This is a genomic window from Mycobacteroides immunogenum, from assembly GCF_001605725.1.
Classification (GTDB): domain Bacteria; phylum Actinomycetota; class Actinomycetes; order Mycobacteriales; family Mycobacteriaceae; genus Mycobacterium; species Mycobacterium immunogenum.
This window is the reverse complement of record NZ_CP011530.1, coordinates 1,885,028-1,998,589: the sequence shown is the minus strand read 5'-3', so window position 1 is coordinate 1,998,589 and position 113,562 is coordinate 1,885,028. Positions and strand designations below refer to the sequence as shown.

At 63.1% G+C, this 113,562-nt stretch carries 121 protein-coding genes, 2 tRNA genes and 6 pseudogenes (1 of these 129 running past the window's edge); 35 read left to right on the top strand and 94 right to left on the bottom strand.

Annotation, left to right across the window (positions count from 1 at the left end):
* On the bottom strand, positions 1-359 hold the 5' portion of the coding sequence (locus ABG82_RS09960; RefSeq protein ID WP_043080068.1) for a hypothetical protein. Its footprint begins 313 nt before the window's first position; only the first 359 of its 672 coding nucleotides appear in the window; it begins with the start codon at positions 357-359; its stop codon lies beyond the left edge, outside the window.
* Positions 360-442: 83 nt separating this feature from the next.
* Entirely contained in the window at positions 443-1,111 is a 669-nt protein-coding gene (locus ABG82_RS09955) for a M15 family metallopeptidase (protein ID WP_043080069.1), read from the bottom strand.
* 51 nt (positions 1,112-1,162) lie between these two features.
* On the opposite strand from ABG82_RS09955, the gene ABG82_RS09950 reads away from it, so the two are divergent.
* From ABG82_RS09950 to ABG82_RS09940, 3 genes are all read left to right on the top strand, one after another.
* Positions 1,163-2,197 carry a catalase family peroxidase gene (locus tag ABG82_RS09950; protein WP_043080070.1) on the top strand — a complete coding sequence of 345 codons (1,035 nt, stop codon included), beginning with the start codon at positions 1,163-1,165 and terminating at the stop codon, positions 2,195-2,197.
* Positions 2,197-2,736, top strand: a complete 540-nt coding sequence (locus ABG82_RS09945) for a cytochrome b (protein ID WP_043080071.1) — start codon at positions 2,197-2,199, stop codon at positions 2,734-2,736. Before ABG82_RS09950 ends, ABG82_RS09945 begins: the two co-directional genes overlap by 1 nt.
* 66 nt (positions 2,737-2,802) lie before the next feature.
* On the top strand, positions 2,803-3,627 hold the full coding sequence (locus ABG82_RS09940; RefSeq protein WP_043080072.1) for a glycoside hydrolase family 16 protein: 825 nt from the start codon (positions 2,803-2,805) through the stop codon (positions 3,625-3,627).
* 69 nt (positions 3,628-3,696) lie between these two features.
* On the opposite strand, the gene ABG82_RS09935 is transcribed toward ABG82_RS09940, so the two are convergent.
* From ABG82_RS09935 to ABG82_RS09925, 4 genes are all read right to left on the bottom strand, one after another.
* Positions 3,697-4,248, bottom strand: a complete 552-nt coding sequence (locus ABG82_RS09935; RefSeq protein ID WP_054175749.1) for a hypothetical protein — start codon at positions 4,246-4,248, stop codon at positions 3,697-3,699.
* Entirely contained in the window at positions 4,220-4,375 is a 156-nt protein-coding gene (locus ABG82_RS28240; RefSeq protein WP_155772770.1) for a hypothetical protein, read from the bottom strand. The genes ABG82_RS09935 and ABG82_RS28240 overlap by 29 nt, the downstream gene beginning before the upstream one ends.
* Before the next feature lie 100 nt (positions 4,376-4,475).
* Positions 4,476-5,582 carry a GGDEF domain-containing protein gene (locus ABG82_RS09930; protein WP_043080074.1) on the bottom strand — a complete coding sequence of 369 codons (1,107 nt, stop codon included), beginning with the start codon at positions 5,580-5,582 and terminating at the stop codon, positions 4,476-4,478.
* A 156-nt stretch (positions 5,583-5,738) separates the two neighbouring features.
* On the bottom strand, positions 5,739-6,509 hold the full coding sequence (locus ABG82_RS09925; protein ID WP_043080082.1) for a S1/P1 nuclease: 771 nt from the start codon (positions 6,507-6,509) through the stop codon (positions 5,739-5,741).
* A 116-nt stretch (positions 6,510-6,625) separates the two neighbouring features.
* Between ABG82_RS09925 and ABG82_RS09920 the strand changes: the two genes are divergently transcribed.
* On the top strand, positions 6,626-6,889 hold the full coding sequence (locus ABG82_RS09920) for a hypothetical protein (RefSeq protein ID WP_043080083.1): 264 nt from the start codon (positions 6,626-6,628) through the stop codon (positions 6,887-6,889).
* An 8-nt stretch (positions 6,890-6,897) separates the two neighbouring features.
* On the opposite strand, the gene ABG82_RS09915 is transcribed toward ABG82_RS09920, so the two are convergent.
* The gene (locus tag ABG82_RS09915) at positions 6,898-9,258 is read right to left on the bottom strand and encodes an arylsulfatase (protein ID WP_043080075.1); all 2,361 of its coding nucleotides are present in this window, start codon (positions 9,256-9,258) and stop codon (positions 6,898-6,900) included.
* 128 nt (positions 9,259-9,386) lie between these two features.
* Here ABG82_RS09915 and ABG82_RS09910 point away from each other — a divergent pair, with 128 nt between their 5' ends.
* Positions 9,387-10,217 (top strand): RsiV family protein, encoded by an 831-nt coding sequence (locus ABG82_RS09910; protein ID WP_078343483.1) that lies wholly within the window; start codon positions 9,387-9,389, stop codon positions 10,215-10,217.
* A 395-nt stretch (positions 10,218-10,612) separates the two neighbouring features.
* On the opposite strand, the gene ABG82_RS09905 is transcribed toward ABG82_RS09910, so the two are convergent.
* The 6 genes from ABG82_RS09905 to ABG82_RS09875 form a co-directional block, all read right to left on the bottom strand.
* A protein-coding gene (locus tag ABG82_RS09905; protein ID WP_095762103.1) for an IS3 family transposase occupies positions 10,613-11,751 on the bottom strand; the annotation gives its coding sequence in 2 pieces (ribosomal slippage) (positions 10,613-11,481 and positions 11,481-11,751; 1,140 coding nt in all).
* A gap of 270 nt (positions 11,752-12,021) precedes the next feature.
* Positions 12,022-13,407 carry a helicase HerA domain-containing protein gene (locus ABG82_RS27650; RefSeq protein WP_157847530.1) on the bottom strand — a complete coding sequence of 462 codons (1,386 nt, stop codon included), beginning with the start codon at positions 13,405-13,407 and terminating at the stop codon, positions 12,022-12,024.
* An 867-nt stretch (positions 13,408-14,274) separates the two neighbouring features.
* Positions 14,275-14,811, bottom strand: a complete 537-nt coding sequence (locus ABG82_RS09885; RefSeq protein ID WP_131725103.1) for a hypothetical protein — start codon at positions 14,809-14,811, stop codon at positions 14,275-14,277.
* On the bottom strand, positions 14,808-15,179 hold the full coding sequence (locus tag ABG82_RS28785) for a hypothetical protein (RefSeq protein ID WP_054430096.1): 372 nt from the start codon (positions 15,177-15,179) through the stop codon (positions 14,808-14,810). Before ABG82_RS28785 ends, ABG82_RS09885 begins: the two co-directional genes overlap by 4 nt.
* Before the next feature lie 355 nt (positions 15,180-15,534).
* A complete protein-coding gene (locus ABG82_RS09880) occupies positions 15,535-15,939 on the bottom strand; it encodes a hypothetical protein (RefSeq protein WP_043079543.1) in 405 nt (134 codons plus the stop codon).
* Positions 15,929-17,287 (bottom strand): hypothetical protein, encoded by a 1,359-nt coding sequence (locus ABG82_RS09875; RefSeq protein ID WP_054417014.1) that lies wholly within the window; start codon positions 17,285-17,287, stop codon positions 15,929-15,931. Before ABG82_RS09875 ends, ABG82_RS09880 begins: the two co-directional genes overlap by 11 nt.
* A 108-nt stretch (positions 17,288-17,395) precedes the next feature.
* On the opposite strand from ABG82_RS09875, the gene ABG82_RS09870 reads away from it, so the two are divergent.
* Positions 17,396-17,662 carry a helix-turn-helix domain-containing protein gene (locus ABG82_RS09870; protein WP_043079544.1) on the top strand — a complete coding sequence of 89 codons (267 nt, stop codon included), beginning with the start codon at positions 17,396-17,398 and terminating at the stop codon, positions 17,660-17,662.
* A gap of 16 nt (positions 17,663-17,678) precedes the next feature.
* On the opposite strand, the gene ABG82_RS09865 is transcribed toward ABG82_RS09870, so the two are convergent.
* The 15 genes from ABG82_RS09865 to ABG82_RS09800 form a co-directional block, all read right to left on the bottom strand.
* The gene (locus ABG82_RS09865; protein ID WP_043079545.1) at positions 17,679-18,257 is read right to left on the bottom strand and encodes a sensor domain-containing protein; all 579 of its coding nucleotides are present in this window, start codon (positions 18,255-18,257) and stop codon (positions 17,679-17,681) included.
* A 94-nt stretch (positions 18,258-18,351) separates the two neighbouring features.
* Positions 18,352-18,663 (bottom strand): hypothetical protein, encoded by a 312-nt coding sequence (locus tag ABG82_RS09860; protein WP_043079594.1) that lies wholly within the window; start codon positions 18,661-18,663, stop codon positions 18,352-18,354.
* Positions 18,664-18,668: 5 nt separating this feature from the next.
* Positions 18,669-18,821, bottom strand: a complete 153-nt coding sequence (locus ABG82_RS28235; protein WP_155772769.1) for a hypothetical protein — start codon at positions 18,819-18,821, stop codon at positions 18,669-18,671.
* The gene (locus ABG82_RS09855) at positions 18,818-19,030 is read right to left on the bottom strand and encodes a hypothetical protein (protein WP_043079546.1); all 213 of its coding nucleotides are present in this window, start codon (positions 19,028-19,030) and stop codon (positions 18,818-18,820) included. Before ABG82_RS09855 ends, ABG82_RS28235 begins: the two co-directional genes overlap by 4 nt.
* A gap of 10 nt (positions 19,031-19,040) precedes the next feature.
* Positions 19,041-21,020 carry a hypothetical protein gene (locus tag ABG82_RS09850; RefSeq protein ID WP_043079595.1) on the bottom strand — a complete coding sequence of 660 codons (1,980 nt, stop codon included), beginning with the start codon at positions 21,018-21,020 and terminating at the stop codon, positions 19,041-19,043.
* A complete protein-coding gene (locus tag ABG82_RS28950; protein WP_234708080.1) occupies positions 21,020-21,520 on the bottom strand; it encodes a hypothetical protein in 501 nt (166 codons plus the stop codon). Before ABG82_RS28950 ends, ABG82_RS09850 begins: the two co-directional genes overlap by 1 nt.
* Positions 21,521-21,529: 9 nt before the next feature.
* A complete protein-coding gene (locus ABG82_RS09840; RefSeq protein ID WP_043079547.1) occupies positions 21,530-22,045 on the bottom strand; it encodes a hypothetical protein in 516 nt (171 codons plus the stop codon).
* 56 nt (positions 22,046-22,101) lie between these two features.
* Positions 22,102-22,542 carry a hypothetical protein gene (locus ABG82_RS09835; RefSeq protein WP_043079548.1) on the bottom strand — a complete coding sequence of 147 codons (441 nt, stop codon included), beginning with the start codon at positions 22,540-22,542 and terminating at the stop codon, positions 22,102-22,104.
* A gap of 9 nt (positions 22,543-22,551) precedes the next feature.
* Positions 22,552-23,181 (bottom strand): hypothetical protein, encoded by a 630-nt coding sequence (locus ABG82_RS09830; RefSeq protein WP_043079549.1) that lies wholly within the window; start codon positions 23,179-23,181, stop codon positions 22,552-22,554.
* On the bottom strand, positions 23,178-25,049 hold the full coding sequence (locus ABG82_RS09825; RefSeq protein ID WP_131676297.1) for a hypothetical protein: 1,872 nt from the start codon (positions 25,047-25,049) through the stop codon (positions 23,178-23,180). The genes ABG82_RS09830 and ABG82_RS09825 overlap by 4 nt, the downstream gene beginning before the upstream one ends.
* Entirely contained in the window at positions 25,046-25,378 is a 333-nt protein-coding gene (locus ABG82_RS09820) for an ATP synthase subunit B family protein (RefSeq protein WP_043079551.1), read from the bottom strand. Before ABG82_RS09820 ends, ABG82_RS09825 begins: the two co-directional genes overlap by 4 nt.
* A gap of 720 nt (positions 25,379-26,098) precedes the next feature.
* Positions 26,099-26,977 (bottom strand): hypothetical protein, encoded by an 879-nt coding sequence (locus tag ABG82_RS09815; protein ID WP_043079552.1) that lies wholly within the window; start codon positions 26,975-26,977, stop codon positions 26,099-26,101.
* Between the two features lie 34 nt (positions 26,978-27,011).
* Positions 27,012-27,293 (bottom strand): hypothetical protein, encoded by a 282-nt coding sequence (locus ABG82_RS09810; protein ID WP_043079553.1) that lies wholly within the window; start codon positions 27,291-27,293, stop codon positions 27,012-27,014.
* A 10-nt stretch (positions 27,294-27,303) separates the two neighbouring features.
* Positions 27,304-29,664 (bottom strand): DNA primase family protein, encoded by a 2,361-nt coding sequence (locus ABG82_RS09805; RefSeq protein ID WP_052511086.1) that lies wholly within the window; start codon positions 29,662-29,664, stop codon positions 27,304-27,306.
* A 2-nt stretch (positions 29,665-29,666) separates the two neighbouring features.
* Positions 29,667-30,380, bottom strand: coding sequence for a hypothetical protein (locus tag ABG82_RS09800; RefSeq protein WP_052511087.1), 714 nt, complete (start codon positions 30,378-30,380; stop codon positions 29,667-29,669).
* 1,946 nt (positions 30,381-32,326) lie between these two features.
* On the opposite strand from ABG82_RS09800, the gene ABG82_RS09795 reads away from it, so the two are divergent.
* Both ABG82_RS09795 and ABG82_RS09790 read left to right on the top strand, forming a co-directional pair.
* Positions 32,327-33,160: a hypothetical protein gene (locus ABG82_RS09795; RefSeq protein WP_131676300.1), complete on the top strand. Its 834-nt coding sequence runs from the start codon at positions 32,327-32,329 to the stop codon at positions 33,158-33,160.
* Positions 33,161-33,402: 242 nt separating this feature from the next.
* The gene (locus tag ABG82_RS09790) at positions 33,403-33,915 is read left to right on the top strand and encodes a hypothetical protein (RefSeq protein ID WP_131725762.1); all 513 of its coding nucleotides are present in this window, start codon (positions 33,403-33,405) and stop codon (positions 33,913-33,915) included.
* Positions 33,916-33,930: 15 nt separating this feature from the next.
* Here ABG82_RS09790 and ABG82_RS09785 read toward each other — a convergent pair whose 3' ends face one another.
* Positions 33,931-34,569, bottom strand: a complete 639-nt coding sequence (locus ABG82_RS09785) for a trypsin-like serine protease (RefSeq protein WP_054429080.1) — start codon at positions 34,567-34,569, stop codon at positions 33,931-33,933.
* Between the two features lie 56 nt (positions 34,570-34,625).
* On the bottom strand, positions 34,626-34,976 hold the full coding sequence (locus ABG82_RS09780) for a DUF4333 domain-containing protein (RefSeq protein ID WP_234708081.1): 351 nt from the start codon (positions 34,974-34,976) through the stop codon (positions 34,626-34,628).
* A 111-nt stretch (positions 34,977-35,087) separates the two neighbouring features.
* Here ABG82_RS09780 and ABG82_RS09775 point away from each other — a divergent pair, with 111 nt between their 5' ends.
* The 6 genes from ABG82_RS09775 (at position 35,088) to ABG82_RS09750 (ending at position 39,943) form a co-directional block, all read left to right on the top strand.
* Positions 35,088-35,354: a helix-turn-helix domain-containing protein gene (locus ABG82_RS09775; RefSeq protein ID WP_052511089.1), complete on the top strand. Its 267-nt coding sequence runs from the start codon at positions 35,088-35,090 to the stop codon at positions 35,352-35,354.
* Positions 35,355-35,515: 161 nt separating this feature from the next.
* The gene (locus tag ABG82_RS09770; protein WP_052511090.1) at positions 35,516-35,818 is read left to right on the top strand and encodes a hypothetical protein; all 303 of its coding nucleotides are present in this window, start codon (positions 35,516-35,518) and stop codon (positions 35,816-35,818) included.
* A 7-nt stretch (positions 35,819-35,825) separates the two neighbouring features.
* Complete coding sequence (locus ABG82_RS09765) at positions 35,826-37,991, top strand: hypothetical protein (RefSeq protein WP_043079556.1); 2,166 nt, start codon at positions 35,826-35,828, stop codon at positions 37,989-37,991.
* Between the two features lies 1 nt (position 37,992).
* Positions 37,993-38,637 carry a GAD-like domain-containing protein gene (locus tag ABG82_RS09760; protein WP_043079557.1) on the top strand — a complete coding sequence of 215 codons (645 nt, stop codon included), beginning with the start codon at positions 37,993-37,995 and terminating at the stop codon, positions 38,635-38,637.
* A 25-nt stretch (positions 38,638-38,662) separates the two neighbouring features.
* Positions 38,663-39,223: a hypothetical protein gene (locus ABG82_RS09755; protein ID WP_043079558.1), complete on the top strand. Its 561-nt coding sequence runs from the start codon at positions 38,663-38,665 to the stop codon at positions 39,221-39,223.
* 156 nt (positions 39,224-39,379) lie between these two features.
* Positions 39,380-39,943 (top strand): hypothetical protein, encoded by a 564-nt coding sequence (locus ABG82_RS09750; RefSeq protein ID WP_234708082.1) that lies wholly within the window; start codon positions 39,380-39,382, stop codon positions 39,941-39,943.
* Between the two features lie 85 nt (positions 39,944-40,028).
* Here ABG82_RS09750 and ABG82_RS09745 read toward each other — a convergent pair whose 3' ends face one another.
* The 10 genes from ABG82_RS09745 to ABG82_RS09705 all read right to left on the bottom strand — a co-directional run bounded on the left by ABG82_RS09745 (position 40,029) and on the right by ABG82_RS09705 (position 45,718).
* Positions 40,029-40,574, bottom strand: a complete 546-nt coding sequence (locus ABG82_RS09745; protein ID WP_157847531.1) for an MT-A70 family methyltransferase — start codon at positions 40,572-40,574, stop codon at positions 40,029-40,031.
* Positions 40,575-40,609: 35 nt separating this feature from the next.
* Positions 40,610-41,611 carry a DNA adenine methylase gene (locus ABG82_RS09740; RefSeq protein WP_065212765.1) on the bottom strand — a complete coding sequence of 334 codons (1,002 nt, stop codon included), beginning with the start codon at positions 41,609-41,611 and terminating at the stop codon, positions 40,610-40,612.
* A 10-nt stretch (positions 41,612-41,621) separates the two neighbouring features.
* Positions 41,622-42,008: a hypothetical protein gene (locus ABG82_RS09735; protein WP_074338509.1), complete on the bottom strand. Its 387-nt coding sequence runs from the start codon at positions 42,006-42,008 to the stop codon at positions 41,622-41,624.
* 154 nt (positions 42,009-42,162) lie between these two features.
* Positions 42,163-42,726, bottom strand: a complete 564-nt coding sequence (locus ABG82_RS09730) for a recombinase family protein (protein ID WP_043079559.1) — start codon at positions 42,724-42,726, stop codon at positions 42,163-42,165.
* Positions 42,727-42,954: 228 nt separating this feature from the next.
* Positions 42,955-43,272, bottom strand: a complete 318-nt coding sequence (locus ABG82_RS09725) for a hypothetical protein (RefSeq protein ID WP_234708083.1) — start codon at positions 43,270-43,272, stop codon at positions 42,955-42,957.
* Between the two features lie 109 nt (positions 43,273-43,381).
* A complete protein-coding gene (locus ABG82_RS29150; RefSeq protein WP_264030935.1) occupies positions 43,382-43,504 on the bottom strand; it encodes a hypothetical protein in 123 nt (40 codons plus the stop codon).
* Positions 43,505-43,858: 354 nt separating this feature from the next.
* Complete coding sequence (locus ABG82_RS09720; RefSeq protein ID WP_131676304.1) at positions 43,859-44,440, bottom strand: hypothetical protein; 582 nt, start codon at positions 44,438-44,440, stop codon at positions 43,859-43,861.
* Between the two features lie 137 nt (positions 44,441-44,577).
* Positions 44,578-45,324 (bottom strand): DNA methyltransferase, encoded by a 747-nt coding sequence (locus ABG82_RS09715; protein WP_052511093.1) that lies wholly within the window; start codon positions 45,322-45,324, stop codon positions 44,578-44,580.
* The gene (locus ABG82_RS09710) at positions 45,321-45,530 is read right to left on the bottom strand and encodes a hypothetical protein (RefSeq protein WP_054417007.1); all 210 of its coding nucleotides are present in this window, start codon (positions 45,528-45,530) and stop codon (positions 45,321-45,323) included. The genes ABG82_RS09715 and ABG82_RS09710 overlap by 4 nt, the downstream gene beginning before the upstream one ends.
* Positions 45,527-45,718: a helix-turn-helix transcriptional regulator gene (locus ABG82_RS09705; protein WP_043079562.1), complete on the bottom strand. Its 192-nt coding sequence runs from the start codon at positions 45,716-45,718 to the stop codon at positions 45,527-45,529. The genes ABG82_RS09710 and ABG82_RS09705 overlap by 4 nt, the downstream gene beginning before the upstream one ends.
* A gap of 132 nt (positions 45,719-45,850) precedes the next feature.
* Here ABG82_RS09705 and ABG82_RS09700 point away from each other — a divergent pair, with 132 nt between their 5' ends.
* Together ABG82_RS09700 and ABG82_RS09695 are read left to right on the top strand one after the other, a co-directional pair.
* Positions 45,851-46,393 (top strand): hypothetical protein, encoded by a 543-nt coding sequence (locus tag ABG82_RS09700; protein WP_052511094.1) that lies wholly within the window; start codon positions 45,851-45,853, stop codon positions 46,391-46,393.
* Between the two features lie 208 nt (positions 46,394-46,601).
* Entirely contained in the window at positions 46,602-47,627 is a 1,026-nt protein-coding gene (locus ABG82_RS09695) for a site-specific integrase (RefSeq protein WP_157847532.1), read from the top strand.
* Positions 47,628-47,705: 78 nt separating this feature from the next.
* Here the strand turns inward: ABG82_RS09695 and ABG82_RS09690 are convergent.
* The 6 genes from ABG82_RS09690 to ABG82_RS09665 form a co-directional block, all read right to left on the bottom strand.
* Positions 47,706-47,779 (bottom strand) — tRNA-Ile (locus tag ABG82_RS09690).
* Between the two features lie 50 nt (positions 47,780-47,829).
* Entirely contained in the window at positions 47,830-49,392 is a 1,563-nt protein-coding gene (locus ABG82_RS09685) for a DUF4153 domain-containing protein (RefSeq protein WP_043079564.1), read from the bottom strand.
* Positions 49,389-50,405 (bottom strand): HAMP domain-containing sensor histidine kinase, encoded by a 1,017-nt coding sequence (locus tag ABG82_RS09680; RefSeq protein WP_043079565.1) that lies wholly within the window; start codon positions 50,403-50,405, stop codon positions 49,389-49,391. Before ABG82_RS09680 ends, ABG82_RS09685 begins: the two co-directional genes overlap by 4 nt.
* A complete protein-coding gene (locus ABG82_RS09675) occupies positions 50,402-51,064 on the bottom strand; it encodes a response regulator transcription factor (protein ID WP_054173194.1) in 663 nt (220 codons plus the stop codon). The genes ABG82_RS09680 and ABG82_RS09675 overlap by 4 nt, the downstream gene beginning before the upstream one ends.
* 98 nt (positions 51,065-51,162) lie before the next feature.
* The gene (locus ABG82_RS09670) at positions 51,163-52,539 is read right to left on the bottom strand and encodes a metallopeptidase TldD-related protein (protein ID WP_043079566.1); all 1,377 of its coding nucleotides are present in this window, start codon (positions 52,537-52,539) and stop codon (positions 51,163-51,165) included.
* Positions 52,536-54,050, bottom strand: coding sequence for a TldD/PmbA family protein (locus tag ABG82_RS09665; protein ID WP_043079611.1), 1,515 nt, complete (start codon positions 54,048-54,050; stop codon positions 52,536-52,538). The genes ABG82_RS09670 and ABG82_RS09665 overlap by 4 nt, the downstream gene beginning before the upstream one ends.
* A gap of 41 nt (positions 54,051-54,091) precedes the next feature.
* Between ABG82_RS09665 and ABG82_RS09660 the strand changes: the two genes are divergently transcribed.
* Entirely contained in the window at positions 54,092-54,958 is an 867-nt protein-coding gene (locus ABG82_RS09660) for a carbohydrate ABC transporter permease (protein ID WP_043079567.1), read from the top strand.
* A 140-nt stretch (positions 54,959-55,098) separates the two neighbouring features.
* Entirely contained in the window at positions 55,099-56,679 is a 1,581-nt protein-coding gene (locus tag ABG82_RS29235) for a PPE family protein (protein ID WP_043079568.1), read from the top strand.
* A gap of 62 nt (positions 56,680-56,741) precedes the next feature.
* Here the strand turns inward: ABG82_RS29235 and ABG82_RS09650 are convergent, their stop codons facing one another.
* The gene (locus tag ABG82_RS09650) at positions 56,742-57,065 is read right to left on the bottom strand and encodes a hypothetical protein (RefSeq protein ID WP_054432074.1); all 324 of its coding nucleotides are present in this window, start codon (positions 57,063-57,065) and stop codon (positions 56,742-56,744) included.
* Here ABG82_RS09650 and ABG82_RS09645 point away from each other — a divergent pair.
* Both ABG82_RS09645 and ABG82_RS09640 read left to right on the top strand, forming a co-directional pair.
* The gene (locus tag ABG82_RS09645; RefSeq protein WP_234708084.1) at positions 57,064-57,936 is read left to right on the top strand and encodes a carbohydrate ABC transporter permease; all 873 of its coding nucleotides are present in this window, start codon (positions 57,064-57,066) and stop codon (positions 57,934-57,936) included. The genes ABG82_RS09650 and ABG82_RS09645 overlap by 2 nt on opposite strands.
* The gene (locus ABG82_RS09640; RefSeq protein WP_043079571.1) at positions 57,933-59,195 is read left to right on the top strand and encodes an ABC transporter substrate-binding protein; all 1,263 of its coding nucleotides are present in this window, start codon (positions 57,933-57,935) and stop codon (positions 59,193-59,195) included. Before ABG82_RS09645 ends, ABG82_RS09640 begins: the two co-directional genes overlap by 4 nt.
* 313 nt (positions 59,196-59,508) lie before the next feature.
* Here ABG82_RS09640 and ABG82_RS09635 read toward each other — a convergent pair whose 3' ends face one another.
* The 3 genes from ABG82_RS09635 to ABG82_RS09625 all read right to left on the bottom strand — a co-directional run bounded on the left by ABG82_RS09635 (position 59,509) and on the right by ABG82_RS09625 (position 63,136).
* Positions 59,509-60,324 carry an energy-coupling factor transporter transmembrane component T family protein gene (locus tag ABG82_RS09635; RefSeq protein WP_043079572.1) on the bottom strand — a complete coding sequence of 272 codons (816 nt, stop codon included), beginning with the start codon at positions 60,322-60,324 and terminating at the stop codon, positions 59,509-59,511.
* Complete coding sequence (locus tag ABG82_RS09630) at positions 60,324-62,321, bottom strand: ABC transporter ATP-binding protein (RefSeq protein ID WP_162269252.1); 1,998 nt, start codon at positions 62,319-62,321, stop codon at positions 60,324-60,326. Before ABG82_RS09630 ends, ABG82_RS09635 begins: the two co-directional genes overlap by 1 nt.
* Before the next feature lie 83 nt (positions 62,322-62,404).
* Positions 62,405-63,136, bottom strand: a complete 732-nt coding sequence (locus ABG82_RS09625; protein ID WP_043079574.1) for a VIT1/CCC1 transporter family protein — start codon at positions 63,134-63,136, stop codon at positions 62,405-62,407.
* Positions 63,137-63,195: 59 nt separating this feature from the next.
* Between ABG82_RS09625 and ABG82_RS09620 the strand changes: the two genes are divergently transcribed.
* From ABG82_RS09620 to ABG82_RS09600, 5 genes and pseudogenes are all read left to right on the top strand, one after another.
* Positions 63,196-63,912, top strand: coding sequence for a DUF5642 family protein (locus tag ABG82_RS09620; protein ID WP_043079575.1), 717 nt, complete (start codon positions 63,196-63,198; stop codon positions 63,910-63,912).
* Between the two features lie 315 nt (positions 63,913-64,227).
* A complete protein-coding gene (locus ABG82_RS09615; protein ID WP_043079576.1) occupies positions 64,228-64,986 on the top strand; it encodes an alpha/beta hydrolase family protein in 759 nt (252 codons plus the stop codon).
* A 33-nt stretch (positions 64,987-65,019) separates the two neighbouring features.
* On the top strand, positions 65,020-65,685 hold the full coding sequence (locus tag ABG82_RS09610) for a hypothetical protein (RefSeq protein WP_131676306.1): 666 nt from the start codon (positions 65,020-65,022) through the stop codon (positions 65,683-65,685).
* A gap of 387 nt (positions 65,686-66,072) precedes the next feature.
* Positions 66,073-66,592 (top strand): annotated as a pseudogene (locus ABG82_RS29230) (polymorphic toxin type 33 domain-containing protein); the annotation flags it as partial.
* 714 nt (positions 66,593-67,306) lie between these two features.
* Positions 67,307-68,344 carry an LppU/SCO3897 family protein gene (locus ABG82_RS09600; protein WP_043079578.1) on the top strand — a complete coding sequence of 346 codons (1,038 nt, stop codon included), beginning with the start codon at positions 67,307-67,309 and terminating at the stop codon, positions 68,342-68,344.
* Between the two features lie 509 nt (positions 68,345-68,853).
* Here the strand turns inward: ABG82_RS09600 and ABG82_RS09590 are convergent.
* From ABG82_RS09590 to ABG82_RS09580, 3 genes are read right to left on the bottom strand one after another with little or no spacing between them, the layout of a single operon-like run.
* Positions 68,854-70,077 carry a hypothetical protein gene (locus ABG82_RS09590; protein WP_043079580.1) on the bottom strand — a complete coding sequence of 408 codons (1,224 nt, stop codon included), beginning with the start codon at positions 70,075-70,077 and terminating at the stop codon, positions 68,854-68,856.
* Positions 70,078-70,092: 15 nt separating this feature from the next.
* The gene (locus ABG82_RS09585; protein ID WP_043079581.1) at positions 70,093-70,692 is read right to left on the bottom strand and encodes a DUF3558 domain-containing protein; all 600 of its coding nucleotides are present in this window, start codon (positions 70,690-70,692) and stop codon (positions 70,093-70,095) included.
* Positions 70,692-71,087, bottom strand: coding sequence for a hypothetical protein (locus tag ABG82_RS09580; RefSeq protein WP_043079582.1), 396 nt, complete (start codon positions 71,085-71,087; stop codon positions 70,692-70,694). The genes ABG82_RS09585 and ABG82_RS09580 overlap by 1 nt, the downstream gene beginning before the upstream one ends.
* 367 nt (positions 71,088-71,454) lie before the next feature.
* Between ABG82_RS09580 and ABG82_RS09575 the strand changes: the two genes are divergently transcribed.
* The 3 genes and pseudogenes from ABG82_RS09575 to ABG82_RS28935 all read left to right on the top strand — a co-directional run.
* Complete coding sequence (locus ABG82_RS09575) at positions 71,455-71,898, top strand: acyl-CoA thioesterase (protein ID WP_043079583.1); 444 nt, start codon at positions 71,455-71,457, stop codon at positions 71,896-71,898.
* Between the two features lie 971 nt (positions 71,899-72,869).
* A pseudogene (locus ABG82_RS27640) lies at positions 72,870-73,267 on the top strand (hypothetical protein); the annotation flags it as partial.
* Positions 73,268-73,404: 137 nt separating this feature from the next.
* A pseudogene (locus ABG82_RS28935) lies at positions 73,405-73,515 on the top strand (excalibur calcium-binding domain-containing protein); the annotation flags it as partial.
* Positions 73,516-73,543: 28 nt separating this feature from the next.
* Here the strand turns inward: ABG82_RS28935 and ABG82_RS28930 are convergent.
* Together ABG82_RS28930 and ABG82_RS09560 are read right to left on the bottom strand one after the other, a co-directional pair.
* Positions 73,544-73,708: pseudogene (locus tag ABG82_RS28930) on the bottom strand (tyrosine-type recombinase/integrase); the annotation flags it as partial.
* Between the two features lie 135 nt (positions 73,709-73,843).
* Positions 73,844-73,910 (bottom strand) — tRNA-Asn (locus ABG82_RS09560).
* 252 nt (positions 73,911-74,162) lie between these two features.
* On the opposite strand from ABG82_RS09560, the gene ABG82_RS09555 reads away from it, so the two are divergent.
* Positions 74,163-75,254, top strand: coding sequence for a tyrosine-type recombinase/integrase (locus ABG82_RS09555; protein WP_234708086.1), 1,092 nt, complete (start codon positions 74,163-74,165; stop codon positions 75,252-75,254).
* A 95-nt stretch (positions 75,255-75,349) separates the two neighbouring features.
* Positions 75,350-76,015 (top strand): annotated as a pseudogene (locus ABG82_RS09550) (DUF4241 domain-containing protein); the annotation flags it as partial.
* A gap of 173 nt (positions 76,016-76,188) precedes the next feature.
* Here ABG82_RS09550 and ABG82_RS09545 read toward each other — a convergent pair.
* From ABG82_RS09545 to ABG82_RS28220, 31 genes are all read right to left on the bottom strand, one after another.
* A complete protein-coding gene (locus tag ABG82_RS09545) occupies positions 76,189-76,533 on the bottom strand; it encodes a putative phage holin (RefSeq protein WP_052511096.1) in 345 nt (114 codons plus the stop codon).
* The gene (locus tag ABG82_RS09540) at positions 76,530-76,718 is read right to left on the bottom strand and encodes a DUF7620 family protein (protein WP_043079588.1); all 189 of its coding nucleotides are present in this window, start codon (positions 76,716-76,718) and stop codon (positions 76,530-76,532) included. Before ABG82_RS09540 ends, ABG82_RS09545 begins: the two co-directional genes overlap by 4 nt.
* Positions 76,715-76,963, bottom strand: coding sequence for a hypothetical protein (locus tag ABG82_RS09535; protein WP_043079589.1), 249 nt, complete (start codon positions 76,961-76,963; stop codon positions 76,715-76,717). Before ABG82_RS09535 ends, ABG82_RS09540 begins: the two co-directional genes overlap by 4 nt.
* A 17-nt stretch (positions 76,964-76,980) precedes the next feature.
* Entirely contained in the window at positions 76,981-77,187 is a 207-nt protein-coding gene (locus ABG82_RS09530) for a hypothetical protein (protein WP_043079590.1), read from the bottom strand.
* 106 nt (positions 77,188-77,293) lie between these two features.
* On the bottom strand, positions 77,294-78,322 hold the full coding sequence (locus ABG82_RS09525; RefSeq protein ID WP_109475902.1) for a hypothetical protein: 1,029 nt from the start codon (positions 78,320-78,322) through the stop codon (positions 77,294-77,296).
* Position 78,323: 1 nt separating this feature from the next.
* Entirely contained in the window at positions 78,324-79,559 is a 1,236-nt protein-coding gene (locus ABG82_RS28225; RefSeq protein ID WP_157847534.1) for an N-acetylmuramoyl-L-alanine amidase, read from the bottom strand.
* Positions 79,556-79,825 (bottom strand): hypothetical protein, encoded by a 270-nt coding sequence (locus tag ABG82_RS09515; RefSeq protein WP_043079591.1) that lies wholly within the window; start codon positions 79,823-79,825, stop codon positions 79,556-79,558. The genes ABG82_RS28225 and ABG82_RS09515 overlap by 4 nt, the downstream gene beginning before the upstream one ends.
* The gene (locus tag ABG82_RS28580; protein WP_165589758.1) at positions 79,822-79,965 is read right to left on the bottom strand and encodes a hypothetical protein; all 144 of its coding nucleotides are present in this window, start codon (positions 79,963-79,965) and stop codon (positions 79,822-79,824) included. Before ABG82_RS28580 ends, ABG82_RS09515 begins: the two co-directional genes overlap by 4 nt.
* 7 nt (positions 79,966-79,972) lie before the next feature.
* Positions 79,973-80,236: a hypothetical protein gene (locus tag ABG82_RS09510; protein ID WP_201787713.1), complete on the bottom strand. Its 264-nt coding sequence runs from the start codon at positions 80,234-80,236 to the stop codon at positions 79,973-79,975.
* 97 nt (positions 80,237-80,333) lie between these two features.
* Positions 80,334-82,298, bottom strand: a complete 1,965-nt coding sequence (locus tag ABG82_RS09505; RefSeq protein WP_235631181.1) for a hypothetical protein — start codon at positions 82,296-82,298, stop codon at positions 80,334-80,336.
* Complete coding sequence (locus ABG82_RS09500; RefSeq protein WP_052510895.1) at positions 82,298-84,676, bottom strand: glycine-rich domain-containing protein; 2,379 nt, start codon at positions 84,674-84,676, stop codon at positions 82,298-82,300. The genes ABG82_RS09505 and ABG82_RS09500 overlap by 1 nt, the downstream gene beginning before the upstream one ends.
* A complete protein-coding gene (locus ABG82_RS09495; RefSeq protein WP_043075821.1) occupies positions 84,673-85,080 on the bottom strand; it encodes a hypothetical protein in 408 nt (135 codons plus the stop codon). Before ABG82_RS09495 ends, ABG82_RS09500 begins: the two co-directional genes overlap by 4 nt.
* On the bottom strand, positions 85,073-86,044 hold the full coding sequence (locus ABG82_RS09490; protein WP_043075822.1) for an LtfC-like domain-containing protein: 972 nt from the start codon (positions 86,042-86,044) through the stop codon (positions 85,073-85,075). Before ABG82_RS09490 ends, ABG82_RS09495 begins: the two co-directional genes overlap by 8 nt.
* Before the next feature lie 26 nt (positions 86,045-86,070).
* Positions 86,071-87,786, bottom strand: coding sequence for a hypothetical protein (locus ABG82_RS09485; protein WP_052510896.1), 1,716 nt, complete (start codon positions 87,784-87,786; stop codon positions 86,071-86,073).
* The gene (locus ABG82_RS09480) at positions 87,783-88,733 is read right to left on the bottom strand and encodes a hypothetical protein (protein WP_043075823.1); all 951 of its coding nucleotides are present in this window, start codon (positions 88,731-88,733) and stop codon (positions 87,783-87,785) included. Before ABG82_RS09480 ends, ABG82_RS09485 begins: the two co-directional genes overlap by 4 nt.
* Entirely contained in the window at positions 88,730-93,703 is a 4,974-nt protein-coding gene (locus ABG82_RS09475; RefSeq protein WP_043075824.1) for a hypothetical protein, read from the bottom strand. The genes ABG82_RS09480 and ABG82_RS09475 overlap by 4 nt, the downstream gene beginning before the upstream one ends.
* A 3-nt stretch (positions 93,704-93,706) precedes the next feature.
* Positions 93,707-94,066: a hypothetical protein gene (locus ABG82_RS09470; RefSeq protein WP_043075825.1), complete on the bottom strand. Its 360-nt coding sequence runs from the start codon at positions 94,064-94,066 to the stop codon at positions 93,707-93,709.
* Positions 94,067-94,122: 56 nt separating this feature from the next.
* On the bottom strand, positions 94,123-94,614 hold the full coding sequence (locus ABG82_RS09465) for a hypothetical protein (protein WP_043075826.1): 492 nt from the start codon (positions 94,612-94,614) through the stop codon (positions 94,123-94,125).
* Positions 94,615-94,690: 76 nt separating this feature from the next.
* Positions 94,691-95,617, bottom strand: a complete 927-nt coding sequence (locus tag ABG82_RS09460; protein ID WP_043075827.1) for an Ig-like domain-containing protein — start codon at positions 95,615-95,617, stop codon at positions 94,691-94,693.
* An 18-nt stretch (positions 95,618-95,635) separates the two neighbouring features.
* Positions 95,636-96,112, bottom strand: coding sequence for a phage tail termination protein (locus ABG82_RS09455; RefSeq protein WP_043075828.1), 477 nt, complete (start codon positions 96,110-96,112; stop codon positions 95,636-95,638).
* A complete protein-coding gene (locus tag ABG82_RS09450) occupies positions 96,106-96,492 on the bottom strand; it encodes a hypothetical protein (protein WP_043075829.1) in 387 nt (128 codons plus the stop codon). The genes ABG82_RS09455 and ABG82_RS09450 overlap by 7 nt, the downstream gene beginning before the upstream one ends.
* A gap of 2 nt (positions 96,493-96,494) precedes the next feature.
* Positions 96,495-96,818 carry a hypothetical protein gene (locus ABG82_RS09445; RefSeq protein ID WP_043075830.1) on the bottom strand — a complete coding sequence of 108 codons (324 nt, stop codon included), beginning with the start codon at positions 96,816-96,818 and terminating at the stop codon, positions 96,495-96,497.
* Positions 96,809-97,231: a hypothetical protein gene (locus tag ABG82_RS09440; protein ID WP_043075831.1), complete on the bottom strand. Its 423-nt coding sequence runs from the start codon at positions 97,229-97,231 to the stop codon at positions 96,809-96,811. Before ABG82_RS09440 ends, ABG82_RS09445 begins: the two co-directional genes overlap by 10 nt.
* Positions 97,231-97,665, bottom strand: a complete 435-nt coding sequence (locus ABG82_RS09435; protein ID WP_043075832.1) for a hypothetical protein — start codon at positions 97,663-97,665, stop codon at positions 97,231-97,233. Before ABG82_RS09435 ends, ABG82_RS09440 begins: the two co-directional genes overlap by 1 nt.
* Positions 97,665-98,723, bottom strand: a complete 1,059-nt coding sequence (locus tag ABG82_RS09430) for a major capsid protein (RefSeq protein WP_043075833.1) — start codon at positions 98,721-98,723, stop codon at positions 97,665-97,667. The genes ABG82_RS09435 and ABG82_RS09430 overlap by 1 nt, the downstream gene beginning before the upstream one ends.
* Positions 98,724-98,737: 14 nt before the next feature.
* The gene (locus ABG82_RS09425) at positions 98,738-99,151 is read right to left on the bottom strand and encodes a head decoration protein (protein ID WP_052510897.1); all 414 of its coding nucleotides are present in this window, start codon (positions 99,149-99,151) and stop codon (positions 98,738-98,740) included.
* Positions 99,152-99,165: 14 nt separating this feature from the next.
* The gene (locus ABG82_RS09420) at positions 99,166-99,882 is read right to left on the bottom strand and encodes a hypothetical protein (RefSeq protein ID WP_109475847.1); all 717 of its coding nucleotides are present in this window, start codon (positions 99,880-99,882) and stop codon (positions 99,166-99,168) included.
* Between the two features lie 72 nt (positions 99,883-99,954).
* Positions 99,955-101,130 (bottom strand): hypothetical protein, encoded by a 1,176-nt coding sequence (locus tag ABG82_RS09415; RefSeq protein ID WP_052510898.1) that lies wholly within the window; start codon positions 101,128-101,130, stop codon positions 99,955-99,957.
* Complete coding sequence (locus ABG82_RS09410) at positions 101,114-102,562, bottom strand: phage portal protein (protein ID WP_065212764.1); 1,449 nt, start codon at positions 102,560-102,562, stop codon at positions 101,114-101,116. The genes ABG82_RS09415 and ABG82_RS09410 overlap by 17 nt, the downstream gene beginning before the upstream one ends.
* Positions 102,563-102,575: 13 nt before the next feature.
* Positions 102,576-104,228, bottom strand: a complete 1,653-nt coding sequence (locus tag ABG82_RS09405) for a terminase (RefSeq protein WP_043075835.1) — start codon at positions 104,226-104,228, stop codon at positions 102,576-102,578.
* Positions 104,229-104,237: 9 nt separating this feature from the next.
* The gene (locus ABG82_RS28220) at positions 104,238-104,708 is read right to left on the bottom strand and encodes a phage terminase small subunit (protein WP_054416702.1); all 471 of its coding nucleotides are present in this window, start codon (positions 104,706-104,708) and stop codon (positions 104,238-104,240) included.
* A 199-nt stretch (positions 104,709-104,907) separates the two neighbouring features.
* On the opposite strand from ABG82_RS28220, the gene ABG82_RS09395 reads away from it, so the two are divergent.
* Positions 104,908-105,630, top strand: coding sequence for a hypothetical protein (locus ABG82_RS09395; RefSeq protein WP_043075836.1), 723 nt, complete (start codon positions 104,908-104,910; stop codon positions 105,628-105,630).
* A gap of 7 nt (positions 105,631-105,637) precedes the next feature.
* Here ABG82_RS09395 and ABG82_RS09390 read toward each other — a convergent pair whose 3' ends face one another.
* On the bottom strand, positions 105,638-105,901 hold the full coding sequence (locus ABG82_RS09390) for an HNH endonuclease (protein WP_234707961.1): 264 nt from the start codon (positions 105,899-105,901) through the stop codon (positions 105,638-105,640).
* 166 nt (positions 105,902-106,067) lie between these two features.
* Here ABG82_RS09390 and ABG82_RS09385 point away from each other — a divergent pair, with 166 nt between their 5' ends.
* The gene (locus tag ABG82_RS09385) at positions 106,068-106,871 is read left to right on the top strand and encodes a hypothetical protein (protein ID WP_131676215.1); all 804 of its coding nucleotides are present in this window, start codon (positions 106,068-106,070) and stop codon (positions 106,869-106,871) included.
* Positions 106,872-106,959: 88 nt separating this feature from the next.
* Here the strand turns inward: ABG82_RS09385 and ABG82_RS09380 are convergent, their stop codons facing one another.
* On the bottom strand, positions 106,960-107,391 hold the full coding sequence (locus tag ABG82_RS09380) for a hypothetical protein (protein WP_052510900.1): 432 nt from the start codon (positions 107,389-107,391) through the stop codon (positions 106,960-106,962).
* Between the two features lie 353 nt (positions 107,392-107,744).
* On the opposite strand from ABG82_RS09380, the gene ABG82_RS09375 reads away from it, so the two are divergent.
* From ABG82_RS09375 to ABG82_RS28925, 3 genes and pseudogenes are all read left to right on the top strand, one after another.
* The gene (locus ABG82_RS09375) at positions 107,745-108,176 is read left to right on the top strand and encodes a hypothetical protein (protein ID WP_043075838.1); all 432 of its coding nucleotides are present in this window, start codon (positions 107,745-107,747) and stop codon (positions 108,174-108,176) included.
* Positions 108,177-108,296: 120 nt separating this feature from the next.
* Entirely contained in the window at positions 108,297-108,560 is a 264-nt protein-coding gene (locus ABG82_RS09370) for a toxin HicA (protein WP_043076090.1), read from the top strand.
* Positions 108,553-108,888: pseudogene (locus ABG82_RS28925) on the top strand (type II toxin-antitoxin system HicB family antitoxin); the annotation flags it as partial. The gene ABG82_RS09370 and the pseudogene ABG82_RS28925, both read left to right, overlap by 8 nt.
* Positions 108,889-109,120: 232 nt before the next feature.
* Here the strand turns inward: ABG82_RS28925 and ABG82_RS09360 are convergent.
* The 6 genes from ABG82_RS09360 to ABG82_RS09335 all read right to left on the bottom strand — a co-directional run bounded on the left by ABG82_RS09360 (position 109,121) and on the right by ABG82_RS09335 (position 113,446).
* Positions 109,121-110,089, bottom strand: a complete 969-nt coding sequence (locus ABG82_RS09360; protein ID WP_043075839.1) for a hypothetical protein — start codon at positions 110,087-110,089, stop codon at positions 109,121-109,123.
* Between the two features lie 276 nt (positions 110,090-110,365).
* Positions 110,366-110,794 carry an XF1762 family protein gene (locus ABG82_RS09355; protein WP_234714673.1) on the bottom strand — a complete coding sequence of 143 codons (429 nt, stop codon included), beginning with the start codon at positions 110,792-110,794 and terminating at the stop codon, positions 110,366-110,368.
* A gap of 20 nt (positions 110,795-110,814) precedes the next feature.
* Positions 110,815-111,342, bottom strand: a complete 528-nt coding sequence (locus ABG82_RS09350) for a hypothetical protein (RefSeq protein ID WP_043075840.1) — start codon at positions 111,340-111,342, stop codon at positions 110,815-110,817.
* A gap of 79 nt (positions 111,343-111,421) precedes the next feature.
* The gene (locus ABG82_RS09345) at positions 111,422-111,799 is read right to left on the bottom strand and encodes a hypothetical protein (RefSeq protein WP_043075841.1); all 378 of its coding nucleotides are present in this window, start codon (positions 111,797-111,799) and stop codon (positions 111,422-111,424) included.
* Entirely contained in the window at positions 111,799-112,656 is an 858-nt protein-coding gene (locus ABG82_RS09340; protein ID WP_043075842.1) for a hypothetical protein, read from the bottom strand. Before ABG82_RS09340 ends, ABG82_RS09345 begins: the two co-directional genes overlap by 1 nt.
* A gap of 175 nt (positions 112,657-112,831) precedes the next feature.
* A complete protein-coding gene (locus ABG82_RS09335; RefSeq protein ID WP_043075843.1) occupies positions 112,832-113,446 on the bottom strand; it encodes a hypothetical protein in 615 nt (204 codons plus the stop codon).
* Positions 113,447-113,562: the final 116 nt, after the last annotated feature.

Genomic DNA, 113,562 nt, shown 5'->3' with positions numbered 1-113,562 from the left:
TTCACCGCAGCCCGGCACACCCCCACCGCGGCGTCATAAAGATTGCCCGCCGGGTTCTGAACCTTCGTCAGGCTCTCGCAGTCGTGTTTGAGGAAGTAGACGTACACATCCCAGCCCGGCGTCGGGAAAGCGGGGTCCTTGGGGCCGTACGGCACCCACGCGAGCCCGTCGTCGGTGGACTTCTTCACAGATGTGGATGAGCCGCCCTCGTGGATGATCGTCGTCTGATCGGTGACGGTTTGGGTCACGGTGCGCGTGACCGTCTCACCGGCGCCGCCGCAAGCGACGAGGGCACCGGCCAACAGCGCGAGCGGGGCACTGCGGTGCAGTCTTCCCGCGGTACTCGGTGACGCAAGCATGGCAGGGAAATTACTCCGCCAGGGCGCCCTTGCACCGGGTACTGGACTACTCACATCTCCCGGGTTTCAGAACAACCGTCTGATCAGTTCACGGGCGCGTTCAGGAACGGGCGGCCCTCGCCCGCGCCGGGACCGTCAAAGTGCCACCACTCCCCCGAATACACCTGCAGCCCACCGGCTTGCATGGCGGCGCGCAGCCGTGCCCGGTTGGCCTGCTGGTCCGGACTCACCCCGTCGGTGGCAAAAGCCAGCGAGCGCGGCGAGAAATCATCGAAGCCGGTGCCCATATCGACCAGGCCGCGTGCGTTGGCCAACGTGACGTCCACCGAACGTCCGGCCTCGTGGCTGCGGGCGTACTGGCTGGGCTTGGCGACCCAGTTGGGGTTGGGCACCACCTGGAACATGCGGACCTGCACCTCATGCGGGCGGTAGCAGTCCCAGAAGACCAAGCGCTCGCCGTTGGTACGCAGCTTGTCGGCGGCGGTCTTGAGGCCGGGCGCCATCGACTCGTGCACCAGGCAGCGCGCGTCGGCCGGATACAGCTGCACACCGGTGAAGTTGTTGGTGGTGGCGTAGCGCAGATCGATGACGGCGTCGGGCACCACGGTGCGCACATCGAGCAGCCCGGCGGCGCGGGCGGCCTCACTGACGGGCGGGATGTCGGGGTCGGCGCTGGCGGGGGCGAGCTGGCCGAGAGCACAGCCGATACCGAGGGCTGCGTACCCGAAACCGAGGATCAGACGCTTCATCATCTCTTCATTGTCTTCATTGGACCTTCAGATTCCGGTATTACCCTCACATTCGTGGTCACACAGAAGCTGGATCGCCGCATGTTCGTGGGTCTGGTCGCTGCCGGAGCCGTCACCGTGACGGGGCTGGGTGGCTTCTTGGCGTTGGAGGGGCGGGTCGGCTCCCGGTTGACCGGGCGCTCGTTCATCGACCTGTTCGAGACGACGGGCGGAAAGTTCGTCGGATATCGCCGCAATCACGCCAAAGCCCTTGCGGTGTCGGGACGTTTCGAGAGCAACGGCGCGGGCGCGGAGATCTCGTCGGCCTCGGTGTTCACCAAGGGTGTGTACCCGGTGGCCGGGCGGTTTTCGGTGGGCGGCCAGAACCCGCATCAACCCGACAACGGCTCCGGACAGGCACTGGCCCTGGAGTTTTCACTCCCCGGCGGGGAGCAGTGGCGCACCGCGATGGCCGCGGCCCCGGTCTTCATGGCCCCCACCCCGGAGATGTTCTTCGGGCTGCTCTCGGCGCGGCTTTCCGGGGATAAGGATCGGGTAGCCGCGTTCATGCGGGACAACCCACCCGCCGCGGCCGCCCAGAAGCTCATCGAGGCCGGCCCCAAGGCGGCGTCGTTCGCCGAGGCGAGCTATTCGAGCCTCAACACCTTCATTTTCGTCACCAAGAATGGAGCACGCACGCCGGTGCGCTGGCGGGTGGTTCCCGACGGGAAGCCTGCCGGAAACCCGGCGAAGAATGGCCCGAACTGGATGTTCGAGACACTGGCCCGGCGGGTGCGTTCCGGCGAGCTGCGCTACCGGCTGCTGCTGCAGCTCGGGGTCCCCGGGCAGGATCCGACACACGATCCGACGCTGCCGTGGCCGCCGGACCGCAGGCAGATCGACGTCGGGACCCTGGTGCTGGGGCATGCGATACCGCTGGAGCAGGAACACATCCGGGACACCAACTTCGATCCGACGGTGTTGCCCAAGGGAATTGAGCTGTCCGATGATCCGATTCTGGCGGCCCGCGCGGCGATCTATGCCGAGTCGTATCGGCGGCGTGCGCGGGAGACTCCCGCGCCGGTGGAACAGTTCGGGCAGGACATGTGATGACGGAATCCACCACGTCCCCGGTCGATGAGCGTTTCGGGCTGGCGGCGCAGTTACTGCACTGGCTGATGGCGGTCGCGATCATCGCGATGCTGGTGCTGGGTGCGCTGCTCGTCGGGTCGCTCGGCGACTACCCCATGGTACTGGCCTGGCATAAGACCATCGGCGTGCTGGTGCTGGTGCTGGCGGTGCTGCGGATCGGGAACCGGATCTGGCACAGGCCGCCGCCGCTGTCATTGGCCGGGCCGGAACGGTTGATCGCAGCGGGCTCCGAGCTGGCGATGTACACGCTGTTCCTGGCGCAGCCGGTGATCGGGTGGGCGCTGGTGTCGGCCTCGGGGGTGCCGGTCGAGATCGCCGGACTGAGGTTGCCGTCGATCACACCCTCCAGCGTGCAGTGGTACGGCTTACTGCGCGAGGCGCACGCCTGGGTGGCGTATGCGTTGCTCGCCTGCATAGTTGCCCATGTCAGCGCCGTACTGATTCACACAATCGGGTTGCGGGACAAGCTGCTGACCAGAATGCTGCCGCGCCACTAGCAGCCAAAACGGCCGGGGCTGCGCCCACCACCAAGGAACAACCATTATCGTTTCGGGGTGCCTGAAATGGATCGCCGTAAATTGATACTGACCATGGGCTTCGGCATGGCCGCGGCTGCTTTGCCCCTCCCCAAGGCTCAGGCCGATCGGGTGCATCCGCCTGCGGCACCGCCCGACGCCCAGGCCAGCGGTTTTATCTTCCGCGACGAGTTCGACGGGCCCGCGGGATCGGCGCCCGATGGCTCCAAGTGGGTGGCCGCGAAGTTCCGCGAGAAGATCAAGAACCCGGTGTTCTGGGATCGTCCCGAGAACATGGGCGAGTACCGCGACAGCCGCACCAACATCTTCCTCGACGGAAACTCCAACCTGGTGATCCGTGCGACCAAGGAAGGCAACAAGTACTTCAGCGGCAAGCTGCACGGCACCTTCCGCGGCGGTATGGGCCACACCTTCGAGGCACGCATCAAGTTCAACTGCTTGACCGACGGATGCTGGCCGGCCTGGTGGCTGCTGAACGACAACCCCGAGCGTGGCGGCGAGATCGACATGGCGGAGTGGTACGGCAACCGTGACTGGCCCTCGGGCACCACGGTGCACGCGCGCCTGGACGGCACCTCGTTCGAGACGCTGCCCGTGCCTATCGACAGCAACTGGCACACCTGGCGCTGCACCTGGACCGAGGCCGGGCTGTACTTCTGGATGGACTACCACGACGGCATGGAGCCGTACCTGACGGTCGACGCCAATTCCCTTGACGATTGGCCGTTTAACGATCCCGGCTACACGCTGCAGCCGATGCTGAACCTGGCCGTCTCCGGTTCCGGCGGCGGCGATCCGGCCGGTGGCTCATACCCGGCGGAGATGCTCGTCGACTACGTGCGCGTCTGGTAGTCGAGCGGAAAGTTGTTGGCGGCGGCCCGGATATCCGGGCCGCCGTCTTTTTTTGCGCGCGGGCGCCGCTCAGAACCTGCTGGACAGTTCCAGTCCTAACGACCCCGACAACAGGACGATCGCGAGCACCTGAAGTGCCAGACCGCACACGACGAGATTGGCTTTGATGCCGTTACTTTCGCGCAGCGAGCAGATCGAGATGACTTGCCAATGTACCCAATTGCGGGCAGCATCGTCCGCGGTTCGCGACCAGTTACTTTTGCCCTCAAGGCTTTTCAGCGTCGCGCGGTCCATCACCGTGTAGCCGAATCCATAGGTCTGCACAAAGATCGCACACGTGGCCGAGGCGATGAACGCCAACAACGCGCCGAGCAGGATCATGAAGGAGCAGTGGTCGCGAAAGACATAGTCCTTCCCCGCCAGCAGCACCATGACACCGCTCACCAGGGTCAGCAGGGAGACGCTTGAGGTCACCAGGACAGCGCCCCTGGCTTCGAGCGTCTTCTTTCGATCGAACTCGGTGGCCAACAGGCTGGCCACCATCAACTGGTAGACCTTGCCCGCGGGTGAGATGAATTCTGCGTCTGAGGTATTAGAACTGCTGGACGTTTCCGCTGCCATCGGCCTGGCCGAACTTCTGCTTCTCGCTACTGCCCCACGGCTCCCACGTATCGTCTGACGCCGGCCTGGTCGGCGAGGAGGCGGGAGGCTTGTCGGGCACTTCGTTACTACCCTGAATCTCGGTCATGAGACCGCGCCCTTCATGTGAACCCAATGCCGAACGAACACGCTCAGCGTGGGTAATCATCCCACCGCACGAGATGACCGCGAGCCCGAATCACCAACATTTAGCGGGGTGGATGCTGCTCTATTCCGGCGTCCTTTTTCGCGTGGTACATCGCGCCGTCGGCCTCCACGAGCAGGTACGGAACCACCGAGGCCAGCGAATGCGTCACCGTCCGGTCAGATTCGGGCAGCACCACGCCGGCCACGCCGACGCTGGCGGTCACGGGCAACCCGTCGTCGCCGCTGAGCGCCTCGCGCACCGCGGTCCGGTAGTCCAGCTCGCGCGGCGAATCGGTGAGCGCCACAATGCCGAACTCGTCGCCACCGAGCCGGGCCAACAACGCGTCCGGCCCGGCCACCGCGCGCAGGCGTTCCGCGGCGCGGCGCAATACCTCGTCCCCCACATGGTGGCCAAAGGTGTCGTTGACCGACTTGAACGCATTGAGGTCGACGACGGCGACCACCACCTGCATGCCGGGCACCCCGGCCCACGTCGCGTAGGCCTCTTGCAGGCCGCGCCGGTTCAGCAGGCCCGTCAGATGGTCGTGACGCGACAGGTGGTCCCTCCCGACGGCATGCTCGGCGAACTGGCCCTTGCCCAAGTAGATGAGCCATCCGGCAATCACATTGGCCAGCAACATGGTAAACACCACCGAGGTCAGCACCGTGGCGCTCACATCGTGGCGAAGGACCGCGCCGATCACCGCCAAGGCGGTCCCGGCCGCCGTCACCAGGGTCTGCACCACCACGGCCAGCCGGCCGTGCAGCACCGACACATAGGTATTGGCGGCCAATAACCAGGCCAATTTCACAAAGGCCGCACCGGAACTCGTCACCACCCAGATGCCGATCAGAATGGCGACGTCGCAATAGGTGACGTAGGCAATGGACTCCACGTAGCTAACCGGCCGCCGCAGCATGTAACGGATTCCCCAGCCGAATGCCGGAAGGGCGAGACCGATACACAGCGCGGGCATGATCGACAATCCCGCCGAGGCCATCAGAATGGCCGACGCGCCAATGACTGTGATCGATATGGCCGTGACCTGGGAGACCGCCCGCTGTAGCCGAACCTGTTCCAGGAGGTCGTTATTGGCCTGGTAGACCCTGCTACCCCGCCCATGCCATCCCGCGCCCGCATCCGCCCGACCCGGATATGTGGTATTCACTTATCGCCCTTACTCAAGCAACCATCGACACACCGCAAACCGACATTGCCCGACCCAATCAGCGGCCAGCCAACTGTGGTCACCGCCAATCCCCAATTGAGGCATAGTAGACCATTCCGGTGACAGGTATTGACGGCCTAAGGCGCGCCCAATCCGCTAGGTCAATGTGGCATTGATCAAGCGCGCCAGACGCTCGCCGGCCAGACGCAATTGACCCTCGGCGACCGGGCGGTATTGGTTGGTGTACTCGGCACCGATGGTCGAGGTGCTGGGGTACACCCCGACGGCGATCTGGCAGGTGTCCTGCGCCCAGCCGGCGGGATCGGTGCCGCCGAGGTCCGGTGCAGGCAAGCCCTGGATCAACTGGGTGTACTGGGTGTCATTCAGACCCCGGGTACCCAGTAATCCGCTGTCCCACACCGAATGCAGATTGGTGCGCCTGCCGTTGTAGGTGAGCGGGATGTCGTTGCCGCCGCGGTCACGCGAGTAGGCGTCATGCATGGGCTGATGGATATCGCCGACGAAATGCACCACGAACTTGAGCGCCTCCGCGCGCTCGGCATCCGTTTTGGTGGTGTCGCCCAGGATCGCGGTCTGGGTGCGAATGGCCTCGATGACGTTGTTGCCGTTGTCGCCATTGATCCCGGGCACGTATTGGCAGTTGTTCTCGGCGATATCGGCGTAGTGCCATGGTGCGGTCTCTGGGCGGCTGGGACGCACCTGGTCGGCCCAGTTCGCAACGCCGGCCAGCGTGGGAGTGGCCTCGCCCGCCAGCAGGCGGGATACCTCGGCGCGGGCCGCGGGCGAAAGTCTCGCGTCGGCGACCGCTCCCACGACGGTGTGCCCCTGCGGGCCCCAGGCCGCGGCCAACGGCGCCGTCACCAGTAGCAGGGTGGCCGCAACCACCAACGCACCAAGCCTTTTCATCACCACGTAACGGTGACACAGTGTGGGCGCGAGGGCGTGGGTAGGCGCCTACTCGATCTATGAATTGGTCAAGTTGTAGCCGCCCTGAAACCGTGCCAGCGCGTAGCATCCCGTTCGTGAGCATCTGGCGGCGTATCGACGGCAAGCACACTGGCGTGGGCCGGGACGAGCCCACCGCCGCCTGCGGTACCGACACGGCCGAGGCCGCCGCACCCGGACCGATCTACATCTGGGACGGCACGCCCCCCGAAGACCGCACGGGCGGATTCGCGATCGACGAGTACCACCCCGGGTCGGCGGTGACCGGCCACATCGTGATCGAGGCTGCCGCCAAGCCACCGTTCGGTGAGTGGGAACAGCTCAGCCAGTGGCCCGCTTAGTCTTTGACTCAGTCTTTAGCGAAGGCGATGGCGAGCTTCTTTTCCAGGTTTTCGTAGGGCTCCCCAGAGATGTCGACCACCACCTGGGCGATGGTTCCGCCGCTGAACGGGTAGGGAGCCTTGTACTCCGAGGACACCGCCGATCCGCTGTTACGTCCGATGGACAGGCTGGCGCCGGCTAAACCGAATGTGCCCGGGTGAATTTCGACGCCCGTGAGTGCGCCGACGGGGTCTTCGTCAATGAAAAGGGTCACGTCGCCGATCGGGGTATGGCTGCCCGGCACGGTGCCGGTCTTGGCGAAGCGGGCACCGAGCACGTGCGAGCCCAACGGCACCGCACTTTCTGAAGAAACCTTCTGCTCCTTCTCCCCCATGAAGTTGTAGATGTAGTGCAGCGTGGAGTTTTGGATGAACAGCACGTGCCCGCCGTGCGCGCCGCCCTGTTTGAAGATGACACCCTCGGCTCCCGCTGCCGTGGTGACCTCGGCAAGGACCGAAAAGGATTGGCCGCGAATGTCGACGGCGGCGCCGATGCCGAGTGCGGCGGTGTTCGGGTAGTAGGTGAAGGACTTGCGCTCCCCCACCAGGTAGGGCCGCCACCGGGTGAGGGTTTCCAGAATGTTCAGGTCGGCCAGCGGCAGGCCGTTGTACTTGGCGGCCTCATCGAACCAGAGTTGTTTGAGCTCTTCGAGTTTCTCCGGGTGGGCATCGGCGAGATCGTGGCATTGGCTGCGGTCGGCTTCGATGTGGAACAGCTCCCAGCGGTCCTTGTCGAAGTGCGACCAGCCCGAGGGCGTCGCGGCATGCACGGTATTGGCGAACCAGCCCTGGTGCCAGATACCCCGGGTGCCCAGCATGGTGTAGAACTGGGTGTCCTTGCCGGTGTCGGCATTCGGATCTCGCAGGGCCGCGGTGAAACTGGTGCCGTCGAGCGGTTTTTGGGCGACGCCCTTGACAGCCTCGGGCGGGGTGATACCCAGCAGGTCGTAGATGGTTGGGGTGATGTCGCAGACGTTGATGTAGGTGTCGCGAACCTCGCCGTGGGCGGTGATTCCCTTGGGCCAGCCGATGATTGCGGTGTCGGCGATGCCGCCCTCATGGGAGGCGTAGCGCTTGTACAGCTTGTAGGGGGTGTTGAAGGCCATCGCCCACCCGATGGGGTAATGGTTGTAGGTCTCGGTGCCGCCGAGGTTGTCGTAGAAGCGCAGACTCTCTTCGACGGTGTCGATGTAGCCGTTGAAGAACTTGACCTCATTGACCGAGCCGTTGGGGCCGCCCTCGCCGCTGGCCCCGTTATCGGAGATCACCACGATGATGGTGTTGTCGATCTGGCCCGACTCCTCCAGATAGTCCAAGATGCGGCCGATCTGATCGTCCGTATAGCTGAGGAACCCGGCGAACACCTCGGCCATGCGGGAGAAGAGGCGCTTCTCCTCGTCGTTGAGCGAGTCCCAGGGGCGCACGGTGTCTTGCAGCGGCCAGGGTTCGCCGTTGGGGCCCTTGACGTCCAGATATGGGTTGACGGGTGATAGTTCGGTGTCGGGTGGGACGATGCCGAGCTTCTTCTGGTTTTCCAGCACGATCTCGCGGTACAGCTCGTAGCCCATGTCGAACGTGCCGGTGTACTTGTCGGCCCATTCCTTGAAGACGTGGTGCGGGGCGTGGCCGGCGCCGGGGCACACGTAGGAGAACCAGGGTTTGTCGGGGGCAATCACCTTGGCGTCGCGGATGAATTCGATGGTCTTGTCGGCGATGTCCTTGGACAGGTGGTAGCCCTCTTCCGGGGTGGCGGGCGGCTCCACGGGATGGTTGTCGTAGACCAAGTCCGGGTACCACTGGTCGGTCTCACCGCCCATGAAGCCGTAGAAACGTTCGAATCCTCTGCTCAGTGGCCAATGCCTTTTGGTGGCAGCCAAATTCGACTCTTCCAGCGGAGTCAGGTGCCACTTGCCCACGCAGTAGGTGTTCCAGCCCTTCTCGGCCAGTACTTCGGAGAGCAACGCGGTGTCGAACGGGATGCGTCCGCTGCAGTTCGGGAAGCCGTCGGTGAACTCCTCGATGGTGGCCATGCCGACGGTGGTGGCGTTGCGGCCGGTGAGCAGCGAGGCACGGGTGGGTGAGCACAGCGCGGTGGTGTGGAACTGTGAGAGCCGCACGCCGCGTTCGGCGATGCGGCTCATGGCGGGCATCTTGACCAATCCGCCGAAGCAGTCCCAGGTGGCGATGCCGGTGTCATCCCAGACCAGATAGAGGACATTGGGCGCGCCCTCGGGCGCGGTGGGCGCCGCGTAGGGAGTCCAGTCAGGTTCGGAATCCCTTATGTCCAAGGCGATTTTGCCGTTGAATCCGGTGTCCGGCGATCCCGTCATGGCTGCTCCCTAGTAGGGGTTCAAGATCCAAGAACGGTGTGATCGTAGCGAGGTGGCATGGCTGCCGAGAGGGCTTTGATCTCACCGGTCCGGGCACTTGGTTCACCTTGCGAAGTTAGAGTGCACACGTGCCCTACTTATCCATGCGCTCGATCAGCGCGTCCGTGCTGGTCACGGCTGCCTCCATCTTCGGTTTTTCTGGTGTGGCGGGGGCGGCACCGCATGATTACTGCGGCGACTTGAAGGGCACCAATACCGGCAAGGCATGTGAGATCCGCCTCTCCGATACCGGATACAGCGTCGACGTCACCATTCCGCTGAACTACCCGGACCAGAAGTCGATCGCCGAATACGTGGCCAAGACGCGCGATACTTTCGTCAACGCGGCCAAATCTGGCGGAGCCCGCAGTACGACGGCTCAGTTGAGCATGAAGCCGTCGGAATACAACTCAGACCTGCCCCCGCGCGGTACGCAGACCGTGGTGTTCAAGGTGTACCAAAACAGCGGGAACGGGCAGCCGCAGACGGGGTACAAGGCGTTCAACTGGGATCAGAGCTATCGCAAGCCGGTTCTCTACACGGTTCCCAAGGACGACAAAGACGATGCGCCGCTGTGGCGGGTGGACGATCCGCTGAAGACCGTCGCGCCGATTGTGCGGGCTGTGCTGCAGCAGCAGTTGGCCCCGCCGCCCGTAGCGACTCCCACGCCGACCACGACTTCGGGGCAGCCGACTACCACCACATCGACCACCTCGACGTCTACTACGCCCCCACCGCCTCCCCCGCCGCCGTTGCCGTTCTCACCGGCGACGCTCTACGACCCCGCCAACTACCAGAACTTCGCGGTGCTCAACGACGGGATTCGGTTCTTCTTCGACCAAGGCGCGATACTGCCCGACTCGTACGGGGCGTTGCAGGTGTTGGTGCCGCGGTCGGCGATTGACCCGATGATTGCGTAGGACTTTCGATACCTTCCCTTCGGTCGTCCTCCTCTGATCTGCACTTGATATCTGCACCCACCTGTCGGCCCTGACTGATGCAATTCCCATCGCGCTGGATGTCGCAAAACCCCGCTAGTCGAGAACCCCGGGAAGCGTGGGTACGATCGTGCTCCATCAACTCGACCGGACCATATTTGAGATTGGCCCGGGTTGATCACTGATGCGGGGACGAATCAAACAATTGGGATCTACTCTGCTGATCGCGCAATACCGGAAGCATTTCAACTTCGCGGTAGTGTCGGATCCGAATTACCGCGCCGCCCTCCGCAAGATGACTGTTCCGAAGGGACAAGTCTGCTCGGCTGATTGAGGTCGGTACCCAGTTGAGGGGGACCCGTTTGGTGGTCCAGTCGCTATGCGACTTGGGGTTGGTGGGTCGTGGTCCACTGTAGAGCGAACTCCGCTGGGGTAAGTTCGCCGTGGGCGGAGTGGGGTCGGTTGGCGTTGTAATCGCAGCGCCAGTCCTCGATGATCACCCGGGCCTCCAGAAGCGAGTCGAAGCGCCACGAGTTGAGCAGTTCATCACGCAGGCGGCCGTTGAAGGATTCGATCCAGGCGTTCTGCCACGGCGAGCCGGGATCAATGAAAAGGGAACCGGCACTGTTGAATCGGCACCAATCGCTCACGGCGTGGGCCACGAACTCGGGCCCGTTGTCGAAGCGCACGTAGTGCGGCGCCCCGTGGGTGAGGGCCAGGCGATCCAAGACGTCGACGACGCCGTCGGCGTTGATGGCGCGGTCGACCTCAATCGCGAGTGCTTCGCGGGTGAACTCGTCGATGACGTTGAGCATCTTGAGGATGCGGCCATCGGCGGTCGTGTCGAACTGGAAGTCCATCGCCCAGATCACGTTCGGGCGGATCGGTGACATCGCACCCACGGCGACACCGATGCCGGTCAGCCGCTTCTTGCGGCGGCGCTGTGGGACCCGCAAGCCCTCTTCACGCCACAGCCGGCGGATGCGCTTGTTGTTGGCTTTCCAGCCGGCCTTGCGGGCCATCTTGGCTGCCCGTCGCCACCCCCAGCGAGGTCGATCGGTGGAGAACCGGCGCAACCAAGCCCGCAGCTCGGCCTCCTCGGTGGCGATCGGCGCCGGCGTCAGGCGCATCGTGGAGCGGTGCAGACCCACGACCGTGCAGGCGCGGCGTTCAGACACCCCGAACCGCTCGCGCAGCACCGTGACGGCGCTGCGCTTGCGGTTCGGGGTCAGAAGTTTCCCGCCGAGATCTCCTTGAGCATGTCGATGTCGAGGGCCTGGTTGGCGACCATCTTCTTGAGCCGGGCGTTCTCGGCTTCGAGTTCTTTGAGACGCTTGGCGTCGTTGGCCTTCATGCCGCCGTACTGGGCAAGCCAGCGATGCCACGTCGACTCCGCGATCTCTAGGTGTCGGCACACCTCGCTCAGTTCCTGGCCCGCTGCAAGGAGCTTGTTGCCCTCGGCGAGCTTGCGGATGATCTGGTCCGGGGTGTGCCGCCGGCGCTTGTTCGATGCCATGTCGTTGTTGATTCTTCCTTGCCCGCAGACCGGGCAACAGAGTCGCACAACGACTGGACCACTACGAAGGGCTCACCTCACAGTCGCCAAGGACCGAGGCGCCGATCCCGCAAGCGCTGAATATATACTGAGAGTGGGCGACAGTGAAGCAGGACTATCTGCTTCACGCCTCTCTTTAGTCGTTCCTGAACCTACTCACCCGTACACGTCGTACTCAACCCGTACACCTCGTTTCAGCAGCGAGTATGAGTCGCCAGTCGTCGGGGGTACCTACGGGTCAAGATCCACCACCACTGGCGTTCCCGTGCTGAATGCAGGGCCAACACATACTGCTTGGAATCTGGACAGCGATGACACGACGTCGCGGAACTCTCGCCCGAGCACGCCCTCGATGTACTGAAGGCTGGTCTCATCGAGCGTACGCAAGACAACATAGCTCTCACACTGCGAGAGTGCTGATTTACTGATCACCGCAGTTCGCTGCGACACGAGGACGAAACTGAGCCCAAATTTCCGTGCCTGCAGGATGTAGCGACAGCTCGTCGCCACAAAGTCAGACTCGCTACGCGTCGCCACAAAATTCCACTCAGGCAAATAGGAGTGGGCCTCCTCCAGTAGGAGCGTCCTTCTGAGCGGCTCCCCACTGACATATTCCGAATTTGCCTGTGTCATAATATCTTTAATAAACTCAGAGGCCTTTTGCGCTAGAACACCAGACGGCTCGTAAACCCACGAACCTCGTGTCGACAGACCCACCGGAGACTGCCACGGCTTTAATCCGAAGCGGGACTTGTACTCACCGGTGCCGTCCATAGCGATTACTACCGACTCTTTTGCGAGAAGATTCAACACCCTGCGGGCAACTGTCGTCTTGCCCATGCCGGACATTCCGAGAATGGCAAGGTGGTGTGCGCTCAGCTGCTCAGCCGAAATCCCAAAAGGCACTTCAGTGCCCGAAATTTTGCCGATTCGGCCATAGCCATTAGGCAACGTTCCTGAGACAGCATCTGCCGGAAACACTGGCACATATGGCGCTGGCAACGCAGCGTTCCGAACAATACCCCCGGGCTCGACCGTGCCGAGCATCACCGCCGTTCCATGCTCCGCGACCACAGAAGAACCGTCCCACACCTCCCGTGACAACTCGCGACCCAGGACTTGATACAGGTACTTTCGACCCGTTGCTGAATCCTGCCAGTACACCGTGTCGCCTCGGGCCAACGAGCCAAACAACCGCAAGCTCAAGTTTAGATCCGTTGAGCCCTCAGCCACGATCGCAACCGCCTGCGTCGCTGAAGATGCAGCAACAACCGTGCATTGCTGACCACTGCGTTGCGCTACGTCGAACCAAGGCCGCTCCAGTGCGACTCGGATGCGATTTCCCCCTTTATGGGCAAGATTTCCGATTACGACTCCTCGGGAGGCGTGAATGCCCTCGACATCGACGGCGGACCCCGGTACGAAACGCTGATCAGTAGTAAGCAATACGACGTTGGGCTCGATAGCTGTTTCCAACGTCGCAAGTCCGCCAAGAGCTGGCGCGACGGCGATAAACAGGCGATACCAATCGGGAGACGCGAGCACGAGGGCAAGCAATGCTCCGATCGCAAGCGGGGTCGCGCCGACGAGCGTGCCCCCGCTTGCTTTGCGAATCACCTCGATTAAGACAGCTGACGTCCCCAACCAGAGTGGACGGCCGAATCGAGTGGCGATCCAATGGGTAGCATCTCGAAGTCGTCCTTCCCCACTGGCGATTGATAACGCTGAGGTTGCAAATACGGCTACGGCTAAGCCAAAGTAGACGGCCCATAGGGGTTCGACACCCTGACGATTGGCTGTCAAGCCAGCGCCTAATGCTCCGAGGCTGAACAACAGCGCACCGGTGACCCCGGTAAAGTAAGGTTCGACGACAGCGATAGTCAGAGCGGTCGTCGCGCCTACCCAAAACCACCACTGTGCAAGTGGATTAGTTGAGGCAACCAAGCACGCCCCCGCTAAGGCGGCGACCGCGAGTATGGCCTGAATCATTCGGACGCGGCGAATCCACGTCTCCCGCAACGGTGCCCCCAACCCCCCTGATAACGTCACGAAACTGCCCCTCCCTGAGACCCTGAGACCGGATCGAGCCCGCTCCAATTCGTTCAAGGTTATAGCCGAACGCCGAGGTTGATCGAGGGAGTGTCAACGATCAACCGAAACAGGCGTAAGGCATCAGCCGAAACACTGTCACCCATCAACCGCAGACAAAACGTAAAGCATCACCCGACGTCATACAGCCTCTAAAGTAGGGCGGGCGGGGCTCGAACCCGCGACCAATGGATTATGAGAAAGACCCCCGCTCCAATCCGTGCAGATTCCCTTGAATACACTTTGACCAGGTATTTCTTACTTGTTATCTATCGATAACAGAAGGACCAGGGGTCTTCCAGCTTGTCATAAACCGACCATAAATCGACCATGTTTCTGGGAGGTCAGGTGTCGCGGGACGCTGGCATCCGCGCCGCTATGCGACTGACCGAAAGGTCAGCTATGGCATGGGTTGTCCTGAGGAGGGAACAGCCCATCAACGTCTGCGTCCGGGATGTCCTTGCCCTGCTCCAACTCTACGACAGTGTGGTTCAGGAACCGCTCCCAACTGTCCTTGTCAGCCTGCAACAGGATGTCCATGTTGGCGTCGTTGTCGTGCACGCCCACAACCATTTCGGACCACACGACATTGCGGTAGTAGGCGATCTGATCCACCTGATGGTCGATGAACACGGTGTCTCCGCGCGGAGTGACCTCGGCAAGACGGTCAGCGACGACGGAGAGCTGTGGCAACTGGTTTCCCAGCTTGTCTTCGATGGCCCGTCCGTCGAATCCGATGTGCGGGCCACAGGACTTCACTTGGTTGAGCCGCTCGACGAGCGCCTGGCCGGGGACTGTGTTGTGGGGGATGGCGGTCGCGCCCGTGGCGCGCTGGCCAGACCCATCGGACTGGTTGCACGCGGACACGCCGAACGCGACGCTTGCCGCGCAAGTCGCGGAGACAGCCAACGTAGCGAGAGATTGATACCTCACGGCCTCGACGCCTGTTTGAGTGTGAAGTCCACGGTTGCGGAGATGGGGGTGATTCCATCTGGGCAACCTGGTCCGTACCGAGTTCCTTCGCCTGTTCCTTCGAGGGTGGCAGGACTCCACTGATAGTGAAAGCTGGCGGCGTCGGGGATGACTACGCCGCTGGGGCAGGCGATGTCGATGTGCGAGGCATCCATCTCCCAACGCCTGTTGGTGAGCCTTGCTTGTGCGGTGGTGCATCCTTCATGTTTCTCGTTGTCGCACAGCTCAACTGACCGACAGTCCTGTCCGCACGGGGTGATGAACCAGTGACTCGTGACTGCTCCGCCGCCTTCGCGGTTGGCACTGGTCTCAATGTAGTGCCCGTTCATTCCACCAGGGTCCGCCGCCGCAAGCGGTGCAAGAATGAAGGGTGCGACAGCTAGCATCACGAACACTGTTGCATTCCAACGGTTTTGCATAGTCAGCCCGCTTGCCGTAGCCCATACCAGTACCAGCCGTTACCGCCGTCGAAGCATTCGCTCATCGCCGATGGCCAGGTGTCCTGTCCCTGACCACATACCCACGACGAATGATACGGCCCGAAAAGCGCCCATTCGCGCCCTGGCGGGGCGGGATACGGCGGCGCGGGTTTCGCACTAGCCACAGGAGCCAACCCAAGACTCAAGACCACTGTGAACATCACTAATACTGTGCGGAACAGTTTTTGGTTCATCAAGCTGCCTCTCAATCATTGGTGTAGGGAGGTGAAGGCTCGTCGCCGAGGCTGCTGAGGTAGCCGCGCTTGCGTGGCCCAGTCGCCTGTTCCGTCGAAGGCGGGGCAACCCACTCCTGTGTTGCGGGATACGTGACCGCGCGGGGAGTTTCGTTGTCGTCGTGCTCATCATCGTCGGGATAGTCCTCGATGACCGTCCGGGTCGGGCGTGGGTTCATCTCACGGTTGGCAGCGGCTGCCTGGCCTACGACACTGACAAGGTAGATGGCCAGTCCTGCGAGCGCCAGGCAGAACAGGCCGACCGCGAGCGTCCCACTCTTGACTACCTGGCCTGCCAGGAAAGCCCCCACCAGACCCCCAGCCAGCATGATGCTGCCTGCCCACTGGCCCGCCGAGGTGCCCTGCTTATGACCCATAGTTCTCCTCTACCGCTTCCCGTTTGTCGTTGAACCGCAACTCGATTCCGCCCTCGGGGCCATCGGCCACGCGCAGGTGGACGGCGTTCATGCCTGCCGTCGAGAAGCCTTCTCGCAGGACGGTTAGGCCCCGGACCCATGTGTCGGCTGGATCCCCTACTTGAGAACGGAATCGCAGTACCAAGCCGTTTTCGCGCACCTCCGCGCCGATGAGCACGGGAACCTCGATGGTGACCAATTCTCTTTGGTAGATGTCATATTCGCCTTGGACGGGCTCGGCGCAGGTCTGTCGAGTAGTGATGCCAGCGGATTCCAGTAGTGGGGTCAGCCATGCGTCGTCGCGCACGAGTTCGAGCACCGTGTACCGCCTGCCGATTTCGGTAAATAGCGGAGCAAGGCCAGCCTCCCAGGACACGTACTGGAGGTCATTGAGGAGCTGCGGTTTCTCGGCCCGAACCATCGCGGGGATCAAGTCCTGTTCGGCTACCCCACCTCCCGCGTGCAGTAGCAGCACTGGCCCTGCTTCTGGGACACCAGGAACCCCTAACGTCGCCCGCAACACAGGAGGGAGCCGGGCGCACCAGTGGGTCAGCCACACTGGTGGCTGACCTTGCGAACCTCCCCTGTACTCCACACGCGGTTGGGTGAGTTGATGTTCCTCGGCTACCCGCGCGACCTCATCAACGTCCGCCACGGAGGCGTCGTGACCGATACCCTTCTGCGGCAAAGGTGTTGAACCAGCAGCGGCTTTCTTCTTCTTGCTCTTCTTTTTCTTCGTAGCCTTCTTGGTGGCAGGTCGTGTCGTGGCCTTGCCTCGCGTTGGCCCAGCGGTGCTCCGCGACCTGACTGTGGAACTCCTACGCACGTAGCGGGGTCGGCTTGTTCCCGACAGTGCGAATCCCGACGCCATCGCCACTAGGAAGGCCAGCAGCACGACGATAGCCCCAATCCCCGCAGATGGGGGCGCCCCGTCCAGCCCTCCCTTGGGGACACCAGTGAGCAGCAGATTCTTGTCAACGAGCACCACTGCCGCCCCGACAGCACCCAGAGCACTGGGCAACACCACGGCTTTCAGTGCCACATCAGCATCGAGAATCTCCAGGTGATGCAGCACGGCGGACCCGATGACGACAACACCCAGCACGGCCGCAATCCAACCAATCGGGAACGCATACCAGCTCGCGACTTGCCCAGCAATGAGCGCATAAGGAGAGCTGAACTCCCCCGTCCCCGACAGCGTGAGCACGCCCCAGTCCCCAGACCACTTCACCCACGTCTGGAAGCTGGCAATCGCGACCGCGAGACCCGCACCGCCCGCCAGCAGCGAAGTCGTCTTGTGTCCGCTCATGCTCGCTTCGTCTCGGTCCGTGGTGTTACGGAAACGTATCAACCCATACGTGGATTTGTCTACTTATAAGTCGATGACCTGCGGGTTGCCGACACCAAGGCTGAACGGATGCCGCGCGAAAAGGTGTCCCCACCTCCTGACCTGGACACCATCGACACCAGCGCACTGGCCATCGAGATTCAACGAGTACGTGTCGCAGCGGGACTCACTCTCGACCAGCTCGCCGAACGCACAGGAATCCCGCGCAACACCATCCACCGATACGAGAACCAGAAATTGAATCCGACCGTGAAAGCCCTGCTGCGCTTAGCGATTGGACTAGAGGTCAATATCGGCGACCTCGTGCAACCGCTGAATCACTTACCGCAGAAATAGCGCTCCACACACCGCGTTACCCAAGGGTTCTAATCCGCGCATCCATCGCCAAGGCGACTTTTGTCGCCAGCTCCACATCCCGACCTGTCAGACAGGACTCCCCGGAATAGACCACGTTCGCGTAGATGCGAACGTCATATGCGCAAATACCATCAACCCTGTCCAGCCACCATCGGAGCACAGAACCTGACGACTTCTCGAACTTCACCATCGCGTTGCCAGAGTCTGCTCGACACGTGCCCAGCAGTGCCGAAATTCGTTGCATCGCCTCGAATGCGCCGCCGGCAGAATCCCACAGCACCACAAGCTCTCTTATCTCCTGATAGTCCGGTATCCCCGCTGGCACATCCCTTCGAAAGGTCTTCCACCGAAACCGCTGAAACTCCCGACCGAACGCATCCATATTTCCGAAAAGACCCACCATCGCCGCGCACGGGGAGTGGTCGGTATCGTCATACGCGGGTTCGTCATATCCACCCGTGTACCTCAGTTTGTTTCCCAACATCGTTGATAGTTCAGCACTTTCGACAAACAAGCCGTCGAACGCCGCCGCAGGCACATTTATTTCAAGTGCTTTGACCGCCGTCTCGTCCACGGCTCTTTCGCACCCGACGAGAACCAAAACCAGCGCCAGCCAACACCTCCACACCCACTGAGCCTATCGAGTTACCCCTCACCCCCGTGCGGAGCTAGACAACCCGCACCTCAACGGGCCTGACGCTCGGGGCATATCCCACCCCTTCCGAGAACCGCCGACCCGACTCCTGGTCCTGATCCCCCAGCGCGCCAGCACCCCCAGCACCGATGTCAGCCACCCGAGCCAGCTCTTCCAGCGCCGCCCGAGTCTCCGCCAGCGCCGCTTCCAAGATGGCCGAGTGCCCCACTCTCATCCCCTCCGACTCCACCGAGGGCAAGGAGGACGCTGCCGCCCTCGCCCCCTCCCCGACGCTCTTGTGCATCCGAATCACGGAGTCACCCGATGTTGCGATTGTTCCTGACATCTCACTCACTCCTTGTTCTTCTGGTGGTAGGGGGACACCCAGGAGTTCACCACGTCGGTGTCCCACGGGGATCCCATGCTCTGGTTGTCGGGAGCCGCTGTGCCCGCCGCCGCAGGCGGACGGCGGTCTTCCCCGTGCTCCAGCAGGTCGGGGGTCATTGGTCTTTCCCCAACGCCGCCAGGGCTTCCCGCTGGCACCGAGCCATACTTGCTTCCCGTGCTTCCCCGAGCACATTCAACACATGCAAAAACGCCAACGTGGGTCCAAGTTCGGACTTCCACAGTTCGATTTGCTGTTCGATGTGCGCCGCCCGTGTGGCATGCCGCACGTGCGCATCGAAGAACTCGATTTCCTGTTCAGCGTTCACCGTTCTCTCCTTATGCCGCTTGTGATTTCGCGTCCGTGATGGACAGGTACTTCTCGCTGGCGTACACCGCTTCCGCCCAGTTCCCCAAACCCATGCACTCGGCGGCATCCACGAGGTGGTACCGACTCAACACCTCCCCGTACCCCGCTGGCTGAGTGCCAATCCACCTGGCACCCCGAAGCCGAGAACTCTCGGAGTCGAGTTCTCCGCAGCCCGCCGAGCCAATCGCAGCTCGTGCGAAAACGCTCATCGCTTCATCAGCCGTGACACCCGCACGACCACGAGAAACCTTGCACTCCAACAACTCCCCAGCCTCCACCAACGACTGGTACTGCTCGGGGCTCTGGTGATGCTCGTCGGCGGGCAGGGTGCTCAACAGTCCCTCTACATCCCATCCCCGTGGGAGCAGGGCAGCGAGCTTGTCGGTGACCATGATGCTTCCCGCCATCTCGGAACGGTCTGGGACAGAGGGAATCTCGTCAAGCGGGAGGACTCCGTGGGGCAGGAGGACACCCTGCGGGTGGATAGATAGGGCGTCCGCCGTGACGTACACGCAACGGCTCTCGAAGCCCTTTCGGATGAGCGCCACGGCGAGGGGCTGACCCCAACCTGCCTGCTCGAAAGCCTGGCGCAACGTGGCGAGCACACGATGCAAGTGAGCCTCGGACTCGGGAAGGTCAGCGATGAATAGGGCTGGCGGGGCTAAGGTTTCGGGCTTCTGCGTCTCGATGCCCGGGGCGAGTCCGTACGTCTTCTGAATCCACCCGACATCAGCGGCGGGGCTGCGAGTCGAGGTCTGCTGGGACGCAGCAGGCGGAGCGGCTGGTGTCGCCTGGGGTGCGGGTTGCGTGACAGGAGGTGGAGTGCTGAGTCCCCCTCCTCCGATTGGGCTGAGCCCTCCTGGGGTCACGGGGGTCACGGGCGGGGTGCCCGCCACCCCTGGGGTCGTGCCCGTGCTCGCGGGAACAGTTGGCGTGATCGTGGCGCTCGGAGTCGGTGCCGCCGTGGGGAGCTGGTGTGCCGTGGCTGAGCTGACCGCCGTCGTGATGGTGTCCAGGGGAATGTTCGAGAGGTCTGGCAGCGGGATACTCGGGATGCGCGGTAGTCCAGTGGATTTCGGCTGGTGGTGGTGCTCGGCGGGCTGGTGAGCTTGTGGGCTCTGCGCACTCGGAGAACTCTGCGATGGGGTGCGCGGCGAGGCGGTGCCGCCCGGAGAGCTTGCACTCGGTGAGCCGCTCCCAGAAACGAGGTTTGACAAGGTGGGGTTCACGCTGCGCGGTGTCGCTAGTGTGCTGGGAGTGCTTTCCCTGCTTGCCGATTCGGTGGTCGATGGGCTCGTGGCGCGCGGCATGTCGGGGAGCTGCTGTGGGGTGACCTGGGGCTGGTCTCCGTGGTTGTACGCCGCGACCTGTGCAGTCGGGCTCGGGTGCTCGGCGGTCGGGTTCGTGGGAATGCTCGTGTAGCTCGGGGTGCGGGAAGCACCAGGGGTGCCCGCGAGACTGTGCCCGATGCTGTCGAGGTCATGGCTGAGAGTGGTTGCCACTTGGGCGATGCCCGAGCGGTACCTGTCAGTGAGTTCCACCGACGACGGGGATGTAGGGGTTCCTTGGATTTCGGAATCGAAAGCGGTGCGGATTTCGGATGTTCCCGACCGAACGAGCTGGCGGATATGACGTTTCGCAGCGTCAACTTTTCCAGCCGCATCCGACATCCATCCACTGATAGCTGTGAAATGCTGCCCCTGACTCGACAACTGTGATGCCGCACTTGAATATCCGCCGGAAACGCTGTCGGCAGTTTCACCCTTCTCGTCGTTCATCTTGGAGCCCGCGTCCGTTGCGGATTGAGCTTGGGTCGCTGCGGTGGTCGCGGCGTCGTCTGCCACTGCTTCGGCAGCATGGTACGAACTCTCGGACTCCTGCGGCCAGGAATCCTCGACCAGGAAGTAAGGGTCAGGGGTGGGTTTCTGGAGGTCGGACTGGGGTGCCATCACGCGCATCCTTCTGGGAAGTCACCATCTAGTGCTGAATCTGGAATATCATGCCCTGCTGCAAGTTCCGACTTGATGTGCTGGATGTACTGGCTGAATCCATCTGTCATCGAACTATCGCCCGTAGTGTCGGCGTCGATGATGTCGGCGCGCACCTTCGCAAGCCATTTCGTCACCCAGCCGAGTTTCGCCCGAACCCATGACTCGGTTCCAGCGCTCTTCACACCCCGCAGTTGCACGGCCACGGTCTCGTCACTCGGCAGCTCCAGACCCGCTGGGGCGGGCTGGTTTCCGATGATGACCCGTGGACAATCGGGCATCGGGTGGCTCGCCCACACCTTCTCCACGTCCACCAGTGCCCGAGACGGAGCCGTGGTGCTGATCGTGCTCGACCCCGTGGGGGTGGTGGGATGCGAGCACCCCACCACCGAGAGTCCCACGACCGATGCGATGACCAGAGCCACGAGATTTGTTGTGCCCGGCCGGGATTGAGTAGTCATGTGAACACGCTACTTCTTTGGTGCGATTCCAGGGCTAGCCGAAGGGACATCCCCCTTCACGATGGTCACCTTGAAGCCCTCGGGGGCGCGCCCGCCGAGTGCCTCCCGTGACTCATTCACCTCTTTCGTGACGGAAGCGTGCCGCTGGGCGATAACGCCAGCGAAATCGGTGGTCACGCCGCTCGGGTGATCGAGCTGTTTGTTGGCTTCGATAGTGAGCATGGCGATGTCGCGCTTACCGAACAACATCTTCATCCGAGCGTCGTACACAATCTTTTCGGCTTGGTCGGGGTCAACCCCTGCACCCGCGCGGTTCATGTTGAGGATGCTGCACGAATCGTCCTTGAACCAGTGACTTCCGATGACGTTGTGCGGGTCAGCGGGACGGGAAATGTCCTGGCACTGCGGCTCCCTCGGGAACGGCTGTGGCTCGGGGCTGGCAGTCGGCGTGCTGGTGCTCCCGCACGCCGTGAGACCGACCGTCAGCGCACTCGCGGCTACGGCTGCGAGGATCCTTGAGTTCATTTTTCTCTTCCTTTCTTCATGTGGTCGGTCAGTTGAAATTTGTCTGGGAGACGGGTCTATTGGTTCTGCTGACGGAGAGACGACAGCAGGTTCCCCGCTGCTGGCGGTGCGGGCGTGATCGTGGCCTGGGGCGGCTCGACGGCACGGGGGTACTCGTCTTCCTCGGGAAGCTGGTCGTCCTCCAAGTCTTCATCGTCATCGTCGGCCCAGTCGTCGTAGTCCTGGACATCCCTATCGAAATGGTCCATCACTCTCAGGGTGTCTCGTCGGCTCGCACCGATAGCGAAGACGAACGAGCCGACGCACACCAACCAGCCGACCACGGCAACCACCGCCGCCCAGGCGGGCGCGGGATGGTTCGAGAGCGCCACGCCCGTGCCGATGATGCCCGCCACCAGCCCCACGAAACCGATTGGGCCGTAGCGGTCGGCGTGCTTGTCGTACCTTTTGTCCAGCGCTCGGGCGACCTCGAACGGGACTTCAACTTCTCTTTCCATGGTCTTCTCCTATGCCACTTCAGATTTCACGTGCAGCTTGTTCCACTCGGACGCCCGCGCTGGGAGTTCCCAGCCGCTCGGCAAGCTCATTTCCGACAATGCCGCCAAGCTGGAATTTTCAACACTCTTGCGAGTCGAAATTCCAGCTACCACGGCAGCCGCAGCCGCGACGCCGACTGTCGTCAGGCGGAACCCGTCGTCGGTTTCCCCGGGATTCCACGCACCCCGTACGGCTTGCTCCAGGCCGCTGAAATCACGTGGTGGGTATTTCCGCCCGCTGCCGAGGAGCCAGTCCACGAGCGTCATCGCGGAAACCTCGGCCACGGGAATTCCCGCTTCCACGAGTCGCCGCTGGATTTCACCGACCAGCATCATCCGCCGTGGGGCTGACGTGTCCTTGCGGGCGTCACCCATGCTCGGTTTCATCATGACCACGAGGTCTGGAACTCCTGACCGCAGAACGCTTTCCATCACCATCTCGGCTGTCGTCAACGTGCGGGCGGTCTGGTGCATCACGTCGAAGTTGTCGATTCTCGGTGCCCGCACGAACCGCGTCACGGGGCTCGGAGCGCCCTCGACGAACGCGGCGATGCTGACTCCTGTGACTACGCAATCCAATCCAACGACGAATCTGCTCACAATGAGAACCCTTCCACTCCAGTCATTTTCGGGTGTTCGTCCGCCTCGCGCACAGGGGGCGTGACAGCAGTTCGGGGCTCATCGGCGGGCTCGGGTGCGGTGGGACGTGACACGACTTTTTGGGTCTTGCCGAGGAGCCGAGAAGCCACGGAGAACTGGTCCTCGACGGGCTTGTGCCGTGCCAGCTCACGGTCGAGTTCGGACGGTTCTTTGTAGCCCGCTTGGAACAACACGATGCCGTGTCCTTCAGTTTCCATCACTCCGCGACCCTTTGTGTCCATACGAATTTCGGTCGGGTCTGGCGCGTTCGGCGACTGCCGACCGAGCACCGTGATGGCTTGTTCTGGAGTCGAAACTCGGAAACAAATTTTCAAAGCTGCGTTGTCGCGGATGACAGTCGGAATCGAAGTGGCATCGGGCTTTTGAGTCGTCAAGACAACGATGACTCCAGCACTCCGACCCTTCTGGACGAGCGTCCGAACCAGCTTGATGCACTCGGCGGCGATGGCTTTTTCTTCTTTGTCCATGCCGCTCGTGTCCGTCCACGTCTGTACTTCATCGAGGATGCAGAACACGGGTTTCACCCCGAGTTGGTCGCGCTGGGACTGTGTGAGATTCCAGAAATTGCTGGCGTTCAGCGTCGAGTACATCGCCTCGGCACGGGCAGTCCGCAGAGCATCGAGCTTCCTCAGAGTTTCGAGAGGAGCAGAGATGTCACCAGAACGGTCGTACGTGCTGGAGATATGACGAAGGGGGTGCAAATCGAATCCCGCCTTGCCGTCGAACACGTGAAGTTCGCACTGCCCAGCCATCCCCGCGAGCACGGGAAGGAGGGAGGCGGTCTTGCCCGAACCTGGCACACCGCCGACAACCAGACCGCTGGAGCCGTTCCACGTAATCCAACACTCGTCGCCCGACTCAGTGATGCCCAACAGGCTCCGACCGCGCTCGACATCGAACCGTCCGCTCTCTGGACTCTGGCCGGAAAAAGGGTCAACGTCGTTCATGTGGAGAACGACCGTCCCGCCCGCACCGTCCGAAATCCGCATGTTCGAGGCGTCGAGCCCCGCCGCTTTCAGCCCAGCGCGCAGGGCGTCAATCTTGGAGTTCCAATCTTTCGCCGACCGACCTGGCTGATGGGCGAACGTCAACCGCAACCCTGTCCGAGTCACACGAACGTCCGACAGGCTCGGCACGGTCACGGTCGTGACTTTCCTCTCGACAACCCCGTACTTTCCCGCCACGCTCTCCGTCGTGGTGTTCGTACTCGTGATCCCCGCGCTCTCCAGCACGTGCGCCATCCAGTCGTCGTCGCGCAGTTTCTCCAGAATCGAGTACCGCTGCGCCACCTCGGGGAGCAGAGAAACCGTCTGGTCACTCCACCCGACGAACGCGGGGTCACCCGAGATTTCGGGAAGTTCGGCGGCGATGACGCTGCGAGCCAAGTCGCTCTCAGCAACGCCACCGCCCGCGCGCAGGACGAGGAGTGGGCCACCCTCGGAGCCCGTGATTCCTACCCGCGCGGCAAGTGCGGCAGGCATGGAACTCTTCATATGCCACACCCACAGCGGCGGGCGCAGGTGGCCCGCGCCGCTGTATCTCACCAAGGGCGTGCTCAACACGCGCTTCTCCTCTGACGCAGCCTGGCGCTGAATCTCCGCGACGGCCTTTTCGGCGTCCTGGCGTGCCCGCGACTCGATGGTCGCGACCTTCTCGGACAACTTTTCCCACTCACGCTCTGCGTCGCGCTCATCACGGTCGATGGCGTCGAGGCGCGCATCTTGCTGCTTGATGCCGCGCTGCCACATGAAATCTTCACGTCGTTCTGCGCGCCGATACGCCGCCGCGCGACGTTGCTGACGACTCACGCCGACCACCGCTGCGCCTGCTCGCGCTCGACCCGCGCCACCGCGCCGGACAAGTTCCGCTGCGCCTCACGGCGGGCGCGCTCCACCTGCGTCCGCACAGCGCGGTTCGCGTCCCGCTGCGCCGAGTTCACTTCCTGTTGCACCTCGGCGCGGGCGCTCCGCGCGGCCACTGGGCGGCTCCGCTCGACCCGTGCCGACTGACGACCCTGCAGGCTCATCCACACGATGAGCCCCGCTACCCCAATGAGTCCGACTCCCCACAGGGGGTACTCAGAGAGAATCGACATCCCCGAAAGACCCAGGAGCGCAACAGCAATCCACTTTCCCACTGCGCTCACCTCCTGGTCACTCGGGGCTCTTTGCCCGACCCCTACCCCTTAATTCGGCGGACGGGGTTAGAGGAGTTCCGCCGTTAATAATGATAATCAGCCATCTTTGCCCTGTCAACCTTCAATTTCACGAATCCCGGTGTGTACCAGCGTTTCCCGTTACTCTGGCATTAACACCACCGTTTGCTAGTGGCACATAAACTACCTGTGAACTGGGGTTTCGGGGATACGGAAGACCGAGCGGTGTGCAAGAATAGAGTGTTTCCGCAGGTCAGAAGGTGTAGACGCAACCGAGGGTGGGACTAAAATCCCAGGTCACGGTGCTTCTCGTTGGGTCAGAAGGTTCGCCGCGAGTCGGCGTGCCGAGTCGGAGACTCGGTGCGTCGGGGAGGTTCGGCGGGGACTGGGAGTCGAGTTGGTCTTACGTCTGGGGCGATGGGGTGTCCGAGAGGGCTTATCGCGCTCCAGGATTGGGCGTTCAGGGTGGCTTACGAGGGGCGTTCCGAGATGACTTGGGAGCGAGGGTTCGAGTGGCACTCGGATACGTGGAAAAGGGGTTCTCTAGCAGGGCTAATGGGAGGGTGCCCTCATCGAAAATCAAGGGTGCCGCGAATCTTACGGACGGTCTTACGGCGGGTCTTACGGGTCGTCTTACGGAGGTGCTTACGGTCGGGCTTACGGAATGAGGGGGTGCGGGGGTTCAGCGTGGAGCAAATGGGGTCAGGACGCCAGGGTGAGGGCTGCTCGGCGTTCCAGCTCGGCGGACTCCAGCACCTTGCTCACCGTGGAATGGTGAACACCCACCCTGTCCGCAATGACGGCTTTCCTGCTCTCGGTCTCCGAGAGTTCGAGGATGCGAGCCACCGTGCGAACATCCTGACGGACAGCCCGACTCCCCACGATGTGCTCAGCCAGGCGCACCAGCTCGGGCGCGGGGCTGGGCGCGCCAGCACCGTTCTGTGGCGCGGTGGTCGGCGCGGAACGCGGGGCGGTTGGCGCGTCCGTGGAGACGTTGCGCGGCGCGGGAGGCGCGGCGGTCGGCGCGGCTGAAGGTGCTTGGCGCGGCGCGGGAGTGGGTGTGGAACCTTTGCTGAGCTGTGGTTGCGCGGCGCGGGGTGATGGCGCGCCGACCTTGAGACGGGCCGCGAGCGGGCTGGTGAGAACAAGACCCCTGGTCGCACCGAACACGCTCAAGTCGATGACAGCGGGCGCGACCCAGCTCAACGTGGAGGGCACTCCGAGCGCGGCGGTGAAGTCGTGGATGCCGAACGCGCTCCAGCCGAACGCGCCCATCGTGACTCCCCACACGACGGCGGAAAGGAGTCGGTCAGAGCGCTCGGAGCCGAGCATGCGGCTCAGCGTCGGGAGTCCGTGCACGGCAAGCATGAGCAGGGTGGGCGGGGCGATTGCCCACCCGATTGCGAGGGCTTGGGCGGTTCCGGGTGGAACGGTGAGCCAGGCATGTCCGACGTTTCCGCAAACACTGAGCATGGTGGCGACGGTGAGCCAGCACCACAGGAAGCGCCTGTCTGCGCGGAGGGTCGAGACGGTGGCTTGGGCTTCCGCCTGCTCGGCTTCCCGTTTGGTGACGTAGCTCATGGGGGCAATTGTCGTTGGCGCTGAAGGGCTTTGGCTACTCACTGGGCGTCACGTCCCCGCTGTCGTTCAGCGCTTGTTCGACGACCCGCTGGACAGCGAGTAGGGCTTGATACGTGGTCATGTCCACCGTCTCGGTGCCCCGGTGCGAGATGCAGTGGGAAACAAAGTTGTGGATGGACTGGCTGACCTCAACTACCGCGTGCAGGTCTTCCGTCGGCATAGTCAGGTGCTCGGGCTCGATGGTCTGACAGGCGAGCTGCACGGCGCGCGGGAGGGCGGGAAGCTCGGGATACGGGTCGTGTTCGGCGGCGGTCATGTCACTTCTCCTAGATCCAGTCTGACGTGTACCGCCCGCGCGCGGCGGTGCCGGTGGCTTCCGTGGCGTCCTCGTCGAGCCTTGGTGGCACCGGCATCGCCGCAGAGGTACGGAATCCTCGCCCGAACGGCCGGGTGATCGGGGTGACGTTCTGCACGCCCGCCGACTCGTCGATGTCGTCGATGTCGTCGGCCTCGTCGGGGAACAGGATGCTCGCCAGGTCGGCGTGCTTGGAAGTCGAACCCCAATCATCACGGGATTTGATGACGACGTTGGTTGTTCGCCCGCCGCTGCGCGCCGGGTCGCGGACTTTGTTCCGCACCCCGGGCGCGGTGAGCACGCGCTCCTTGAATGACTCAAAGCTCATGTCGGCTCCGCCCAATGACCAGTCCAGGAACGCGGAGTGGAGCTGAGTGAGAGTGGCGCGCTGCCCGGGGAACCAGACGGCGCGCCCCCGAGGCGTGCTCAACGTGCCGGGCGTCGTGATGGGGTTGTACGGGAACGTGGCTCCACCTACGTCGCAGCAAGTGCTGAGGAACTGCGCCACCCTGTCCACCGCGCCGCTGAAGCGTTCCCAGACGGCGGGGTGCGGAGGTGTCCACTGAGTGCGCTGCATGTGAGCGCGGCGGGCGAGCACCCACTTGACGAGGATTCCCGGCAGCTCTTTCATCATCTCGTCTTCGACGGACGAGTCTTCTCGCCCCGCATATGTTTTCGGGAAAACTACAGGGACGACGCGGTTCAAGTAGGCGCTGATGTCATCGCCGGCGACCGTGGGAATCGCGTTGGCCGACAGCAGGAACAAAGAGTTCGACCGTAAGGTGAACATCGCGCCATACTTGCGGTTCGCCGTGATCGGGTCGTCGCCCGTCACGCGCTTGAACACCGACACATCACTGACATGGTTCCGGGGCAGATCGGGGCAGACGTTGATGGGCTTGCCAAACAGCTCGGCGGCAGCGAAATGGTCGTCCGCGAGTTGTTGGAGGGTGAGCGCTGACACTGACTCCTCGCCGCCCACGAGAGCCTTGGCCAACCGCAGGATGGTGCTCTTGCCCGAGCGCGACGGCCCGAACAGGAACAGCGCCTTGCTCGGCGTGCGCGACGGGTCCAGGAATTGGGAGATGGCCTCGTTCACCACAGGCACCTGGGCCTTGCCCACGCGGTCTTCCAGCCATGCGTCGTACGTGGGGCAGGTCGCGTCGGGATCCCACTCGATGGGGATTTGCCTGCCCGACAGATAGGACGGGTCGTGGGGTTTCAGTTCCAGGGTGCGCAAGTCCAGCATGCCGTTCTTGCAGTTCAACAGCGGCTCGCTGGCGCGGTCGGGCAGCACCCGGTGCTCCTCGAAACACAGGCCCTCCAGCCGACCGACAATGTTGGTGAGATTCCCGGTGTTGTACTGATCCTTGAGCAGTCCACCCACGAGAGCCTTCACTGCCGACGGGTGCCGCGTGTACACGCCGTTGTCGTAGACGGCCAGCTCATGACTCGTCGTCGCGGCCACCGGGAATTCAACCAAGATGTGACGGGCGATGGTGTCGGGACGGAGCTTCCCCGACTCGGTGAACATCCACCCGTCGTCAGCGCCGACCTCACCTTTCTTGCTCTTCTTGCCGGTCGGACGTTTCGGTGCGGGCTTGCCGACAATCGCCTTGCGGCACAGGCGTTCCAGCGCACCCGGACGCTTCCCCGCGTCAAGGACAGTCAGATAGTCGTCGAGGCCGTTTTTTCCTCCGCCTGGGACTTGCGCGAACCTGATGCCTTCAGCAGCACCATCGAGCGCCGAGTGCAGGCGCTCACCCCCCGCGTACACGTCCGGGTTGGTCGCGGCATCCGCATCGAGAAACACGATCACCTCGCGGCCCGCGACGAATCCCGTCAGCGCGGGATCGGGCGACCATTCTCCCGTGCTCCAACTCGTGCATGAGGGCAGCGCGATGACTGCGGTGTCCGTGTCCCCGGCCAGACCCAGCGTCGCTGCGGCGGCAAGAGCCTTCTTGAAGCCCTCGACCAAGTAGATGGTTCCGTCATCGCTGCCCTTGCGGACAACACCGTAGCTCGGTGCGTTGCCAACCTCGAACTGGTATTTGCCGTGCTCGCCGGGGCTGTCAGGACGGTACTGATGTTTCGCCTCGGCATCCTCGTCCAGCGAGTACCAGCAATAGATTTGACCGCGCGCGGGGCAGCTCAGGTGCGACCAAGGGTCGCGCTCCACCCCCAGACGGCGGTCCACAGAGGTCTCGACCGACCGTACCAAATGTGGGTTGGAGTCCAGGAACTCCTGGGTGCAGGCAGCTCCCGAGATCAGGACTTCCCTGTCCCTGTCGTTCAGCGGCTGCGCGGGCAGCTCAATAACCGTCTCGGTCATGGTCAGTCCCGCCCTTCACTGATAGAACTAGCCAACATCAGTCGCACCGGGTCGTCGGTGGCGCGGGGCTGCGGCACCGTGAGGTGCTCGCGGCGGGCGGTCGCTCGCAGCATCGGCAGGTCTCGGGCGCTGAACCCCAGTCCGGCCAGCAGCGCGTCCAGCTCGACGGCGTAGCCGTGCTCGTCGTCACGGCGCAAGGTGAACGCCGAGCTGGCGATGTTGACGATCAAGCCCGCGAGGCCGCGCAGCACCTCGGCAGCGTCGGCGGGACGAGCCGCCGCGACTGCGGTCTCGAAGTCGTCCACGGCTCGTCCCCACGCCAACCACACGCATCCGGGGAGGTCGCCGAACCCGTACCGTGCGGCGACCTCAGGCTCGGCGTGCTCCAGCGCCTCGGCCAGCTCCCCTGCCTGCTCGGACAGCTCCACCACCTCGCGGTTCCAACCACTGGTGTCGGACACGCCCGCATGCGCCCACTCGGTCACCGCCGCCAGGTCGGCGGCGTCAAGTGCGCGGTGCAGCGCGGCGAGCCGGCGGTGCTGAGCGGCCAGGATCTTCCACGCGGGGATCGCCCAGGACGCGCGGGACTCCGGGGCCAGCTCGTGCGGAAGGTGCAGCAGCCGCAGCGCGAAGTCGCGCAGACCGCGCCGTGTCCTGAAGGCTGCGAACGGGTCGGCGGGAACGGTCTTCGGGGAAGCGCTGAAGTTTGCGCCCATGTTATGATTCTCCTGTCTTGTGAGAGAGATTTTCGGACTTCGGTTCGGGCAGCCAGGTGTTAGCAGCACCTGGCTTTCGCTTTTCTACAGAGCCACTTTCAGCAGCTCCTCGATGTCACTAGCATTCAAGGATTCCGGGTGATCCCAGAGCGCATCAGCATCAGTAGGGCGGACGAGATAATAGGCTCGCCTATTTGGTGCTGTCGCGGTGATAGCGGGAAGTCTTCCGTCCGAGATAGCCGCCCGAACAGCACTCGGAGACTTGCCCTTGCGCAGGGCGCAAGCACCCACCGTTTCTAGTGGAACGTGCACCACTCGCGATTTGCTCATAGCCTCCAGACTACGCTCCAACTCGCCAAAATCCAGGCGAAATCAACAGCTCTACCGGTATCACTGAGAGTGCAAATATAGGTGTTACGCTGGGATAACATGAAGATTCAGAGGTTCGACTGAGCTTCAAGGCAGGTGAAGTGCCATGCACGTCCCCATAGCTATCGCGGTTGCCATTGATGAGAAAATACCGTCCACCACACGGTGGTGTGATGTAATTCACATAGAATAGTGGGGGTGTTCGACGCTCAGTGTCGTGAATGCGCAGTGGGCACGAATCCACCCAGGGTGTTACGCATATGACAGCGGCAAAACAGGCAAACTCACCCTATTAACTTCTATAGGGGAAATACACGCCTTATAGGCAAAACAGGCATCCATATACGTCCATACGCGCGACCTGGTGTTTTATAGGGACATGACAGCCTGCAGAGGGTGTGTGTATTTCCCCTATAGAAGTTAATAGGGTGAGTTTGCCTGTTTTGCCGCTGTCATATGCGTAACACCCTGGGTGGATTCGTGCCCACTGCGCATTCACGACACTGAGCGTCGAACACCCCCACTATTCTATGTGAATTACATCACACCACCGTGTGGTGGACGGTATTTTCTCATCAATGGCAACCGCGATAGCTATGGGGACGTGCATGGCACTTCACCTGCCTTGAAGCTCAGTCGAACCTCTGAATCTTCATGTTATCCCAGCGTAACACCTATATTTGCACTCTCAGTGATACCGGTAGAGCTGTTGATTTCGCCTGGATTTTGGCGAGTTGGAGCGTAGTCTGGAGGCTATGAGCAAATCGCGAGTGGTGCACGTTCCACTAGAAACGGTGGGTGCTTGCGCCCTGCGCAAGCACCCACCGTTTCTAGTGGAACGTGCACCACTCGCGATTTGCTCATAGCCTCCAGACTACGCTCCAACTCGCCAAAATCCAGGCGAAATCAACAGCTCTACCGGTATCACTGAGAGTGCAAATATAGGTGTTACGCTGGGATAACATGAAGATTCAGAGGTTCGACTGAGCTTCAAGGCAGGTGAAGTGCCATGCACGTCCCCATAGCTATCGCGGTTGCCATTGATGAGAAAATACCGTCCACCACACGGTGGTGTGATGTAATTCACATAGAATAGTGGGGGTGTTCGACGCTCAGTGTCGTGAATGCGCAGTGGGCACGAATCCACCCAGGGTGTTACGTTGAGTGAAGCGGCAAACTAGGCAAACTCACCCTATTAACTTCTATAGGGGAAATACACACACCCTCTGCAGGCTGTCATGTCCCTATAAAACACCAGGTCGCGCGTATGGACGTATATGGATGCCTGTTTTGCCTATAAGGCGTGTATTTCCCCTATAGAAGTTAATAGGGTGAGTTTGCCTAGTTTGCCGCTTCACTCAACGTAACACGGCTTTTAAGAGGCATTCGATGAACGGAAACACCTGCTGACCTGGGAGTGTCGAGTCCCTGAACGCCCTACCAGGTAGCCCAACCTCTCTCCGAGAGGCACGATTTAGGTCAAGACCGTCCAGCAACCGTCATATCCCACCAGCACCCCTAAGTTGTCGGGCCTCGCTGTTAGGGTCGCGCCAACACCAGCACCAGGAGGCGAACCGATGCCGTTTGTTCTGTTCTTCGGGCGCAGCAGTCCGTCTAAGGACGCGGCTCCGGCAATTGCAGCGCCCTCTTCCCGTTCATCGAACAAAGGTAATTCCGTGACTCACAGAAGCAACGCTCTGCATGCCCTTGTTGCGGCAGGGCTGGTCATCGCGCCAACAGCGTGCAGCGCGAACTCCGACCACCCAACCACCACATCGTCGTCCTCCATAGCGGCGTCTACGACCACATCATCGGAACACGCTGCACCCAGCGTCCAAGGGAACACTGCCGACACCGTGAATATCGGCGCGAGCGGTGTTCGCTGCCTCGCCGGACAGAAGACCGTTGCGTGCGTGACGATGGAGCACAAGGGCCTGACCACCGAGGGAAACCGCGCGTTCTCTTTCGTTCGTACAGACGACCCAGAGGGCGGCGTAGAGCCTGGGTTCGCTCCTGGAAAGCACCCTCAAGCCATCGCCACAGGCGATCTGGTTTTCATCGACACAAGTAATTGTCGGAACGCGGGCACCACAGACCCGAACGTGGCAATTGCAAACTGCAACGCGCTCATGATCAGTGACTCAGTCATCGCCGCGAACAGCAAAAACGTCATCGTCGGCATCATTTCAAAAGTCAGCGCTCAGGGCCTCACGGTCTGTGCGGCCGACACAGTGTTTGATATTCCCGTCCCACCTGTAGCCAATGCTGGGCGCGCGGTGTATCGGCCCGACGCCGGTCAACAACTCAACTCCGGACAGTCGATAAAGGTCAGAGATTATTGGACCTTTACGTTGAAAGATGAGACTTTGACGATCAGCAGCCCCGGCGGCGTGACCATTGTTCACGTGTGACAACCCCCGCTTCACCCGAAGTGTCACAGCGACGACAACAACACTGGGAGCTGAGAATGCCTGTTGACCTGCGGATGTCGAGTCCCCGCGTACTGGGGTGCTCTCGTGTCACACTCTGTCCATCCCGAGATCCACGGACAACGTAGGCCACCGTCACCACCCAGCACGAGCGCTAAACCGTCGAAAGGTAAAGGGACACGGTGTTTCAGAACATACGACACGCGATACTTCACAGCTTTGTGGTGGCAGGAACCGTGCTGGCACTCACCGCTTGCACAGGCACCAACGACACCACCACGACCACCACGAGCAGCCCGCCATCACCGACGGCGCCGCCGACCTCACCACATCCACTCGGACAGCCGTTCCACGTGACCAAGGGTGGGCCTGACGGGTACGACGGCTTGGTGAATGCCTTTCTCGTCAGCAAGGTGAACGCCACAAACGTGCAAGACCACGAACCGCATGTGTTCTACATGTTCAACGTCAGGGTCACTTCGACCAAGGGCGCTTTCCCGACATCGGACTGGTCGCTTGAGACCGTCAACCCCACCGCCGTTGTGCCTCACGACCCCGGCGTGAAGATCAATGACCACTCCAACGATCCACCCTTGGGGTCGAAAACGACCGGAAACACCGCTGGATATATCTCGTTCTACGTGCTGGAGTCCGCGACCCCCACCCTCCTTGACCTGCGCGATCCAACTTCATCGAACACAGTCATCGCGCAGTGGCAACTCCAAGGGACCGCGTAATCCCGCGCAGCGAGATCAGCGCACGCTCCAGACTTTGAAGCCGCGTCCCCATTTGCTGCCGCTGTTGCGGATGTGGTGCACAATGTCGCGGATGGGTTGAGCTTGCGCGTCGTAGCGGCCGGAGGCCAGTTTGTCGCCGCTGGACGCGATCCCCACCAGCGTGGGTCCGCTGGTGTACCAGGGGCCACCCGAATCACCAGGCTGCTGTTTGATGTCTGCGGCAAGCAAGCTGGCTCCCGCCGAGGTGACTCGACCCCGCGCGATCCCGCTGGTCGTGCCGGCCAAGGTGACGGCGTCGCCTTCGGACACCGTGCCCACGGTGGCGAAGAACGGGTTCACCGACCGCGCATCATCAAGGTCGATGACGGTGAAGCCACGCTCGGACAGGTCGTCAATCTTGCCGTTGGGCAGGGTTTGGTCGGGCTTCCACAGCACCACGGTGCCGATACGAATCCCGTCCTCGGTGCGCACTATCTGGTCAGGGCGATCCGCGCAGTGCCCAGCGGTCACCGCGAGGTTGTCGTTGCTGGCGTTGCTAGCGAAAAAACCCAGCGAGCATTCATGGTCAGCGATGACAATCGCCATCCCCGGCGCCATGTTGACCGTCGCTCTGGCCACCGCAGCAGGCACACCCATCACGGCTGCGGCACCCACGAGCAGTATGGATAACCCTGCGATACAGCGCTTCTCACCCATAAGCACTGTCGCGTTTACCCTTTGATGCCAAAAATGGGTGGGTTCGTGCTGGCGTCCTTGATGACGACGGTGAGCGTGTGCGTGTGCCCTGACACCGTGATGGTGCAGGTCTGGGTCGCACCGTTGCGTAGTTCGATACCGCCTTGGCAGACGGCCTTGCGGACCTCACCGCCGAACGGGTTGTTCTCCCACCCTTGAAGCTGCTCCAGCTCCGATTCCAGGGTCGCCCTGCTCAGCGAGTTCGACGACGAGCCCGACTTGCTATCAGAACCGCAGCCGGACAACACCACCGCGCCAAGCACTCCGATGACCGTCAACGCAGTCAACAGTGGTGTTCTGGACGCCCTCGCTGTATCCGCTGTCATCGGCATGTTCCCCTCGGTTCATGGGTGTTACGCGGAACGTATCAACCTATACGTTGAATTGTCTACTTATAGGTGGATGACCTGGGGGTTTGCGGCAACCAGTCTTAACGGGTGCCGAGCAAAAAGGTGTCCCCGCCTCCTGACCTGGACACCATCGACATCACCGCACTGGGCATTGGGATTCAGAAGCAGCGCGTGGATGCCGGACTGACGCTGGAAGGGCTTGCCGAACGCACAGGCATCCCGAGAAACACGATCCACCGATACGAGAATGGGAAGCTGAACCCCACCGCCAAAGCCTTATTGCGCCTGGCCATCGGGCTGGAGGTCAACGTCAGTGAGCTGGTAAAACCCTTGAATCATCTGCGTCAACAGTAAGGGGGGGTGGGTGCCGCCCCTGGTTACGCAACCATGATGGGTGGGACGGCACCCAGAGCCGATCCTGACAGATTGCTCGAACGGTCGGACAATCAGTGGTGTCCCCGTCACTATGGCTGTAGTCTGCGCTCAATCAGCTAACCGATACAGGGGGACGCCACATGGGACAGGTGCTTGCCGCTGACCTGGCCGCGCTCGGCAAGCTCAAACCAGAGATAGATGAGCTTGCCTCGGAGCTGAAGGCCAAGATTCCCCCGGCCAGCACCTCACCGCATGGCGCTGATCCCGCGATTGCCGCGATGCACTCTCTGCTCTCGGACACCCTTGCCGAGGTCGGCACCGTCCTCGTCGGCTGGATGGGCGCTCTGGGGGACGTGACAGCAGCGTTCCAGAAGGGTTTGGTGCTCACCGAGGAGCAGGGCACCGCCGCGATGCGCGCCATCGGCAGCCCCCTGCGGGTCTAGGGAATCCATGCAGGGGCCATCGAAATCAGCGATCCTGACCGCTGACACCAACCAATACCATGCCCTGCTCGATGCGTTGACACCTGTCGCCGCCGCGTACGAGTCGATAATTTCCAAGCTCAAGGGCAGTATCGCCAAACCTGGCGGCACCTACTGGGACGGGCACACCGCCGAAGCGGGACAAGGTAACACCGAGTCGGGCTGGAAGTTCACCGCCCGCGTCGAGGACATCACCGACCAGTACAAGCGCGACGCCGCTCCCATCATCGACCACACCCTTGTCCCCGAACTCGTCAACGCCAAGAACATCATCGAAAGCGTCGAGTCCCAGCGAGACAAGGGTATTACCTGTTCGGAGGACTTGAAACTCACCTACACACCCGTCCCAGGCACCAGCGAGAAGCTCATCGAAGAGAACACCAAACTTGTTGAGGCACGGCAAAAAGAGCTGACCGCATCGGCGAACGCCTGGTTCTCCGCGACCCAACAGGTCGCCCAGCTTGTCGCCGCCGCCCAACAGAACATCAAGGGCGTGCTGAACGCGACGGCAGGCACTTTCGACATCAACAAGGTGCTCGCCGACAACGCACCGCGCGCAACACCAAACTCCACCGTCAAGCCTGACGGCTACCTCGCGGCACTACGGGGTCAGGCTGCCGAGACAGCCGACGGAACAACCACACCCGCCGCCGCCCCCATCGGGGACACGGTTGACTACAAAAAGCTGTATCCCAAAGACATACCCGTGGGCGACAAGGCAGTTGACCCCTCCAAGCTCGGCGGCGTGGGAGCCGTGCCCGGGGTACGCGATGTCGCCAGCGGACGCGAACCGCCCGCGAAACTCGCACCCGCACTGCAAGCCAAGGACGTGCCCGCGTTCAAACAGATGACCCGCGAACTACTGGCACGCCAGGGCGTGCCCGCAGACCAAATCGACGCACAGGTCAACAAAGCCGTCGAGAATGCGCAGAATCCGCGCCTGATCCGCACCGCCGACATTCCGTCCGCTTCCCCGACCGATCCGAAGAACATCGATAGGGATTTCGCAGATCAGTTCCACAGGTTCAATGCCGAGGCTAGCGATCATGGGGCCGCTGCCGGTAACGCCATGCTCGACGAAGGCAAAAAGCTCACCGGGCAAGCTGGTCCTGGCGCACCGGGGGTCGCCGAAGCATGGGGAGCCCTCGCCAAAGACACCGCCAAGGGCTTGTATGACTACGCGAGCATGACCCCGCAAGAACGCCTGGACATGCTCGGCGACGAGGTGAAACGCGCCGCCGACAACCCCGGAGGCTACGTCGGGGAAAAACTCGTCCAAGGAGCCGCAGGAGCAGCCGCAGGGGCAGTCGCCGCCCCCATCGGCGCAGAAGCCGTCGCAGGTGCTCGCGGGCTCCTCGGAGACCTCACGCACACACCCCACCCCGACCTACCAGGCGGCGGGCACGTCCCCGACGTGCCAGAACACCACACACCGCCGGGCGGGGGAACCGGCGACCATGCCCCTGGCGCAGTCGCCGCCGAGCACGCTGTCGGGCCACTGCGCAGCGCCGACGACATCCTGCACGACGCCCGCGACTCGCACCGCACCATCCGCGACCAGATGGATTGGGACAGAGGCGAACAGAATCTACAAGACCTCGCCACCCACCACGGAGTATCGGTTGACGAACTGCCCCGCACACCCCAGTACGACATCCACCATCCGCCCTACACCGACAAGCTCGGCCCCGAGCACAGCGCCGAAATCGACCGCCAGACAGGGCTTTGGCAACACGGATTCAACACCCAAAGCGTCCAGCAAGTCCTCGACCACATGGACACACCCCGCCCGTCCAGCACCGAGCTGAGAGATGATTTTCGTTCGGAGTTGCAGAACATCGGCATCAAGGAGCTTCGCCAAGCTGGATATGGACCGGAAGAAGCCCAAAGACTTGCAATGCAGTACGCGAACGAGCAGTTCCCCTCGGGTCCAGGTGGTCTCATCCCGCAACCCGCGACCCACAACCCTGACGGCGCGTTGGGCGGCTACAAAAATCCTCTCACCTACGGCGATTGGCAGGTCAACAATGCACTCGGTACTCTCACCAAGCAGCAAAAAGACGCCGTTCGTGCATGGCTAGAGACTCAAGACCCGAACGCCATCGTGAACATCAGGATCACAGGAGGTGAGTGACATGTCCGACGAAGACTTCGAGTACTTCCTTACCAAGTTTCCACTCACCATCCCCGGAACCCGATGCACCGATCAGCACGTGCGCGGCTATACCGGGCTCGTCCCTGACTGTCTCATCTCCTACTGGCAGGACTACGGATTCTCCGGGTTCGGCAACGGGCTGATCTGGCTCGTGGACCCTATCGAGTGGAAAGTCACCACCGAAGAAATCCTGCTCGACACCATCAAGCACCCCCGTCTAGGCGACGACGCCCAATACATTCCGTTTATTCGGAGCGCCTTTGGGAAGGTCTGGTTCTGGACACCAGGCTACGGAGTATCGCTAGTTGTCGAGCCCGTCCGTGGCTCCGTTTTCTTCCGCACGGTGACTGAGTCCTCCAAGGAAGACCTCGAATGGACACTCAAAGCATTCTTCACGGGAACAGAGAAGAAGCAGTTTGATTTCCTAGACCGCGAGGAAGAGCCGATGTTCGACCGCGTGTACGAGCATCTTGGCGCTTTGCAGTTCGATGAGTTGTATGGCTTCGCGCCTGGCCTGCGAATCGGTGGTGCTGCCATTGTCGAGGCCACCCACCTATTCCAAATCCACGTCCATATGGCCCTGTTGCGTTCAGTCATCGGTGACCACTGGTACGTAGCCGGGTGAGGCACCCGGTTGACCTGCTGACCACGTGAAAAGCCCTCACGCCTTGCTGCGGGTGCTGCGCGATAGCCGTGAACGCGCCGAACCGTCGATTGACGCCAACGGCGAGTTCGGGGTTGCCATCTGCGAGGTGCTCGATGAGCTGATTCGCCGCACCCAGGTCATCGCCGAGGAATACCCCGAAGACCAGACCATGACGCTGCGGCTCATCGAGGAGATGCCCGCTGTCGTCGAGGTGTTGTCCGCGTTGGTCCATGCCCAGTCCGCGCTCAGCACCGTGATCAGCGAATGCATCGACGCGGTGGGAGCCCGCCGCGACCCGATAGTGAACTTCCTCGCGCGTGTGAGGTCGGAAGGCTACGAGGTGTCCGATGACTGGACCGTCACCGAGGCCCGCCACTGGCCTGCGTTGGATGACACCGCGCACCCGGACGCATTCGTGCAGCAAGAAGCCGAGAAAACCGTGCGCGCCGAACGCGCCACCGCCTACCAGGAGCGCCTCCTGCGCATGGCCGCTGCGTTCGAGGAATCGCGCAGCGAATACACACGGCGAGCCCGCAACATCATCCCCACCGTGCTCGACGGGTAACCACCAGTCAACCTCTTTACGTCAATTGGCGGCGCTGCAAGTCTCTGACGGTGGCGGGAATAACCCCCATCAATATCTCGATTCGGTGCTGGTCGCCACATCCGCGCAGCGGTATTCAGTCCCACAACCACCTGTCCGCTATGGAAAACTGACACCGTGGAAGGTTCGCCGCACGAGCTGTTGGCCCTGCTGCGCGCACGCCGCGACATGGCAGCCGAGTTAAGTCACCACGCAGGAGAAGTCGGGGTCGCGGTGCACGAGGTGCTCAACGAGCTGACCCGTCGCGCACAAGTCATCGCCGACCGATATCCCGAAGAAGAAGCCGTGAACCCTCGACTTATCGTCGAGATGCCCGTTGTGGTGCAGGCCCTCTCGGCGCTGGTAGACACCCTCTCGGCACTGGATGTCCTCATCACCGAATGGTCCGACATCGTGGGACCTCGCCGCGAGGCGATGGTCAAACTCCTGGCTCGTCTGCAATCGGAAGGCTTCACGGTCGCCAACGACTGGGAAATCACCGACACCCACACCTGGACACCACTAGAGGGCGACGCCGACTCCGAATTGCTTGTGCAGCGTGAGGCCGAGAAGACCGTCCGCGCCGAGCGCGCCAGCGTCTACCGCGAGCGCATTGCACGCATGGTCACAGCGTTCGAAGACACCCAAAACCACTACACCGAGCAAGTCCATAGCCTCATCCCCACCCTGCTCGACGGATAGAACGCACATCAACCCACCCGCTGATCTCGTCAGGCCGCAGACCTGCACGCCGCCGAGCACGACTTCTCCGTAATAACACCCCTCTCTAGGACTGGTTTCCCCACACGGCCCATCCGAAGCGGCATTTCGTGCAGCTGCATTCGGCGTCGATGTCCCGCGTTCGATTGCAGCGGGAGAACAGCTCCATGTAGGGACCAGGGCTCAGGTCCATCACCATTTCGGGGAACTCAGACGGCTTTTGCGAGTGCTTACGCCGTGGCGAGATGAACCCCGCACCCTCCTGCTCGTCGCCCAACTCAACAGGCACCTCGGCATCCCCTCGGGTGCCGAACAACACGATCTCCGTGCCCACACGGAAGTAGTTGCCCATGCCCATCTGGGGTTTCATCCACATGAGCTGGGTGCGGTACTCAAATCCCCACGCTTTCATCACTGAGAACGCTTCGGGAAGGTGCGGCGAGGTAGACCACAAGTAGAGATGAGCGTCATCGGCGGCGCTGTCCGCCACCACCGTGAGCGCACGAATGTCGTCGAGGGACATGGTGTCGTAGTGGTTCTCAGCGGCACCTCGCGAGCTGGTGTTCTGGTACCGCCAGGGCGGGTCAGCCACAAACGTCCGATACCTGGTCACATCCATCACCCAAGTAGATCAGGCAGCCCGCCGCTTCATCCCGCAGCCTCGCCGCCCTCGACCGACGCACCCTCGGCATCACGCCGTGCACGCCAGCCGGCGACCCTGCACGCCTCGGAACACCAGCGCCGACGACGGCCTCGTTTCGGGTGCCGCAACACCGCCGAGCACCCCACACAACGGTGCTGCGTTTCCGTAACACTAGGCCCATCCTGTAACGGAAATTCCCCGTCGTATTCCAGACCCTCCAACACCCGATTGCTCCACACGATTTCTGTCCGCCGACCGTCCCCCGACCCTTGCGAGGTCAGCATGGGAATCTCGTACCTGTACCACCCGTCGAGCATCCCGTCCCACAGCTCCGAGGCATATCCCGACACCACCACCGCCGCATCAGCCCCGACGCACGCCTCCGCGAGTTCCTGGTGAGCCCCCACACTCCGCATCTCCACCCGATACTCCCCGCCCCTCCTGATGCCCTTGTCCACGATGTACGGCGGGTCCACATAGAGCAGGTTCTCTCTAACGGCCCCGTACGCCTCGACCAGCTCGACGGCAGGACGACACTCCAGACTGACTTTTTGAATCCGCTTGGCTGCCTGCGCTATTCGCCCCGCATACCTTTGCAACACGACGGGCATCGGGGTGCTCACGGGCCGCAGGTCGTGCCGCCAACCCGTGCGAGTGAGACTCCCCGACCTCCCCTGTGTTAACGCCACGAACACCCGCCGCGCGACTTCCAGTTCATCCAGCTCACTCGAAATCTCTTGCGCTAGTGCCCTTTCAGCTCTACTGTGCGGGGTCAGGGAACAGGCCCGTTCCAGGTCGTCGGGCCTGTCCCGCAACACCCGCCAAAACGTCATCAGGTGGTTATCCAGGTCGTTGACTGTTTCCTGTCTGCTCGGCTTCTTGGCCAGCAGCACAGCCAAGGAGCCCCCGCACACTTCGACGTAGTGTTTGTGCGGGGGTAACACGCCCGCCAGGCGCGGGGCCAGCCAGCTCTTTCCGCCGAAGTACGGGACAGGGGACTTCGCCATGCGACGGATGTTACCGGGAATCCCCTTGTCCACTGGGATTTCCGCACCCGCACGACACCTCGCGCTCACCAGCGACCTTGTGTCGATGACACACGACGTACCAAGGGGTGTCGTGCCGGTCGGACTCACTCAACCCGTCCCACCATGCCGTCCACTCGACCACCTGTTCGACGGGGATGGCATGGATTTGGCCCACAGGCAGTGAGCGAGGGCGCTCGTCTTGCTCACCCGCGAGGATCCTCGCCTTCTCAGCGCCAGACATCGGTGACCAGTCCATCGCATCCGGCCACAACTCGTCGCTCATTAACAGCTCGTCGATGCGCGCAACGATGTCGTCGGACTGGTCGGGGTTCTCTCCTGCGAGCCACTTCTCGGCTTCCCCAGCAGCCCAACGCATTTCGGCGGCTGACTCGTAATCCCGTTGCTCGTAACACCATTCGGCAACTTGCCGCGCCAAGGCTGGCGTTAACACTTGCTCTCGCATCGTGCGAAATAGGCTCCAGCCGCCCGTGACAACAATCCATTCCCCGACAACAGCGGCCCTCACTGGCTCAACTCGCTTGTCGCACGTACCGAAACACCGTCGCCCTCGAAACCGAGAACAGGCTCATCAACTCGGCAACAGGCTCCCCAGACCGATAGAGCCGAATGAGCCGTTCTTGCTGTGCTACATCGAGTTTCGGTGGTCGGGTAGCGGGCAGACCCCGAGCAGTGCGCGCCTCCCTGCTGGACTGACGACGCTCCTTGCCCAGTTCCAATTCCAACTCAGCGATGGACGACATGATCTGCACGACCGCGCGCCCCGTAGGAGTCGAAGTGTCCACACCCTCCCGCAGAGACCGCAGTGCGATGCCTCGCTCGGTCAAATCGGCTAGGGCACTGGCCACTTCGCGGACGGAGCGCCCGATGCGGTCAACGGCTGCTACGACGAGGGTGTCACCCTCTCTGAGCCATCCAAGGCACTCCGTCCAGCCAGTCCGCTCGGAGCCAGCGCGCCCCGACGCCACGTCACAAAACTCACGATCAGCCCGAACCCCCGCCGAGTCCAGAAGGTCGCGCTGCTGCTCGACCGACTGGTGACCTGTGGACACTCGGAGGTACACCGCTGTGCTCACGATGCCTCCTGGTGAGACTGATTGTGAGACTTCGGATGTGACACCAGGATATGAGACTGCGCGACCTGCGTGTTCATCCCGTCCTCTGGGTGTTGTCGTGGGTGTAACACATCTTTAGATGTGAGACCCGAGTCGAGCCGCAGGCGAGATGAGGGGGTGGCGGCAGTCAGACGGGCGTAGAGCGCAGCGACGGCAAGGCGCTCGATGGGGGTCAGGGGAACTTCCGAATCAGACATCGGTGCTCACCGCCTCGACGTACTGATTCACCAATCTCGCCCAGCACCAGCGCAATTCCCCCACCGCTGCCTCACGAGCAGCGTCGGCACACATGACCAGTACGGCATCGTGAGTGTCCTCTGCGTGACGCTCCTGGAGGGTGCGGGCAGCCCCGAGCACGCGAGACCAGCCCACCGTCAGCTCTGCCCATGCCTCGGGATGCTCGGCTGCCGAGCAGCACTGGGCGTCGGGACCGTGGACGTGTTGCGGTTCATCGAACAGTTCGGCGAGAGCCATCAGATGACCTCGGACGGTGGGGTTTTCGGGCATGGCTCGACGCTAGAACTGCTGGGCGGGAAGGGCAATCGAGAGGGGTGCACGTCCCCCAGGCATGAAGAAACCCCGGAGAAAAGTGGGCTCCGGGGCTTCTAGTTGACCGTCACGCGGCGTGCTGGTGCAGCTCGAAATCGACTCCCATCGTCATCAGCACATCGACCAGGCGGACGAGCCCTTCGTTGGGTCGGTCACATTCGGGGCATGTTCCGCAGGTGTTTTCGGGCATCAGTGCGCTCCCTCTGCAAGTTCCTCTTCCCATCGACTCAAATCTTCAAGCTCCGCGTCAAATCGACATTCGGAACATACGATCGTTGAGTCGGCAACTTCCACCATGTCTCTCTCGTCACATTCGTCACCGCACCTTGGACAGTTCCGCATCGCACGACATTCGGAACATACGATAACCGTGGCAACTTCCATCATGTCTCTCTCATCACATTCGTCACCGCACCTTGGACATTCCAGCATCACATTTCTCCTTTCTTCTTGTGCACCAACATTTTCGGTGCACACCGTGGATGCTGGGGTCACGAGCCCCGCGCGCCGCACCTGGTGGTCGGCAACACCCTCCGCGATCTGCTTACATCACCAGGTCTTCAAATTCACAACCTTCCTTTTCTTCCGGGTCACACTCGTCCCACCAGCGGCGAAGCTCGCTAATCACATCCGCGTTGTTCGCATCAATGACGCGCTCAATCAGTGCTCGAATCTCGCCTTCGTCACGTGAGCGGATGTAGTCACACGCAGGCACGTTCCAGTGCCCGCACCCGTGCTGGTGATGTCCGTAGCCGCCTTCCTCGTCGCCGTCCCGGTCGAAGTGCACAACAGGTCCGCCGATGCGCGTACGCTGCCTGCAGAAATCGCACTCGGCGTCTCGACGCACGCTGATCTGGACAATCGCGAATTCCTCGATCACCTCGGCTTCGACTTCTGCTTCGTCGTGTTCATACGAAGCCCGCGCAGTACCTCTTTCCTGGAATTCTTCGATTAGTCGCTCTACCCGCTCAGTCAGACTCTCTTGTGCCTTCTCCGCGCATTCGTCGGAGCAGAAGTCCTTCGCGCCATACCAGCGCTCGCGGTCCTCGTCGTCCTCGGTGTCGAGCCAGACACGGCACCACCTGCACTGCCTGCGGGTGGTATCCTCAACATCGTTCTCGGTCATCTTCATTTCCTTTCTCGACCTGAAACCCGCCCTGCAACGGCGGGTTTTTCTTTTGTGCGACAACGGTTATCGCATCGCGGGTGCCCGGGTCATGAACCTCGTGTGCCGCACTATGATGGTCGGCAACACCCTTCCGGTCATGCAGCGCGCCGTGACCGTTTCGGCTTGTCGAAGACCCATAGGTATGAGTGGACTTTGCGCGCGTGCTTCTGCGTGTTCCACCGGGACTGTGGGGACTTCGACGGCGGCACCAAGACGAACAAGTCACGCGCGTACAGACCCAAATCGGTAGCATCGTCGTGGATTTCGATGTGACTCCACTTCTGCTTCCCAGATTCGATTTCGTCCTTGCACTTCACCCAGAGCTGTCCGCCGGGACGCAGCACTCGCAGCGCCTCGGCCATCCCAGCCCGGTACAACTCGCGGATGTCGGCGTGGGACAGCCCCTTCGTCGTAGCCGCATTGTTGTACCTGCTGTCGGTGACGTGCTTGCCCGGGTTGTGGATGTACGGGGGATCCAGCACTACGAGGTCTACGGACTCGTCTTCGTCCGGGAGAGCACGGAAGTCGGCTCGGACAATCCCGTCGTGACCGCCGATGTGATCAGCGACATCGCTGCCCCGCAGGGAGAAACGGCTGGTGTCCGTGCCCTTCCAGAACGCTCCTTTACCCCATGTCACGTCCCGCACCTGAGCACCGTCCGGGACGTACAGTCGGGCCACCATGTCGATGAGAGCGGCGTTATTGCCGAAGACCGTCCGTCCCTGGCCGGAATCGTTGAGCACCGACTCGACAGGCTTGGGGTCGGGGTTGTCCGATGCGAAATACGTGAAGGGCTTGTCATCGGGTCGTGCTTCACCCGGAGTGATGAATCGATATTTCATGCGCTGCTGTCCCCCAAAATCTGCTGACCTTCATGGATTTCGCGCAGACGGGCTTCGAGGGACTCCAGCTGGGCAGAGCTTTCCCGTAGGCGGCGCTTGACGGCCACGATCCTTTTGAGCACCACGGCCTGCTCCACGCGCAGTTGCACCCGAGCCTCGGCAGCGGTCATGCCGGACGCCGCGAGCGCCGAGGCGATGGACATCACGCCGACTCCTCGAACACGGACTGCTCGTAGGCCAGCACATCGACCAATCGGTAGAGCACTCGCTTGCCGAATCGGCGTGGTGTCGGCCCACGCCCCAGCACAGCCCAGTTCTCCAGCGTCCTCGCGCTCATGCTCCAGCGTTCCGCCAGCTCACGGCGGTTAAGGAACCGCACCTCGGGTACTTCCATTACTCTCTTCCTTGCGTGTGTGTACATCATTTTATCGGCATTTGCCGTTTATACACACCACACTATCACGTAAACTCACGCCGTCAACCTTGAATCTCACGTAAATCCACACATTGCGCTATTCTGCTGTTCATGTCGTGGCAACAGGAACAAACCAACCGTGTCGGGCAGGCCGTCCGCGCGCTGCGCGGAACTCGCAGCGTGACGTGGGTGTCCGATGAGACCGAAAAACTCGGATGCAAGGTCACCAAGGCACTCATCACGGACATGGAAATAGGACGTAGAAAATACGTCGCTGTACACGAAATCTCAGTCCTCGCAGCAGCTCTCGGCGTCACACCCGCCGTCCTGCTGACATGGGGCGACATGCCCGACGCCGAGGTTGAGGTGCTCCCCGACCGCCGAGCACGCGCCGAACTCGTGGCCGACTGGTGGGGCGGGAAGCCGCTGGGCCAGGGACTCCCGCGAGATCAGAAAACCAGCGAACTGATGCACCTCACCCGCCAGCGTCAAGACACCAAGAAATTGCTCTTCCGAGCCCGGCTACGGCCGATTAAGGACACCACCCCCCTGGACCAGCGGCTCATAAAGGAACTCCGTGACCGCCTGGTGGCGCTCGAAGCCGACATCCGCGCGACGGGCGGCGTGATAGGTGACGGGGGCGACGATGGGTAGACCTGGACTCGGGCTCGGCCAGCACGGAAGGGTGAAGCGGACGCAACTCGGTCCTGGAAAGTGGGAGGCGCGGTGCTACTACCGCGACCTGTCAGGCGACGACTTGCGCCCACGGAAGCGGACGCCGCTGGGTGTCACCGACCGTCATGGTGCCGCCGCTGAGCAGGCGCTCCTGCAACACATCGAAGAACTGCGACGGACATCCCCCTTGGCAGCGACCGATTCCGAGGACGGTGCTATTAGCAAAAACACGCGGGTCACAACCCTGCTGCAGAGACGGCTCGACAGAATGGTCGAAGATAACGAGCCGGTGCGGACACGGGACACCTACAGGCTGCGGTTCAACTACTGGAACGCTAACGCTGAAGGACTGACGGTTGGCGAGTGCACACCTGGGCGGCTCTACCGAATCCTGGAGGCTGTGCAGGCGCAGCATGGTCACACTACAGCTAAGCAATTGCGCGGCAACCTGATTCGAGTTCTCGATGAGGCGGTGCGCGATGGTGTCGTGGATACTAACCCTGCCCGTGTTATCGCTGCTCCACCGAAACCGAGAGCGAAGCCCGAGACGCCCAAACGCAAAGCAGCGGAACCCATTGAAGCAGCTCAACTGCCCGCAGTGCTGAACGCGCTCGCAACATCCGACTACTGTCTCGAAGCCGACCTTACAGACCCCATCCTCATGCATATCGCCACCGGGTTGCGAGTTAGCGAGATCCTCGCGCTGCGATGGAAGGAATTCGCCCCTGCCGACAAGACGATTCAGGTCACAGGTCGCGTGGTACGCGGGACCGGAATCGGTTTGTTGCGCCAACCCGTCAACGATGAATCACGTAAGGGTGTCTCCCCGGTCATCGCACTGCCCAAGTTCGCCGTGGAGATGCTGGTTGCTCGCGCAGCCGAACCACGACCTGGCGGAATGGACCTCATTTTCCCCTCCTCGATAGGCACACTTCGTGACACCAACAACTTCGCCAAGCAGTGGCGGAAAGCCCGCGCCTCTCTCGGTGAGACCCTGGAAAAGACCACCGGCCATAGTTTCAGGAAGACCTTGGGCAACCTGGTCACCGACGAGAGGTCAGACCCCCGCATCGCCGCTGACGTGCTCGGACACACAAACGTGGCGACCACACTCAAGCACTATCTCCAGCGCAACAGAGTGCACCATGATGCCGCCGCGCTGGTCGAGAAGGCCGTCCGTGGGCCGAAACCCAGGAAACCTCGCAAGTCCTAAACCGACCATAAACCGACCATCTCGGGTCAAGGTCTCATACATCAAAGCTCGTATGTACCCTTTCAACAGGCGATTTTGTAGGGCGGGCGGGGCTCGAACCCGCGACCAATGGATTATGAGTCCACGGCTCTAACCAACTGAGCTACCGCCCCCAGCAGGTCACGACTCTAGCCGATCCCCCGCCGCGCCCCTGGAACCCAGGTCACCTGTGGTCGCGATCCACGTTGCACGAGGTCTCCTTGACCTCAGCAGACTGCAGGTTCGCCCGGCTTACGTTGTACTCGTACCAGGGCGCCGTCGGCCGCAAGCGATCCTTCATCCGCCCCTGCACGCACACCCGCACATCCTCGGGCAGCGACTTCGTCGCCGCGAACGCGTCGGCGGACAGATATCCCATGTACCGCTGATCGATCTTGCCGGTCTGCTCAAAGAACTGCACGTTGCGCTGCGCCACATAGCTTTCCGGGTTGAAGATGGCCAGCCCCAGCATCCCGAACGCCCCGACCGCCACCACCGCAGTGGGCAGCCACCGGGCACTCATCCGAATCCCCGCCACCAAGATCAGCACCAACACAAGACCCAAGCCCAGCTCGATCCAGCGCACCAGCAGCCGCTCCACGCTGTACCCGTAGGCGTTCTCATACAGCGACATCCGGTGAATGGCCGAGGCCACAATCACCAGCGTGGTCAGGCACAGCCCGCCGATCAGCACCCGCAAGAACAGCCGGTCACGAGCCTCCTCCCGCCCCGCGACCCGGATCGCCACCGCGATCACGCCCAGCACCAGGATGGTGACAAACAGCAGCTGCCAAAAGCCTTGCCGCGCATACTCTGCGTAGGTCAACCCCTCAGTGACCTGCACATGCTCGTCTCCTCCGAACAGGACCGAAATCTGCACACCCACAAACGCGATGAACAACAAGTTCAGCGCGGCCAGCGGCAGGCTCCACTCCCAGCGCGGCAGCCGCTTGGGCTCCGTCGGCGCCAGCCGGTCAAACGCCGGCGGCATGGCCAGCACGTAGATGGACCCCAACGCGAATCCGCCCACCAACACGCCGACGATCACCCGCCCGATCACATCCCAGAAGGATACGAACGGCATGACCCCGGAGATCAGTGCGCTGAATCGGGCATCGGCATCGGCCAGCAGCGCCCCGAACGCCACCACCAGCGCCACCGTGACCAGCACGACGATCGCCACCCGATCCGGGCTGACCTTGCGGCCACGCGACATCGTGCGGGTGCCGCGGCGCATCCAGCCCGCCACCCGCAGCGGCACCCGCACCATCACCAGCTGCCCATAGACCAGACCGGTCCAGGTGCTGGCGGGAGCGAGCGCATAGATAAACAGCGCCAGCGAGGTCAGCACGCATAAGGCGACCAGCCAATCCGCATCCCGCACGGTGGGCACCACCGCCAGACACAGCGCCAGCCCGACCGCGCCGATGCGCGTCGGTGTCCACCGCACCTTCTGCGTCGCGAACGCGGCGAGCGCCACCGCAAGCGCGGTCAGCATCCACCCCAGGCCTGGCAGCGAGGACCGCCAGCACAGCGCCGCAACCAACCCAGCACCGATGCCGCTGAGCAACGCGCCCTGCGTCATCTTCGATCGGATATCGCGCGGCCACGCCGTCAGGAACTTCGTCGGCGGCCCAAAGATCGGCACCGGCGGACGCGGCACGGGCGGCCCGGCAGGCGCACCCGGAACCGGTGCTCCCGGAATCGAATATGGGTACGGCGGCGGCACCATCGAACCAGTGGTCATGAATTCCCCTCCTCGTTGTTGAACTGCGGCAACGTGACGCGCACCCGGCAGCCGGGCGCGTCCACGATTTCGATGCGGCCGCCATGCAGATCGACGGCCCACTGCGCGATGGCCAGCCCCAAACCGGTGCCGCCATCACGCGATCCCCCGTGGGTGAATCGCTCGAATACTCGGGATCTTTCGTGCGGGGCGATGCCCGGCCCGGTGTCGGCGACCTCCAGCAGCAGCGCGTCGTTCTCGGTGTGCGCGAACACCGACACCTGTCCCCCGGGCGGGCTGTGTCGCGAGGCGTTGTCCAGCAGATTGGCCACCACCTGATGCAGCCGCGCGGTATCGGCGATCGCCATCAGGTCGAACGGTTCGACGGTCACGTGATAGCGCACCTGGCGCCCGGTCGTCTTCGCCTGGGCCACCGCATCATCGACGAACTCGCGCACCGCGAACGATTCGCGTTGCACCGGAACCGATCCGTTCTCCAGCTTCGAGAGATCCAGCAGGTCATCGACCAACCTGCCGAGCCGTTCGGTTTGTGCCAGCGCGGTTTTCAGTGTCGCCGGATCCGGCTCGGCCACCCCGTCGACAATGTTCTCCAGCACCGCCTGCAGCGCGGTGATGGGCGTGCGCAGCTCGTGCGAGACGTTGCCGACCAGCTCGCGCCGGTACCGTTCGGCGGACTGTAGCTCGGCGGCCATGTGGTTGAAAGCCGTTGCCAGCTGGCCCACTTCATCGCGGGAAGTCGAACGCACTCGGCGCGAGTAGTCGCCCTGGGCCATCGAACGCGCCGCCGCCGTCATATCGCGCAGCGGCGAGGTCATGCCGTGTGCCAGAAACCACGTCACCCCGAAGGACACGAACAACGCCAGGGTGAGCGCGTACCGCAGCTTCCACTCGGCGGTGATCCACAGCAGGCAGGTGGCGATCAGCAGCGCCACCCCCACGAGCACCGCCGTCTTGAACTTGAACGAGCGCAACGGATCCAGCGGGCGCGGTAGCAGTTCCAGCAGTTGGCTCATCGCGGTGCCTCCAACGCGTATCCGATGCCGTGCACGGTGCGGATCAGCTCCTGCCCGAGCTTGCGGCGCAGCGCCTTGATGTGGCTGTCGACGGTGCGCCGACCCGACGGCAGCCCCTCACTCCAGCCCCACACCTGATCGAGTAGGCGATCCCGGCTGATCGCCACCCGCGGGTTATCGGCCAGATACGCCAGCAGATCGAACTCGGTGCGGGTCAGGTGCACCTCGTCGTCGCGGTGATAGACGCGGCGCTCGGACACATCGATGCGCACCTGCCCGATGCGCACATCGGTGCTCGGCGGCGCGATCCGATCGGTGCGGCGCAGCAGCGCGGCCACCCGGGCCACCAGCACCCGCATGCTGAACGGCTTGGGCAGGTAGTCGTCGGCACCCACACCCAAACCCACCAGCATGTCGGTCTCGGTGCCGCGCGCGGTGAGCATCAGCACCGGGATGGGTACGTTGGCCTGCACCTGGCGGCACACTTCCAGCCCATCGAGCCCGGGCAGCATGACGTCCAGCACCATCAGGTCCGGCGGGTTTTCGCGGCAATGCCGCACCGCGTCCAGGCCGTTGTCCTCGGTGTCTACCGCGTACCCCTCCGCGCGCAGCCGTGCGGAAATGGACGCACAGATCGTTGGCTCGTCGTCGACAACCAAGATTCTTCGCTGGCCTTGCACATGAACAGGTTATTTGACGGTTGTGGGGATGGCTGGAGCCTTTTGTGAAGGTTCTGTGGAGACCCTTCCCGGCTCCCCTACTGAGCCGCGCTGACCGACGACATGTGGAAGTCGGGGATGCGCAGCGCCGGCATGGCCTGCCGCGTCGCGTAATCACTCCACTCGCGCGGCAGCGTGTATTCGGTGGCGCCCACCTGCGATACCCGCCGCAGCAGATCGATCGGGCTCTCGTTGAACCGGAAGTTGTTCACCGCGCCGGTGATCTGGCCGTCCCGCACCAGGTACACCCCGTCACGGGTCAGGCCGGTCAGCAGCAGCACCGTCGGGTCCACCTCGCGGATGTACCACAGCGTGGTCAGCAGCAGACCGTTCTCGGTGGCCGCGATCATCTGCTCCAGACTCTCGCTGCCTCCCCCGGTCATGATGAGATTGTCGGCACCTACCGTGGGAGCGGTATCGAATTCGGCGGCGTCGGCGCGTGAGTAGCTCAGCGCGTTGATCACGCCGTCGCGCACCCAATCGACACGCTCGATCCCGATGCCGTTATCGAACACCGACAACGATTCCCGCGAAATAGGCGTCGCCACAAAAGGACTGCTTTCCAAGCCCGGGTACGACGGGTCCGAGTACACCGTGATGGGCAGGTCCGTCAGGCGCTCGCCGATGCGGGTGCCGCCCGGCCCCGCGAAGGCGTTGCGTCCCTCATGCGCGCCGCGCCCGCCCATGGTCCACACCAGGTACTGCATCAGGTCCCCGGTGGCCGACGGCGGCAGCAGCGTCTCGTAGCGCCCAGCCTTGAACTCGATCTGATTCTGCGCGGCCGTGAGCCGTTCATTGAGCTGGCGCAGCAGCGATTCGGTGGGCACATCGACGAATTCGGGGGTGCATACTCCGGCCCAGGCGCTACCCACCCCGCGTTTGGCGTTGATCTCCACCTGGCCCGTCGGCTGGGTGAACCGGCGGCGCAGCCCCGTCGACGACGCTAAGAAGGTGGTCTGCCGTTCGTGGCGGGCGTAGCCGTACAGGGTATCGGGGCCGTCGAATCCGGTGGAGAGATCGGCTGCCAGCGAGCCGAACACCCCGGCACTGGTGGGCACGATCTCCGCATCCCAGCTCTCCCCCACGGCCTCACCGGGGCCCAGCAGCGGCATGGCATCGCGCGACGGCGGCGCCGAGGCGGCCTCGGCCTGGCTGGCCGCCACCAGATCGGCGAGCGCGGCCGGGTCGGCGTCCTCGGTGAGTACCGAGCCAACGCGGGTCTGATCCCCTTGCCGCAGAATCGATATCACCGCGATGCTGCGCTTCACCGACTCGCCGTTGGTGGTCATGGAGCTGCCCGCCCAGCGCAGCGAGGCCTCGCTGCTGTCCTGGATCAGGACGATGGTGTCATCGGCACCACCGCGTCGCGCGGCCTCGGCCAGCACATCCTCGGCGACCTGCTGTGCGGGGATCACGCGGCACCACCTTCCTGCTTGGTGTTGAGAACATTGACGCCACGGAAGAGCGCCGATGGGCAGCCATGGCTCACCGCTGCCACCTGTCCGGGCTGGGCCTTACCGCAGTTGAAGGCGCCGCCAAGGCGCCAGGTGGATTGGCCGCCAACGGCTTCCATCGACCCCCAGAAGTCAGTGGTGGTGGCCTGGTAGGCGACGTCACGCAGCTGCCCATCCAGCTTGCCGCCGCGGATGCGGTAGAACCGCTGCCCGGTGAACTGGAAGTTGTAGCGCTGCATATCGATTGACCACGACTTGTCGCCCACGATGTAGATGCCGTCCTCCACGGCGGAGATCAGATCGTCGGTGCTGCGCTCATCCGGGGAGGCCTGCAGCGACACATTGGCCATCCGCTGGATCGGCACATGGTGCGGCGAATCGGCGTACGAGCAGCCGTTGGAACGCTCCTGGCCCAGCCGCGGCGCAAACACGCGGTCCAGCTGGTAGCCAACGAAGATGCCGTCGCGCACCAGGTCCCAGCGCTGCGAGGCCACCCCCTCATCGTCGTATCCGACCGAGGCCAGGCCGTGCACCTCGTTGCGGTCGGCGGTGACGTTCATGACGGGCGAGCCGTATTTCATGGTGCCCAGCTTGTCGGGGGTGGCGAATGACGTGCCCGCGTAGGCGGCCTCGTAGCCGATGGCCCTGTCGTATTCGGTGGCGTGGCCGATGGATTCGTGGATGGTGAGCCACAGGTTGGTGGGGTCGATCACCAGGTCGGTGGGTCCGGCGACCACGCTGGGCGCCTTCACCTTCTCGGTGAGCAGCTCCGGGATCTCACGCAGTTCGGTGCTCCAGTCCCACACGCCGTCGCTCCCGATGGCCTCCCAGCCACGGCCCATCGGCGGGGCCAGGGTGCGCATCGAATCAAACGTGCCGTCAGCCGTGTTGATGGCGATGGCGTCCAGCTGCGACATCACCCGCACCCGCTGCTGGGTGATCGACGAGCCGAATGTGTCGGCGTAGAAGGTCTGCTCCTTGACCGCCGTCAGCGACGCCGAGGAGTGGTCCACCCCATCGGAGGCCAACAACCGGGCCGAATACTCCTGCAGCACCGCGATCTTGTCCGCCTGCGGCACCCCGAACGGGTCGATCTCGTACTCGGACACCCACTGCACGTCGGCGTAGACAGGCTCGGCCGCCAGCTCGACGCGCTCGCGGTTCAAGCTGCGCAGTCCCCGGGCGACGGCCACGGCCCGGCGCGCGGTCTCGGCGGCGGCCGTCGTATCGAGCTGCACATGCGAGGCGAATCCCCACGTGCCGTCAACGATCACCCGCACCGCCAGACCGATGGTGCGGCCGGACACCGCGGTCTCGACCTGCTCGTCGCGCAGCATCAGCTCCTCGTTGATCAGCCGATGGATGCGCAGATCGGCATAGCTGGCGCCAGCGGCGCGCGCCGCGTTCAGGGCAGCGTCGGCGAGTTCAGCGCGAGGTAGCGCCAGGAAATCGGAATCTACGGACCGAGTCACGTGCCCAACGCTACCGGGAGCGTCCACGATTTAATGGTCCCGTGAGTCGGTCGAAGCAGACAGCCGTCGCCTACGGGCTGTTGGCCCCGAGCCTGTTCGGGGTCGCGGCGTTTCTGTTGCTGCCCATCCTGGTGGTGGTGTGGCTAAGCCTGTGCCGCTGGGATCTGTTGGGCCCCATCGAATTCGTCGGCCTGGACAATTGGCGTTCGGTGCTTTCCGACGGCGCCTTCGGACATTCCCTGCTGGTGACGCTGCTCTTTGTGGCGCTGGTGATCCCGGTGCAGACGGCACTCGGCCTGGCGGCGGCGACGCTGTTGGTGCGCGGACTGCCCGGCACCGTGTTGTTCCGGACCATCTATGTGATTCCGTGGATCTGCGCCCCGCTGGCCATCGGTGTGCTGTGGCATTGGATGCTGGCACCCACCGACGGCGTGGTCAATGCGCTTCTGGGACAACGCATCGAGTGGCTCACCGATCCATCCCTGGCGCTGCCGGTGGTGGCAGCGGTCAGTGTGTGGACCAACGTCGGCTACGTGGCGTTGTTCTTCATGGCGGGTCTGTTGGCCATTCCCCGCGATGTGCACAACGCGGCGCGGGTGGACGGCGCGACGGCCTGGCAGCGGTTCCGCCGCATCACCCTGCCGATGCTGCGGCCCACCTTCTTCTTCGTGCTCGTCACCGGTGTGGTGAGCGCGGTGCAGACCTTCGACACCGTGTACGCCCTGACCAGCGGCGGCCCACAAAACCGCACCGACCTGGCCGCGCACCGCGTGTACGCCGAGGCGTTTGAGGCGGCGCATGTCGGGCGCTCGGCGGCGATGTCGCTGATCCTGTTTCTGATCCTGGTGATCATCACGGTGATCCAGCACCGCTACTTTCGATCCAGGGTCAGTTACGACCTGGTGTAGCGCCGCGAGCGGTTTGCCGGCATTTCCGCAGAAATTTCCCGGGAACTTATCGCCCCGCTCGTTCGACCAATCAGCGTGCCCGGAAAATACGGCCTGACCAGGACCTTAAAGGTTCCTGTGAGTGATAGTGGCCCGCTGCGGTGACCGCGCCGATCTGGATGGCATTGCCGCCCGAGGTGCATTCGACGCTGCTGTCTAGTGGGCCAGGTCCGGGTCCCCTACTGGCTGCCGCGACGCAGTGGTCATCGCTGGGTGCCGAGTACGCGGCGGCGGCCAGTGAACTCACCGCAATGCTCGGCGCGGTTCAGGCCGGAGCGTGGCAGGGCCCAAGCGCCGACCAGTACACCGCCGCGCACGGCCCGTATCTGGATTGGCTGCTAGACAGCGGAGTGAAGAGTACGTTTGCGGCGGCCTTGCATGAGACCGCGGCCGGCGCCTACACCGCTGCCCTGGCCGCAATGCCTTCCCTGCCCGAGCTCGCCGCCAACCACGCCCTGCACGGGGCGCTGGTGGCCACCAACTTCTTCGGGGTCAACACCATCCCCATCGCGGTGAACGAGGCCGACTACATCCGCATGTGGATCCAGGCCGCCCAGACCATGACGGTCTATGAGGCCGTCGCCGCATCGGCGCTCGCCGCGGTGCCGGTCACCACCCCGGCACCGGCGATCCTGGCGCCCGGCGGCGAGGCCGCGTCCACCTCCGCAGTGACGCAAAGCGCCGCTGCCGCCCCGGCCGCCGAGGCGGGTCGCAGCCTCGATCAAGCCGATGCCACCGCAACCGCGCAGAGCACCACCTCATGGCAGGACCAGCTGGCAGCCCTCATCCAGCAATACACCAGCAACTTCGCGTGGCCGGTCTCCAAGGACCTGAATCCTGGCGGCTGGCCCATCCCAGCGGTGCCGTTCGCCAATGGGCTGACCAACCTGCTGTCGAGCATTCCGGGCATGAGCCCGGCGCTGGCCAGTGCACTCGCCTGGGCGACCTTCCACACCTTGATGATCTTCTGGCCCATCGGGCAGACCGTCATTCAAGCCGCGGTGATCGGCGCGGCCGTGGCCGCGGTGCCTGCCGCCGTTGCCGCGACCGGCTCCCTCGGGGCACTGGGCGCGCTCGGCGCCGTGGGTGCCGGAGTCCCTGCCCCGGTGCCCGCGCCCGCGGCGACCGCGCCGGTGGGTGGCGCCCCGGCCATGACCACCACCTCGGCACCCGCACCGTCACCTACCGTCGTGCACACCAGCAGCGTGGGCACGTCGGCACCGTCGCCGGCGCCCGCACCCAGCGGCGGCGGACCGGCGGCAGGCGGCCCTGGCCCGGGAATCGGGCCCACCACGTCCAACCCGCTGGGCGCGGGCCTGGGCGAATCGTTCTATGCCGCACAGGCCTCCGGGCTGGGCACGGGAAACACGCTCGCCGAACGCCGCGCGCGGCGCCGGGAGCGCGACCTCGCCGACGAGCTCTCGAGCGGCGAGGACGCCGCGCTCTCCCAGGATGAATCCGCGCGTGAACGGCTACGCGCACACGCCGGCGACCGAGGGCTGGGTCGCGAATACATGGACCTGGAGAACGAGGTTTCGGCCACCAGCCGCGGGATCGGATCACTCGGTGTGGGCGCGGTGCCGCCCGCGGCGGGCAAGGTGACCGTCACCCGCGGGACCCTCGACGGCACCCGGACTGTTCCGATGATGCCCAGCAGCTGGCAACCCGACGGCTCCGGGTGAGGTTCCCGCGGCGCTGATCCAGCCCACTACTGTCTTCTCATGCGCACGAACCTCGGGGTCTGTCAGGCCCCGTGCCGCAGCGAGTTGATGGCGATGAAAAATGCGAACACCGCGATCAGGCCGTACAGACTGAAGCGCCGCCACGGATTGGGCTGCAGAGAACGCCCGGCCAGAATCTCCTCGGCCTGCTCCTTGGCGATGGGCGCCGCTGCCCAGCCATGCTCGGTCAAGGTGTGTATGAGGTAATTCCCACCGAAGGTCACGGTAAAAACGAAGAACAAGTGAAAGTAGCGGTACGCGAATGTCAGCATTTGAGTCGGCGACAGCTCAAGCTGATTCGAGCGCCCACCCCACCCCCAGAACAACAATGGAAATCCCCTCCACATGAAGTCAACCGGAACGTCGACGGCGAGAGCGTATCACCGCCCCTTGGCAGCGCTCGGGGATTGCTCTAGAAATCTCTCTGTCTATGTACTGCTGATAGTCGGGGCGGCAATTACCCTCGGCCCGTTCGCATTCGCACTGTCGGCGTCACTGAAGACCACGCGTCAGTTCGCCACCGGTACGCCGCTGTCGCCGCCAAATCCGCTCACACTCGCTAACTACGCCGGGCTGGCCGACGCCGGGTTTGGGCGCGCCGCGGTGGTAACGGTGCTAATGACGGCGATCATCGCGATCGGCCAGCTGACGTTCTCGGTCTTGGCCGCGTATGCCTTTGCGCGGCTACGATTCCCGGGCCGCGACGGACTGTTCTGGGTGTACCTGGCGACGTTGATGATCCCCGCGACGGTGACCGTGGTGCCGATGTACTTGATGCTGACGCAGGTAGGTCTGCGGAACACGTTCTGGGCGTTGGTCATCCCGTTCATGTTCGGCTCGCCGTACGCGATCTTCTTGTTGCGCGAGCATTTCCGTACCATTCCCGACGACCTGATTCGTGCCGCGCGTCTGGACGGTGCCAACACGCTCGACATCCTGTGGCATGTGGTGGTACCGGTGAGCCGCCCGATCCTGATCACGCTCACCCTCATCACCGTGGTGTCACAGTGGAACAACTTCATGTGGCCGTTGGTGATCACCAGCGGAGGCAATTGGCGGGTGCTGACCGTCGCGACTGCCGGGTTGCAGTCTCAGTTCAACGCGCAATGGCCCATCGTGATGGCGGCGACCACCGTGGCGATCGTGCCGTTGGTGATCCTGTTCGTGGCGTTCCAGAAGTACATCGTCCGTTCCATCACCCTGAGCGGACTTAAATGAAGGCCTCCACGCGCGCCGCCCTCACCCTCGGGCTGGTCGCGCTGCTGCTGTTCGGGGTCGCGGCCTGGCTGGGGATTCCCAAGACCCCGCACGGCAAAACGGTGGTGACTATTCGGGTCTGGGACCAGCAGGTGGCCCAGGCGTACCGCAGCTCGTTCGACGAGTTCAGCCGGCGCAATCCGGATATTCAGGTCGCGGTGACAGTCACCTCGTACGCGAGTTACTTCAACAGCCTGCGCACCGATGTGGCCGGGCACGGCGCCGACGACATCTTCTGGCTCAGTAACGCCTATCTGTCCGACTACGCCGACACCGGAAACCTCGTTCCCGTAACACCGCAGGCCAACTGGGACCCGTCCGTCGTCACGCAATTCACCCGGGGCGGCAAGCTCTGGGGTGTGCCGCAGCTCAGTGACGCCGGGATTGCGCTGTACTACAACAAGAATCTGCTCGACGCGGCACAGGTCGACCCGGCGGAGCTGGCCGAGCTGCGCTGGGACCCCGACCCCGAGGTGGACACCCTGCGCCCGCTGTTGCACCGCCTCACCCCGCCTGGGCAGTGGGGATACAACGCCGCCAACGACTTACAGGGAATCTATCTGAACTATCTCGGGTCGGCGGGTGCGGTGTTCCAGGCCGACAACAAATTCGCCTTCGCCAATCCCCGCGCCGAGATGGCGTTCACCTACCTGGTGGACCTCATCAACGTCGACAAGGTGGCGCCCTCGGCGGCCGACACCAACGACAACAACGACTTCTCCCGCAATCAGTTTCTGCAGGGACGGATGGCGCTGTTCCAGTCGGGCACCTACAACCTGGCGCAGATCCAGGCGAACGCCCCCTTCCCCTGGGGTGTGGCGATGATGCCGGCCGGACCGCAGGGGCGCGTCAGTGTCACCAACGGGATTGTGGCCGCCGCGAATTCGTCGTCGCCGCACCCCGATGCGGTGCAGCGGGTGCTGGCCTGGATGGGGAGCGTCGACGGGAACGCCTTCCTGGGCCGCAGCGGCTCCGCGATTCCCGCGGTGCTGAGCGCACGGGAACCGTACTTTCAGCACTGGGCAGATAAGGGCGTCGACGTCTCCCCCTTCTTCGAGGTACTCGACGGTCAGCACATCGCCGCACCCGGCGGGCAGGGGTTCGGGGCCGGATTCGCGGCGCTGAAGCCATACTTCGCCGAAATGTTCCTGGGCCGCATGGATGTGCACACGGCACTGCAGCAGGCACAACACGCAGCGAATAGGGCGCTGGAGCGGTAGCCCCACGCCGAGTGTGCGAATCGTGTCGAAATCCCGCCGAAAATCGACACAAACCGCACGCTCGATTTTCTTACGCGACGAACCCGACGATCTCAGACCCGGTGTCGTAGCCATTACATGACACCACCCGAGGCGATCAACGCAATGACGCTGGCCGCAGTCACGGGAACGACGTCAAAAGGCGATCGAAGACCCAACGCCGCGACAGCCAGCACAATCCCTGTGACTCCCGCTGACGCGGCTCCTCCGACGATCGCGGAACCCACCCATCGATACTTCTCCGCCACTGCTCCCCCTCCCCGGACGCCTCGCGCTACAGCACCTCGAACAATACGACGGCCGTTCCCACCGCGATCACCAGCAGCAACGCGATGGCGTCATTGAGACCGGGCCGGGCAGGGTGTGCCGAGATCTGACCGGTACCACCGCGCGCGGTGATGGCATCCCCCATCTCCGATGCGCGGCGCAGCGCGGCGGTGATCGCCGCGGTCAGCATGTCGACGGCCTCGGCGATCCATCGCAAGCCACGCCGCCCGCGCCTGCCCTCACGCACCTGCGGCGGACGCAGTCTGCGCGCGGCGATCAGCACCCGGAACTCGTCGGACAGCATCGGGAATGAGCGCAAAGCCAGCGCCAGGGTTGCGGCGCGCTCGTCTACCGGAATCCCGAAGACCTTCAACGGCCTCCCCAGCACCGCCACCGCGGGCGCGATCTCGGAAACGTTCGTTGTCCACGACACCATGGCACCCGTACCGAGCAGCACCGCCGCGACCGCCGTCGTGCGTGCCACCGCGAGCACACCGTGGAATCCGATGGTGAGCCCGCCGATATGCCAGAAGGGCGGTCCGCCGCTGAAGAACACGGTGAGACTGCCGCCGATCACCAACGCCACCATCCAGATCGGAATGGTGGGCACGGCGCCGCGCGGGATATGCGCCAACCAGGCGGTGAGAACCACCAGGGCGGCCACCGCGCCGATCGCCGTCCAGGTGGGGAAAAATGTCAGTAGCGCCGAAATAAGGAAGACCGCAAGAAGTTTGGTCCCGGCCCACAGCTCGTGGATCGTCGACGTACCGGGTACCGGGCGCAGCAGCACCACCGGGCGGCGTGGGGCACGTGTCTTCGCCATCAGCGGCTCCCCGATCCGACAGCTTCGGGCAACAGCACACCGGATTGCAGGTGCACGGTCCGCGGGCACAGTTCCTGCATGCCGTCGAAGTCATGCGAGATGACCACGATGGTGAGCCGTTCGCGCTCGCGCACCTCCACCAGCAGCCGCAACAGACCCGCCTGCGCCTCCGCGTCCAGACCGGCCAGCGGCTCATCGAGGATCAGCGCGCGCGGTGAGCGGGCCAGCAATCCGGCCAGCACCACGCGGCGCATCTGGCCACCGCTGAGTTGGTCGATCGGCCGCTTGGCGAGGTCCGCATCCAGCCCCACGCTGGCCAGGGCCCGCACCACGCGGTCGGTGTCGCGACCGGAAAAACCTGCTGCCGAGGCGATTTCATAATCGACGCGGCTGCGTAGCAGCTGCAACCGGGCGGCCTGGAAGCTGATGGCCACCGACCCCACCTGATCGGACACCGGGCGCCCGTCCAGCAGGCACTGCCCGGCCGTCGGTTTGGTCAGCCCGGCCGCGATCCACGCGAACGTGGACTTGCCCGAGCCGTTGCCGCCGTGAATGAGCACCCCGTCGCCCTCATGCACCGTCAACGACACATCACGCAATGCCGATTTCGCCCACGGTGTTCCGCTGGCGTATTCATGCCCCACGGAATCGAATTCGAGTACCACCGGGGACTCGCTGTCGGGCGGCGCCGCCGAGGTCGTCGGCACCGGCACGGTCTGGATCGCGGTCAGTGCCGCCTTACCGTTGACCGCACGCAGAGCAACTTCGCGGTCGGCGGCCGCCGCCTCGGACTGAAAATGTGTGATGTGCACCAGCGACATTCGGTGCTGCTGGGTGAGCCGGGACAGCACCCCCAACAGATCCTGTCGCCCCTGCGGGTCGACCATGCTGGTGATCTCGTCGGCAACCAGCAGCGACGGGTCACGCGCCAGGGCCGAGGCCACCGCCAAGCGCTGCAGCTCGCCGCCGGACAGCGAGGAGGTGCTGTGCTCCCCCATCCCTTCCAGACCGACCTCGCGCAGCAGGCCCTCGATATCGACCTTGTGATCGGCGGGCAGACCCCACACCACGTCGTCGGCGACCTTGGTGCCCAGCACCTGACTTTCCGGGTGCTGCATGACGATTGCGGTACCACCGATGGCGCCCAGGCCCACCGAACCGGGCCGCTCGATCTGGCCCGACGTCGGTTCACGGCCGGCGAGGATGCGCATCAACGTGCTCTTGCCGGAGCCATTGGGACCGGTGATCGCGACATGTTCGCCGACATCGATACTCATGGAAAGCGGGGCCAGCGCGTCGGATTCACCCCGTGGATAGCGGAATCGCACCTCATGCAGACGGGCCGGCACCGGACCCACCGCCCCCGCCGCCGCCGGCGGATCGAGCTGGTGCACGTCGGGAATCACCGACAGGCGCCGGATCACCCGGGACAGCACCCACCACCCGAACATGGTGTTCAACAACACGAAGGTGAAGACAATGCCGCCGATGAACCACATCCAGTTGCGCATCGCAAAGTCGATGGCGTTTGTCGCGTTCACGCCCACCGCCTCCAGATGCGGGATATGCCCGATCATCTTGAACAGGCCCTCCAGCGAGGCACGCAGCGCGTCGAAAAGCAGCGTGCGCATCCGGTTCAGCAGCGTCAGCGCACCCACCGACAGGGCGGCGATGATCGCGCTACAGATCACGCCGATCACTGTCAGCAGTGGCATGCCGTGACCGCGACGGCGCACCACACCCGTCAGGCCGCCGATGTAGACGCACTGGCACATGGCGATGAATCCGCCCAGGCCGGCCAGCAGGAAGGCGATGACCCCACCCGCCACGGCGGCGGCCAGCAGCACCCGGATGCGGTAGCGATAACCCAGCAGACCCATGGGCACGGCACCGAGCAGTTGCACGGCGCCGAAGATCGGCAAGGTGATTCCGACGATGACCATGGCCGCGGTGAGCGCGGACATGACGGCCGCCTGAGCCAATTCATCGGGCTTCAACGGCACCCTGGCGAAATTCACTTCACAATTCTGCCAGCAGGTTTACCCGCTCTCAGGACATTCTCAGTTTGGCGCGGCGAGCGCTAATTCACCGCGACGCCGATCAGATGGCCTATCACGTAGGTGGCGCCAATCGCGATGGCACCGAATGCCAACTGCCGCAACGCGCTCAGCCATCGTGGCCGCGAGGTGAAACTTCCGGCGACCCATCCGGCGATGAGCAGGCCCACGCCGCCACAGATCAGCCCCGCCAGCAGTGACGCGAATCCCAACAGGAACGGAATCAACGGAACCACCGCGCCCACCGAGAAGGTCACGAACGACGAGAGGGCAGCCACCCACGGCGACGGGGTCTCGTTCGGATTGATGCCGAGCTCGCGGGTGAGATGGATCGTCACCGCAGTGTTCTCGTCCTGGTGGATCTCGTCGGCCGCGGCCTGAGCGGTCTGCGGTGAGAGGCCGATATCGCCGAGCATGGAGATCAGTTCCTGCTTCTCGGCATCCGGGTGCAGCTGGATGGCGCGACGCTCCACGCCCGCCTCGTGCTCGATCTGCGAATTGGACGTCGACACCGAGGTGAACTCGCCCAGTGCCATCGAAAAAGCACCCGCCACCAGACTGGCAGCCCCGGTGAGCACTATCGCGTGCGAGTCGAGTCCACTGGCGCCCACGCCGGCAACCAGAGCAGTGTTGGTTACCAGGCCGTCCATGGCGCCGAACGTGGCCGCACGCAACCATCCCCCGGACACGTCCGGGTGCGTGTGGTCAAATTCATGCGGTAGTTCGGCAGATCCCGCAGAGCCGTCGATTGCCACGATGATTGAATCTACTTCCAGATCGCTGAAAACGCACAGCTCAGAGGGGAATTACCTGTATGAATCGCTCATTGACCGTTTTCGGCACCGTGGTGTTGACCGGCGGCCTCCTGATGGCGTGTTCCAACGATGACAAGAAGGACGAGTCCGCGAGCTCATCGTCCAGCAGCAGCGCCACCACCTCCGCGGCCGCAGCAAGCACCTTCGACATCGCGAAGATCGATGCCATCAAGGACCAGTTTCCCGCCGGATACACCGTCGAGGTGCAGCCCAAGACCACCGTCACCCAGCAGATGCTCGATCAGATGAAGGGCATCTTCGATAAGGCCACCTTCACCCCGCAGGAATGCGCCGACAAGATGCTGGGCGCCTTCCCGCAGGTGACCGGAACCACGATGCAGGGCGTGACCGGCGCCAAGGACGGCGCGGACCCGATGTCCAAGTCCATGATCATCGCCGCGGCGATGGAGACCGTTAACCCGATTCCCGCCGACACCACCGGCGGCGCCTGCGACAAGTTCACCCTGTCGATCGCCGGCATGGCGGATGGCACCGGCGAGAAGATCGACGCGCCCGCCATCGACGGCGTGCAGACGACCGGCACCTCGACCAGCATCAAGATCAGCGCGCCCGGCATGGAGAAGGAAATGGCGCAGGTCGCCTACTCGGCGCAGCTCGACGACCACCACGCCATTTCGGTGTCCGGTATGGGTGATGTCGATCGCAACGACCTCTCCGATGTCTTCGTCAAGGCCGTCAACGCCGTTAAGGGATAGGGCGTACCGGGATGCCCGCCCCAACAGCTAGCGGCGGGTATCCCGGGGCTCCCCAGTAAGCTCCCGGCGGGTAATAGCCGTAGCCGTACCAGGCCGAACTGGGCACACCCTCGCAACGGGTGGTATACCCGGCCGTCGCGCAGACCGTGGCCTGGGCAGAGCCCGCGGACCGGCTGGACAAAACAAATGGCGCTGAAGCCAGAGCTCCGGCAATAAACACGGAGCAGAGAATTCGCGCCACATTATGTGGTCGCTTCATGCCTCCAGGATAGTCCTCTCCCAGCGCCTTTCACGCAAAGGTGATACACCTCCCTCATGGCCGAACGCGTTACCTTCCCCAGTTGCACCGGACCCACTCTCACCGGAGTCATCGACAGACCTGAAGGCCCCATTCGGGGCTGGGGTGTCTTCTCCCACGGGTTCACCCTGGGCAAGGACTGCCCTGCCGCGGCCCGGATTTGCAAGCAACTGGCCAAAGACGGCATCGCGATGATGCGGTTCGACGCCCTCGGGCTCGGCGATTCTGAGGGCGACTGGGGCGACGGATCATTCACCGTAAAAGCGAAAGACGTTATTCAGGCGTGCACATTCATGGCCGAACGCGGAACACCGGCCGACATTCTGATCGGGCATTCCTTTGGCGGGGCCGCAGCATTGGCGGCCGCGCGGGAATCCCCCGGGGTGCGTGCCGTAGTCACCGTGGGAGCGCCGATGGATCCGGTGCACGCCGAGATCCAATACGACGCCGTGGTCGAGACGGTGCTCGCCGAGGGCAGCGCCACCTGGATGATCGGCGGGAAGGCGCTGACGCTGAAACGCGCCTTCGTCGAGGATGTCCGCACCGCAGACCTACAAGAGAAAATCCGGAGCCTGCGCCTACCGCTGTTGATCCTGCACTCGCCCACCGACAACACCGTGGGAATCGAGAACGCGAGCCGGATCTTTCAGACCGCGCGGCACCCGCGCAGCTTTGTCTCCCTTGAGGGTTCCAACCATTTTCTGTTCGGGCCCGGAGAGGCGCGGCGTGCGGGCCGGATCATCGGCGCGTGGGCGGACGCGTATCTGGACGGCTGATCATCAAGCATCGACTCTCTGCAGCATCGATATGTGAGGTTTACTGATCCGGTGACCATGGATTTCGCGGTGATCCCTGCCGAGTTCAACACTCGCGAGGAAGCGCTAAACGCCTGCGACGCAATGTATAACGAGCCGGAAGGCGAGCCTCCGAGCGCCGTTCTCGACATGATCGCGGAGCTTGACCGCACCGATGCCTTCGCCGAAGAGGGCGGGTTCCTGTCGATGTGGCCGGTTGATTCCAGCGCGCGTGGCATGGTGCTATGCACCCGCTGGCCGGAGTGGGATCGGACGATTTACACCCTGCTGACAATGACGAAAGACCGCGGCTTGGCGATGGTCGATCTGCAACGCCGCCAGGTATTCGATCCCCGCGGGCGCACCGATGTCGAAGTGCTCATCGCCAACGGAACCAAGCTGCCATACCTGTCCGAACAGATCGTGGTCGACGTGATGAACGACCAGGACTACTACGGCGACTACATCATTGCGGAATGCGCCGAGAACACCTACGTCCAGGCGCTATACAAGCCCGGCGAACAGTGCCAGGTGGAGTATCGGGACGGTAGCCCGGATCGGCACTTCCAGACGCTTACCGCGGACCGGTCGCTGGTACCACGCTTGTTCGCGGCATGGCTTCACGACGGCCCCACGGCGGGTCTTCTGCAGGCCCAACAATGGCAACGCCTGGAGTTCTGAGCTCAACAAGGAAGTACGAGCCCGTAATCCTTTGTCTTGCTGCGTTTTTCAGCCCAGTGCCGGCATTCGCGTGCTGACATCGATATACGGCCACTTGCATGGACGTACACGACGCGCTCACCTAGACGGCACAATCCTGCGCGGTCGCGGATTCGTAGCTACGCCGAGGTTGGCGCGGCTTCCTCAGACGCGTCAACGACATTCTGATCGCCACATAGTCGCAGGTTACGCATTAGTTCGATCTGAATACGAAGCCAGAAGTCCTGGTGTAGCAAACATTGAAGTTACGCGGATACCTAGACATAATCTGTGATGGTCTGCCATGATCCCTGAATTGGATATGCCTGCGCGCGGGGTGCAGCAAGTATCAGGAGGGGCCAGTTTCGCATGGTTATGAGTGATCGTTGGCGCATGTCACCAGGTTTGCGACGGGTGTCGGCAGCACTGGCCGTGGTGGCACTTGCCATCGGTGGAGCGAAGGTGGCCAGCGACCACACGATGCCCGGGAACGGCTTTTCGACGATGCAGACCGCTGCCGCGGATCCGACAGGTCCCACGGGCGGACCTAGCGGGGGCCCGGGCGGAATGAATGGATCCCAATTCCAGCCGCCAGGCTTGCCACCTCAGATGCCTGACTATCAGGGCGGTATCAACCAGCCACCACTGGATCAAAACTCGGGGATCAGCATATACAACAGCGGTAATCCGCAAGCGCCGCAGCAGGTTCCGGGCCAGCAGGCTGGACAGCAACCTCAGCCGGGCCAGCAGCCTGCCCATGGCACTCAGATCCCCGACTATCAGACCGCGACGCCGTACACCGAGGGTCCAGGCAAGGCGAACCCGGATTACCAAGCGCCGCAACAACAGTCACCACAGCATCCTCAGCAGGGCCAGCAGCCCAGTCAGGCCCCGACTCAGACTGAGCAACCACAGGAACCGACACCGACTGAGTCCCCGCGCGAGGAACCGAATAGTAAGTCCGACAAGGACTCCACTCAGGAGCAGGAGCGCGACGAATACAAGTGCCTTAGCAATCCGCCTGTCATGAAGTTCGTCTCCATGAAGGGCCAGGTGCACTTGCGGCTAGCCGGGGGTGGAGGTTGTGAGAACTGCAAGGAAGAGCAGCCCAAGGAAAAGCCAAATGACTGTGGCACTAAATATGTGTCCAATGTTGGAATCAGAGCCGCAGCTGAAGGCGTAGAGGGTGGCAAAGAATCCATCATGATCTTCTACACTGACGCTGCTCGGTCTGCCGGCACAAACTCGGGAGCCGCGATTCTCTCAGCGGACAAACCAGAAGAGCTACGAGAGTTCCCCGCGACTATCGCGCCGGATTCGAAGGCGGCATATGACATGTGGGGGGAGATAGCATGCCATGCCCAGGCGAGCCAGCTGACGAGCCCGTCGGATCCTTCGAAGTCTCTCAATGACCGCTTGACCAGTAATCGAGATAGCGTTTTCCAGCAGTTCCTCTGCCACTTTTATGGGGCCCCGAAGAAGTTCTGGGATGGCCCGGGAGGCAGGTACAAGGAGTCATGGAATCTTGAATGGGCACGGCCCGCGATAGGAACCTTCGCTTTCGCACGATCCTTCTGCAACCCATAACGTCGACGAGGAACTGATGACCAGAAAAATTCAGTGGGCCGCCATCGCAAGCACCGTGGTCGCGGCCGTATGGTTCTACTTCTGGTGGACAGCACCTCCAGTCATGGGCGCAGACGGACTGGAGAAAGCACGGATTCCAGCTGGCCTGATAGTTTTCGCTTCTGCTGCCTTGCTGGCGTGGTGGTGTTTTGCGGTCCTGCGGATAACCAAGCAGGACATCAATTCATTCAAGAATCCGCACATGATCGCAGCCCTCGCGCTCGCGTCGGTCCCCCTGTTGTCTTCCGCATTCATCGCACTGTTCGTCATCGAGGTGCTGGGCGTCTGGATGTTCATTTGGGTGGGGCTGCCGTGCTTACTTTTCAGCTTCCTCATGGCGCTCGTCGCAGGACCCGGCACCGGCAGTTCGGGTTCGAAGATCAGCCAGTATCTACGCGAAGAGGAGAACAACCGCCGCAAGAAACGCACAAGAATTGTGGTCGGCGCATGTGGGGCGATGGTTTTGCTCGTCGGTGTGGCATTCGTGATAGTTGGTGTGCCGTCGGTGGGAGGCGGATCAGACTCCACCCCCAGTTCGTCCCACTACAGCGCCTCTGAGTCCGACAACTTCTCTGATATAGACAGAGAATTCAGGCCCTCGACCGAGCGTTCCCCGCTAGGCGGGGTCGGCGATTGCATCGCTCTTAGTGGCCCGGCGAAGAACGATGTGACAATCCAGAAAGTAGATTGCTCAGCGAAAGACGCCACGTACAGGATTTTTCAACTAACGCGTCAATCGCACGAATGCGCAAGCGACTCCGACCAGGAATACGCACCCAAAAAGACCGACGAGGGCGATCTCTTCTTGTGTCTGGACTACAACTGGAGCCGCGATCTATGTATTTTTCCAGGTGCTGCCACGGGTCGATGGCACGCTGTACGGGATGTGTGCGGGCCTGGCGGCGAGCGACCGGTCAAAGTCCTCTATGGGGTAGCAAATGCGCAAGATTGCAAGGCGGGCGGCTTCGCGCATCCGGTACGTAAGTTCACTGTGTGCACGGAGACACAGAGATAACGCGTTTCCCTGTCTCGCCGAACTTACTTAGATCTCACAGACGGTCACCATCACTCACGTCTTGTTCGCGCGGTTCCACGCGATTGTGTTTCCGCGTTCCATATAACTGAGCTTGATAGTCGACACACTGACGCTCAGCGGGGCATACAAGAAGTCGACGGGCCCGTAGGGCAAACTGAATGTCAGCCATAGGACGCAAGCATTCTCATCCCCGGGAGTCGGTTTTCGGGGCGTCTGACCCCACCTGGCGAGGTCCCAGGTACCGGAGTAGGTGTCACCTAACGCGCTGTGGAGCAACGTGCCATCCGGATTGAGGATGTTAACGCCGGGAGAGTCTTGTTCGTTCCACGTACCGACGAATTGGTCTCGGATGAAGCGGCCCTCGCATGCCGAGGCTTTCGGCTTAACCTCTGGTGGTTTGGGGCCTGAATGAGTGCAGGCGGAGGCCACCAAACAGAGCGCGACTACCAAGGCGAATCGCATCGTTTATCTCTGTACTACTACCGGTTTCACTCGAACTTCACATCCCAGCCAAGGGCCTTGTAGCGGCGCACCTCCCGCTCCCGCGCCGCCTTTTCGGCCTTCTCCTGCTCGGACCAGTCACCGATAACCCCCGGTGAAGCTGATGGCATATCACCCATGAATTCGTCGGTGTTGTCGTAGTTGATCAGGATCTGCGGCGTCGCGTGATCGTCATCGTCCTCCCCCTTGCCTCCACGACCATGCCCGCCGGCACCGCCCATCATGCCCATCGGACCGCCACGCACACCGGCTGCACCCACGGCCGCCGGATTCACGCCGCCAGCACCGCTACCGCTTACCGCACCGCCGGGCAGACCACCACCACGCAGCCCGCTCAGCCCACCCGGACCGCTCAACGCAGTGCCCGAGCCGCCCCCACCAGTACCGGTCGATGACGGAGAGAATCCTGCAGCAGTGGTGCTGCCCAACGGCAACCCCGAACCACCAGAGCCAGAACCCAATCCAGAACCCAGACCATTACCCGAACCACTGCCACCCGATCCGGATCCTTGGCCACCGCCGGAGCCGCCGCCCGAGCCCTGACCAGCGCCCTGCCCTTGGCCTTGGCCCGCACCGGCCTGCTGGCCTTCGCCACCCGCCAACTGAGGCTTGGTGTCCTTGCTGGCCAAACCGTCAGACGCTGAAGGGGTCTGGGTGCCGCTACCGGATCCGCCCCCGCCATTGCCTCCTCCGCCGTTGCCGCCGCCACCCTGATCTCCCGGCCCCGACCCCAGTTGCTCAACGTCAGGATCGGTGACATTTGGACGGTTCGCCGACATCGGGTTGGTGTAGGCGCTCTGTGCCTCGGCACGAATCGCGTTGAGCGCCTGCTGCTTTTCGTCCTTAGTGGCGTTCTTGTCCGGAACAGGATAATTCTGCGGAACCCTGCTTGCCGCGATCAGTGTCTCGCCGTCCTGCTCGGCGGCCTGACTCAGCTTCCCCGCTTCAGCCGCCAACCCTGTATCCGGGTTCGCGATCTTCTTGTACGTGCGGTCGACGGCGTCGTACGCCGAGTTCGCGGCTTCCCCCGACCACGACTCGGAGTCGAGAAGCTTGCTACGCACCTTCATCGCGGTATCCACCGAATCGGAAACGGCCCCGTAAACGGCGGTCCAGCGATCCGCCTCGGCACGAGCCGACTCCACCCCCAAGCCCGACAGCTTGGACACGATCTCCTGATGCGACATCCCCTGCCAGCCATCATCAGCCATTACTCACACCCCATTTCACTTTGGAAGAGTCGGAGCCACCGCAGTGGCCACCTCAATCGATTTCGCGCAAGGGTCTGAAAGCGAAGCATTCTTCGGATCAGCAATCACGACAACAACGCCCACCGACGCCTTCTGCACCGGCAGCACCACAGTGCATGCGGGCGCCTGGGGAACTCCCCCGTCGTACTGCACAGCCTGCAGGCCAGCGATGGTTATGGATCGCGGATTATCAAAGAGCTCGCGATCCAAATAGGCCGACACCGGACTGTTTGCGACCGTCAGCCCCACCGACCATCCGTCTGCGGACCAACGACACCCTCGCACCTGCCGGTCCTCGACACCCCGGTCTTTTACCCGAGCAGGGTCGACACCCCAGGAACGAATCTGCTCAGCGGTATAGGTCAAGCACGGGTCATAGCTGGTGCCGTCGTTCCAGTGATTAGGTGGCGGATGCGGCGCGGTCAATGTGCTGGACACCTGCGGCTGCCAAGTCGGAGCTGCCGACACCGAGGACGCCGCCGAACCACTGGTATCCGCCGGCTTCGTGATACCCGTCGATGTCGAGCAGCCAGCGACCAGTAGTGCGGCCCCGCAAGCCAAGCCCATCCGCATCATCAGTAGCCCACCGTCGCCTTTCCGTCCTTGTATGGATTGATGCGTCCGGTATTGCGCTCTTCTGTGTTGCGGAACAGCATCTCGGTAGCGATGAAGTGATCCGCATGGGCCTGGTAGTGGTCCCTAATCTTGCTCAACGCAGCGATGGCGTTCTGCCGCTGTTCTTTGTAGTGCTTAGCGGCGTCATGCCCCGATGGCAGATCCCCCAGGGAAAGATCCGAACCGTCATTCACCAAGGCGAGCTGGTCCACGATGATGTCCCGCGCCCGCAGCATGTCTCCGGCCAGCTCCACGCCGTAGCCGTCCTTGAACTTCACCGTCGTCCGCGCAGCATGGGCAGCCTCCTGCCGAGCATCAGGGGACATCCCGTTGATGTCGAACTTGTACTCGCCCACCGCTCACCTCACGTTTCATCGTCACAACTCGCATTCATCTAGTACGACGACGCGGGGCTGGATTCGGTTCCATGAATTTTCGAAAAATTCGTGCGGGGTAGACCCTGCGCAACGATGCCCAATAAATAAACGCCAGCCGACGACGATCTGCCGTCGCGACCGCACTGCTAGCTGCTCGGGCATTCTGGGCATCGCGTACGCCGGGCTGAGCGCCCCGGACGTCAAACCGGCCTATTGCCATGGATATAACCCATCCAACAACGCCGACCCATGTCCGGGCGAGGGCGGCGTACTCGGTAGTTAGCCTGATCACACCTTCCGGTGTGTAGGTTGGCTGCGATGTGAAGTATCGGCGAAAGTTAGGCGCATGGGAGTCGAAGTCAAGGTCGAGCTGCGCTGGGCCGATATGGATGCCTATCGGCATGTAAATAACGTGGCCATGTTTCGGCTGATCGAGGAAGCGCGTATCCGGTTTCTCTCGGACCAACTCATGGGCGTCGAATCTGGTCGGATAACCATGTTCGTCGCGCATCAGGAGATCGACTACGTGCAGCCCTTGCTGTACTCGCACGAACCGGCGCGTGTGCTCATGCGCGCCACGCGGATCGGTACCGCGGGGTTCGGCATCGGTTACGAGATCATCGGCGCTGACGGGACGGCTGCAGCGATCGCGGAGACCTCAATGGTGGTCGTCGATGATGGCGGTCGCCCCGCACAGATTCCAGAGCATCTGCGTGCCGTACTGGTCGGCTTGCGGGGAGAGCCAGTTCCCTTTCGTCGCCGCCGCGCCGAGGCCGTGGTCAGCCCGTAGCTTCGCGAGTCGTGGTCCTTGCCTGATACGTCGTTCCGGCTAGTCGAATACAGCGCCAGATCCGGTGGTCACACGTGATTGAGGCGTAACACTGACGGAAGGAACTAAGTCCCCATGAGCGACAACGACCCTCAACCTGATCCGCTTCACCCGCTACTGCCCCGATTACACACCGGCGTGGAGTGTGCCAATCATGCAACAACGCCAAGGCCAGGACCGAGAACCGCGGCTAATCAGCCCTTGGTCTAACCGTCGGCTAGGCGAAACCAGCGTGTGTGCATCCGTGTGAGGAAGGTTGTAGTGATTGGGTACCCCGAGGCCTTCGCGAGGACACTGTCGATGCCGCACTTGGGACACAGGCCGGAGTCGTCGTAGTCAGTCCACTCAGTGATCGCGCTCGGTGAGTAGATCGCCAGACAGTAGAAGCAGCCACAGACGTCCGATCTACTCAGGGCAGAGCGGTTGTTCGTGCAGTGGGCGTGGGCCTCCTCGACCGACTTTCGCCCACACATGCAGAGATCGTTGCACACGTTGACGCAGACCCCAGGGGTCCACCCTTCCCGGGACCGCCTAGTCAGCCGGCACGCACCGTGAATTCGCCGTGTATGGATCCAACTTTTCCGGGCGTGCTCAAATCACACGCATTCGATTGCCACGCAACGATATTCCCAACACGGGAGTCGATCTTGCTGGTTCCGCCGCCCGCACAGAGAACGACAGTTCGAGTGCGATCCCAGGTTCGTAGCTAATCCGAAGTTTGGGCAGAGTTCTCCACACGTCACGGACACGCAAGTCGCCATGTAGCCGCAGGTTATCCACAAGTTCCATGCCCAACCCGGCCAACCGAACCCTATCAGCAAACACAAAAACCGTACAAACACCTGGACATTCACCGATTCAGTCAGTCATGATTCTCCCATCGGCTGCATGTGCACGCGGGGCGCAGCAAGTATTTGGAGGGCAAGCTACGCATGGTTATTAGTGATCGTTGGCGCATGTCACCAGGTTTGCGAAGGACCTCGACAGTAGTCGCCGTGGTAGCACTTGCCATCGGTGGAGCGAGGATAACCAGCGAGCACACAGTGCCTGGCAGCGGCTTTTCGTCAATCCAGACCGCCGCCGCAGATCCGACAGGCCCTACCGGCGGACCTAGCGGGCCCCGAACGGAATGAATGGATCCCAATTCCAGCCGCCAGGCTTGCCACCTCAGATGCCCGACTATCAGGGCGGTATCAACCAGCCACCGCTAGATCAGAACTCGGGAATCAGCATATACAACAGCGGTAATCCCCAAGCCCCACAGCAGGTTCCGGGGCAGCAAGCCGGACAGCAGCCCCAGCAGGCGCAACAGCCCGCTCATGCCAAACAGACGGAGCTCGACCCCGCCGGATGACACACAGCCGATGAAGCTGGCAACAGTGGTGCGCAGAAAGAGCTGCTCGAAAATGCCCGTCAGCTCCATCCCTTTCGGATAAAGTCCGCTGATCTAGATCAGGATCACGGGGAGGCGGAGACAATGAAGCTCACGCCGATGGCGCTTACAACATCAAGAAAGGCGACCCCGGCTACCGGCCAAAGCTAGACCGGGATAATGATGGGGTCGCCTGTGAGGGCTGAGAGATACCCGTTGACAATTTGAAAGCCGCGCGATGGCGTTGGCGGCAGCCCGGGCGCTGCGTCGGTCGAGATGCCCGTAAACATCGACGGTGGTCTAAATCGACCCGTGCGTGAGGTACTGCTTAACCACCAGCAGCGGAACGCCTGCCTGAATCAGCCATGACGCGCAGGTGTGGCGCATGCAGTGGATCCGCACCATTGACCGCCACTGGGCAACGCATTGAGGCGGACGATGTCCGCTCAGTTACGTGTGCCGGCATGGAGGCGCGGAGATGCGGTGCGTAATCGCTGTTGGCTACACCGCAAATCCGAAAAAACCGCTGAGCTGCTCCCCCGCTTGGACTCGAACCAAGAACCGTCCGATTAACAGTCGGATGCTATTGCCATTTCCCGGGTGTACGCTTGCCATATAACTGCAGGTCAAGATAGTTTCAGTGCTAGCACGAACTAGCAGGGACTTTTGAATCGTTGGCTACACCTGTGGCTACACCTAGAACGAAGGGGCAGATATGCCGACGCGTCGTAGCCAGGGAGACGGAAGCCTTTACCGGGCAGCAAATGGCCTTTGGCGGGCAGCCGTCACGCTCCCCTCGGTCGACGGAAAGCGTCGGCGCAAAGTGGTCTCGTCAGCGCAAAAGACCGTCGCCATGGCCAAATTGCGAACTCTGCGTAAGGAAGTCGCCGAGGGGCGCGCCACGGTGACCGGATCCACCACGGTCGGCCGATGGCTACGAAAGTGGATCGAAGAGATTCACGGACCCTCGCTGCGGCCTAAGGCATACACCGATTACGAGAGCATCATTCGCCTGCACATCACTCCAGCGATCGGCCACAAGCGCCTGGATGTGCTCACCGCAGAAGACGTGCGGGCGATGTACCGGGAAATGCAGAAGACCTCCACACGCACAGCAGCGCAGTCACACATCATCCTGCGCAAGGCAATTGGCGACGCCATGAAAGAGGGCATCCTCGGCAAAAACGTCACCGACGCGGTGGCCAAGCCGAAACACACCCCCACCCCGCCCGAACCTCTTGACGCCGAGCAGTGCAAGGCTCTGCTGCGCTCGTGTATTGACGCCGAGGATCCACTGGCGCCGCTATGGGCCACTGCATTCCTCACGGCCCCGAGGCCCGGTGAGCTGCTGGGCATCGAGCTCGATCGCACGGACCTAGATCACGGTATCTTCGAACTGTCCTGGCAACTCCAACAGCTCAATCGACAGAGACACGGGTGCGGCGATGGGACCGCTGACGGCTGGCCGTGCGGAAAGCTTCGCGCAGCAGCCTGCCCAAAGCGCCACTGGGACATGCCACCTGGCTTCGAATTCCGCCCTCTCTATCGGTCGTTAGTGTTGACTCGACCCAAGACCAAGACGGGCACCCGGATCGTCCCAATACCCGCTCCACTGTGGGCGATGCTCAATGTGCACGTCGAGAACATGATGGGCCCAAATCCGCACAACCTGCTGTGGCACCACCCCGACGGCAGACCCATCTCGCCGCGCGAACACCACACGCTCTGGAAGGCAGCACTGGACCGTGCCGGCCTCCCGGACGCTCCCCCGTACGTCAGCAGACACACCACGGCGACTCTGTTGTCCCAATCCGATGTGCCAGAAGAGATCCGCATGCAGATCATGGGCCAATCGTCGGTGGTGGCGCACCGCGGGTATGCGCACATCGACCAGACTCAGACACGCAAGGCTCTAGCCAATCTCGATCATCTGCTGCTGGCCTAGAGAAGTACATCGAAACCATGCTGTCCCAGTATGGTTTCGAGCTTGAAGCTGCCGAAGGCTCGCGCAACGCTCACGCGTAGGATTTGATCGTCCCTATGGATGTCGCCCACTTCGCCCCCTGGTCCATCTCATCTGCCCTATGCCGGAACGTCGAGTTGGGCCGGATTGAGGTTTCATCAGGCCGGTTGGCGATTCGCGATCTATACGACCTAGACCGGCCGCAAGTGACTCTGATGATCACACCGGGAAACTATCGGGTGTGGTCCACGGAACTCGACATCCACGCAAAGCCCAGAACACCCCTCTTCCGACCTGCCTATCTGTCGATTCAGCTGTCGGACACACCACCAACCTGTCTCGGCTCACCCGATGATCTCTACACCGAACTCGTTCCGCCGTATGGAATTAGCGTCTGGGTAGATCTAGGCATGATCCTCATCCATGACGCTGAGTCCTTGTTGTCGGCCGACGACATGGAAGCTCTGGATATGAACTGGGGGGGAGCCTGGGAAAGCGATCGGGACTACTCTGAGGTCTTCACCTCAGTCGGGTCCAAGATCATCACCTGCAAAACAGTGATCGAGAAGAACCGTTGTCCGGTTGTGGCGAGTTACGACGATTCCGGCCAGCCGGTCGCCATCCATGTGGACTTCGGAGTCCTTGCCGCCGCGCAAGCAACGCTCCGTACCTCAGAGAGTCGCGCACAGCGATGGGGCGCCGTCGCTGGGCGGATGTTTCCCCGGCTGTTCCGTCAGCGATGAACGGCTACGAATGGGACTACCGGAAGCGGCACGGAGAGTCCGTATCCTGCACCACGAGCAAGTCTCGCGAGGGGCAGGATGTTGCAAAACAGGCTGACCGGCTCCTCTAAACGCCGGAAGTGCCTCCGTCCTGGTTGAAAGTTCAGGACGGAGGCGCTTGGCGTCTGTGCGGTCTATCGGTTCTGCAGCCGCACCAGCGCCAACGTCAGCCGAACGAGAGTCACTGCGAGAGTGGCGTAGAGCACGTCCCGGATCTCGCCGCGATATGGGTATCCATCGCCCCACCATGTGCCCACCGAGTTCTGGGTCAGCACCAGGGACAGGGCAAGTGTGAACGCGACCAGCATGCGGCCGACGTGCCGTGCCCACCACGGCGAACGGGCCAGGTAGAGCAAGGCGAACGCCCAAGATGCACATGCGGCGAGCAGCAGGAGCAGATCGCCGGCCGTCTCAGCGGGAACCCAGATCAACGGCGTGAGTGCGAGCATGGCCACTGGGACGATCGTTCTGATAATCACGTTGCGTACCTCCTCCGCATGCTCCGTTCGATGGCCTCGGCGAAGTGGTTGCGTTCCAGTAGTTCATCGGCGCGCGCCGCCAGCGCCTCGGCGTGGGCAAGATCGGCGCGCGCTTCGTGACGGATGACGCGCGCCTCCTCGAGCCCGGGATGTTCTGCGCGCTGGTAGCGCCGCAGCCACTTCATGGCGTCCCCTGACCGATGGCCTCCACTACCGCGACACCCAGCCGACTAGATTCAGCCAGCTTGGCGATGGCAGCCTTGTCATCCTTGTGCGCGGCAGTCAGCAGCTCGATCTGTTGATCCTTGACGGCAAGCAGTCGATCAACCTGTGGCTTCGGGATGAGTCGGCCCGTGAAGACCATAATCAGGACACCGCCTAGCAAGATCGCCCAGAGGTAGTCGTCTGGGCTATTGAGTAGCACCGACATAGGGCCCACCGCGGTTATCACTGGTTATCGGTAGGCCCGGAGCGCCGGTCCTGAATGAGCTTGGTTGTGGACAGGGTTGCCGTAATCAACCCGGCGCCCGCTGTGAACCACTGCAAAGCGCCGGCGCTTTCCAGCTTCCCGAGCGCCACGAGCACCACTACGGATATGAAGATGGTCAACAGGCAGGCGGCGTGCACAACCAGGCGTACGTTCTCGTTGGGCATGGCGGTAGTCCTTTCGGGGGTTGTGGATAGCCGATTCGGTGAATTCGGCTGTTGGGCTTACGGTGTGCGGAGTCCCTGCGCGCTCTCCTCGCGCGGGGGCCGGCGATCAGCCAGTACGGAACCAATCGAGCACTGGATCGAGGTCATAGGTTCCGTGCGCTTCAAGATGTGCGATGCCCATGAAGGTGCGCACAATCGCCCAGACGATGTCGATAAGTCCGTCGAACGGGTCGGTGAACAGGTCCATGATTCGGGCCACGATGGATGCGGGGCCGCCGATCCAGGAGTTGGTGGTGATGATCTTGGCGATTGCGGTCATGTTCGCGCCGGCCTCGTCGAGTTTGTTCTCGGCGTACCAGTCGCCGGTGCGGGCATGTTCTTGCCACTTCCCCGCTAGCTCGGGGTATTTCGTGAAGTCGAAGTGCCAGTCCATGATGCCCTGCGTGTCGGACTTGGGCGGGTCGGGAACCCAAGGGGCACACTGGTTGATGAGCCGGTTGGGGTTTCCGAAGGCGATACCCTTGCGGAAATCCTTGAGCCGGTAATGCAATCGCCCAGTGATGGGCAATACATCCTTCTCCATGACCTCGCACACCACCATGGCGCCCTGGCTGAAACCGGCGATATCCCAGGGGGTGCCGACTGGGAACGCAAGGCCGTCATCAAACACCTTGGAGTCCAAGCGTTCCACCAGTGCCGCGCGGCCGGACGGGTTATTGAACGGTAGCGAGGTGTTGTCGTACCCGGTCGGACGCCATACAACGCGCCCTTCCTTCTCCAGCGTCGAGGCCACGAAAGCACAGGGGCCCACGAACATATCGGACATGTGGCCTTCGACAGTGAAGAACGCGGGCCGGATCGGCGGCACGACTTCCAGTAATCCCATGTGTTTCTTGGTGGCCCAATCGAAGGCCGAGCTGCTCGGGTCAAGGTCGGGCCCAGGCTTGCGTCCCGTGACCACCTCGGCATGCCGATTCACTTTGAACTGGCGCTGCGCCGCCAGATAGTCGGCGTCAATGACCTCGCTGCTTGTGCCTTTGAGCTTGGCGCCATAGCTGAACCGGGACAGGTACTTACGTGCGGCAGGCAGTAGCGGGTCGCGTTCACCGATCTCATCGGGTGGTGTCCATGCCATGTCAGGCACCGACCTTTCGCACGATCGCGGCCAGGCCGGCGCGCAGCGTGCGGCGCTGCCCTTGCGCGTTGCGGCCCAGGTCACCGTCTTCACCCCAGATATCGAGACCGGGGCCCTGCTGTGCTGCCATGTACTCCAGCAGCTCGCGGTCGGTGTAGTCGCCCGGGAACACCTTGGCGGGAGGCGTACTGGGGGCGGTCGGTGACATGAACGACCGCACGCGCCGAAGGAACTCGTCCATGGGGAACCCGTTGCCGGGGTCGGTGTGGCCGCCCCCGCGCGCTCCGAAGTCGCGGTGTCCGACGACGCCCTTGGGCAGCACCGGCCACCCGGACACACCGCCGTCGCCGGCATAGACCGCCGGGATGCCGAACTGTAGGCAGGCCGCCGCGACGGCCTTGGCGCCGCGGGTGAGCATGGCGTCCTCATTGAGGCCGTCGCTGGCGTCAGTCTCCAGCCACTTACCGGCCAGCCATTCAGCGAAGCTGCCCGCGAAGCAGATGTGCACCGCGATAGCGTTGGCCGCCGCCGCCGACCATGGCGCCTCGGCGACGGGCACGATCTCGATCGTGTCTTTGTCGTCGACGGCGAGGTTGTAGGAGACGGGGTTGTCGGGCTGCGTCTTCCAGCTGTTGTTGCAGAAGTCGGCCAGCGATATCGCACTCGCCTTGGCCTGCTGGGTGTGCAGAACTACATAGGCCGTCGAGCCGCGCGGACCATCGCTGTTGCCGGTAGCGTCGTCGGGGGTGTTCGGGTTGAACCCGTGCATCACCTGCGTGATGCCGTAGTCGAATTGTGTTGCGGGCACGGTGGTATTCCCTCCAGTGGCGGGCCAGTACTTGTCGAGGTAGGGAGTGACGGTCGCGATGCGGGACTTGATTTCGGTGAGGTAGGCGCGCCGGCCGTGCTCGTACCAGTACTGCGCGCTGGGCCAGTTCGGGGCCTGCTGTAACCAGCAGATGTTCAGCCAGATATCCCCGCAGCCTGGAGATGCGCGTTTCTGGTCGAGCTTGTCGAAAAACGCCTTTATCTGCGCCCCTGCACCGTCACACCTGTTGGGGTAACTGCCATCCTGTTGCGCAACGCCGTACGTAGTGCCGGTGGGATCCCAGACTGTTTCGTCCCACCCCGACTCCTGGTAGAGCGCCGACATCTCGGCCAGGCATTCGTCACGGGTGTGTCCACGGCGCTTGGCCTCGCCGATGATGATTTGGGCCACTTGATCTTCGGTGGTCATGGACGGCCCCCGAGCAGGTTGGTGACCCATGAGGTCGGGATGACGCCGTTCAGTAGCGGGAAGCGGGCGGCCATCTTGCCCACCAGACCATCAAGCAGCTTGTCGTCCAGCGTGCCTGGTATCTGATCGGTGATGCGGTCGATCGCGCCGTCGATCCGCTCGATGAGCCGGGCCTCGATCCGGTCCAGCGCGGCGCCGATCCTCTGGTCGACCTTCTCGGCGATGGCCGCGATGAACTTGTCCTCCAGCTGTTCAATCCATTTCATCGCGTGTACTTCCGTTCGATGCGGGGATCGATTTCCTGGCCGTAGGACGAGAGCTGGTCGGAGGCCCACCAACCGAGGCGAAATGCGGCGGCAAAGACGGCGAGGTAGAAACCTGCGTGCCGGATCAATTGGTTACGCACCGCGATCTCACAGCTTGAATATCTTGTTGGTGCCGGTGTCCCACGCAATGTTGATGTCGCCGCCGTTGGGAGAGACAGGAAGACCGGTTGCGGTGTCGATGTACGCGATCAGCGGGGACGTACCGACGGTGCCGGTGTCCTTGTAGATCACCATCGCCTCCACGCTCGCGCCACTGACCGCCGAGAAGGTCGACCAGAGGATCGGCGCCGCGCTGGACCGGATCGAGGCCCGGCTCATCGAGCGGATCGACGGCGCGATCGACCGCATCACCGATCAGATACCAGGCACGCTGGACGACAAGCTGCTTGATGGTCTGGTGGGCAAGATGGCCGCCCGCTTCCCGCTACTGAACGGCGTCATCCCGACCTCATGGGTCACCAACCTGCTCGGCCGGGCAGATGATCCTGCAAATACTGGCCAGTGCAGCGGCCCCCACGGGCACCGAGGGCGGCACAACGCTGGTCGTTTCCTCAGCTGGCCAAGTGTTCTGGTCGATCAACATCGCCCTGGAATCAACAACATTCAAGCTGTGAGATCGCGGTGCGTAACCAATTGATCCGGCACGCAGGTTTCTACCTCGCCGTCTTTGCCGCCGCATTTCGCCTCGGTTGGTGGAGGTGTTGGCCAGCTTGAATGTTGTTGATTCCAGGGCGATGTTGATCGACCAGAACACTTGGCCCGCTGAGGAAACAACCAGCGTTGTGCCGCCCTCGATGCCCGTGGGGGCAGCCGAGCTGGCCAGTATTTGCAGGATCATCTGCCCGGCCGAGCAGGTGACGGCCTGTGTGGGTTGCGAGCTGGTGCCCGATGTTTTGGTGACGGTTCCCGACGGGCTGGTGACACCGGAGACCGCGACGCCGCCGCTGCGGCTCCATCCGCTACCGGATGTCACAACGGAAACCGTCTTGAGGCCAGCTGAACTCATCGCCGCCGCGCTGCGGTAGATCTTGATGTACGCCGCCCCCGAGCCCGACGACCATGGCGCGGTGTCGATGAGCGTCATCGCCGAACCGTCACAGGTCACCGACGACGGGTCGCCGGCACGGTCCTGAATCACCGGAACATAGACGTATTCTCCGGCGGCGGCGTAGATATCGAATGTTGTTGTCGTGGCGCCCAATACGCTGGTGGAGCCGTAGCTGTAACCGGCGCGCACCCCACCCGGTGCGCTGGTGCGCAGCGGCACCGCGATCGAGGCCCAGGCACGGGAGCTGCTCAACGTGCCGGTGAACGCCGTGGAAGCGTCCGAGTCTCGGATCGACTGAATGCAGAATCCCGCGTTATCGAGGTAGCGGCTCACACCACCTGTCAAGCTCGACAGGGTGGCGCCGGCGTCCCCGGTCGTGATGGCTTGCACCGTGCGGCTGTTGGTCGGGACCGCCACCGAATGCGAGAACGATGTCCCAGTACCAGCGGCCGCGGTGGCGGGGTCGAACCCGGCCGCGCCCGAATATGACACCGCGACCGCTTGGCCCCACGGTGCCGGGCTGGTGCCTCGGGTGATGTTGACCGTTGCACTACCCGAAGGCGCGCCCCGGATGATGTAGGCCGCGATGACAACACCGCCCGAAAGCTCTTGCCCTGCGCAGATCATCGGCAGATTGCTCGGCCCGTACGTTGCCTTGTAGAAGTCGGTGGCACCCGAGGATGCCCCGAGCATGGCGAATACGAGCACATCATCGCCCGCGTTCGGGCTGATGGTGCATGTCAGCGGTGTGCCGTTGTTTTCGCTGCCCACGCCCTGCGTGTTGTAGTAGATGGTCGCCGTTTGCGTGAGCGCCACCGCGCCGAACGCTTCACCCGAGGCGATACCAGCCGGGGCGACGCCGACCGCGCCCCGGCCCGCTGCGGCTGTTCCGAACGCCTCGGCTGAGGCGATACCCGCGGCGGTCAAGGCCATGTTCACCTTCGGATTCCCGAAAGCCTCCGCAGACGCAATAGAACTCGGGGCTACACGTTGACCGACTGCTGCCAAGCCGATCGCCTCGGCCGATCCAATGCCGGCCGGCGCGATGGTGACCGGCCCCACCGCAACTGCGGGAGCACCGACCGATTCGGCCGACAGGATGCCCGCTGGGGAAACTCTGAGTCCGACCTGCGGTGACCCGAATGCCTCGCCTGAGGAGATACCGCCGGCCACGACGTCCTGCGGGTAGGTGATCAGCTGCGTGCCGAATACTTCCGCCGACGGGATTCCGGATGGCCGCAACGTCAAGGGCCCTCGGTCTATCTCGGGCACCCCGAACGCTTCACCCGAGGCGATGCCAGGCACCGACGCCCGGAACCGCCCGTACCATTTGCCGCCCGTTCGCGCTGCCACTGGAGTTGTCATCACACCGCCCTTATCGCCACGAATCCGGGTCCGCCATTGCGGCCCCCCGCGGCGTTGCCGAATGTGCCGCCGTGGCCACCGCCACCGCCGCCGCCCGGTCCTATGCCGAGTTGATCCATCGCGGCGTTGGCGCCGCCGATGAACAGCCGGCCCCCGAACGCGAAGTTCCCCGGCCCATAGCCGACCGGGTCACGGTTGAAGAATCCGCCGTACGCCAGTCGGCCACCATCGCCAAACTGGCTTTCCAATAGCCACGATTGGACATCGGCGCCCAGTGGTGTGTACCCGATAAGCGGTCTGATGCCAGCTTGTCGGTAGTTGAAGCCGCCACCAGCCCCCCCATCGGATTCACGACTGGAGGCGCCCAGGCCCGGACCGCCCGGCCGAATGCTGAGCGTCGTGACGCTCCACGGGATATCGACACCACGCTCAATCCGCCGGCCGACCCACTGCCCCGGAGAGCCACCCTCGCCCGGCTTGTTGAACCCGCCATCTCCGCCACCACCGCCGCCACCGGGCGAGCAGCCGACAAGGTCAAGGAATCGACTATCACTTGAGATGGTGTGGTCCTGTATCGCATCCGTGAGCGTGTAATCAGTCCACGCCGAGGTGAGCAACTGTTCACCGAGCGCACCCCACACCGGCGTCAGCTCAACCGACGCGCCCACGGTCGCGGGCAGCGCCGACAATGAGGCGCCGCCATCCTGCGTGAAGAACAGCGGAACGGCCTGCACAGCTTCCAGCGCCGACGGCATAGCGGGCGTCGTCAACATCGGCGCCGCAGTGCCGCCAACCTGAAGCACGCCGATGAATGTTGTCTCGCCACGGTCGGAAACGAATCCAGTGCCAGGGGCCGGGAACGTCTGCACCTTCGAGGCCGACACGTTCACCTTCTGGTTGCCGAAGTCAGTGTCGAGCACGATGTAACCGCCGTGGTCGATGCGGTACAGGCCGATGTACAAGGCAGTCATCGTGTTGGCGGTCAGTCCAACCTTCACCGCGCGGTAGGTGCGCGATATCTCGCTGGTGATCGGGATCAGCACCAGCTTGCCCAGGGGTGGGGTAAATGTGCTCTGCGCGTTGATGATCGGGAATGACACGTCATCGTGGGTGCCGGTCGACAACCAACGAGGTGTGCGGCGTGGGGTGTTGATCAGATCAGCGGCGTAGATTGCCTGCGCTTGGGCATCGTCTGCGGTTTGCTTGAGCTTGCTCGTAGCGGTGTGCACATCGGTCGGCGTCTTACCGGTGGCACTTCCACCGAAGACACCGTTCCAGAACGAATCCCACGTGTTCTGTATGTCTTCAGCGAGGTCTTGGCCGCCCTCGATAAGACTCTCAACGATGTTGGGGGCCATCTTGTTTGACTTGTAACTCGAAATATCCGAGAACCACACCGACCCGGACTGCGCGCCCGCATCAAGGGTGATGATCGGCGCAGCCTGCGCCACACCATTCGGCACGACCCAACCTGTGGTCGCGATAGCCTGCCACGACGCCGAGGCGCTCGAGGGTTGAACTTGGCCAGTGATGACGTCCGGCAGCGCATTCCCCGCAGCGTCCCAGGTGGCGAACCCGACCTTGATCGGGTTAGTGCCCGGTGTTGCGGTTACTCCCGACCATTTGGTCGCTGCGGGGAACTTCACTACCTGCTTGGGGGCTACGTCGAATATCTCGCCACGCACCGACTGCCACGTGCCGTTGCCCGCCATCTTCCCCGACAGTCCCGACGCACTGCCCGCCGTGTTGGGATCCCACGAAAGGAACGGATTGCCCGCGATGCTATCCCCCGTGAGGAATTGGCCAGCGCCCCTTGTTAAGTCGTCAATAACATCGGCAATCCAAGAGACAGGAATTAGACCGTTAAAGAACTGGACAGCGGCCTTGCCGATCGCTGTGAGGATAGATCCAGGGTTGGACAGATCGATACCCAGCAGGGCGTTGCGGATGCCAAGGGCCCATGTGCCAAGGTCAGATTCGTCGCCGTCCTCGACGCCGGTGATGAGTTCGATGAGGTCATCGAGGATCGGGACCTTTTTGAGCTCGGCGAGGATGCGTTCGATGTTCTCGTGCGGGTCGGCGCTGATCAGCCAGGACTGTGGATTGATGCCAAGCAGACGTGCCGCAAGGGACGCGATGATCGCCAAGCTGATGGACACAGGTTGTCCGGGAGTGCCCCGCAGCATCAGTCCGCCGAATGCCGCGTCGGAGGCGCCCTTCCAGCCCTGCGATGCCTTGATGTCCGATTTGAGGCGACCCTCGATCGCGGCCTGCAGACGCTGCTGCAAGTCGGCGACGGTGTCGCCGTGGGAGTTATCGCCGGTGATGCCGAAGCGTGCGTTCGGGTTGATCGATCCGGGTCCGCCAGGGGTTGTCACTCAAAGTCCTGCGGGCGCGACTGGGCGATCTGCTCTTCGGTGCGCTTGATCATGTCGGGGAACTGTGCGCGGATTTCGGCAATCAGGAGCTGCTTATCCTTCTCGGTCTGAGCGGCTTCCATCTTGTCGGCGAGCTCGGCCAGGCTGGGTTGAACCTGCCCCATGCTGCGCAGCAGCGCGATGGGGTCGGTGGTCGTGGCCGCCTTACTCACCAGCCGCTGGGGTGCGTGGTTGCCCCAGTTCGACGGTCCTTCGGTCTCCAGGGTTTTGGTGGCCAGCTCGGGGTGGATGCGCACTCCCAGGCTGTAGAGGCCATTGGCCACAGGTCCGCGCGCGGGCGCGGCCAGGAACCACAGCGCCTTGGCCAGCTGTTCGCACTGCTGGGCTTGCTCGAGATCAGGCATTGTCCAGCGCCTCCCATCCGGTCACCTGGGGTCCGGTGACATTGACGATGATCAGATCGCCTCCGTCCCAGACGAACCCGGCGTAGCGATAGCCCGGGCCATGGGGCACTAGGTCCGCGGTGTCCTGCCAGGACGCCATGGGAGTGGTGTCGCTGCCCTTGCGCACCAGGAGCGTCTTGGTGAGGTTGGAATACTCGATCCAGTAGTCGTTCCCGTTGACCACGGTGTGGTTCACCGCGGTGCCCTGGTAGGTCATCTCCGTCGGCGAGCTCCCGACCGCGAGGTGAATCCGGTTGTTCAGGCCAATGATGGGATCGGTCTCGAACTGCACCGCCAAATAGCTGGTGAACCATTTGTCGGCGCACACCACCACGCTGGTCTTGCCAGCGTTGGGGTTGAGCAGTCGGACATGGATTTTGACCGAGTCAGAGCCGAACGGCTCGTGGTACCGCATGGCGGCCTTGCCCTGGGAGAAGAACGCGACATCCGGCCCGACGCCGTTAGGTAGCGACTGTGCGGAGTTGTCCCACACCTTGACTCGGCCATAGATGGGCTCCCACACCGAGCGCAGCCCCAGGATCGGGAAGTAGTCCTGGAACTTGCGCGGTGTCGAGGAGATGGTGCTCGCCGGAGCGTCGAAGAACTGGGCTTCTTTGCGGATCACCTTGCCGTGCCGGATCATCAGTGGGCCGTCGGCCGTGTCGAGGAAAATCTCGAAGTTGGCACCTGCCGGGATGGGATCCATGACTACCGGGGCAGCCATGAAGTTGATCATCTCGGCGCTCACGGTGCCATCGACCGTCAGGAGCACTCCGCCGGCGGTGTCGTAGAAGACCGCGCGGGCGCTCGCGCCGTCAGGCCAGGGCATGTTCCATTCGGCCACCAAGGGTGGTGACCAGTCCCAGGGCTGGGGCTTCCAGATACTTCCGCGCGAGAGCACGAGCGCGGTTGTGAGGTTCTGCATTTAATCCCCTTGTCCTACTGCCATTTTCAGGACACCAGATGAAAACCGATGTCGGCGATGCGGTCCAGTGCGTTCTTGAGCATTTGCGAGAACCGCTCCCCCGTGCTCAGCGAGGCCTTGTTCTGGCCGCACTTCATCACGAACTCGCTCTTGCCGCTGTCATCGCCAGAGAGGATCTGTTCCTCGATCTGGTTGACGAACATCATGTCGATGCCCAGGCGTTGAAGTGCGCCTGCGCTGGAGGCCACTCGGTCTTTCATTTGTGCGTGCACGCCGGGTAGTACCCAGGTGGATTCATCGATGACCATGGTGTGGCTGGTCTCGGCTTCGGTGGCCTTGAACAGGCCGCGCATCGCCGCCACGGCGGCCAGGCTCCATGCGTTCTGCTCGGCGCCGGAGTTGTACACCTCGAACAGGTGGGCCCAGCCCAGATTGGTTGCACGGCTGGTGTTCTTCCACTCATCCCAGGCCAGGATGGTGCCCACCAGGAACGGCATGATGACATCGCTAGCGATATCCCCGAGCGAGTCGAAGCCGCCGAGAAAGAAGAAACCAATCAGGTTCCCCGTGGCCTCGATCAGCAGCTTCACGATCGCGTCGGCGGTCGGGTTGTCACCGCCGACCACCCCGCTGACCGCGGTGGCCGGTGAGTGGTTGACGACCGATTGCAGGTCGTTCCACCAGGAGTCACGGATCGCCAATGCTGGTGCGGTGGCGAAGTTACCGAGGAACCCGGACTGCCAGTACTCATCTGGGTAGAGCGTTTCGTCGTCGCTGACCTGCTCGAAGCTGTCCTCTACGAACCCCGCACCCCACTGGATCACCGATCGCGCCAAGCCGCCGGCGGCATTGCCGTTGACGAATGTTCCACCAGGCAGGGCGAACCCGGAGCGGTCGAAGACCTCGAAGACCAGTGCGCCGTTGGCCACGGGCTGACCGAACATGTCGGTACCCATCTCACCTTCGGCGGTGAAGTAGCGACGGTAGTCCAGGCACAGCTGACCGTCATCAAGGGCTGCGGCGATTACCGAATCAAGGGTGTTCATCCGGTAGGCGACGACATTCCACAGCGACGAATCGGTGATGAACGGCTTGCACTTGATGTGCACCTGCCAGTTGCGGCAGTCCAGCGGCTGGGTCCAGCCTTCGATATGCCACGGGTCGTCGGGTAAATGGTAGATCGGAGCCTGGTTGCGAATGAGGTTGAGCAGGAACACTGTTGAGATGGACCAGACCCCAGGGGCGAAAATGAAACCGTCCCTGGGAAATTGGAAGACCGGGATCGGTAGGGCTGGGTTCGGCGGTGCGAGAATGAACTGGGGGTACTGCATGTCGTCGTTGAAGAACGCCGATAGGTAGTCCACACCGTTTCGGGTCTCGACCTTCCAGTGGTGCATGAAACCGGTCCAGCGCCACTTGCCGCCGAACTTGTCGACGCGGATGATGATGTTCTTGCACTCGTTCGGGTTATTCGGCACCGAGGCAATGAATTTCGCGATGTAGTGGGTAGCACGCAGCTCGAAATACCCCGAGGCCGAGACGTTGCCTTTCTTGGGGAACTGATACTTGGTGGGCTCCATGATGTGGATGCGGCCAACGAAAATCAGTCCGGGCTTGCCGGTCGGATCGTTCTTGTAGATCGAGACCTCGGTCTGCGCGCGCTGCAGCGCCTTGCGGTCGGATCTGATCTGCGTGCACGTGGCACGCGACTGCCTCAGCCGCGCGGCAAGAGCTGTGCTCACACGATCCTCGGCGTGCTGAATGGCTCGTCATACCAACGCGGCAAGGTCAGCTCCACGCGGGCGCCCGCGGGATTGGTGACGTTCGCGCGCACGATGCATCCGGGATTGTCACTGCCCTGCCCCTCGGAGGACCCGGCGCCCGGCGCGATCGGATACTCGAAGTCCTTGCCCGCGTTGCGGCCTGCGAATTGGGTCTCCAGGCTGGTGACGAAGGTCTCCAGGTCGGGGCGGGTGTAGATCTGCAAGTCCTCGAGGTCCATCAGCTGCGCCAACGGCATGGTCTTGCCCAGATCGGCGATGCCGCGTCCGTAAGCCTGGCTGCCGAACGAGTAGTCCGGGAGCTGGTACTTGGCCCCGCCGGTCAGGTCCCATTCCGGCCAGATGTCCACCGGGCACGGGTTGTAGAACGGCAGCTTGAACCAGTAGTTGCCCGGAGTGTCGGTCTCCCACGCGAACCGTTCGGAGGCGCCGACGTAGAACGGCAGCTCGCAGGCCGTGGTCATGACGACTGAGCCGTAGGCGAACAGCTTGGGGTCCTTGCCCTCAAAGCTCTGCGCGGTGAACGGCTTTGGGGTATCAAGATTGCGGATGCCCAGGCGACGTTCGCCGTCGAACGAGGTGTAGACGATGGACGCTTCCAGGGCTGGGGAGAACATCGCCTTCCACCGCGCATAGATCAGGTGCCACAGGTCCTCGCTCTGGTCCACCATCGTCCCGGTTTCGGGGTTCATGATGTGCACCGTCCACACCACGTCACGGCGCTTGGGCTTCCAGGACTGGAAGAACTGTCCGAATCCGTAACTGCCCCAGTTGGTTTGGATCGGCATGTCGTACAGGCCAGTCGAGCCGGGCGCGAGCTCGGGGCCCCAGGAGAACCCCGGCGGGGAGATGCGGCAGAAGTCGCCGTTGACCCCGATGATATCGATGATGTCGGTTTGGCGCCTCATGGCTTGTTCGCCAGTCGTGATTGTGCGTCCACTTTTTCCTTCAACTCCAGCTGATCCATCGCCGAGCGCAGTTCGTAATTGCCTGAGACGTTGTAGGTGGGTGAGTAGACGGGCGCGGTGATCGGTGCGTTCTGCACCGGGCGCAGCAGCTCCCCGTAGGCGCGGTCGGCGGTGCCGTTCGATCCGGGCACCGAGCCGACCAGCAGTGAGGAACCGACGTTGGCCACGTTTTTCGCGATCTTGCCCGCTTGCTGTATGCCGCCGGCGACCATGGAGGAAGCCAGGGCGCCCCCTGCTCCCCCACCCATGCCCATCGATCCGCCGGCCGCCGCCGCCGAGATCGCGGTCGACGCCAGGTTGGCCAAAGTCGATGCGGTGGAGTCAATGGCCTTGTCGATGGCGGGCAGATTGTGGTTCAGACTCGAGGGCGCCGCACCCACAGTGCCCGGTGCGAACGTCGGGCCCTGCTGCTGCGTCGGCGCCTGCTCGGGTGCGGATTCTGGCGGCTGCAACGTACTTGGGCTCGCCGGCGCAGCTGGTGCCGCCGACGGAGGAGGTGATGAGCCCGGCTTCTGTGCGGGGTTATGCGGCTGGATGCCAGCACCGCCGGTGCTGATACCGCCCTGCGCTCCGCTCATGGGTGGCTGCGGCGGTGTGGGACGAGCGGAGCTGACCATTTCGATGGCCTTGGAGGCGGTGTTCCACTGCTGGGCGTTGAGTACCGGCTCGGGGGCGTTGGTCTTGTTCACCACCGTCTGTAGACCGGGCTGCAGCCAGCCACCGATGTCATATAGGCCGGGTACTGACCCCTTGGCGTCCGAGGACACGGGTAGGTGCCATTGCAACGCGAAGTCTGTTGCGCCCTTGGCTGCTCCGCCGTACTGGGTGGCATCGGCCGCGCCCCCGGACTCGACCTTGACGCCATTGGGCAGCGTGAGCGCCATGTGTGAGTTGGGTCCGCCGCCGCCGCGCATGACGCCGATGTTCAGCTCGCCGGACTTGTATCCGGGGATGAATCCCAGTGCGGCGAAATCGGACTCGGTGGTGAAGTAGCGCTGTCCTTGTGGCAGCCCCTTGGTCGCGGCGTAGATGGCCGAGGCGATGCCCGAGCAGTCATAGCCGCCGGGGCCACCCTCGTATTGCGCGGCACCGACTCCGCCGTAGACGTACTTCTGGCCTACGGCGTGCTGCTGGGCGTACTGGATGCCGCGTAGCGCCGCGGGGCTCAAGGTGCCATCGGCGCCCGGGATTGCAAGCCCGGTGGCCGACGGTAGTTGCAGGGCGCCAGCATTCGCACTGTCGATGACGGCCTGAACGCCTGCGTCGGCCTGGCCGCCACCGCCGCCGAGCTTGTCCAGGTAGAACTGGGCGGTGCGCTGCGCAGCCTGGTTGTAGGGGTTGTTCTGCGACAAGATTGAGCCGTCCAGGCCCAGGCCACTCAGTGCGCCCTGGATCAGTGTGGATGCGCCCCGGAAGGCAATGTTCTGCGGCTGAATCTTGTCCGGCGCTCCCGCGAACGGGTTCCAGGTGGACATGTCCTGACCAGGCTTGGGCAGCCACGGCATCCAGGACTCCAGCGTGGGCATGGTGAAATTGCCGCCGGTCGGAATGGACAGTCCCAGGCCGGGGATCTGGACGCTTTGACCACCCTTGCCGCCGCCAAGGCTTCCGAGCGCGCCGGTGACGTTGTTGACCGGTCCCTGGATGCCGTCGACTGCCTTGCCGACCGCCGAGAGCAGGCCGCCACCCTGGGGTGCGGGCGCGATCGGCGCCACGGGGGCCGCGCCGGGCAAGGGGCCAGCCACGATGGGGTTGCCGTCCGGGCCGACAAATCCGCCTTGGTCGTATTTCGGCAGCAGCAGGCTGGAGTCGACGATGCCGGTGTTCAGCGCATGCAGGAACGGCGCTGGTACCGCGGCGGTGCCGCGCTCGCTGACGACGAACTCTTTCTTGTGGACCTCGGCGACGTGGCCACCGGTGGGCCCCGTTCCGGTGTGCCCGGGAGTGAAGCCACCCTTGGCGTAGGTCAGGCGGCGGGCGTCCTCGGGGGAGAGCCGGTAGGTCCACTTGTCCTGATTGGGCGGAACGCCCTGTGTAGCTTGCGATTGCTCACTGAGGCCCATGCCCGCGTTCGGGCCGATGGTCGACACGATCGTGGTGGTAGTGCCATCTGAGTTGACCACCGCACCTGGGAATTGCTGGGCGAATTCAGGCTTGAGACGCGGTTGTGGCGTGGCGGCCGCCTGGGCGGCTTGGGCCTGACTCACCGCTCCCCCGGCGCCGCTGCGCTCGAAGTTCAAGCGCTGGCCCAGCAGTGAAGCCAGGAACGCCGGGTCACCCGAGCCCAGAGCTTCCACCTGGCTCTGTAGCGTGCCGAGTTGGACGATGTTCTGGCCCAACTCCTTTGCGTTGGTGACCTTCTCCAGCGCCCCTGGTACGCCCAGCCAGGCGTCGATGATGGTGTTCTCATCGATGCCTTGCAGCTTGCCTTCGCCGGGCTTGAGGCCTTGGCTCTTGATGAAGTCCTGCACCGCGGGGCGGACCTTGTCGCGGATCGGGCCCATGATCTGGTCGTACTGAGCACCCCCGCCCGGCAGAGCCGCGGTGATGACGTCGCGCTGATCAGTACCGCCTAGGCCTAGGAGTTTGGCGGCATTGAGGGCATCTCCTCCCAGGCCCTTGCCGGGGCCGCCTTCGACGTTCTGGAGCTTGTCTGCCAAGGCCTTTCGTGTGGCGGTGCCGGTGAGGTTGGTGACCGCCTCCAAGGTGCCGATCAGGCTCTTGGCCTCTTCGTTCACGGACTTGATGTGCTCGGCGGCGTTGTCCATGTCTTGAGTGATGCGAGTGACGAACTGTGCCACGAGCGGTATGCCGGCGGTGACCAGTAGTGACAGCGGGCCGCCGGCGGCGGAGATTCCGGCGAGCACCCGGGAGAAGCGGCGTACCCCGCCGCGCTCGCTGCCCGCCGCGGTGAAACGTTCGTCGACGGCATCCATGCCGCGGGTGATGCGGTCTCGGGTACCGGAGAATCCGGTCCCGACCTCGGTCAGGCCCCGCGATAGTGCGCCAAGGGAATTGGTGACGCCACCAACCAAGGGTGGGACGGTTTTCCAGATCAGGAAGGCCAGCGCGATGTCCTTGACCAGCTGCGGGTGCTCGCCAAGGATCTGGGAGACGGGGCGCAGTACTCCCATGACGACACCGGAGCCTTCTTGGGCTGCCGAGACGACGCCGCCGATGATTCCAGGCAGGTCGCGCAGGATCGGCGCCCATTTGTCGAGCTCGGCGCGGGCATCGGCGAAGAACTTGCGCAGCTGGTCCTGCCCCTTGGTGGAGTTCAGGAAATCCGATAGGCGCTTGGTGTTCTGTTCGAGGGTTCCTAGAAGTCCGCCGCCGCCAGCGGCTTTGGTCAGTGCGGTGAAGATGCCGCCGATGTTGAGCAAGGTGTTGCCCATGCTGGTGAAGCCGTCGATGCCTTCGTCGATCCACTTGGCCAGCCGGCCGTCCTTGTCGGCTTCGGTGATGAAGTGATCGAAGCGGTCGGCTACCTTGCCGATGCCGTCGGCGATGCGCGGCAGGGCATCTGAGGAGCCGCCGGTCAGCGTTTCGATCGAGTGCACGATCGGGTCGATCGCGGCGGTGAAGCGCTTCTGCGCCTCGCCAGTGTTGCCCAGGATGCGATCAAGCAGGCCCTGGGACTGTGTGGAGCCCAGTGACCGGAACAGCTGCACGAAGTTCGCGTTGATGCCGGTGGCCACGTTGGTGAGCCCGCGGTCCAGGACCGGCAGATCATTGTCGACCAGGGTCTTGATCTCATCGGATAGGCCGGCGAACAGCGCCTGCTGTACATCGGTGCGTAGCCCGCGGAACTGCTCGCGCATACCGACGAGCGTCTTAACGAACTGGGCGGCGTTGGGCGCCAAGTTATCCAGCGCGGCAGCGGCTGCCACCGTCGATGCGATGGAGGCCGCTTGAGCCTGCTGGGTGCCCTGATGTGCGCGCACCAGGCGTTCCTGGGCGTCCACCACCAGATCGGAGTTCTCTACGCCCTTGGCGTTGACGTCGTTGGCCTTGTCCTGCAACGCGGCGTTGCGGGCCCGGGTTTCCATAACGCGCTGGTCGGCTTCGACCACGCGCAGTTGGGCTTCCTGGTAGTCCAGGGCATCTCGGTACTGTCCAGATTGCAGGTCGCGGCGGGCGCGCTGCGCCGACAGGACGGCCTGGGCCTCACTGATCCGGCCGCCGCGCAGCTCCAGGTTCAGATCTTGCAGCTGTTGGCGGGCGTCCTTGCGGGCTTGTGCGACATCTCGTTGCGCGCGTGCCTCGTCATAGACGGCATTACGCAGCGCGTTGGCCGCTGCGGCGGCCTGCGCGGACTGTTGGGCTCCGTCGGCGCCGAACTTGCCCGCGGCGTCGGCCGCCGCGCTGTAGGCGTCCTTGACTCCCGACAGGCCCATGGCCAGTGCGCCGACCGAGGACGCGACGCCGCCGAGAATGCCCGGCACCGCGATGCCCGACTGGGCGACCTGCTGCAGCGCGCCAGCTAGCGACACCAGGCCGGTGGCCGCCGACGGCAACAGTGATAGGCCCGCCGCGCCGACGTTCCAGGTGAGCGCGCTGCCCAGGGATCCGTGGGTGACACTGCGGCGCAGGTCTTCAATCTCGCGGCGAGCACCACGGGTGTCCGCGTCCACCCGGACGACGAGCCGGTTGGCCTCCTGCTCGGTGCGGAAGCGCCGCATGTCGGCCTGGGCCTGCCCCAATGAAGCATCGACACCGACGCGGATGTTGTTGCGTTCCTGGATGTCCCGGAATCGCTCGATGTCGGCGCGTGCTTGCGCGGTGGCGGCGTTGACGTTGACCGTGAACTCGGCGCGGATCTTGCGCATGTCCGCTTCGAGCTTGCCCTTGAACTCGGAGGCATCAGGGACTACCCGTAGCTTGGCTTCACCGGCTGAGTACTCGGTCACGTATCAGGTCACCTCCTCGTCATAGCCCAGGGCCGCATCCATGCGCCGGTCGCTGTAGGCCTTCTGGCGTTCTTTGGCCTCATCGATCGGCGTCTTGGGCCCCTCTATGCGAGGAAGCCCATTGACGCGGCGAATGTCGTTACGTAGTCCCGTGATTGCCGCCACCAGCGCTGAATGGCCCTCCAGGGGAGGGCGGTATGGCTCTTTGGACTTTCCGGCTTCCTCGTACTGCTTCATGAGCGCACCGAGGTGGCGTGGGTCCTTGAGTTGCGCCGCCTGCAGGTACGTGCCGTCTTCGTTCGCGAATTTCGTGCAGATGTTGGCGAACTGCCGCCACGACTTGAGTCCGCGAAAGTAGTCCATGGCGTCCCAGCCGATGCCGGCGAAGTCTTTTTCGATTGCGTCCCAGTACCAGTCGACTAGCTCAAGGACGCGGGCCCTAAAGGGGCTGCCTCCGTGCGGGGGTCATGTCCGCAGGTCGGGCAAACACCTTCGGCATCGGGCTCTTTGGGCCACATATGCGCCTTGTAGTCGGTGACGAAGGCGTTCCAGTACTCGTTGCTCTGTCCGGTGAAGAACTCCTGCACCTCGTGATACTTGCCGTTGAAGAACGCATCGTTGTAGTCCTCAACAGCCTTTTCCGACATCTCACGCACCGAGGTGAAGTTGTCCATGGTGAACTGGTCGGGCTGGGCCAGCATCGCCTGGGTCATCGCATTGGCCACAGCCATGCGGTAGTGGGCGTCGTTGAGTTTGTCCGCCATGGGCTTTGAGGGCGGGTCGATGATCAGTTCATCGGCGATCTGGTAGGGCTGGGGTGCGTCAACTTCTTGGATCAGTTCGAGGTAGCGCCCGGATGCCGCCCTGGTCTTGGCGGCCGCACGCGCGGGGGTCTTCTTTGGTCCTGCCATTTGGACTGCCTTTCAGATATGCTAAAGGCCACCCACCCCAACCATTTTCGGTTCAGGTGGGTGGCCTTGTGGGCGGTTAGGAGACGGTCGCCGCGCAGGCGGCCGAGAAGCCGCCGTAGCTGGCCGCAACGTTGGCGGTTCCGGCCGCCACCGCGGTGATCAGGCCGAGTGCATCGACCGTGGCCTTGGCGGTCGCATCGCTCTGGTAGGTCGCCAGCGCTGTGCGGTCCAGGCCGTTGGAGTCCACCACCTTGAGCTGCTTGGTGTGACCGGCCCCGTTCGCGACAGTCAGGGTCGCGGTGCTCGGGGTGACGGTGATGCCCGTGATCGGCGGGTAGAGCCCACCGGTGTCGGTGGCCGCCATCAGATCCTGGAATCCCTCGCCGCAGATACCGAAGATCACGGGCAGGCCGACGGTGGGGTCGGACTGAAAGTTCAGGCCGACGCCGTGAGTGATCACGTTGCCGTCCTCGTGGGCGTTGATGTCGTCACGATCGCCCACGTTGGTCTTGTTGGCGATCCAGTACATCCAGATGTCCTTGCCGTTGAACGAGTCCCAGGCCAGCAGGACCGCACGCCACAAGATGTTGGCAGGCAGCTCGGGGATACCGATGGTGATACCGCCCTTGGCAGACGGCGCCGAGACTGCTGACGGCAGGAAGCCCCACGCGTTCTGCAGGTTGACGAGCTTCATCTCCTGCGGCGTATAGGTGATGCCCTTCTTGGCATCGGTGGGCAGCTGCCGGGTGGGCGAGCCCTTGCCGGCTGACATCACGTCGCTGATGTTGGGCTTGTTGGACAGCTTGACGCCGGCCTTCTTTTCGTAGTTGCCGACCGAGACGAATCGCGATCCGGCACCGATCTTGGTCTTGTCGATGCCGCCGTTGGTGACATCTTCGAGGGAGGTCAGGGGCGCGGTCCCCACGTAGGGAGCCAGGAAGACCCGGCTGTCGCAACCGGCGAGTTCCAGGTCGGACTGACCCAGCTGGAAATCAATGGACATGGTGATTCACCTTTCGGTTTAGAGGCCGAGGGCCTGTCGGTAATTCGGAAGACCCTTCGGCTTCCAGGTGTGCAGCACGAAGGTTGAAGGGACGAGGCGTTCGTCCCTGATGGGTTCCGGGATAGACTGCGGGCCAACGATTTCTCCCTCGCAGCCCAGCTTGTGTGGGGTTCCCGGAACTATCGCGACGGCCTCCATGAACGGCTCTAGCACGCCACTGCGGACGAACTCGATGAGCCCATAGGAGATGTCGCGAGACTTGGTGAGCGCGGCGAACTGCACTACTGGCTCGTCGCGCTTCTCGTTGAGATTGATGCGCCCGCCAATGCGGCGCACCCGCAGGAATTCGACACCGTCCTGGATCTGCTCCAGGGCGTTGGCAGGAAGCCAGTACTCGACTTTGACATCGCCCAGCCAGGGCTGGATGAGTGACTTGGCGAGCAGCTTCTCGACGTCGGGGTATCCGCCCTTCCACCACGGCGGGAAACTCACCACTGGTGGAGCTCCTCGAGTACCCAGTTCAGGTCACGGGCACCGGGGTGTTCATCGATCGGGATCTCGCCGGCCAGCCGCGCTGCGTCGTTCTGGCCGTGCCGTTCCTCGGTACCGAACTCATGCGAGGCGGCGTAATCCACTATGCCCAGCGGTCCTTGGCCGCCGACGGTCAGGTCCGCGACGAGACGGTCTTCCTCGATGCCGCCGCGGTGCACGGAGGTGCGCGCCGAGGCCGCCAACGCGTTGCTTCGTTTGGCGACCTTGGCCTGGTACAGCATCTGGGCGGTGTGGATGACCGCCTCGAGGCTGCGGCGCATCTGGGTGCCGTTGAGGGCGTTGGTGATCGCCGGATTGGGCGCCGGATCGAGCGTGACATCCACGGTCAGCCTCCCCTGCGGATCTTGTACCGGGCCCAGCCGAAGTCAGCCCCGGTCATGCAGTGATTGCGGTTGCCGGTCGGAGCGCCGACCACACCGAAGATCCCCTGCGGGAGCGGGACTTCGTCGCCCACCCTGAGGTCGCTGCCGCGGCGTACGCGCAGAACCCCGTTCTGTACGAACCGTTTTCCCTGAGAGTCCAGGAGCACCTGGGGTTCATCGAGGAAAGCCACGACATCGATCGGTGGCAGCGGTGCGCGGGTGTTGTTCGCTTCGTCGACTACCCGGGTGGGGATGACCGTTTGGTAGTCGCTGATGTTCAGCGGCATGGCGGCGACCAGGGTGCGATTACCGCAGTGCCGAAGCGTGGACGTTTCGTTTTGAGTCGCACCGAGGCGAGTTCGTCGTCGGTGAACGCGATCTTGCCGCGGTAGGCGTCGCGGGAGTAGGAGCGCGACATGGTGTCCTGCTCCATGGTCTGTGACACCTGGCTGGCCCCGTCCGGGTTGCGGTACAGGTCCAGCACCTTGTCAGCGACCAGGCGTTTGACCTGACGTAGCCGGTCTGGGGCGATCTCGACGACCGGAACACGCAGCGACGGAACGCGGGCCATGAGTTCGGCCTCGACGTCCTCGATGCGCAGTTGAACCCAGCCCTCCCGGTCCGCGGGGAACGTCCCCTCGAACCGGGAGGTCACGTCACTGACCGAGGCGAACTTCGCCGGGGCCACTGGGTCTGCCATCAGACTGCGACGCCCGCCTGACGGCAAGCCTCGATGATCTGATCGCGCTTCCAGTCATCCTGGACTGCAACGCCGCTGGCGCTGGCGTAGTCGGCCCACGCGTCCCTGCCTGAACCAACCCCGGCGTGCGGCGGCGCAGTCAGTGCAATCGGTGCCGGCGCCGCAGTGCCACCCTGATCGCCAGCGTCCGGGGAGGTGTCGCCCGGGTTCTCCGGCGTAGCCCCCTCACTGGCCGCAGCGGGATCGCTCGATGTCGGCTGACCGTCATCACCCGCGGCAGGGTCTTCCCCTTCGTCCGCCGGTTCGGCAACGAAAGCACGAGGATTGGTGACCAGTGCGACCACCCACGCCGGCACCTGCTGGCCTGGCAGGAACGAGTGGAAGGTGCCCTCGGCATCCTGCACGCACAGCGCGTACTGTCCGACGATCGCCATCAGGCCACCGTCGCTACGAGGATCTTGCGCGGGTCAGTCAGTGTCGGCAGCACCACACCATCGACGTAGGTGGTCTTGCGGAACGGCGGTGCTTCCTCGCGCACCAGGATGCCGATCAGCCCGGCGGCGACCTCGACCTGAACGTTGTTGGCGTTCAGCTCCAGTGAGGTCGTTGGGACTCCCCACCCTGTGTGGCCCAAAGTGCTCAGGTCGGCCGGCAGGAACGCCAGTTTATTGGTGGCGAACGCAGGGGTGGTGACACCGTCCACGTCGAAGCTCGAGGCATAGATCGATCCGCCCGGCTGTCCGTCGGTGGGCACGATGAACGGCGGAATACCGAAACCGCCCAGGAAGGTGTTGATCTCGGTGATCGACACCCAGGTGGCACCGGTGTTGGCGCCCTTGATCGCGTTGATCAACTGGACGTTCTGCATGAGGTGCTGAACCACCGCGGTGGAGGTCTTGAACTGGCCATGCGGAGCGCCGTTCACGCCCGCGTAGATGCCGGTCCAGCCGATCAGGTCGGTCAGCGGTGTCGAGGTGGCGTGATTGGACCAGAGGGTGGCCGGCGTGACGAGCTGCCCGGCGGGGATGCCGTAGTCGACCTGCTGCTGGACACCATTCTCGTTGATGGTGAGCACTCCATCGGTGAGCACGTCGCCCCAGGCAAGCTCGACACGGTTCTGCGCGTATCGCGTCAGGTTCTCCAGGTCGTTGTAGATCGCGTCCACCAGAACGCTCTGGATGGTGCCGCCGTAGCGGGCCATCTCGATCTGGCGCCGTTCGTACTCGCCAACCGAGAGCTGGCCGCCCAGGGGCAGCATGCGCACACGCTTCTCAGATCCGGTGTCGCGCGGTGCGATCCAGAACGAGCCGTCCCAGTTGCGGAACTTGGCGGCACGGTTGGTCTTGGTGATGGTCGCGAAGTCGATCTCGTCGCTGTCGTACTGCTTGCTGGGCATCATCTGCGTGAACTGGTTGTTCGACGGCAGCGGGATGCTCTGTACGAACGCGATGGTGTCTTCGAGCGGCAGTGGGCCGTCCAGGAATAGAGCCATTGGTCAGCCTCCTCTCAGGCCTCGTAGCGGATGGTGGGGGTGTCGGCCTTGCCGTTGGCATCGACCGCGCCGGCTCCGGAGGAGAACGGCAGCTTGGATACCGAGACGGCGCCCGAGACAACGGCTCCGGTACCGACCTTGGTGGCGACCGTGCCGTTCTGGCGGACCGCACGCACGTCGCCGTAGGTGTAGCCGTACAGCGTCTGGGTGCCGTCGGACTTGGTGTCGTCGTACGGACCGAACAGTCCACCGGAGGTCAGCTTGCCGATCGCGGTGCCCGAGGGGATGTACCCGTTCGGGTAGTGGGTGCCCTGCGTGAACTTCGAGATGTCCAAGGTCACGTTGGGCTTGTAGTCGGGCTCGTCCAGGAGCCACTGACGATTGCCGACCTGGTAGGTCGTTGTCTGCATCGAGATGTCAGTAGACATGTGTCACCTTCTTTCTAGGTTTTGGAGGGGAACCGCTTTGCGGCAGCGGCCCTTCCGGCTGTTCCGGGCTTGTCTGCGGACTGATGCCCGGTGCTGTGCTGGCCCCAGAACGGCTGCTGTTGCTGCTGTTCCTTTTTCTGGCCGAAGATGGCGGTGAGTTTCCCCATCACCTTGGATTCGTCGATCTCGCCGTTGTCCCCGACGAACTTGCCGGGGTCCACACTGTCCAGCCATTCGGTGAGCTGGTCACCGGAAAGCACCTGCGAAGCTGCCGATTTGAGTTGACTCGCGAGCAGCTTGGGCTTCCAGTCGGCCTCGGTGGCAGCACGCGCATCAGCAGCCGCCTTGTCGGTGGCCTCCTTGAGCGCAAGCTCGCTGGCGTCCATCTGCGCCTTCTCCAGCTCGGCGTTGCGCTCCTGGAGCTGCTGTATCTGCTCAGGGGTAACGCCAAGGGTGGTAAACGCTTTGGCCTTTCCTTCGTGCTCACGCGAGTAGTGCTTCCAGTACGCGGCCTGCTGAGCATCGGTCATCTGCGCAACCGGCGTGTCTGCCGGGAACCCCTTGTCGGAGCCACCCTGCGAAGCGCCTTGACCAGACTGGGCGCCGCTTTCTGCGCCAGCGCCGCCTTCGTCGCCGTCCCCGGAGCCACCCATGACGGGCCAGACCGGGCCGCGGCTAGTGAAGCCGATTGCCTGTACGTGAGTGAATGGATGGATCGGTAGATCGGACAACGTGACTCCCCATGTCGGGAATTGGAACCCATGACGGGTCGACCACCGGGTTCGGTGGAAGTCTTTGCGGCGCTATGCCGTGAGGTCGGCGCGCAGCTTGGCGATCTGCGTGCGGTGGTAGACCACCTGGGGCGAGTTCTCGGCAGCGCCGTTGGCGGTCAGGTCCGCAAGGCTCTGCTCCAGGCCCGGCAGAAGACGCTGAGCGATCTGCGCCTTGGTCTCAGACCTGTTAGCACCGGGTGAGTTCGGCTGCGCCGCACGTTTCTTGGGGTCGCGCGGCTTGTAAGGCTTCTTGGGCACCAAGACCGGCCCGAGTTCGCCGTGGTGGTCCACCTGGTAGCGGGTGCGTTTCAGGTGCGCGGCCGAGGTTCCGCCGGCATGCGTGTAGAGCTGTGACAGATCGGCGGCGTTGAGCTCGTCGGCCGGATCGAACTCGGCTGTGACTGCAGCGATCGTGCACTTGCAGTGCGTGTGGATCGGCAACAGCTCAGCGACGTGATAGATCCGATCCGCCGCGGCGATGCACAGCCCGCACGCGCCGCTTCGTGACATCTCTGGGTGGATCACGCGGCGGTATCCGGTGATCTTCGCTTTGTCGAGGTTATCGAGATCGACAACCTGGGCGAGCATTTCGGCCTGCGCTAGCCGCTGGGCGAGCATCAGGTTGTCGTCCACCAGGGTGTCGATGCGTAGTCCGGATTCCCGTGCTGCGTCCTCGCGGGTGCCACCCTCTGATTCAATCCAGCGGAACCCGACCGCGGGCCGGGTGAAGATCTGCTCGGTGCTCATGTCATGGACTGACACCTCGGTGCCCGATCCATCGGCGTAGTCGACCTTGCTCGGCTCGCGCACCAAGCGCAGCGCGCCGCCGTGCACCTTGACGCCGCGTGCGCGTACGTCGAGCGGATTGGTCGGCTGCGCCTTTGTTGGCACGCCCATCACTGAGAGCTGCTGGGTCATTGCGGCGGCAGCGCCCCGTACGGATGCGGTCTGGGCGGACTGCATGACGCGGGCCGCCTGGGTTGCGAAGTCCTGCACCGATTGGTCGCTATACGGATTGACCGTCGCCCACAGGGTGCGCAGCGCTGATTTGGCGTAGGCCGCGGCCCGCTCGCGTACCGCGATGATGCTCGTCGATGACGCCGTCGCGACGGCGAGCACCGCTTCTGACTTCGGCTTGGCCTGCTGTGCGGCATACGCCGCGGCAGCCGCAGCCAGTGCGTCCGAGTAGCTAACCGGCGCCGACATCTGTCGTCACCGCAGTGGCGGGCGCAGTGGGCGTGCTCGGTGTGGTGGGGGCGTTCAGTAGGAGTATCTGCTCGGCGGCCAGCTGGGTGATGTTCTCTTCGGCCTCCTCGGGGGACATCTCCCAGATGCGCTCGCACCGCTGCTCCAGTGACAAGGTTCCGACGGACTGGGCCGACGCGGATGCCTTCTCCGCCAGTGTGCGGAACTCGATCGGGCCCCAATGCAGTCTGAGCGCAGGCCCGCGGTCCTGCTTGGCCAATGCAAAAACGATGCGCCACAGCAGTTTGACTCGTGGTGTGATGCGAGCGCGGCGGTCTCTGACTTTCGATGTCGCCGATTCTCTGATGAGCCCCGCACCTTCTGCTGACCCGTTGGCGGCATCCGGTGTGATGAGATGCAGCGGGGTGCTGGTGACGGCGGCGAACTCCTTGACGTCGTCGCGCTTGGCGTTGGTGATCCCCGAGAAGTCGGCTTGCTGAGATTCCCAGATCTGGAAGTCCTTGGGGATCCGCCACAGCGACCCGGGGCCCGCCTTGAACAGCTTGTTGAAGTCGACGGGCTCGCTTCCGGGCTCGTCCTCATCGTCCTCGTCTTCATCACCCACCAGAGCGCGTTGGCGCAGTGCTTGGTACCAGAATCCGATGATGCGTTGCAGCGTCACGTCGTTGATTCGGTCGAGCAGGTCGATGTGTGGTTCGTACTCGCCGAGCTCGAGCGCATTGTCGAACCGGACGATCGGGATGCCGCCGAGCTCGTCCAGCCCTTCGATCAGCTCCGGTTCGGTCGACACCGGATTCCACTGGGTGCCCTCCAGCACGAAGGTCCACTTCTTGCCGGGCAGGAACAGGTAGCTCCGATGCGTCTCCAGAATCGGGTCCCATTCGCGCACCAGTGCGGCGCGTAGCCGCACGGGATTCTGCAGATCTGGAAGTCCGATGCAGCGCCGGGGGTCGATGGCGTGAATGGTGGGCACCGGCGTGCCGGGCACGACCATGCCATAGCCCTCCGCCATGGAGAACACGTAGTCAAGTAGTTCCTTGAATACGGCCAGGAAACCCGACTCTTCCATGACCTGGGCGGCGAAGTCATCGCCATTGGTATCGGAGTCCGCGGTCGTTGAAACTGCCTGCAGTTCCATGCGATCGAGCATCGCGTTGACGCACATCGGCGCGTAGTTGCTTCTGGCCTTGCGCAACACATCTCGAAAGCAGTCCTGGTACTCCTCGGCAACCAAGGGAAGTGGCGGGTCTCCCGTGCGGTAAGACCACAGGGTGTCGAGCACCTGATTGCGGGGGCGCGAGTATCTCTGCACTCCCCCGCACATATCGGCAGTTGGCCGTAGCCTTTTGTCCGACCAGGGTTGGCGCATGACGGCGGTGAATTTCGCATTCAGCAGCACGAACCAGTCATACGGGGCGAGTGCATCGGTCAAATCCCAACCCCTCCTATCTGATTCGCTCGAACACCTGCTTGGACGTGCTTTTCACGAGTCCCATGACTTCCATGCGCGCCTGCCAGGACAAGATGGATGCCATGCACAGGTCGAACTTGCGGTCCCGGTGCAGCTTGCCGAGTATCCAGAGCTGCGAGCCAGTCTCGGGGTCCACGCGTTTGAGGAAGTGCTTTCCGGCGTTGCCGACGTGGCGCACGAGGTCGCCGTCGTCATCCTCGTTGTGTGAGATCCGGCCGGCGGCAATGGCATCGGCGTAGGCCTGGATCGTCTTGATCATTCGGTCCTGTTTGTTGGTCCAGAACTCCTGGACGATGGGCCGTTTGGTGATCCGGCTGTCGCCGTACCGAACCGCCCAGTCGCCGATCGTCGAGTTCCAGTGCGGCGGGTCGGCGTACATCAGCAGTACTCGAGAGGTCTTGAATACCTCGCGGACCGCGTCGTCGACTTCCTTCTCATCGACTTCCCAGTCCTCGGCTGCCTCGAGCGGCTTCTCGCACAGATACGCCTTCTGCTGCATGCCCGTTCGCACATCGGTGACAACCAATCCAGTGGCATCCCGGAATCGCGCGCCGTCGAACCCCAAGGTGACAAATGCGCGGCGCGGAATCCACACCCCTGGCAGCCCCAGCGCCTTCCAGCGCCGGATGTTGAACGCCTGTGCACCCTGCTGGGTCCAGCGGTTGGTCCACACTCGCTCGAGGTATGACTTGTCCGCCTTGGGATCGTCCCACTGGGCTGCAAGGTCTTCCAGGTCAGTGCGTGCGGCGAGTTCGGGGCCGGAGGCCTCCCGGATCGCTTCAACCCGGTCCTCGAACTTGGTGAGGTCCCAACCGTCGGAGGCTTGCCGGTGGAAGTAGAACATACGCGGGCGTTGCACCTCGCCGCGCTTGATGGCCTCGGCCAGGAAGTGGTCATCCTCTGCCTGCGAGTTCTGCCCTGGCTCGCCCGCGGTTGTCGTAGACAGCGACCAGGGGTCTTGCGCCATGCGTTTACCGAGGTTGGCTTCCATCGTCGTGATGGCCGCTTTGTGGTTCGGTAGATACAGGCGGTGGGTCTCGTCGTAGCCCTGAAAGGTCGTGCGACCACCGTCGCGAGAGTTCGGTGCGTTGGCCAGGGCGACGGCCTTGCCATCGGCCTTGCCGTCCTCTCCGATGCGCAAGATGCGCTCAAGCGCGGCGTCGAACAGATCGGCATCCACGCTCTCCTCGCAGATAACCTTGAGAGCACCGTAAGCGAGTTCTTCAACCTGGTCCTTGGTGTTGGCCAACAGCGGGATGTACGGGTCCACCACCGGCCGGCCCTGGGCAAGCCCGCACGGCGCGTCCTCGTCGAAGCCGTTGAACCGCACCGGCGATTCTGGGTGCAGCTCAAGGAACGCGACCAGCGCCATGAACTCGGTTTTGGCCGAGCCTTTACGCCAGGACACCGCGACTCGCTTGAACCGGCGCCGCCCGGCGCGCGGATGGCCCTGCGGCCACACCTCGTAGGCGCGGTAGAGCACGTAGCGCCAATCCTCGCCCAGAACCAACGGCTGGCCCTTGAGATCACCGGGCCCATGGCAGGCCCGCTCCTCCAGGAAGTCGCACAGTTGGTCCCCCAGCGTGGGGAACAGCTCGCCGGTATCCGGCGGGACGATCAGCTCCAAGGTGATCCGCTACACGGCGTGCAGATTCGCCCGCGCAACACGAGGATCAGGCTTGGCCGGCGCCTTCTTGGCCGCGGCCTTCTTGGCGGCTCGACGTTGTGCGGTCGACTGCGCCGCACCCTCGCCGCGCTCGATCTCCCATTGCAGCGCCCGCCGCGACATAGGCGTCAGGCCGCACTGTGAGAGCAGCTGACGGATTTCGGCAGCCAAGGCCTTGCACTCATTCGGCAACGTGCTCGAATGCCAGAACAACTGCATCAACCGGGCCACCATGTACAGAGAGTCGATATCCGAATCAGTCCACTCCGGAACCATCGGCGACGACCACGCCCGCTTCCACCAGTCCTGCACCTGCTGATGCCACCGAGTGCCCTTGGGCAGATCCGGAATGGTCGGGTTGGCCTGGGCCTTGAGTACTGCGCGAGTAGTTGTCGTGTTCCGCCGAGCACGTAGTGAAGGGTCTTTTGAGGTACGCGGCATGGCCGAACTCCTATGTCAGGATGATTGACTCCCATGTCGGGAATGTCGTTGCGCCACAGGCAAATGCCCGCGATTTGAGCAGGTCCGGAAAATATGGGGATCCGTACACGGCGAAATTCACAGTGCGTTCCGGCTGCCCAGGCGGGTCCGGGGAGGGGGTAGTGGCCTGGGGGCTAAACCTCCTGCGAGGATGCGAGCCATGTGTGCAGCACTCATCGGGACCATCGGCTGGCTCTGGCATGTGGTGTCAAGTCTCTGGGAATGGTCTGCCAATCATCTGCCCGGCTTCGCGGGGAAAACTGTAGAGAACGCCGTCTCGCTGGCGACTGTCCTGGCTCTCGGCGTTGCATGGTGGCAGCTGACGCTCGCACGCCGGCAAGCTACAGGTCGAGTGCTGAGCTTCGGTGCGTGGCGACGCGAAGGTCAGTCCGAGGAACCCGACGGAGTTCTGTACGAACTGTGCGAGGCAACCATAAAACTTGTCGGCAACCGCACCCTCGATGTCGTCTCCGTTCACGTCGAGGTCGACGGGGCCGTGGTGCAGCCCAAACAGATTGACGGCACGAAGCCCTTTCAAACCATGCCCGCCTTGACTCCCGCAGACAAGACTGTGGAGTGGAAGTTCTATCTGCCGGTCAACGACATCCCCAAGGCATGGTGCGTGCTGTCTTGGCAGGAGCCGCGCAACGGAGGACTAAGGACACAGGCCGTGCGCCAGCGTCTCGACCTCACAGATACTGCAATTTACGAATGGCGGTGGTTTATCTGGCATCAGCAGCGGCTACGGTTCCGCCGTTGGGCCGGCACGCATGGCCCCAGGTTATTCCGACGAATCTTCGGCGCTCCCAGGCCGCTTGGCAGGTACGAGCAAGTTCGTAATCTGGAGCTGCTCGACGGTGAAGGACCATTCCAGCAGCCCTAGGCGCTGGTCACCTGCGGTCCGCGGTCCTGGCCTTGTGGTCATTGCAGGGCTGGCATGCAGCGCGCAGGTTCTTCGGATCGAATGCGAGATCAGGCCGACGCGATGCAGGCTGCTCCTTGTCCACCACGGTGGCCCTGCCCGTGCAGATCCCCTCGTACTGGATGCGGCAGCGGTAGCGGTCTCGGTCCAGGATCTTCGGGACCAGCTCTCGCCATCGGCGCTGACTGGTGATCTGACTCGAGGCCGTGCGTGGCCCGCTCCACGCCTGCATGTGCTCAGGGCAGTAGCGAGTGAAGCGGATCAAGTTGGGACATCCGGACACTGGGCAGGGACGCGAAGCCCTCGGCATGTCTACGTTCACCTCCTGGATCTGCCCCACGACGCGATCGCCCCGTCTACGATCACGAGCTGACAAAGTTCGTGACCAAGGGGGCAGCGTGTCTGACCAGGCCGAAGCGGAGACGGGCACCGAAGCTTGTCCAAAGCGGCGAACTGCGGCGCGGTTCGGCAGTCTAGTGTGTGGTGTTCTATCGGCCGGATTCCTGATCATGGCACTACTGGCCGCCCCTATCGAATCGGGCTCTAAGGCCGAATGGCTCTCTGGCATAGGAACACTCACCGCAGTTGTGGTGGCGCTGTGGCAGACAACCAGTATTCAGAAGCAAGCGAAAGAGCAATCCCATGCCGCCCTGGAACGCCTTGAGCGTGAACTCAAGGCAGCCGAGGATCGATCCAACGCGAAACTTGAAACCGCCACGCGCCTGCACCAATCCGAGTTGGAGTCGCAACGCGAACTAGCCAGGATCCAACGGCTACATCTTCAAGAGCAGGAGTTCAAACTCGCTCTCATCCGAGTATCGAGGACTATCGACGCCTACTGCCGTGAACTCACCGCAATGCCCTATCTAGATGTACAGGCAATACCTAAGACCTATAGCGACCAGGTCGATGCCCGTCGTGCAGCACGTGAGGCACTCAAGTCACTGGCACGGGATGTGCATCTGGAAATCACTGGTGCGCAGATGCTTTCGCAGAACGATAGCCTTCGCGAATCCTTGGATATTGTCAAGCAAGCAATGTCACTCGCCCGCACAGTTGCCGAGCGATACCGAACAAACGCTACATCCAAAACAATCCCTGACCCCCTACCGATCTGGAATGCCCGGAATGCGATCCAGACGGCGATCCGCGACACCATCAAAATGGCTAGCGAGAGCCTCCATGCCGGCTGGGAACAGTGACTCGCCTTCTTGCTCCGATCGAGTGGGTCGGCGTCATGGGGTGGCCTTGCCGGATGAGCCGCATTGGGCCGGTTGACGCCCGGCGTGCTCAGCCCGGCTTGTGAGATGCGCAGAACGCGCGAGCAGCCAGCAGCCCGGCAGCGATCGCGGGCACGTCGTCGGTCGAGAATGGGAGTGCTGCTCCCACGATGGTGACCTGATCGCCTCTGGGGGTGCGGCGCATACGGATCTCGGCGGGCGCCCATGGTCGGTCAGTGAGCGGGACACGCACCGAGTAGGTGCCGTGCCGATCCCGTTCGACCGCTGGCAGTTCCAGAAGCTCGAAACCCAGATCCCTTATGCCAGCCGGTAGTACGGCGGCGATGCGGTCGGCGACTTCGCGCGGCGAGTACGTGACCTCTCGGCGTTCCTGCGTGAATTTCTCGACCACCACGGTCGACAGCAAGTTCGGGATGCCCGCGATGAAGCCAGAGAGTGCGGCCCGTATTCGCGTATCGAACACATGTTCGATGTTACGCACTGACGCCGCCTTGCGTCGAGAGGGCCTACATATACGAATGGGGCAGCACCACCACTTCGGCGTGCCGCCCCATCCTGCTGAGATCAGCCGGGCGCTCTACCGCTGAGCTACAGCCCCATGCGTGGAGCTGGCGGGATTCGAACCCGCGACCTTCCGATTACTTTTAGGTTATCGCGCATGTCCGACAATCGGAAACCATAAGAATACGCCCAGGTCAGTGGCTCATTTTGGGCATAGTTGCGCTACTGCTGCCTGGATTCTACGAGGCCAGAGAGCTAATTACAAGCCTGTCATTTCGGCGTGTCGATGCAGATAAGCGTGATCGCTGGGACGTTGCTCCATACCCTCGCGGCATGAGCACCGTTGAAATATTGGCCGATCTACCGCCGGAAGAGCCCATTGTGGACCCGCACTGGTTGGCCCTGGCGGGGACTTCGCTCTTAGCCCTCGTCGCCATCGGCGGACTCGCGACCGCCTATGCGAGATTCTCTGACGACAGAGAAAATGCGGAGCCGTGGTGGCCGTTCGCGGCCGGCTTGCTTGGCCTTTTCGAGTACTGGAGAGCACTGGGGTCGGCCTTCGACGATCTACCCAGGATTGGGCTCGCCGTTGCGATCATAGCCGTGGTTGGAGCACCAACCCTCGTCGTGGCTAGCCGTGCGCGAAAGCGCGGGGAAGCCGTTTTTATCGCCGCCGCGGCGGTCTTCGTATTCACACTCGTCGGCTTGCCGGCCCACGATGCACCGCATCACCACTATCCGCCGCCGGCCTCCACGTACCGATAGTCCTATCGGAGCACTCCCAGCAACGCAGCGCGGGCGCCGGTGGTCGCTGACCCGACTCCGGTACGGAATATCCGCGTGAACCATGGCATTAGTGATATCACATGCGATATCATAGGGTACATGGCCAAGCTGGCGAAGATTGAGGCGCAGATGCGCGAGGCCCCGACGAATGTGGCCTATAGCGATCTGGTCAAGGTCTGCGATCACCACTTCGGCCAGCCACGCCAGAAGGGAACGAGTCACGCGGTGTACAAGACCCCGTGGACCGGGGATCCGCGCGTAAACATTCAGAATGATCACGGGAAAGCGAAGACGTACCAGGTTCGGCAAGTCGTCGCCGCAATCGACAAACTCGAGGGGATGAGAGGTGAGACAAATGGATAACCACTACACCTATCGAGTCGTGTGGTCACCAGAGGACGAGGAGTTCGTCGGACTCGTCGCCGAATTCCCGTCACTGTCCTGGCTCGACAAGGACCGTAGAGAGGCCTTCGCGGGCATCGTGCAGCTAGTCGACGACGTCTTGGCCGATATGGAGGAAACCGAAGAAACTCCCCCTACGCCACTCAGCGAGCGCTCCTACAGCGGAAAGTTCTTGGTCCGAAGCTCGCCGGCGCTCCATCAGCGGCTGACCACCGAGGCGGCAGAGCAAGGCGTCTCACTGAACCAGTGGGTTGTTCAGAAGCTCTCAGCAGAGCCGCGTGCGGCGAGCCCATCCACTCCAATGGGGTCGCGACACAATCCATCTCCCTTTGAAGCCGCCCTCGTGAACGAGATGTACGCATCTGCGGCAAATAGGATTCCGACCAACTTCGAGCGCTTTCGGCACAGGATTTCACAGATCGTTGATGAAATGTATGGGCGGACTGTCCAATACGACCTCACGGTACCTCCAAACCAGTACCTCGTAAGCCACCTTGAATCTCTCCCGTCGACATACGTGGTCATGCACTCGCACGACGACGCTCCCGCCGACGATGAGTCGAGTTTTCACCCTCATTGACCTTGGCCATCACGTCGTCGTAGGCGTAGAGCTTCTTGCAGCCTGGCGTCCAGGTCTGGTTGCGCTGCCCGTCAGCGTGTAGGTAGGACCGTGGCGCGACTCGGCCAAGCACCTTGTAGAAGGTGGCCGATGCTGGGGCCTCGCCGGCGAGCTTCATCATGCGCAGCACGTCCGCTCCCGTCATAGGCTGATCGCGGGCACGGGCCCGCATGTCGTCGCGGAGTTCATCGACGCCGTACGTCGATCGGCACCGCGGGCACGCGACGACGGTCTCGCCCTTCTCGGCGTACAGCTTCACTCCACAGGCGAGCGGGACACCTTCGTCGCTCTCCCCCATCGACTTCGAGCACTCCCCGAAGAGTTGGAGCTCTGGGCGGTCGATGGCCTTATGCGCCTTCCTGGTGAGCGCTACGAGTTCGTCGTACAGCTCGGCGGCGTTCTCCTCGGACATGATCGCCAGGAGGTTGTGGGCCAGCCAGCGCGCCATATCCGCGCTCGTCGCCGTGTAGTCGGCGGGGATGCGGCGCCACCCGGGCCGCAATGGGCCGATGAAGTCGGGCTCCACCGAGTCCAGCGGCAGGAACCGAATGCGACACCCCTCGGTGATCTGCTTGACCCACGAGGTCAGCTCGGCGTGAATCTTGTGACGCAGCTTCGATGCCCGGCTATCCGGGAGCAACGGCATGGAGTCGGGGGCCGTACGCACGCTGCTCGAGCCCATGCGGGTCTGCAGATAAGCAGACTCCATGAGGCGGTCCAGATACCAGATGATGCCCGGCTCCTCCCCCTGCGCCTCGGTTGCCTTGCGGCGGGACACTTTCTGACCTACCAGCAGACGCCGAATTGCCTTGCCGCAGTTCCAGCACAAGAACAGTTCGCAGCGTTCGCCACAACGGGTGCACTCGGTCATACGGTCCTCCGGTACTCGATGACGTCAAACTCGGATTCGTCTTGGTCTTCCAGCTCGGCAATCGCCTGCAGTACTGGAGATTCCACGCCATGTTGGGGCATCAAGCGCCCACCTTCAGTCGGCCAACGCACGGGCAGTCCTTGAACCCAGCCCCATTGGGGCGCGGGCACTTACGTCCCGCCGGGGCCTCGCAGTCCGGGCAGTCGCGGCGGATCGCTTCGTTCACGTCGTACGGCCCAGGCCGCTCCGGGCGGCCGGTATCTTCCCCGTAGTCGCTCACACGGCCTCCCAGAGAGTGCGCTGGAGCTGATGCTCCGTCGAATCCACACGAGGGCGCCCAGGCATGTCCCATCCCTTGCGGGCCTTGCGTTCTGCCACTACTCGCCACCCGGCGGCACGGAGCGACACTCCCGGCTCTTCGCCGCGGGTGTAGGTGATCAGCCGGCGATATCCCAGCGCCTTAGCCGCACGCCACGCTGCGGCGTACAGCATCGAGTTCACATTCCGCGCGCCCTCGACCGTGCACGTTCGGTTGACCTCCAGCGTCCAGCCGTCATCGAACAGCCGCGCCACTGGACGCCCGATCATCGCGACGCCGACCACCCTGCTGTTGTCTGCAACACCGACACTGAACTTGTGACCCCGCGGCGGTGGATGGTGCCGATGGTGCTGGGAGACAAACTCACACGCTTCACCAAAAGACATTGGGCACAGCATCAGCGCGCTCACAGCGGGATCACCGGACCGATGTAGTCCGAGACCGACTTGCCGGTCATCCCACAGCTGCACGCACCTGCGCTCCCAACAAGCTGTCTTACTGATTCCTCGATGTGCTTCTTGCAGTCATCACACAGGTCGTAGACCTTGTAGTGATCCGGGTCGCCTCTTCGAACCCACCCATGGATGCGGGCCGCCCACTTCGCTTCCTGTTCACATCGATTCTCGTGACACGGACATACGACGAACAGGCACTGGCATGCCTTCGCGCCCATGCCGCCGACGATCTCGGCGATGTCGATAGCGGGACGCTCTAGGACGCCCGTGGAGCCCTCAGAACCCCCACGCGCACCCAGTTCCACCACCGCGGCGGGGTTTGTGGCGCTGTGGACAAGCTGGGCGGCAAGCGCGCAGCGCTGCCCGAACTCCCCAGGGTCACAGGTAAATCGCTCTACCCCCCTGCGCGCGATACCCAACGTAAGACGAGATTCCCAAGGTGAGTAGTTCTTCGTCAGTCCGTCCGTCCGTCCGTGCATTGCATGCGAGCATTGCTCGTGGTCGATGCTTGGGCGATGCTCTAAGCAATGCTTGGAGCACATGCTTACAGCAGATGCTTTAGATGGCACTGAGACTGGCCCCACCCTCATCTCCTCCCTTCTTTCCCCACCGGGCCGCAGCGCCCTTCATGGCCCGCTCTCGCCGCTTCTTGGCCGCCTCATCGGACAGCTGGTAGTCGTCCCAGTCCTTGATCTGCCAGCCACCGGGGGCGACGAGCCACAGACTCACATTGACCAGGCGCGTGGCATCGGCCTTGCGTGCGTGGATGAATGGCAACGCGGCAGCCGGGATGTAGCCCGCGGTCTCGTGCTTTCCGCAGTAGCCCAGCCCGAAGTGGAACACCGCTATCGCCCGGAACTGGTTGTCGGCCACCAGCTCCAGAATCTTCGGATGGTCGGCTAGTTGGGTATCCAGCCGGATCCACGGCAGTCCCACTACGAGGCCTCCTGGTCGGTCATTTCTGACTTGGCTACGGCCACAAACTCGGCCAGCTTGGCGTCGTATTCGTCCAGATGGCGTCGTACAGATTCGGTGCTGTTGTGCCGATTCGCTATGCGAAGCACTGCATCCTGGAGCCCGCCAAGAGTCAGCGCGGCCTTCCCAATACGTCCAAGAAGCTCGAGATTCACATGGTTTCGTGGAGTCCAGTCGTAGTCGCTCCAGGAGATCCGGGCGCCTATGGCTTCCTCTATGAGCTTGAGGCGTTCGGCTGCCTGGCCACTCTCAGGAGCTTCACGCATCCGGCGCTGCACCTCCTGGGCGATGCGGGCTTCGCGATCGTCATCCATCTGCTTGGAGCGCTGGGTTAGCGACTCCCGGATCTCCTGCGCGCGCAGAGTGTCGTAGCGGGCCATGAGCGAGCGCATCGCGTCCCACGAGGGTGTGTGATCGGACTTCACGGCGGCCGGCGTGTGGATGGCCATCCGGGTCTTCGACCTACCCGGAGACATCAAGCCCCAACCGGGCGGGAGCTCGCCGTCCTGGACGATGGACAGGTCGCTCACCACCAGCCACCAGGTGTGGCACTGGTCAGCCCACTGGTCCGCCTTCCCGGGCTTGTTCAGCTCATTGAGCCAATCAGAGCGGCTGACCTTGAGCTCGTGGCCGACCAGGATGCGCCCACTCGATGAGGTGAACCCGATATAGATGGCATCCGCGCGCGCGGAGGCGCCCCAGGTGCCGTTGCCACCCACCTCGTGCAAGAAGACCCCACCAGGCAGGGGTTGACCGGGCTTGATGTAGTGCCGACGCAGAAGCGCCAGCAAGTCAGCAGTTTTCAGTGTCGACGCCATCAAAACTCCATCGAGTCGCGCAATTCGGAACTTTTGGGTCGGATTGCGAATTCAGTGCAGTCACACAGGCCGCCACCTCGCTCGTAGGTCGGCCAGCGAACGAAGTGGCAGTGCGGACCCAGGGACCCCTGGTGGTGGCTCCGGGTATGTCCGCACACACATGTCGGGTTGTCGGTCATGCCGCTTGGCCCTTCCGTCGCAGTTGTGTCTTCAATGAATCGAGTCGGATGCTCATTGCTTCGGCGATCTGCTTGTCGTCGCCGTGGACCCACTGGTAGTCCTCGTACTCCTGCATCCAGGTCGACTTGCCGCCGAGATCCGCTGCGACGCTGGGGTCATCGATGGAGTCCTCATCCCATGCGAAGGGAACGGGCCATCGGTTCGCGCTCGCGTGCCGGCGGGCTCGCTCCGAAGGCCCTGGTGTCAGGTGCAGCCGAGTGAATAGTTCGGCGATCTCTCGGGCACGCCGGGCAAGTACGCGCTCGCGTTTCAGGGTGCTTAGGAGCACGTTGCGGTGAGTGCCCATCATCTTGGCCAGGGCATCGAAGCTCCACCCGATCGCCGCGAGCGCATGTAGTCGCCTCACGGTGCCGACCGCGCTCACATACCCAGTGCCTGCGAATCGCCCAGGGATGGGGATCGTGAGAATGCATTGAGCGGTGAGCTTGCGAACCGAGTCGTACTCGCCATACCGGATCAGGCGCACGCCGTGCTCACTCATCTGGGCCCGCTCGGCGATGTGCGCCCACGGCAATCCGGCTGCGTGAAGCAGATCTAGGCGTGCTCGCACGGGCGCGCTATCGACGTACCCTCGCTCGGCCAGCTCGTAGTGCTGCTTGCAAAGACCTTGCCGGAAACTACTTCTCGACACCGCGCAGCTGCGACTGGAGCAGTTGGGGCGTGCGC

Coding starts and splice junctions, on each gene's coding strand:
- ABG82_RS28220 (WP_054416702.1), bottom strand. CDS start 104,708: ATGCCGCGTACCTCAAAAGACCCTTCACTACGTGCTCGGCGGAACACG.
- ABG82_RS09375 (WP_043075838.1), top strand. CDS start 107,745: ATGAGCACCGTTGAAATATTGGCCGATCTACCGCCGGAAGAGCCCATT.
- ABG82_RS09700 (WP_052511094.1), top strand. CDS start 45,851: ATGTCGTGGCAACAGGAACAAACCAACCGTGTCGGGCAGGCCGTCCGC.
- ABG82_RS09350 (WP_043075840.1), bottom strand. CDS start 111,342: ATGCACGGACGGACGGACGGACTGACGAAGAACTACTCACCTTGGGAA.
- ABG82_RS09505 (WP_235631181.1), bottom strand. CDS start 82,298: ATGACAACTCCAGTGGCAGCGCGAACGGGCGGCAAATGGTACGGGCGG.
- ABG82_RS09460 (WP_043075827.1), bottom strand. CDS start 95,617: ATGTCCATTGATTTCCAGCTGGGTCAGTCCGACCTGGAACTCGCCGGT.
- ABG82_RS09555 (WP_234708086.1), top strand. CDS start 74,163: ATGGCCAAATTGCGAACTCTGCGTAAGGAAGTCGCCGAGGGGCGCGCC.
- ABG82_RS09835 (WP_043079548.1), bottom strand. CDS start 22,542: ATGGAAAGAGAAGTTGAAGTCCCGTTCGAGGTCGCCCGAGCGCTGGAC.
- ABG82_RS28225 (WP_157847534.1), bottom strand. CDS start 79,559: ATGACCACCGAAGATCAAGTGGCCCAAATCATCATCGGCGAGGCCAAG.
- ABG82_RS09740 (WP_065212765.1), bottom strand. CDS start 41,611: ATGGCGAAGTCCCCTGTCCCGTACTTCGGCGGAAAGAGCTGGCTGGCC.
- ABG82_RS09680 (WP_043079565.1), bottom strand. CDS start 50,405: ATGAGCCAACTGCTGGAACTGCTACCGCGCCCGCTGGATCCGTTGCGC.
- ABG82_RS09645 (WP_234708084.1), top strand. CDS start 57,064: ATGAAGTCAACCGGAACGTCGACGGCGAGAGCGTATCACCGCCCCTTG.
- ABG82_RS09530 (WP_043079590.1), bottom strand. CDS start 77,187: ATGCCCAACGAGAACGTACGCCTGGTTGTGCACGCCGCCTGCCTGTTG.
- ABG82_RS09685 (WP_043079564.1), bottom strand. CDS start 49,392: ATGACCACTGGTTCGATGGTGCCGCCGCCGTACCCATATTCGATTCCG.
- ABG82_RS09355 (WP_234714673.1), bottom strand. CDS start 110,794: ATGTCTTTTGGTGAAGCGTGTGAGTTTGTCTCCCAGCACCATCGGCAC.
- ABG82_RS09880 (WP_043079543.1), bottom strand. CDS start 15,939: ATGGGTCATAAGCAGGGCACCTCGGCGGGCCAGTGGGCAGGCAGCATC.
- ABG82_RS09615 (WP_043079576.1), top strand. CDS start 64,228: ATGGCCGAACGCGTTACCTTCCCCAGTTGCACCGGACCCACTCTCACC.
- ABG82_RS09575 (WP_043079583.1), top strand. CDS start 71,455: ATGGGAGTCGAAGTCAAGGTCGAGCTGCGCTGGGCCGATATGGATGCC.
- ABG82_RS29150 (WP_264030935.1), bottom strand. CDS start 43,504: ATGCCCGAAAACACCTGCGGAACATGCCCCGAATGTGACCGACCCAAC.
- ABG82_RS09770 (WP_052511090.1), top strand. CDS start 35,516: ATGGGACAGGTGCTTGCCGCTGACCTGGCCGCGCTCGGCAAGCTCAAA.
- ABG82_RS09640 (WP_043079571.1), top strand. CDS start 57,933: ATGAAGGCCTCCACGCGCGCCGCCCTCACCCTCGGGCTGGTCGCGCTG.
- ABG82_RS09370 (WP_043076090.1), top strand. CDS start 108,297: ATGGCCAAGCTGGCGAAGATTGAGGCGCAGATGCGCGAGGCCCCGACG.
- ABG82_RS28950 (WP_234708080.1), bottom strand. CDS start 21,520: ATGACTACTCAATCCCGGCCGGGCACAACAAATCTCGTGGCTCTGGTC.
- ABG82_RS09480 (WP_043075823.1), bottom strand. CDS start 88,733: ATGAGGCGCCAAACCGACATCATCGATATCATCGGGGTCAACGGCGAC.
- ABG82_RS09860 (WP_043079594.1), bottom strand. CDS start 18,663: ATGTCAGGAACAATCGCAACATCGGGTGACTCCGTGATTCGGATGCAC.
- ABG82_RS09875 (WP_054417014.1), bottom strand. CDS start 17,287: ATGAGCGGACACAAGACGACTTCGCTGCTGGCGGGCGGTGCGGGTCTC.
- ABG82_RS09810 (WP_043079553.1), bottom strand. CDS start 27,293: ATGACCGCCGCCGAACACGACCCGTATCCCGAGCTTCCCGCCCTCCCG.
- ABG82_RS09470 (WP_043075825.1), bottom strand. CDS start 94,066: ATGGACTACTTTCGCGGACTCAAGTCGTGGCGGCAGTTCGCCAACATC.
- ABG82_RS09535 (WP_043079589.1), bottom strand. CDS start 76,963: ATGTCGGTGCTACTCAATAGCCCAGACGACTACCTCTGGGCGATCTTG.
- ABG82_RS28240 (WP_155772770.1), bottom strand. CDS start 4,375: ATGACCGAGATTCAGGGTAGTAACGAAGTGCCCGACAAGCCTCCCGCC.
- ABG82_RS09940 (WP_043080072.1), top strand. CDS start 2,803: ATGGATCGCCGTAAATTGATACTGACCATGGGCTTCGGCATGGCCGCG.
- ABG82_RS09495 (WP_043075821.1), bottom strand. CDS start 85,080: ATGCCTGATCTCGAGCAAGCCCAGCAGTGCGAACAGCTGGCCAAGGCG.
- ABG82_RS09850 (WP_043079595.1), bottom strand. CDS start 21,020: ATGGCACCCCAGTCCGACCTCCAGAAACCCACCCCTGACCCTTACTTC.
- ABG82_RS09725 (WP_234708083.1), bottom strand. CDS start 43,272: ATGCCCGAAAACCCCACCGTCCGAGGTCATCTGATGGCTCTCGCCGAA.
- ABG82_RS09805 (WP_052511086.1), bottom strand. CDS start 29,664: ATGACCGAGACGGTTATTGAGCTGCCCGCGCAGCCGCTGAACGACAGG.
- ABG82_RS09720 (WP_131676304.1), bottom strand. CDS start 44,440: ATGACCGAGAACGATGTTGAGGATACCACCCGCAGGCAGTGCAGGTGG.
- ABG82_RS09430 (WP_043075833.1), bottom strand. CDS start 98,723: ATGGCTCTATTCCTGGACGGCCCACTGCCGCTCGAAGACACCATCGCG.
- ABG82_RS09620 (WP_043079575.1), top strand. CDS start 63,196: ATGAATCGCTCATTGACCGTTTTCGGCACCGTGGTGTTGACCGGCGGC.
- ABG82_RS09360 (WP_043075839.1), bottom strand. CDS start 110,089: ATGACCGAGTGCACCCGTTGTGGCGAACGCTGCGAACTGTTCTTGTGC.
- ABG82_RS09925 (WP_043080082.1), bottom strand. CDS start 6,509: ATGAAAAGGCTTGGTGCGTTGGTGGTTGCGGCCACCCTGCTACTGGTG.
- ABG82_RS09915 (WP_043080075.1), bottom strand. CDS start 9,258: ATGACGGGATCGCCGGACACCGGATTCAACGGCAAAATCGCCTTGGAC.
- ABG82_RS09515 (WP_043079591.1), bottom strand. CDS start 79,825: ATGAAATGGATTGAACAGCTGGAGGACAAGTTCATCGCGGCCATCGCC.
- ABG82_RS09935 (WP_054175749.1), bottom strand. CDS start 4,248: ATGGCAGCGGAAACGTCCAGCAGTTCTAATACCTCAGACGCAGAATTC.
- ABG82_RS09800 (WP_052511087.1), bottom strand. CDS start 30,380: ATGGGCGCAAACTTCAGCGCTTCCCCGAAGACCGTTCCCGCCGACCCG.
- ABG82_RS09765 (WP_043079556.1), top strand. CDS start 35,826: ATGCAGGGGCCATCGAAATCAGCGATCCTGACCGCTGACACCAACCAA.
- ABG82_RS09395 (WP_043075836.1), top strand. CDS start 104,908: ATGTGTGCAGCACTCATCGGGACCATCGGCTGGCTCTGGCATGTGGTG.
- ABG82_RS09705 (WP_043079562.1), bottom strand. CDS start 45,718: ATGGAAGTACCCGAGGTGCGGTTCCTTAACCGCCGTGAGCTGGCGGAA.
- ABG82_RS09870 (WP_043079544.1), top strand. CDS start 17,396: ATGCCGCGCGAAAAGGTGTCCCCACCTCCTGACCTGGACACCATCGAC.
- ABG82_RS09815 (WP_043079552.1), bottom strand. CDS start 26,977: ATGAGCTACGTCACCAAACGGGAAGCCGAGCAGGCGGAAGCCCAAGCC.
- ABG82_RS09340 (WP_043075842.1), bottom strand. CDS start 112,656: ATGGCGTCGACACTGAAAACTGCTGACTTGCTGGCGCTTCTGCGTCGG.
- ABG82_RS28785 (WP_054430096.1), bottom strand. CDS start 15,179: ATGAACGGGCACTACATTGAGACCAGTGCCAACCGCGAAGGCGGCGGA.
- ABG82_RS09590 (WP_043079580.1), bottom strand. CDS start 70,077: ATGGCTGATGATGGCTGGCAGGGGATGTCGCATCAGGAGATCGTGTCC.
- ABG82_RS09390 (WP_234707961.1), bottom strand. CDS start 105,901: ATGCAGGCGTGGAGCGGGCCACGCACGGCCTCGAGTCAGATCACCAGT.
- ABG82_RS09635 (WP_043079572.1), bottom strand. CDS start 60,324: ATGGCGAAGACACGTGCCCCACGCCGCCCGGTGGTGCTGCTGCGCCCG.
- ABG82_RS09435 (WP_043075832.1), bottom strand. CDS start 97,665: ATGGCGATCGTCGGACAGTACGCGCTGTGCGTGCAGGATGCCGAGGGC.
- ABG82_RS09955 (WP_043080069.1), bottom strand. CDS start 1,111: ATGATGAAGCGTCTGATCCTCGGTTTCGGGTACGCAGCCCTCGGTATC.
- ABG82_RS09600 (WP_043079578.1), top strand. CDS start 67,307: ATGACCAGAAAAATTCAGTGGGCCGCCATCGCAAGCACCGTGGTCGCG.
- ABG82_RS09490 (WP_043075822.1), bottom strand. CDS start 86,044: ATGCAGAACCTCACAACCGCGCTCGTGCTCTCGCGCGGAAGTATCTGG.
- ABG82_RS09525 (WP_109475902.1), bottom strand. CDS start 78,322: ATGGCATGGACACCACCCGATGAGATCGGTGAACGCGACCCGCTACTG.
- ABG82_RS09650 (WP_054432074.1), bottom strand. CDS start 57,065: ATGTGGAGGGGATTTCCATTGTTGTTCTGGGGGTGGGGTGGGCGCTCG.
- ABG82_RS09445 (WP_043075830.1), bottom strand. CDS start 96,818: ATGCCGCTGAACATCAGCGACTACCAAACGGTCATCCCCACCCGGGTA.
- ABG82_RS09585 (WP_043079581.1), bottom strand. CDS start 70,692: ATGATGCGGATGGGCTTGGCTTGCGGGGCCGCACTACTGGTCGCTGGC.
- ABG82_RS09945 (WP_043080071.1), top strand. CDS start 2,197: ATGACGGAATCCACCACGTCCCCGGTCGATGAGCGTTTCGGGCTGGCG.
- ABG82_RS09735 (WP_074338509.1), bottom strand. CDS start 42,008: ATGCGTTGGGCTGCTGGGGAAGCCGAGAAGTGGCTCGCAGGAGAGAAC.
- ABG82_RS09760 (WP_043079557.1), top strand. CDS start 37,993: ATGTCCGACGAAGACTTCGAGTACTTCCTTACCAAGTTTCCACTCACC.
- ABG82_RS09715 (WP_052511093.1), bottom strand. CDS start 45,324: ATGAAATATCGATTCATCACTCCGGGTGAAGCACGACCCGATGACAAG.
- ABG82_RS09780 (WP_234708081.1), bottom strand. CDS start 34,976: ATGACAGCGGATACAGCGAGGGCGTCCAGAACACCACTGTTGACTGCG.
- ABG82_RS09795 (WP_131676300.1), top strand. CDS start 32,327: ATGCCGTTTGTTCTGTTCTTCGGGCGCAGCAGTCCGTCTAAGGACGCG.
- ABG82_RS09440 (WP_043075831.1), bottom strand. CDS start 97,231: ATGGCAGACCCAGTGGCCCCGGCGAAGTTCGCCTCGGTCAGTGACGTG.
- ABG82_RS09540 (WP_043079588.1), bottom strand. CDS start 76,718: ATGAAGTGGCTGCGGCGCTACCAGCGCGCAGAACATCCCGGGCTCGAG.
- ABG82_RS28235 (WP_155772769.1), bottom strand. CDS start 18,821: ATGACCCCCGACCTGCTGGAGCACGGGGAAGACCGCCGTCCGCCTGCG.
- ABG82_RS09465 (WP_043075826.1), bottom strand. CDS start 94,614: ATGGCAGGACCAAAGAAGACCCCCGCGCGTGCGGCCGCCAAGACCAGG.
- ABG82_RS09415 (WP_052510898.1), bottom strand. CDS start 101,130: ATGTCGGCGCCGGTTAGCTACTCGGACGCACTGGCTGCGGCTGCCGCG.
- ABG82_RS09840 (WP_043079547.1), bottom strand. CDS start 22,045: ATGAACTCAAGGATCCTCGCAGCCGTAGCCGCGAGTGCGCTGACGGTC.
- ABG82_RS09425 (WP_052510897.1), bottom strand. CDS start 99,151: ATGTCTACTGACATCTCGATGCAGACAACGACCTACCAGGTCGGCAAT.